This window comes from Roseomonas sp. TF40 (genome assembly GCF_057219975.1).
Genome location: NZ_JBXVVR010000002.1, coordinates 53,835 through 164,835, shown reverse-complemented (window position 1 = coordinate 164,835; position 111,001 = coordinate 53,835). Strand labels below are relative to the sequence as shown.

99 protein-coding genes and 1 tRNA gene (1 of these 100 running past the window's edge) are annotated in these 111,001 nt (G+C 71.8%); 56 read left to right on the top strand and 44 right to left on the bottom strand.

The genetic code is table 11. The features are described 5' to 3' along the window. Positions 1-842 carry the 5' portion of an aminopeptidase gene (locus tag AC2D9U_RS06860; RefSeq protein WP_484747593.1) on the bottom strand. Its footprint begins 400 nt before the window's first position, so 842 of the gene's 1,242 nt are visible here — the first part of the coding sequence; it begins with the start codon at positions 840-842; its stop codon lies off the left edge, out of view. Between the two features lie 8 nt (positions 843-850). Beyond that, on the bottom strand, positions 851-1,432 hold the full coding sequence (locus tag AC2D9U_RS06855) for a TlpA family protein disulfide reductase (RefSeq protein WP_484747592.1): 582 nt from the start codon (positions 1,430-1,432) through the stop codon (positions 851-853). 16 nt (positions 1,433-1,448) lie between these two features. Between AC2D9U_RS06855 and argH the strand changes: the two genes are divergently transcribed. The 6 genes from argH (at position 1,449) to AC2D9U_RS06825 (ending at position 7,913) form a co-directional block, all read left to right on the top strand. Then, a complete protein-coding gene (argH, locus tag AC2D9U_RS06850; protein ID WP_484747590.1) occupies positions 1,449-2,855 on the top strand; it encodes an argininosuccinate lyase in 1,407 nt (468 codons plus the stop codon). Continuing rightward, positions 2,852-2,977: an LPS translocon maturation chaperone LptM gene (locus tag AC2D9U_RS06845; RefSeq protein ID WP_484747589.1), complete on the top strand. Its 126-nt coding sequence runs from the start codon at positions 2,852-2,854 to the stop codon at positions 2,975-2,977. The genes argH and AC2D9U_RS06845 overlap by 4 nt, the downstream gene beginning before the upstream one ends. A gap of 137 nt (positions 2,978-3,114) precedes the next feature. Continuing rightward, positions 3,115-3,444 carry an ArsR/SmtB family transcription factor gene (locus AC2D9U_RS06840; protein ID WP_484747587.1) on the top strand — a complete coding sequence of 110 codons (330 nt, stop codon included), beginning with the start codon at positions 3,115-3,117 and terminating at the stop codon, positions 3,442-3,444. Positions 3,445-3,484: 40 nt separating this feature from the next. After that, a complete protein-coding gene (gene lysA, locus AC2D9U_RS06835; RefSeq protein ID WP_484747585.1) occupies positions 3,485-4,828 on the top strand; it encodes a diaminopimelate decarboxylase in 1,344 nt (447 codons plus the stop codon). After that, positions 4,825-7,434: a TIGR02302 family protein gene (locus AC2D9U_RS06830; RefSeq protein WP_484747582.1), complete on the top strand. Its 2,610-nt coding sequence runs from the start codon at positions 4,825-4,827 to the stop codon at positions 7,432-7,434. Before lysA ends, AC2D9U_RS06830 begins: the two co-directional genes overlap by 4 nt. After that, the gene (locus AC2D9U_RS06825) at positions 7,431-7,913 is read left to right on the top strand and encodes a GNAT family N-acetyltransferase (protein ID WP_484747580.1); all 483 of its coding nucleotides are present in this window, start codon (positions 7,431-7,433) and stop codon (positions 7,911-7,913) included. Before AC2D9U_RS06830 ends, AC2D9U_RS06825 begins: the two co-directional genes overlap by 4 nt. 168 nt (positions 7,914-8,081) lie before the next feature. Here the strand turns inward: AC2D9U_RS06825 and AC2D9U_RS06820 are convergent, their stop codons facing one another. Then, complete coding sequence (locus AC2D9U_RS06820; RefSeq protein WP_484747579.1) at positions 8,082-9,104, bottom strand: catalase family peroxidase; 1,023 nt, start codon at positions 9,102-9,104, stop codon at positions 8,082-8,084. A 92-nt stretch (positions 9,105-9,196) separates the two neighbouring features. On the opposite strand from AC2D9U_RS06820, the gene AC2D9U_RS06815 reads away from it, so the two are divergent. Beyond that, the gene (locus AC2D9U_RS06815; RefSeq protein ID WP_484747577.1) at positions 9,197-10,042 is read left to right on the top strand and encodes an alpha/beta fold hydrolase; all 846 of its coding nucleotides are present in this window, start codon (positions 9,197-9,199) and stop codon (positions 10,040-10,042) included. A 6-nt stretch (positions 10,043-10,048) separates the two neighbouring features. Here AC2D9U_RS06815 and AC2D9U_RS06810 read toward each other — a convergent pair whose 3' ends face one another. From AC2D9U_RS06810 to AC2D9U_RS06790, 5 genes are all read right to left on the bottom strand, one after another. Then, positions 10,049-14,110 (bottom strand): beta strand repeat-containing protein, encoded by a 4,062-nt coding sequence (locus AC2D9U_RS06810; RefSeq protein WP_484747576.1) that lies wholly within the window; start codon positions 14,108-14,110, stop codon positions 10,049-10,051. 101 nt (positions 14,111-14,211) lie between these two features. Further along, complete coding sequence (locus tag AC2D9U_RS06805; protein WP_484747575.1) at positions 14,212-15,072, bottom strand: MaoC/PaaZ C-terminal domain-containing protein; 861 nt, start codon at positions 15,070-15,072, stop codon at positions 14,212-14,214. After that, on the bottom strand, positions 15,062-17,212 hold the full coding sequence (locus AC2D9U_RS06800) for an acetate--CoA ligase family protein (RefSeq protein WP_484747573.1): 2,151 nt from the start codon (positions 17,210-17,212) through the stop codon (positions 15,062-15,064). Before AC2D9U_RS06800 ends, AC2D9U_RS06805 begins: the two co-directional genes overlap by 11 nt. A gap of 24 nt (positions 17,213-17,236) precedes the next feature. Then, positions 17,237-17,485 (bottom strand): hypothetical protein, encoded by a 249-nt coding sequence (locus tag AC2D9U_RS06795; RefSeq protein WP_484747572.1) that lies wholly within the window; start codon positions 17,483-17,485, stop codon positions 17,237-17,239. Positions 17,486-17,575: 90 nt separating this feature from the next. Continuing rightward, positions 17,576-18,958 carry a transglycosylase SLT domain-containing protein gene (locus AC2D9U_RS06790; RefSeq protein WP_484747570.1) on the bottom strand — a complete coding sequence of 461 codons (1,383 nt, stop codon included), beginning with the start codon at positions 18,956-18,958 and terminating at the stop codon, positions 17,576-17,578. A 410-nt stretch (positions 18,959-19,368) separates the two neighbouring features. On the opposite strand from AC2D9U_RS06790, the gene AC2D9U_RS06785 reads away from it, so the two are divergent. The 9 genes from AC2D9U_RS06785 to AC2D9U_RS06745 all read left to right on the top strand — a co-directional run bounded on the left by AC2D9U_RS06785 (position 19,369) and on the right by AC2D9U_RS06745 (position 29,816). Continuing rightward, a complete protein-coding gene (locus AC2D9U_RS06785) occupies positions 19,369-19,869 on the top strand; it encodes a glycine zipper 2TM domain-containing protein (protein ID WP_484747569.1) in 501 nt (166 codons plus the stop codon). A gap of 101 nt (positions 19,870-19,970) precedes the next feature. Continuing rightward, on the top strand, positions 19,971-20,951 hold the full coding sequence (locus AC2D9U_RS06780; protein ID WP_484747567.1) for a Bug family tripartite tricarboxylate transporter substrate binding protein: 981 nt from the start codon (positions 19,971-19,973) through the stop codon (positions 20,949-20,951). A gap of 103 nt (positions 20,952-21,054) precedes the next feature. Then, the gene (locus AC2D9U_RS06775) at positions 21,055-24,384 is read left to right on the top strand and encodes a M10 family metallopeptidase C-terminal domain-containing protein (protein ID WP_484747565.1); all 3,330 of its coding nucleotides are present in this window, start codon (positions 21,055-21,057) and stop codon (positions 24,382-24,384) included. Between the two features lie 115 nt (positions 24,385-24,499). After that, positions 24,500-24,790 carry an acyl carrier protein gene (locus tag AC2D9U_RS06770; RefSeq protein ID WP_484747563.1) on the top strand — a complete coding sequence of 97 codons (291 nt, stop codon included), beginning with the start codon at positions 24,500-24,502 and terminating at the stop codon, positions 24,788-24,790. 27 nt (positions 24,791-24,817) lie between these two features. Beyond that, positions 24,818-25,273, top strand: a complete 456-nt coding sequence (locus AC2D9U_RS06765; RefSeq protein ID WP_484747562.1) for a 3-hydroxyacyl-ACP dehydratase FabZ family protein — start codon at positions 24,818-24,820, stop codon at positions 25,271-25,273. Next, positions 25,273-26,469, top strand: coding sequence for a beta-ketoacyl-ACP synthase (locus AC2D9U_RS06760; protein ID WP_484747559.1), 1,197 nt, complete (start codon positions 25,273-25,275; stop codon positions 26,467-26,469). Before AC2D9U_RS06765 ends, AC2D9U_RS06760 begins: the two co-directional genes overlap by 1 nt. Next, on the top strand, positions 26,466-27,749 hold the full coding sequence (locus AC2D9U_RS06755; protein ID WP_484747557.1) for a beta-ketoacyl-ACP synthase: 1,284 nt from the start codon (positions 26,466-26,468) through the stop codon (positions 27,747-27,749). Before AC2D9U_RS06760 ends, AC2D9U_RS06755 begins: the two co-directional genes overlap by 4 nt. Beyond that, a complete protein-coding gene (locus AC2D9U_RS06750; RefSeq protein WP_484747556.1) occupies positions 27,746-28,768 on the top strand; it encodes a zinc-binding dehydrogenase in 1,023 nt (340 codons plus the stop codon). Before AC2D9U_RS06755 ends, AC2D9U_RS06750 begins: the two co-directional genes overlap by 4 nt. 145 nt (positions 28,769-28,913) lie before the next feature. Further along, positions 28,914-29,816, top strand: a complete 903-nt coding sequence (locus tag AC2D9U_RS06745; RefSeq protein ID WP_484747554.1) for a lipid A biosynthesis lauroyl acyltransferase — start codon at positions 28,914-28,916, stop codon at positions 29,814-29,816. 107 nt (positions 29,817-29,923) lie between these two features. Here AC2D9U_RS06745 and AC2D9U_RS06740 read toward each other — a convergent pair whose 3' ends face one another. Further along, complete coding sequence (locus tag AC2D9U_RS06740; RefSeq protein ID WP_484747552.1) at positions 29,924-30,718, bottom strand: gamma-glutamyl-gamma-aminobutyrate hydrolase family protein; 795 nt, start codon at positions 30,716-30,718, stop codon at positions 29,924-29,926. A gap of 150 nt (positions 30,719-30,868) precedes the next feature. Here AC2D9U_RS06740 and AC2D9U_RS06735 point away from each other — a divergent pair, with 150 nt between their 5' ends. Beyond that, positions 30,869-31,837 (top strand): Bug family tripartite tricarboxylate transporter substrate binding protein, encoded by a 969-nt coding sequence (locus AC2D9U_RS06735; RefSeq protein WP_484747550.1) that lies wholly within the window; start codon positions 30,869-30,871, stop codon positions 31,835-31,837. Between the two features lie 30 nt (positions 31,838-31,867). Here the strand turns inward: AC2D9U_RS06735 and AC2D9U_RS06730 are convergent, their stop codons facing one another. From AC2D9U_RS06730 to ileS, 3 genes are read right to left on the bottom strand one after another with little or no spacing between them, the layout of a single operon-like run. Further along, entirely contained in the window at positions 31,868-32,416 is a 549-nt protein-coding gene (locus AC2D9U_RS06730; RefSeq protein WP_484747549.1) for a DUF3035 domain-containing protein, read from the bottom strand. Beyond that, entirely contained in the window at positions 32,413-32,910 is a 498-nt protein-coding gene (gene lspA, locus AC2D9U_RS06725) for a signal peptidase II (RefSeq protein ID WP_484747547.1), read from the bottom strand. The genes AC2D9U_RS06730 and lspA overlap by 4 nt, the downstream gene beginning before the upstream one ends. Continuing rightward, positions 32,910-35,693 (bottom strand): isoleucine--tRNA ligase, encoded by a 2,784-nt coding sequence (gene ileS, locus AC2D9U_RS06720; RefSeq protein WP_484747546.1) that lies wholly within the window; start codon positions 35,691-35,693, stop codon positions 32,910-32,912. Before ileS ends, lspA begins: the two co-directional genes overlap by 1 nt. Positions 35,694-35,891: 198 nt before the next feature. Between ileS and AC2D9U_RS06715 the strand changes: the two genes are divergently transcribed. From AC2D9U_RS06715 to AC2D9U_RS06700, 4 genes are all read left to right on the top strand, one after another. Then, entirely contained in the window at positions 35,892-37,157 is a 1,266-nt protein-coding gene (locus AC2D9U_RS06715; protein ID WP_484747544.1) for a glutamate-5-semialdehyde dehydrogenase, read from the top strand. Between the two features lie 61 nt (positions 37,158-37,218). After that, complete coding sequence (locus tag AC2D9U_RS06710) at positions 37,219-37,515, top strand: DUF1330 domain-containing protein (RefSeq protein ID WP_484747543.1); 297 nt, start codon at positions 37,219-37,221, stop codon at positions 37,513-37,515. Next, positions 37,496-38,368 (top strand): 2-keto-4-pentenoate hydratase, encoded by an 873-nt coding sequence (locus tag AC2D9U_RS06705; RefSeq protein ID WP_484747541.1) that lies wholly within the window; start codon positions 37,496-37,498, stop codon positions 38,366-38,368. The genes AC2D9U_RS06710 and AC2D9U_RS06705 overlap by 20 nt, the downstream gene beginning before the upstream one ends. Further along, entirely contained in the window at positions 38,365-38,955 is a 591-nt protein-coding gene (locus AC2D9U_RS06700; RefSeq protein WP_484747539.1) for a nicotinate-nucleotide adenylyltransferase, read from the top strand. The genes AC2D9U_RS06705 and AC2D9U_RS06700 overlap by 4 nt, the downstream gene beginning before the upstream one ends. Here AC2D9U_RS06700 and AC2D9U_RS06695 read toward each other — a convergent pair whose 3' ends face one another. Further along, the gene (locus AC2D9U_RS06695; RefSeq protein WP_484747537.1) at positions 38,956-39,369 is read right to left on the bottom strand and encodes a hypothetical protein; all 414 of its coding nucleotides are present in this window, start codon (positions 39,367-39,369) and stop codon (positions 38,956-38,958) included. A 49-nt stretch (positions 39,370-39,418) separates the two neighbouring features. Between AC2D9U_RS06695 and rsfS the strand changes: the two genes are divergently transcribed. From rsfS to AC2D9U_RS06660, 7 genes are all read left to right on the top strand, one after another. Then, the gene (gene rsfS, locus AC2D9U_RS06690) at positions 39,419-39,838 is read left to right on the top strand and encodes a ribosome silencing factor (protein WP_484747535.1); all 420 of its coding nucleotides are present in this window, start codon (positions 39,419-39,421) and stop codon (positions 39,836-39,838) included. Continuing rightward, a complete protein-coding gene (locus AC2D9U_RS06685) occupies positions 39,835-40,332 on the top strand; it encodes a 23S rRNA (pseudouridine(1915)-N(3))-methyltransferase RlmH (protein ID WP_484747533.1) in 498 nt (165 codons plus the stop codon). Before rsfS ends, AC2D9U_RS06685 begins: the two co-directional genes overlap by 4 nt. Positions 40,333-40,392: 60 nt before the next feature. Beyond that, positions 40,393-41,361: a Bug family tripartite tricarboxylate transporter substrate binding protein gene (locus AC2D9U_RS06680; protein ID WP_484747531.1), complete on the top strand. Its 969-nt coding sequence runs from the start codon at positions 40,393-40,395 to the stop codon at positions 41,359-41,361. Positions 41,362-41,397: 36 nt separating this feature from the next. Continuing rightward, a complete protein-coding gene (locus tag AC2D9U_RS06675; protein ID WP_484747529.1) occupies positions 41,398-41,676 on the top strand; it encodes a hypothetical protein in 279 nt (92 codons plus the stop codon). A gap of 131 nt (positions 41,677-41,807) precedes the next feature. Beyond that, on the top strand, positions 41,808-42,980 hold the full coding sequence (locus tag AC2D9U_RS06670; protein ID WP_484747528.1) for an MFS transporter: 1,173 nt from the start codon (positions 41,808-41,810) through the stop codon (positions 42,978-42,980). Further along, on the top strand, positions 42,977-43,261 hold the full coding sequence (locus AC2D9U_RS06665) for an SH3-like domain-containing protein (protein ID WP_484747526.1): 285 nt from the start codon (positions 42,977-42,979) through the stop codon (positions 43,259-43,261). Before AC2D9U_RS06670 ends, AC2D9U_RS06665 begins: the two co-directional genes overlap by 4 nt. Beyond that, entirely contained in the window at positions 43,261-43,842 is a 582-nt protein-coding gene (locus AC2D9U_RS06660) for a nitrile hydratase subunit alpha (protein WP_484747524.1), read from the top strand. Before AC2D9U_RS06665 ends, AC2D9U_RS06660 begins: the two co-directional genes overlap by 1 nt. Positions 43,843-43,845: 3 nt before the next feature. Here AC2D9U_RS06660 and AC2D9U_RS06655 read toward each other — a convergent pair whose 3' ends face one another. Beyond that, positions 43,846-45,159, bottom strand: coding sequence for a tetratricopeptide repeat protein (locus AC2D9U_RS06655; RefSeq protein ID WP_484747522.1), 1,314 nt, complete (start codon positions 45,157-45,159; stop codon positions 43,846-43,848). Between the two features lie 18 nt (positions 45,160-45,177). Next, entirely contained in the window at positions 45,178-46,263 is a 1,086-nt protein-coding gene (locus AC2D9U_RS06650; protein WP_484747520.1) for a NeuD/PglB/VioB family sugar acetyltransferase, read from the bottom strand. A gap of 185 nt (positions 46,264-46,448) precedes the next feature. On the opposite strand from AC2D9U_RS06650, the gene AC2D9U_RS06645 reads away from it, so the two are divergent. From AC2D9U_RS06645 to AC2D9U_RS06635, 3 genes are all read left to right on the top strand, one after another. Further along, the gene (locus AC2D9U_RS06645; protein ID WP_484747519.1) at positions 46,449-48,029 is read left to right on the top strand and encodes a leucyl aminopeptidase family protein; all 1,581 of its coding nucleotides are present in this window, start codon (positions 46,449-46,451) and stop codon (positions 48,027-48,029) included. Between the two features lie 137 nt (positions 48,030-48,166). Then, on the top strand, positions 48,167-48,547 hold the full coding sequence (locus AC2D9U_RS06640) for a MarR family transcriptional regulator (protein ID WP_484747518.1): 381 nt from the start codon (positions 48,167-48,169) through the stop codon (positions 48,545-48,547). A gap of 279 nt (positions 48,548-48,826) precedes the next feature. Next, positions 48,827-49,264 carry an RrF2 family transcriptional regulator gene (locus AC2D9U_RS06635; protein ID WP_484747517.1) on the top strand — a complete coding sequence of 146 codons (438 nt, stop codon included), beginning with the start codon at positions 48,827-48,829 and terminating at the stop codon, positions 49,262-49,264. Here the strand turns inward: AC2D9U_RS06635 and AC2D9U_RS06630 are convergent. Further along, positions 49,225-49,665 carry an ArsR/SmtB family transcription factor gene (locus AC2D9U_RS06630; RefSeq protein ID WP_484747515.1) on the bottom strand — a complete coding sequence of 147 codons (441 nt, stop codon included), beginning with the start codon at positions 49,663-49,665 and terminating at the stop codon, positions 49,225-49,227. The two genes, AC2D9U_RS06635 and AC2D9U_RS06630, sit on opposite strands and share 40 nt — an antisense overlap. Positions 49,666-49,669: 4 nt before the next feature. On the opposite strand from AC2D9U_RS06630, the gene AC2D9U_RS06625 reads away from it, so the two are divergent. From AC2D9U_RS06625 to AC2D9U_RS06615, 3 genes are read left to right on the top strand one after another with little or no spacing between them, the layout of a single operon-like run. Next, positions 49,670-49,888: a YgaP family membrane protein gene (locus AC2D9U_RS06625; protein ID WP_484747514.1), complete on the top strand. Its 219-nt coding sequence runs from the start codon at positions 49,670-49,672 to the stop codon at positions 49,886-49,888. Between the two features lies 1 nt (position 49,889). Beyond that, positions 49,890-50,318, top strand: coding sequence for a YeeE/YedE family protein (locus AC2D9U_RS06620; RefSeq protein ID WP_484747512.1), 429 nt, complete (start codon positions 49,890-49,892; stop codon positions 50,316-50,318). An 8-nt stretch (positions 50,319-50,326) separates the two neighbouring features. Further along, the gene (locus AC2D9U_RS06615) at positions 50,327-50,770 is read left to right on the top strand and encodes a DUF6691 family protein (RefSeq protein WP_484747511.1); all 444 of its coding nucleotides are present in this window, start codon (positions 50,327-50,329) and stop codon (positions 50,768-50,770) included. Positions 50,771-51,046: 276 nt separating this feature from the next. On the opposite strand, the gene AC2D9U_RS06610 is transcribed toward AC2D9U_RS06615, so the two are convergent. The 4 genes from AC2D9U_RS06610 to AC2D9U_RS06595 are packed head-to-tail and all read right to left on the bottom strand — an operon-like array spanning position 51,047 to position 56,215. After that, positions 51,047-52,756: an ABC transporter ATP-binding protein gene (locus AC2D9U_RS06610; protein WP_484747510.1), complete on the bottom strand. Its 1,710-nt coding sequence runs from the start codon at positions 52,754-52,756 to the stop codon at positions 51,047-51,049. Between the two features lie 5 nt (positions 52,757-52,761). Beyond that, complete coding sequence (locus tag AC2D9U_RS06605; RefSeq protein ID WP_484747509.1) at positions 52,762-53,592, bottom strand: ABC transporter permease; 831 nt, start codon at positions 53,590-53,592, stop codon at positions 52,762-52,764. Beyond that, positions 53,589-54,581: an ABC transporter permease gene (locus tag AC2D9U_RS06600; protein WP_484747507.1), complete on the bottom strand. Its 993-nt coding sequence runs from the start codon at positions 54,579-54,581 to the stop codon at positions 53,589-53,591. Before AC2D9U_RS06600 ends, AC2D9U_RS06605 begins: the two co-directional genes overlap by 4 nt. A 59-nt stretch (positions 54,582-54,640) precedes the next feature. After that, on the bottom strand, positions 54,641-56,215 hold the full coding sequence (locus AC2D9U_RS06595; protein ID WP_484747505.1) for an ABC transporter substrate-binding protein: 1,575 nt from the start codon (positions 56,213-56,215) through the stop codon (positions 54,641-54,643). 239 nt (positions 56,216-56,454) lie between these two features. Here AC2D9U_RS06595 and AC2D9U_RS06590 point away from each other — a divergent pair, with 239 nt between their 5' ends. Further along, positions 56,455-57,387 carry a LysR substrate-binding domain-containing protein gene (locus AC2D9U_RS06590; RefSeq protein ID WP_484747503.1) on the top strand — a complete coding sequence of 311 codons (933 nt, stop codon included), beginning with the start codon at positions 56,455-56,457 and terminating at the stop codon, positions 57,385-57,387. Positions 57,388-57,494: 107 nt separating this feature from the next. Here the strand turns inward: AC2D9U_RS06590 and AC2D9U_RS06585 are convergent, their stop codons facing one another. Next, positions 57,495-58,514: an AraC family transcriptional regulator gene (locus AC2D9U_RS06585; RefSeq protein WP_484747501.1), complete on the bottom strand. Its 1,020-nt coding sequence runs from the start codon at positions 58,512-58,514 to the stop codon at positions 57,495-57,497. A 196-nt stretch (positions 58,515-58,710) separates the two neighbouring features. Here AC2D9U_RS06585 and dctP point away from each other — a divergent pair, with 196 nt between their 5' ends. Genes dctP through AC2D9U_RS06555 form a run of 6 tightly spaced genes read left to right on the top strand, consistent with a single transcriptional unit; the run spans position 58,711 to position 64,544 of the window. Then, entirely contained in the window at positions 58,711-59,682 is a 972-nt protein-coding gene (gene dctP, locus AC2D9U_RS06580; protein ID WP_484747499.1) for a TRAP transporter substrate-binding protein DctP, read from the top strand. Continuing rightward, positions 59,682-60,182 (top strand): TRAP transporter small permease, encoded by a 501-nt coding sequence (locus AC2D9U_RS06575; protein ID WP_484747497.1) that lies wholly within the window; start codon positions 59,682-59,684, stop codon positions 60,180-60,182. The genes dctP and AC2D9U_RS06575 overlap by 1 nt, the downstream gene beginning before the upstream one ends. Positions 60,183-60,184: 2 nt before the next feature. Then, positions 60,185-61,465: a TRAP transporter large permease gene (locus AC2D9U_RS06570; RefSeq protein ID WP_484747495.1), complete on the top strand. Its 1,281-nt coding sequence runs from the start codon at positions 60,185-60,187 to the stop codon at positions 61,463-61,465. 19 nt (positions 61,466-61,484) lie between these two features. Next, positions 61,485-62,318: a sugar phosphate isomerase/epimerase family protein gene (locus AC2D9U_RS06565; RefSeq protein ID WP_484747494.1), complete on the top strand. Its 834-nt coding sequence runs from the start codon at positions 61,485-61,487 to the stop codon at positions 62,316-62,318. Beyond that, complete coding sequence (locus tag AC2D9U_RS06560; RefSeq protein WP_484747492.1) at positions 62,318-63,373, top strand: sugar phosphate isomerase/epimerase family protein; 1,056 nt, start codon at positions 62,318-62,320, stop codon at positions 63,371-63,373. The genes AC2D9U_RS06565 and AC2D9U_RS06560 overlap by 1 nt, the downstream gene beginning before the upstream one ends. Beyond that, positions 63,336-64,544 carry a Gfo/Idh/MocA family protein gene (locus tag AC2D9U_RS06555; RefSeq protein WP_484748362.1) on the top strand — a complete coding sequence of 403 codons (1,209 nt, stop codon included), beginning with the start codon at positions 63,336-63,338 and terminating at the stop codon, positions 64,542-64,544. The genes AC2D9U_RS06560 and AC2D9U_RS06555 overlap by 38 nt, the downstream gene beginning before the upstream one ends. Positions 64,545-64,842: 298 nt before the next feature. Here the strand turns inward: AC2D9U_RS06555 and AC2D9U_RS06550 are convergent. Further along, a tRNA-Arg gene (locus tag AC2D9U_RS06550) sits at positions 64,843-64,919 on the bottom strand. Positions 64,920-65,028: 109 nt separating this feature from the next. Here AC2D9U_RS06550 and gtdA point away from each other — a divergent pair. From gtdA to AC2D9U_RS06530, 4 genes are all read left to right on the top strand, one after another. Continuing rightward, entirely contained in the window at positions 65,029-66,090 is a 1,062-nt protein-coding gene (gtdA, locus tag AC2D9U_RS06545) for a gentisate 1,2-dioxygenase (RefSeq protein WP_484747491.1), read from the top strand. 105 nt (positions 66,091-66,195) lie between these two features. Further along, positions 66,196-68,040 carry a hypothetical protein gene (locus AC2D9U_RS06540; protein ID WP_484747490.1) on the top strand — a complete coding sequence of 615 codons (1,845 nt, stop codon included), beginning with the start codon at positions 66,196-66,198 and terminating at the stop codon, positions 68,038-68,040. Further along, positions 68,037-68,684, top strand: a complete 648-nt coding sequence (locus AC2D9U_RS06535) for a hypothetical protein (RefSeq protein ID WP_484747489.1) — start codon at positions 68,037-68,039, stop codon at positions 68,682-68,684. Before AC2D9U_RS06540 ends, AC2D9U_RS06535 begins: the two co-directional genes overlap by 4 nt. Continuing rightward, positions 68,675-69,745, top strand: coding sequence for a peptidoglycan-binding protein (locus tag AC2D9U_RS06530; RefSeq protein WP_484747488.1), 1,071 nt, complete (start codon positions 68,675-68,677; stop codon positions 69,743-69,745). The genes AC2D9U_RS06535 and AC2D9U_RS06530 overlap by 10 nt, the downstream gene beginning before the upstream one ends. Before the next feature lie 48 nt (positions 69,746-69,793). On the opposite strand, the gene AC2D9U_RS06525 is transcribed toward AC2D9U_RS06530, so the two are convergent. Further along, a complete protein-coding gene (locus tag AC2D9U_RS06525) occupies positions 69,794-70,429 on the bottom strand; it encodes a calcium-binding protein (RefSeq protein ID WP_484747487.1) in 636 nt (211 codons plus the stop codon). 94 nt (positions 70,430-70,523) lie between these two features. Then, positions 70,524-71,789 carry a UbiH/UbiF/VisC/COQ6 family ubiquinone biosynthesis hydroxylase gene (locus AC2D9U_RS06520; RefSeq protein ID WP_484747485.1) on the bottom strand — a complete coding sequence of 422 codons (1,266 nt, stop codon included), beginning with the start codon at positions 71,787-71,789 and terminating at the stop codon, positions 70,524-70,526. 198 nt (positions 71,790-71,987) lie between these two features. Here AC2D9U_RS06520 and AC2D9U_RS06515 point away from each other — a divergent pair, with 198 nt between their 5' ends. After that, entirely contained in the window at positions 71,988-72,326 is a 339-nt protein-coding gene (locus AC2D9U_RS06515; protein WP_304813622.1) for a P-II family nitrogen regulator, read from the top strand. Between the two features lie 38 nt (positions 72,327-72,364). Further along, on the top strand, positions 72,365-73,696 hold the full coding sequence (locus AC2D9U_RS06510; protein WP_484747483.1) for an ammonium transporter: 1,332 nt from the start codon (positions 72,365-72,367) through the stop codon (positions 73,694-73,696). 104 nt (positions 73,697-73,800) lie between these two features. Here AC2D9U_RS06510 and AC2D9U_RS06505 read toward each other — a convergent pair whose 3' ends face one another. From AC2D9U_RS06505 to AC2D9U_RS06485, 5 genes are read right to left on the bottom strand one after another with little or no spacing between them, the layout of a single operon-like run. Beyond that, positions 73,801-74,784, bottom strand: coding sequence for a Bug family tripartite tricarboxylate transporter substrate binding protein (locus AC2D9U_RS06505; protein ID WP_484747481.1), 984 nt, complete (start codon positions 74,782-74,784; stop codon positions 73,801-73,803). 42 nt (positions 74,785-74,826) lie between these two features. Next, positions 74,827-75,672 (bottom strand): fumarylacetoacetate hydrolase family protein, encoded by an 846-nt coding sequence (locus AC2D9U_RS06500; protein ID WP_484747479.1) that lies wholly within the window; start codon positions 75,670-75,672, stop codon positions 74,827-74,829. A gap of 24 nt (positions 75,673-75,696) precedes the next feature. After that, positions 75,697-76,101, bottom strand: coding sequence for a hypothetical protein (locus AC2D9U_RS06495; RefSeq protein WP_484747477.1), 405 nt, complete (start codon positions 76,099-76,101; stop codon positions 75,697-75,699). A gap of 6 nt (positions 76,102-76,107) precedes the next feature. Beyond that, positions 76,108-77,925: a hydantoinase B/oxoprolinase family protein gene (locus AC2D9U_RS06490; RefSeq protein WP_484747475.1), complete on the bottom strand. Its 1,818-nt coding sequence runs from the start codon at positions 77,923-77,925 to the stop codon at positions 76,108-76,110. Next, entirely contained in the window at positions 77,922-80,036 is a 2,115-nt protein-coding gene (locus AC2D9U_RS06485; RefSeq protein WP_484747474.1) for a hydantoinase/oxoprolinase family protein, read from the bottom strand. The genes AC2D9U_RS06490 and AC2D9U_RS06485 overlap by 4 nt, the downstream gene beginning before the upstream one ends. A gap of 124 nt (positions 80,037-80,160) precedes the next feature. Between AC2D9U_RS06485 and AC2D9U_RS06480 the strand changes: the two genes are divergently transcribed. Beyond that, positions 80,161-80,979, top strand: a complete 819-nt coding sequence (locus tag AC2D9U_RS06480) for an IclR family transcriptional regulator (RefSeq protein ID WP_484747472.1) — start codon at positions 80,161-80,163, stop codon at positions 80,977-80,979. Between the two features lie 9 nt (positions 80,980-80,988). On the opposite strand, the gene AC2D9U_RS06475 is transcribed toward AC2D9U_RS06480, so the two are convergent. The 3 genes from AC2D9U_RS06475 to AC2D9U_RS06465 are packed head-to-tail and all read right to left on the bottom strand — an operon-like array spanning position 80,989 to position 83,470. Then, complete coding sequence (locus AC2D9U_RS06475) at positions 80,989-81,567, bottom strand: peroxidase-related enzyme (protein ID WP_484747471.1); 579 nt, start codon at positions 81,565-81,567, stop codon at positions 80,989-80,991. Then, entirely contained in the window at positions 81,564-82,025 is a 462-nt protein-coding gene (locus AC2D9U_RS06470) for a hypothetical protein (RefSeq protein ID WP_484747470.1), read from the bottom strand. Before AC2D9U_RS06470 ends, AC2D9U_RS06475 begins: the two co-directional genes overlap by 4 nt. Before the next feature lie 17 nt (positions 82,026-82,042). Continuing rightward, positions 82,043-83,470, bottom strand: coding sequence for an NAD(P)-binding domain-containing protein (locus tag AC2D9U_RS06465; protein ID WP_484747468.1), 1,428 nt, complete (start codon positions 83,468-83,470; stop codon positions 82,043-82,045). A gap of 46 nt (positions 83,471-83,516) precedes the next feature. On the opposite strand from AC2D9U_RS06465, the gene AC2D9U_RS06460 reads away from it, so the two are divergent. Beyond that, on the top strand, positions 83,517-84,212 hold the full coding sequence (locus AC2D9U_RS06460; RefSeq protein ID WP_484747466.1) for a TIGR04283 family arsenosugar biosynthesis glycosyltransferase: 696 nt from the start codon (positions 83,517-83,519) through the stop codon (positions 84,210-84,212). Next, positions 84,209-84,790 carry a TIGR04282 family arsenosugar biosynthesis glycosyltransferase gene (locus AC2D9U_RS06455; protein WP_484747464.1) on the top strand — a complete coding sequence of 194 codons (582 nt, stop codon included), beginning with the start codon at positions 84,209-84,211 and terminating at the stop codon, positions 84,788-84,790. Before AC2D9U_RS06460 ends, AC2D9U_RS06455 begins: the two co-directional genes overlap by 4 nt. A 34-nt stretch (positions 84,791-84,824) precedes the next feature. Here the strand turns inward: AC2D9U_RS06455 and AC2D9U_RS06450 are convergent, their stop codons facing one another. The 4 genes from AC2D9U_RS06450 to AC2D9U_RS06435 form a co-directional block, all read right to left on the bottom strand. Beyond that, positions 84,825-86,384 (bottom strand): D-aminopeptidase, encoded by a 1,560-nt coding sequence (locus AC2D9U_RS06450; protein WP_484747462.1) that lies wholly within the window; start codon positions 86,382-86,384, stop codon positions 84,825-84,827. Positions 86,385-86,430: 46 nt separating this feature from the next. Next, complete coding sequence (locus tag AC2D9U_RS06445) at positions 86,431-88,875, bottom strand: glycosyltransferase (RefSeq protein WP_484747461.1); 2,445 nt, start codon at positions 88,873-88,875, stop codon at positions 86,431-86,433. 40 nt (positions 88,876-88,915) lie between these two features. Continuing rightward, complete coding sequence (locus AC2D9U_RS06440) at positions 88,916-90,871, bottom strand: DUF6212 domain-containing protein (protein WP_484747459.1); 1,956 nt, start codon at positions 90,869-90,871, stop codon at positions 88,916-88,918. A gap of 259 nt (positions 90,872-91,130) precedes the next feature. After that, on the bottom strand, positions 91,131-95,819 hold the full coding sequence (locus tag AC2D9U_RS06435) for a glycosyltransferase family 2 protein (protein WP_484747457.1): 4,689 nt from the start codon (positions 95,817-95,819) through the stop codon (positions 91,131-91,133). A gap of 186 nt (positions 95,820-96,005) precedes the next feature. On the opposite strand from AC2D9U_RS06435, the gene AC2D9U_RS06430 reads away from it, so the two are divergent. Beyond that, positions 96,006-97,202 (top strand): phosphotransferase, encoded by a 1,197-nt coding sequence (locus AC2D9U_RS06430; protein WP_484747455.1) that lies wholly within the window; start codon positions 96,006-96,008, stop codon positions 97,200-97,202. On the opposite strand, the gene AC2D9U_RS06425 is transcribed toward AC2D9U_RS06430, so the two are convergent. Both AC2D9U_RS06425 and AC2D9U_RS06420 read right to left on the bottom strand, forming a co-directional pair. After that, positions 97,184-98,533 carry a dihydroorotase gene (locus AC2D9U_RS06425; protein ID WP_484747453.1) on the bottom strand — a complete coding sequence of 450 codons (1,350 nt, stop codon included), beginning with the start codon at positions 98,531-98,533 and terminating at the stop codon, positions 97,184-97,186. The genes AC2D9U_RS06430 and AC2D9U_RS06425 overlap by 19 nt on opposite strands. 3 nt (positions 98,534-98,536) lie before the next feature. Next, on the bottom strand, positions 98,537-99,205 hold the full coding sequence (locus AC2D9U_RS06420) for a GntR family transcriptional regulator (protein WP_484747451.1): 669 nt from the start codon (positions 99,203-99,205) through the stop codon (positions 98,537-98,539). Positions 99,206-99,310: 105 nt separating this feature from the next. On the opposite strand from AC2D9U_RS06420, the gene AC2D9U_RS06415 reads away from it, so the two are divergent. Genes AC2D9U_RS06415 through AC2D9U_RS06400 form a run of 4 tightly spaced genes read left to right on the top strand, consistent with a single transcriptional unit; the run spans position 99,311 to position 102,097 of the window. Further along, positions 99,311-100,030 carry a maleate cis-trans isomerase family protein gene (locus tag AC2D9U_RS06415; protein ID WP_484747450.1) on the top strand — a complete coding sequence of 240 codons (720 nt, stop codon included), beginning with the start codon at positions 99,311-99,313 and terminating at the stop codon, positions 100,028-100,030. A gap of 7 nt (positions 100,031-100,037) precedes the next feature. Next, positions 100,038-101,000 (top strand): ornithine cyclodeaminase family protein, encoded by a 963-nt coding sequence (locus tag AC2D9U_RS06410; protein ID WP_484747448.1) that lies wholly within the window; start codon positions 100,038-100,040, stop codon positions 100,998-101,000. Further along, complete coding sequence (locus AC2D9U_RS06405) at positions 100,990-101,505, top strand: hypothetical protein (protein ID WP_484747446.1); 516 nt, start codon at positions 100,990-100,992, stop codon at positions 101,503-101,505. Before AC2D9U_RS06410 ends, AC2D9U_RS06405 begins: the two co-directional genes overlap by 11 nt. A gap of 7 nt (positions 101,506-101,512) precedes the next feature. Further along, positions 101,513-102,097 carry a thiamine pyrophosphate-dependent enzyme gene (locus AC2D9U_RS06400; RefSeq protein ID WP_484747444.1) on the top strand — a complete coding sequence of 195 codons (585 nt, stop codon included), beginning with the start codon at positions 101,513-101,515 and terminating at the stop codon, positions 102,095-102,097. On the opposite strand, the gene AC2D9U_RS06395 is transcribed toward AC2D9U_RS06400, so the two are convergent. The 5 genes from AC2D9U_RS06395 to AC2D9U_RS06375 form a co-directional block, all read right to left on the bottom strand. Continuing rightward, positions 102,081-104,357 carry a xanthine dehydrogenase family protein molybdopterin-binding subunit gene (locus AC2D9U_RS06395; protein WP_484747443.1) on the bottom strand — a complete coding sequence of 759 codons (2,277 nt, stop codon included), beginning with the start codon at positions 104,355-104,357 and terminating at the stop codon, positions 102,081-102,083. The genes AC2D9U_RS06400 and AC2D9U_RS06395 overlap by 17 nt on opposite strands. Beyond that, a complete protein-coding gene (locus AC2D9U_RS06390) occupies positions 104,354-105,829 on the bottom strand; it encodes a tripartite tricarboxylate transporter permease (protein WP_484747442.1) in 1,476 nt (491 codons plus the stop codon). Before AC2D9U_RS06390 ends, AC2D9U_RS06395 begins: the two co-directional genes overlap by 4 nt. Continuing rightward, entirely contained in the window at positions 105,829-106,302 is a 474-nt protein-coding gene (locus AC2D9U_RS06385; protein ID WP_484747440.1) for a tripartite tricarboxylate transporter TctB family protein, read from the bottom strand. The genes AC2D9U_RS06390 and AC2D9U_RS06385 overlap by 1 nt, the downstream gene beginning before the upstream one ends. Beyond that, positions 106,299-107,246 carry a Bug family tripartite tricarboxylate transporter substrate binding protein gene (locus AC2D9U_RS06380; protein ID WP_484747439.1) on the bottom strand — a complete coding sequence of 316 codons (948 nt, stop codon included), beginning with the start codon at positions 107,244-107,246 and terminating at the stop codon, positions 106,299-106,301. The genes AC2D9U_RS06385 and AC2D9U_RS06380 overlap by 4 nt, the downstream gene beginning before the upstream one ends. Positions 107,247-107,327: 81 nt before the next feature. Beyond that, the gene (locus AC2D9U_RS06375; protein WP_484747437.1) at positions 107,328-108,320 is read right to left on the bottom strand and encodes a substrate-binding domain-containing protein; all 993 of its coding nucleotides are present in this window, start codon (positions 108,318-108,320) and stop codon (positions 107,328-107,330) included. Positions 108,321-108,433: 113 nt separating this feature from the next. Between AC2D9U_RS06375 and AC2D9U_RS06370 the strand changes: the two genes are divergently transcribed. Continuing rightward, positions 108,434-110,005, top strand: coding sequence for an amidohydrolase family protein (locus tag AC2D9U_RS06370; protein ID WP_484747436.1), 1,572 nt, complete (start codon positions 108,434-108,436; stop codon positions 110,003-110,005). 3 nt (positions 110,006-110,008) lie between these two features. Here the strand turns inward: AC2D9U_RS06370 and AC2D9U_RS06365 are convergent, their stop codons facing one another. Beyond that, positions 110,009-110,986 carry a tripartite tricarboxylate transporter substrate binding protein gene (locus AC2D9U_RS06365; protein WP_484747435.1) on the bottom strand — a complete coding sequence of 326 codons (978 nt, stop codon included), beginning with the start codon at positions 110,984-110,986 and terminating at the stop codon, positions 110,009-110,011. Positions 110,987-111,001 lie beyond the last annotated feature (15 nt).

The following is a 111,001-nucleotide window of genomic DNA, read 5'->3' as shown; positions in this document are numbered from 1 at the left end:
TCCTCGATCAGCGTGCCCTGATAGGCCAGCGGCTTGGTCGAGCGCACCGTGCCCTGCACGCGCTGGGCGTGCGGCGTGGTGAAGACCTCCTCGGTCGGGATGTTGGGGTTGCAGACGATGCCGTTCTTGGCGGGCTCCGCCCCGCCGGCCCAGAGATGCCCGTCGGCGAGCCCGATGGTGAGATCCGTGCCCGGCCCGCGATAGCGCAGCTCGGCGTAATTCTTGGTGTTGAGGTGCTTCGTGCGGGCGTGAAGCCCGGCGTTGTGCGCCGCCCATTCCGCCACCGGATCGGCCACGTCGACGCGGCAGGCCTTGAAGATGGCGTCCCACAGCGCGGCCAGCGCGGCGTCGGGGGCGAGGTCGGGGAAGACCTGCCGCGCCCAGCCCGGCGTGGCCGCGGGCACGAGGTTCCAGTTGATGGCGAAGCTCGTGATCAGCTCCAGCGCCGGGCGATAGGCGACCGAGCGCGCGCGGTTGGCCCGCGCCACCTTGGCCGGATCCTGCCCGCCGAGCAGCGTCGGGTCCTCTCCCACCACGGCGAGGCGCGCGGCCCCGCCGGCGAAGGCCTTGGCCATGCCCTCGAACAGCCAGCCGGAGGCGACGTCGAAGGCCTCGGGCGCGGCGTGGCGGTAGCGGGCGAGCGTGACCTCGTCATCGCCGATCAGTGGCGTGACCAGTGTCGCGCCGGCCTTGTAGGCATGCGCGGCGATGCGCCGCACCAGGGCGATGGACTCCAGCGGCGCGGTCATCACCACCTCCTGCCCGGGGCGGAGGTTGAGGCCCACCCGCACGGCCAGCGCGGCCAGCTTGTCGAGGCGTTCGTCGAAATCGGACTGGGTCATGGAGTCTCTCAGGTGGAAGTTGCGGGCGCGGCAGGCGCGCGGGTCAGGCGGCGGATGGCGGCGACGAAGTCGGGCCGGTCCCACTCGGCCTCGCCCATCAGCCGCGCCACTTCCTGGCCGCGGCGGTCGAGGATGATCGTGGTCGGCAGCACGCGCACGGCCAGCGCCCGGCCCGTCGCCCCGCGCGGGTCGAGCCAGATGGCCATGTGCCGCAGCCCGGTGCGCTGGAAGAAGGGCTCCACCTGGGCGCGCCCGCCGCGATCATTGGAGAGCGCCAGCACCTCGATCCCCTCACGCGACAGCTGGGCGTGCAGGCGGTCGAGCGCGGGCATCTCGGCCACGCAGGGCGGGCACCAGGTGGCCCAGAAATTCACCACCAGCCCCCGGCCGCGAAAGGCGGCGAAGCCGGTCTCGCGCCCCTCGGCATCGGTGAAGGTCAGGCCCTCGGGCAGGGCTTGCGGGCTGGGGTGCTCGCGCAGCCGCGACAGGCCGCCATCGCCGGGCGCGGCCATCGCTTTGCGCGCCGCCCCGGCGGCGGCTAGGGTCGCGCCGAAGGCCACCACCGAACGCCGCGAAACCAGCCTGGACACCGAAAGACCTCCCTCCGTGACCGAGAACACCACCAGCAACTCCACTTCCCACGGCCTCTGGGGCGGCCGCTACGCCGAGGGCCCCGGCGCCATCATGCGCGAGATCAATGCCTCCATCGGCTTCGACCGCAAGATGTGGCGCCAGGATATTCGCGGCAGCCTCGCCCATGCCCGGATGCTGGCGCATGTGGGGATCATCTCGGCGGAAGACGAGGCGGCGATCCGCAAGGGCCTGGAGGAAATCGGCGCCGAGATCGAGGCGGGGCAATTCCCCTTCTCCGAGGCGCTCGAGGACATCCACATGAACATCGAGGCGCGGCTGACCGAGCGCATCGGCGAGGCCGGCAAGCGCCTGCATACCGGGCGCAGCCGCAACGACCAGGTGGCGCTGGATGTGCGCCTGTGGGTGCGCGACGCGATCGACGGGCTGGACGCGCAGATCGCCGACGTGATGCGCGCCCTGGTGGATCGCGCGGCGGAACATGCCGGCACGGTGATGCCCGGCTTCACCCATCTCCAGCCCGCCCAGCCCACCACCTTCGGCCATCACCTGCTGGCCTATGTCGAGATGCTCTCCCGCGACCGCGGGCGGCTTGCCGATGCGCGCAGGCGGCTGAACGAATGCCCGCTCGGCGCGGCCGCGCTCTGCGGCACGGGCTTCCCGATCGACCGGCACATGACGGCCGCGTCACTCGGCTTCGAGGGGCCCACGCGCAACAGCCTGGACAGCGTGGCCAGCCGCGATTTCGGCGCGGAATTCCTCTTCGCCTGCGCCATGTGCGCCACGCATCTCAGCCGCTTCGCGGAGGAGATCGTGATCTGGACCAACCCCTATTTCGGCTTCATCAAGCTGAGTGACGCCTTCACCACCGGCAGCTCGATCATGCCGCAGAAGCGCAACCCCGACGCGGCCGAGCTGGTGCGCGGCAAGACCGGGCGGATCTTCGGCGCGCTGATGGGGCTGCTGACGGTGCAGAAAGGCCTCGCCCTGACCTATTTCAAGGACATGCAGGAGGACAAGGAAGGCCTGTTCGACGCCGCCGAGAGCCTGGCACTCGGCCTCGCGGCCATCGGCGGCATGGTGCGCGACATGCGCCCGCAGGTGGAGCGGCTGGCGGAGGCCGCGGGGGCGGGCTTCTCCACCGCCACGGACCTCGCCGACTGGCTGGTGCGGGAGCTGCGCTTCCCCTTCCGCGACGCGCACCACGTCACGGGCCGGCTGGTGGCGCTGGCCGAGCAGAAGGGCGTGGACCTCGCCGGGCTCAGCCTGGAGGATATGCGCTTCGTCGAGCCGCGCATCACCGCGGGCGTCTTCGACGTGCTGAGCGTCGGCGCCTCTGTGCGCAGCCGCACGAGCTTCGGCGGCACGGCGCCGGCCAATGTGGCGCGGATGGCGGCGGAATGGCAGGCGCGGCTGGCATGAAGCGGGGCCTGGCCCTGCTGCTCGCGCTCGCGCTGCTGGCCGCCTGCGGCCGCGCGGGCAGCATCCGCCCGCCCGGCCCGCCGGAGGCCGTGACCCACCCGCGCACCTATCCGAGCCGGTAATCGATCCCGAGGGACATTTCCGGTCGGAAGGAATATCCCGATCGGCATTCTCCCCTGGCAATGTTAGATTATAACATTAGGATAAAGGGTCCGAGGGCCTCCCTTCGGACGGATCATGCCCCAGCAGGGAGACCCCCTTGCCGAATTCCCCCGCCCTCGCGCCGCTCACGGCCGCCGAGATGGCCGCGCAGGCGGCCGAGGCCACGCGGCTGCTGCGCCTGCTGGCGAATGAGCGCCGGCTGCTGCTGCTCTGCCTGCTGATCGCGGAGGGCGAGGCCTCGGTCGGGCTGATGGCCGAGCGCGTCGGCCTTTCCCAGCCGGCCCTGTCGCAGCACCTGGCGAAGCTGCGTGCCGATGGGCTGGTGGCGACGCGGCGCAGCGGCACCACCATCCATTACCGCATCGCCGATCCGCGCGTCGCCCGGCTGGTCGGCACGCTGCACGCGATGTTCTGCGAACCGGCCTGATCCCCTTCCCGATCGGCCGCCGCCACCCCATGCTTGAGGGATGGCCGCCCCCGCCCCCCGGATCCACGCCGATCCCGACCCCACCTTCGCCGAGCTGCTGGCGATCCGCCCCGACCTGACGCTCGACGCCCAGGCTGGCCTGCTGATGGAGGACGTGCCGCTGGCGCGCCTCGCCGCCGAGCATGGCACCCCGTGCTGGGTCTATTCGGCCGGGGCGTTGCGCCGCCGGCTCGGCGCGCTGCAGGGCGCGCTGGACGACGCCCGGCTGGGCGCCCAGGTGCATTTCGCGGTGAAGGCGAACCCCTCGCTGGCCGTGCTGCGCGTGCTCGCCGCCCAGGGCGCCGGGGCGGATGTGGTCAGTGAGGGCGAGCTGCGCCTGGCCCGCGCCGCCGGCATCGCGCCCGGCCACATCGTCTTCTCCGGCGTGGGCAAGACCCATGCCGAGATCCGCTACGCCCTGGCCGAGGGCATCCACCAGATCAACGCCGAGAGCGCGGAGGAGGTGGAGATGATCTCCGCCATCGCCACCGCCATGGGCGTGGTGGCCCAGGTCGCGCTGCGCGTGAACCCGGATGTGGACGCCAAGACCCACGCCAAGATCACCACCGGCAAGTCCGAGAACAAGTTCGGCGTCGCCATCGCCGATGCCCCGGCGCTCTATGCCCGCATGGCGGCGACGCCGGGGGTGAGGCCGGTGGGGGTGGCGGTGCATATCGGCAGCCAGATCACCGCCGGCATGTCGGCCTATCGCACCGCCTATGGGCATCTGGCGGACCTCGTGCGCAGCCTGCGCGACCAGAGCCTGCCGGTGGAGCGCGTGGATTGCGGCGGGGGGCTCGGCATCCCCTATCGCGACGAGCCCGCGCCCAGCCCCGCCGCGCTGGCGGGCGCCATCCAGGCCACCCTGGGCAATCTCGGCGTCGAGCTGATGGTCGAGCCCGGGCGCTGGATCGCCGGGCCGGCCGGGGTGCTGCTGGCCTCGGTCATCCTGCAGAAGCGGGGTGGCGGGCGGCGCTTCGTGGTGCTGGACGCGGCGATGAACGACCTGGTGCGCCCCGCGATGTACGAGGCCTGGCACGGCATCCTGCCCGTGGCGGCGGCCGACCATGCGAAGCCCGTGAGCCCCGCCGACATCGTCGGCCCGGTCTGCGAGACCGGGGACACCTTCGCCAAAAGCCGTGGCATTCCGGACCTCGAACCCGGTAGTCTGGTCGCCTTCCTCGATGCGGGGGCGTACGGAGCGGCGATGAGCAGCACCTACAACAACCGGCCCCTGGCGGCCGAGATCCTGGTGGATGGCGCGAAATCCGCCGTGATCCGCCCGCGCCAGACGCAGGAGGCGCTGCTGGCGCAGCACCGCCTGCCGGCCTGGCTGGACGCATGACGGAGGCGGGTGGGCCGCTCGACCAGCTCACCGCGCGGCGGCGCCTCGCCCGCGCGGCGCTGACCTGGGAGCGACTCTGGCCCGCGCTCTGGCCGCCGCTGGGCGTGGCGGGGCTGTTCCTGACCCTCGCCCTCTTCGGCCTGCCGCTGCTGCTGCCGGGCTGGGGCCGCGCCGTGCTGGCGGCGCTCTTCGCCGCCGCCTTCCTCTACGCGCTCTGGCGCGGCTTCGCCGGCTTCGCCCTGCCGGCGCCCGAGGCCGCGGACCGGCGGCTGGAATCGGCCAGCGGCCTTGCCCATCGCCCCCTCGCCACGCTCACGGACCGGCCCGCCGGCGATGACCCGATGGCGCTCGCCATCTGGCAGGCGCACCAGCGGCGCGCCCGCGCCAGCATCCGTCGGCTGCGGATCGGCCTGCCCCGGCCGGGCCTCGCGCGGCGCGACCCGCGCGCGCTGCGCGCCGCCCTCGCGCTTTCCCTCCTGGCCGGGCTGGTGGTGGCCGGGGCCGAGGCGCCGGAGCGCCTGCGACGGGCTGTCGCACCCGACCTCGTCGTGCCGCCCGCCCCGCCGGGGCTGCGGCTGGAGGCCTGGGTGACGCCGCCCGCCTATACCGGCGCCGCCCCCCTTTTCCTCGACCCCGCCGGCGGCAATGTCAGCGTGCCGGCCGGCAGCCGCCTGCAACTGGCCCTTTCGGGCGGCGTCGGCGGCACGCCCGAGATGGTGCTCGGCGGCGAGGCCAACCCCTTCCGCAGCCTCGACGCCCGCAGCTTCGGTGCGGAAGCGGTGCTCGACCAGGGCACGCGCCTGGCCATCCGGCGCGACGGCCGCGAATTGGCGGCCTGGGGCGTGGCCGTGCAGGCCGACCAGCCACCGCGCGCGAGCTTCACCGAGGCCCCCGCCCGCGCCCCGCGGGGGCTTGCCATCCGCCTGCCCTGGAAGGCCGAGGATGATTGGGGCGTGGCCTCGCTCCAGGCCGAGATCCGCCTCAAGCCGCGCCCCGGCGCCGCGCCGCATGTGATCGAGATCGGCCTGCCCGGCGGGGCCGTGCGCACGGCCCGCGGCGTGGTCTCGCCCGACCTCTCGGCGCATCCCTGGGCGGGGCTGGAGGTGGAGATCACGCTGCGCGCCCGCGACGGCGCGGGGCAGGAGGGTGTCTCCGAGACCGCGACGCTCACCCTGCCGGAACGCGCCTTCAACCACCCCGTCGCCAAGGCGCTGATCGCGCTGCGGCGCTCCCTCTCGCTCGACCCCAGCGCGCGGGCCGCCGCGCGGCGGGAGCTGGATGCGCTGTCCAACGCGCCCGAGGCCTTCGAGCACGACACCACCACCTATCTCGCGCTGCGCGCCGCCCGCCACCGCCTGACCCGCGACCGCCGCCCCGAAGCGGTGGGCGAGGCGCAGGACCTGATGTGGGAAACCGCCCTGGCGCTCGAGGAAGGCCGCGCCGATCGCACCGCCCGCGCCCTGCAGCAGGCGCGGGACGCATTGCGCGAGGCGCTGCAGGAAGCCACGCGCGAGCAGCAGGAAGGCAACCGGCAGACCCCCGAGCAGCGCCAGGAAACCGACCGGCGCATCCAGGAGCTGCGCGACGCCATCCGCCGCCACCTGGAGGCCCTGGCCGAGCGCCTCCAGCAGGAAAATGCGGAGGCCATGCCGAATGACCCGCAGAACCGGCTGATGGACCAGCGCGAGCTGGACCGCCGCACCAACCGCATGCGCGAGGCGAACCGCCAGGAACGCCCCCAGGACGCGGAGCGCGAGCTGGCCGAGCTGGAGGAACAGCTCCGCGCGCTCGAGGAAGGCCGCACGCCGCGCAGCGAGGCCCAGGAACGCCAGCGCCAGCAGCGCGAGCGCGGCCAGCAGCAGATGGGCGTGGTGCAGGACATGGTCCGCCGCCAGACCGAGATGCTCGACAGCGGCCATCGCCGCGCCGACTCCGAAACCCAGCGCGCCGAAGCCGAGCGCCGCGCCCAGCAATTGCAGAACCGCACCCCCTGGATGCGCCCCACGCCCGAGCAGCAGCAGCAACAGCAGCAGCAGCGCGCCGAGGCCGAGGCCCAGACCCGCACCGAAGCGGCGCGCGAGGCCCGCACCCAACGCGCGCTGCGCCGCGCGCTCGGCGAGGTGATGCAGCAATTCGGCGACCTGACCGGCGAGGTCCCCCCCCAGCTCGGCCGCGCCGACCAGGCGATGCGCGAGGCGCAGGAGGCCCTGACCGAAGGCCGGGACGCCCGCGCCGCGCAGCAGACCGCCATCCGCGAATTGCAGGAAGGCAGCCGGCAGATGGCGCAGCAGATGCAGCGCCAGTTCGGCCAGGGCCAGGAAGGCGAGGATGAGGGCGAGGGCGAGGGCGAGATGATGGGCGAGGGCCAGGGCCAGGGCGAAGGCCAGGACCAGGCCCAGGACCAGGGCCCCGGCCGCGACCCGCTCGGCCGCCGCACGCGTGAGGCGCCGGGCGCGCAGGACAATGGCAGCGACACCCGCGTGCCCGATGAGGCCGAGTTGCTCCGCACGCGCCGCATCCAGGAGGAACTGCGCCGCCGCGGCGCCGAGCGTGGCCGCCCGGCGGAGGAGCTGGACTACATCGACCGGCTGCTGAAGCGGTTTTGATCACCGAGTCGCCGCCCCCCGGCGCGCTCGGGGCCATCATCGCGCTGCATGCCGATTGGTATGGCCGGCACTGGGGCTTCGGCCTGCCCTTCGAGGCGAAGATGGCGGCCGAGCTGGGCGCCTTCGCCGCCGCCCTGCCGCAGGCCCAGTCGCGGCTCTTCACCGACCATGACGAGTCCGGCGCGCTGCGCGGCGCCATCGCGCTCGATGGCCGCGCCTGGCCGGTGGCGCGGCTGCGCTGGTTCATCGTGGCGGAGGGCGCGCGCGGCGGGCTCGGCCGGCGGCTGCTGGATGCGGCGCTGGCCTGCGCGCGGGCGCAGGGCTGCAGGCGGGTCTGGCTGACCAGCTTCGCCGGGCTCGATGCCGCCCGCCGGCTCTACGAACAGGCCGGCTTCGTGCTGGAATCCGAGGCGCCGGAGGATGGCTGGGGGCAGCGCGTCACCGGCCAGGTCTTCGCCCTGGCGATGGGGCCGCCCTGACGGACGGCCCCCGGATGGGTCATACCCATCGCACAAAGGTTTCACCTTTGTGCCCCTCAGTCGCCGGGCGGGCCGCATCCGCGGCCCTTGGCTTCGCGGCATAAGCCGCGGCGCGCCTTCGCGCGCTCGGCCCTTCGGGCCGCAAGTCGGAACTTCCTGCGACTGGCATCACTGGCTGCGGCGCGAGAGCGACACCGCATAGGATTCCGCCCGCGCATTCAGGATCGGGTCGTCCGAGGGGTCGATGCCCGCGGGCAGCAGGGTCGGGTTGAACATCCGCGCATCGCAGGCCCCGGCAGCCCCCGCCGGCTGCAGGCCGGTGATGCGCAGGCGGCCGACCTCGACAGTCCGGCGATCCGCCGGCCAGGCGGTGACCGCGTCATCGAGATTGTCGCCCGCCTGCGGGAATTGCAGCAGCACGCGCCACTCGGCCGGGGCCGTGGCCAGGCGCTGTCGCAGTTCGGCCTCGAGGAAGGTGGGGCCGCGCGCCGCGCGTTCCTCGGGCGTCAGGCCGACGCGCCCGGCCACGGGTTCGAAGGTCCAGCGCACGGGCTGCTTCTGGCCCTGGGCGTTCGTCAGCACGAAGGTGTTCACGCCGAAATAGGGCGCGGTCGCGTAGCTCGCCGGCGGGGCGTTGTCGCGCAGATAGGCCATCTGCGGCGCCCAGTCCGGATGGGCGGCATTGGCGGCGGCCACGGCGGCGGCGTTCATCTGGCGCGTCGCCGGATCGGGCGCGCGCACGCGCAGGAAGCGCACGAAGCTCTCGGGCGTGCGCGCGGTGAAGACCGGGGTGTTGATCAGCACGAATTCATGCGTGTCGCCGCCGGGCCCCTCCAGCGAGAAGGACAGCCCGCGCACGCTCGGCGCATTGTCCGGCGCATTCGGATTGCCCCCGCCGATCGAGAAGCGCGCCACTGCCGCCGAGCGCGCCTGCGCCTGCAGGGTGGAGGCGGTTGTGAAGGGTGCGGCCGCGCCATTCGCCACGAACTCGCCCGTGGCGCAGACGCCCTTGGCGCCGCTGCGGCGGCGGCCCGCATGGGTGCCGAAGACGCCTTCGAGGCCATCGACGAGTTGCACGGAGACCGGCTCCGGCGCGGCCATGGTCTGGCTGTGCGCGGCAGGCGCGAGGAAGGCGCCGGCGCCGAGCAGCGCAGCACCCAGGGCAAGGCGGCGCGTGATGTGTCTGGACATGGCGGGATGGCTCCTTCGGTTGTCTCCCGCACTCCGCTTCGCAGGGCCGGGCGCCGGGGTTACGCTGGCGCGCCGATCAGGAGTGCCAGCGCATGCCCTTCGCCGCCCCGGACTTTGCCGCTCCAGCCCGCCGCCGTGGCTTCCTCGACCGCCCCGATTGCCGCATCGCCTATGAGGTGACGGGCGAGGGCCCGCCCCTGGTCTTCGCGCATGGGCTGGGCGGGGGGCTGATGTCCTGGTGGCAGCAGGTGGCGCATTTCGCGCCGCACTTCACCTGCGTGACCTTCTCGCATCGCGGCTTCTGGCCCTCCACCGCGCCCGCGGGCGGGCCGGATCCGCGCGCCTATGCCGGCGACCTCGCCGCGCTGCTCGACCATCTCGGCCTCGGGGCGATCCGCTTCGTGGGGCAATCCATGGGGGGCTGGACCGGCGTGGAATTCGCCATCGCGAATCCGGGCCGCGTGACGGCGCTGGTGCTGGCGGCGACGACAGGCTCGCTCGACCCGTCCAAGGTGCCCGGCGCGGGGCCGCGCCTTGCCGCGTGGCAGGACCAGGCGAATGCCGCCAGGGCCGACCTGCTCGCGCGCCACATCCTGCCCGCCTGCGGGGCGGCGATGGCGGAAGCGCAACCCGCGCTGCACCACCTCTACGCGCAGATCGATGCGGCCTCTTCCGGGCTCGACAAGGAAGCCGTGCGCGCGCGGATCGGCGCGATGCGCGTGCGCCCGCCGACCGACCTGATCGCCGCGAAATGCCCGGTGCTGTTCATCCCCGGCGGGCAGGATGTGGTGCTGCCGCCCTTCGCGGGGGAGTTGATGGCGCCGCTCATCCCCGGCGCGCGCGTCGCCCCCATCCCGGCCGCCGGGCATTCGGCCTATTTCGAATGCGCCGGCACCTTCAACGCCCTGCTCGACGCCTTCTTCGCCGAGCAGGGCTGAGGCGCTTCAGAACAGCCCCAGATCGCCCGCCGTCAGCAGCCCGGGCCCGCCGGCGAAGGACAGGCCGATCAGCATGTCGGCGGCGTTGCTGACAGCGGCATTGGCGTCATTCACGTAGAGGTAACTGCCGGCCATGCTGCCGGCCGTCACGTTGATCTGCGCCATCTGCAGCGTCGCCGTGCTGGCCGCCAGCGCGCTGATCCCGGCATAGACCGCGGCCAGGGTGTTGGCCGTGGCGACGGTCTGCACGGCGCCGAGGTTGATGGCCGTAATGGCGACGCCGGAGACGAAGCGGCCCGCGACATCCTGGAAGACGATGTCGTCCACGCCGATCTCGAAATCCGCGATGCGGTCGATCGCGGTGGTGCCGCGGCTGTCGCCAAGGCGATCGATCTGGAACTGGTCAGCCCCCGCGCCGCCGGAGAGGCTGTCCGCCCCCAGCCCGCCGAAGAGCGTATCGGCACCAAGCCCGCCCGAGAGCGTGTCGTTGCCCGCATCGCCGCTGAGGCGGTTGTTGCCGGTATTGCCGGTGATGGCGTTGGCGTTGGCGTTGCCGTTGCCGACCAGGTTGGAGGCGCCGGTCAGCAGCAGCACTTCCACATCCGCCGTTGCGGCGATGGTGTAGCTGATCGCGCTCTGCACCGTGTCGATGCCGCCGCCGGCCAGCTCGATCACCACATCGCCGATGGCGCCGACGAAGAAGAAATCATCGCCCGTGCCGCCGATCATGGTGTCGGCGCCGTCATTGCCCTGCAGCGTATCGGCCCCCGCGCCGCCATCCAGCACATCGTCGCCGGCCAGCGCGTTGATCGTGTCGTTCCCCTCCGCACCGCCGAGCGAATTGGCGCCGGCGCTGCCGATCAGCGTGTCGTTGCCGAAGCTGCCGAGCGCGTGCTCGATGCTCGTGAGCTTGTCGAGCGAACCGCCGCCCGCCGTGCCGTCGCCGTCACGCGCAGACTGGTTGTTGAGGTTGACGTTCACGCCGTTATGGATCGGCGAAGCGACCCCCTGCCAGGCGGCGTAGTAGTGGACCCAATCCTCGCCCGCGCCGCCGGTGATCGTGTCCGCGCCGGCGCCGCCGAAGAACCAGGTGCCATCGGCGTCGCCGACGAGCACATCGGCGAAGCCGCTGCCCGAGATGAACTCGAAGCTGCCCAGCAGGCTGTCGGTGCCGCCCTCGCCATCCTGTGCGATGCCGGTCAGCAGGTTGACGTCGATGGCCGCGGTGGCGCTGCCGAAATTGAGGGCGTCGAAGCCCGCCCCGCCGGTCAGCGTGTCGTTGCCCGCGCGGCCGCGCATCCAGGACCCGGTCGCGCCGGCGGTGATGACGTCGTCGAAGGCGCTGCCCTCGATGCCGCTGACATTCACCAGCAGGTCGAAATAGCCGAAGCCGTCCTCGACGACGAAGCTGACATCAAGCTGCGCCACGATGCCCGACTGGTCGTCGCGGTAGCTGGCGACCACGCCGTCGCCGGCGGAGATCGCCTGCAGCGTGTCCTCGCCCTGCCGGCCATTGAGGAAGGAGCGGTCGGTGGCGAAGTGGGAGATGCCGCCGAAGCTGAAGCTGGCCGTGCGCTCGGCGCCGAACATGCGGTCATTGAAGCTGCTGCCAAGCGCGCTCTCGATGCTGGTCAGCGCATCCACATCGCCCCAGCCGTCACGCGCGGTGCGCGCCGCGCTCACCAGCGTCGTCTCCGCCCCGAAGCCCGGGATGGTGACCGCGGTGTTGGAGAGGTTGATGATGGCGCCGTGGAAATCGCCGTTCAGATCGGCATCGTTGCGATGATCCGCGGTATCGTTGCCGAGCCCGCCATTGATCACATCCGCACCGCGGCCGGCACGGAAGCTGTTGCCGACGGAATCGCTGCCGATCAGCGTGTCGGCCATGTCGGTGCCGCGCAGGTTCTCGATGCTCACCAGCGTGTCGAGCGCGCCCGAACTGTCGCGCGCCTGCCCGCCCGCCACGCCGCCTACCGCCGCGTCGGAGAGGTTGGCGAGCACGCCTGGCAGCGTGCCGCCGAAGAGGGCGTCGCCGCTGTAGTCGGCCATGTCGAAGCCCGCGCCGCCATCGAGGAAGTCCGCACCGCCACGCCCGCGCAGGAAGTTGCCGTCACTGTCGCCGATGATGGTGTCGGCGGCATCGCCGGTGACGATGCCGTCGACATAGTTGTTGGTCGCGCTCTCAAGAATCAGCCGGTCCACCCCGCCCAGCCCGTCCTGGACGATGCCGGTCGCGAGGTTCGCGATGACGCTGCCCACGCCGGGCCGGTCGTAGCGCGCCGTATCGAAGCCGGCGCCGCCATGGATCGTGTCGTTGCCGCCGCCGCCGGTGAAGGTCTCGTCCTGGTCCCAGCCGAGGAACTTGTCGCCATTCTGGGTGCCGATGAAGCTCTCGATGGCGTTGGAAAGGAAATCACTGCCCGTGACCACGCCTTCGTCGCGCTTGGCGGCGCGGAAGAAGCCCAGCCGCAGCGTGACGACGACCGAGGCGGTGGCGCCGAGCTGCGAGTAATCCAGCACGTCGAAGCCATCGCCGCCATCGACGACGTCATTGCCGAAGGAGGCGATGATCGTGTCGTTGCTGCCGCCCGCGAGGATGCGGTCATTGCCCGCGCCGCCATCCAGCGTGTCGGAGCCGTCGCCGCCATCGAGCGTGTCGTTGCCAAGCCCGCCGAGGAGGACATCGCTGCCGCCATCGGCCACGATGTTGTCGTTACCTTCGCCGCCATCGACGCTGTCGGCGCCACTGCCCGAGAAGATGCGGTCATTGCCCTGGCCGCCGGCGAGGATGTTGTTGCCGTCGCCGGCATCGATCCGGTCATCGCCATCCTGGCCGTCGATGCTGTCATTGCCGCTGCCGGCGATGATGTTGTCGTTGCCGCCGCCGCCGAGGATGGTGTTGTTGCCGCGATGGGCGTCGATGTACTCGCCGCCATCGGTGGTGTCGTTGGCGCCGCCGATGATCAGGTCGTCATCGAAGCCGGCGAAGATGCGATCGTCGCCCGCGCCGCCATTGATGGTGTTGCGGCCGTTGCCGGCATCGATGTGGTCGCCGACCGCCCCGCCATCGATGGAATCGGCGCCACTGCCCGCGATGATGCGGTCCGAGCCGTCGCCGCCCGCGATCGTGTTGTTGCCATCGCCCGCGTCGATCCGGTCATTGCCGTTGCCGCCGTCGATGCTGTCGGCGCCGAAGCTTGCCGTGATGCTGTCATCGCCATCGCCGCCCGAGAGCAGGTTTGCCACGCCGGGCACGGAGCTGCCGCCGCCGCTGCCATGGATCGTGTCGTTGCCCTCATCGCCCTGGATCGTGTCGTTGCCGAAGCCGCCGGTCAGCAGGTCGTTGTCGAGGCCGCCCGAGATGAAGTTGTTGCCGTTACCGCCATCGATCGTGTCGAAGCCGGCCTCGCCCGAGAAGCTGTCATCGTTGAAGCCGCCGAGGATCACGTCGCCGCCGCCACCGCCGAGCACGGTGTTGTTGCCGTTGCCGGCATCGATCAGGTCATTGAGGATCCCGCCGCGCACGCTGTCCGCGCCTTCGCCGGCGAAGATGGAATCGACGCCGCCGCCGCCCAGGATGGTGTCGTTGCCGGTGCCGCCATGCAGCCGGTCGTCATTTAAGGTGCCGATGATGGAATCGTCGCCGTCGCCGCCCTCGGCGACGAGGTTGATCACGCCCGCACCGAGCAGGGTCGGCGCGCCGCCCAGGATGGTGTCGTTGCCGGTGCCGCCGCGCAGCAGGCCACCGAAGCCGTTGCCGCCGACCAGGCTGTCATCGCCGTCCTGCCCGTCCAGCAGGTCATCCGGCCCGCTGCCGCCGATCAGCGTGTCGCTGCCCGAGCCGCCATAGAGCCCGTTGTTGTTGCCCGCGAAGACCTGCAGGCGGTCATTCCCCAGGCCACCGAGCAGGAAGACCGGCTGGGTCGAGTTGACGGCGCCGGTCAGTGTGTCGTCACCGCCAAGGCCATCGACCGAGAAAAGCTCCCCGGGAAGGATGTTCGGAAGGCCGCCGCTGCTGCCTGCGCCGGTGATGGAATCGGCACCGTTGGTGCCCGCAATGAAAGGCATGTGCTTCCCTTCCCCCCGATGATACCTGTACTATGCCGTAATCGTATGCGAAAAAAAATGCTGATCTGCGGTCCGGGGGAACGGGATTGGCACGCGCCGCGTCAGCGCCGTGCGAAGGCGCCGTTCCCGATCACCACCACGTCGCGCTCCAGCACCCGCGCCTGGAAGGCCGCGCCCTTGTCGTCGGGCCAGATCTCGGTGCGGATGGTCTCGCCCGGATAGACCGGCGCCGAGAAGCGGCATTCCATGCGGCCGAAGCGCCCCGGTTCGCCCTGGCACACCGCCTGCAGCAGCGCCCGCGCCACCAGGCCGAAGCTCGCCAGCCCATGCAGGATCGGGCGCGGGAAGCCGGCCGCCGCGGCCACCTCGGGCCGGCTGTGCAACGGGTTGTGGTCGCCGTTCAGCCGGTAGAGCAGCGCGATCTCGGGCCTTGTCGGCAGATCCACCACCAGCGCGGGCGTGCCCACCGGCGCCGGGTTCGGGGCGCGCACCGGCCCCGACGCGCCCCCGAAGCCGCCATCGCCGCGCAGGAAGGTGGTCTGGCCGAGGGTGGCCAGCTTCGCCCCCGTCGCGGCGTCGAGGATCACGCGCTCGGTGTAGAGCAGCGCGCCCTTGCCCGCGCCGCGATCCACCAGGCCGGTGACGCGGGAGCGGCCGATGACCTCGCCCTGCACCGGCAGGGGCGCATGGAGTTCCAGGCTCTGCTCGCCATGCACGAGCCGCAGCGCGTCCACCCCCGTCGCCGGGTCGGCCAGCCAGAAGCCGGGATAGCCCAGCACCACCGCCATGCTCGGCAGCGCGCGCATGGCGGGGCCCTCGGTGACATAGCGCAGGGCCGCTTCGTCCATCGGGTCGGCGCCGAGGCCGAGCGACAGCGCATAGAGCGCGCAATCCTGCCAGCGCAGGGTCTGGCGGATCTCCGGGATGGGGAAGGCCAGCAGTTTTTCCGGGTCAATCGGCATGGGCGGCATCCAGTTCGATCACGGCATCGGCCGCGAAGGCGCCTGCGGGCAGGACAAGCAGGGGGTTGATCTCGGCCGAGAGCAGGCGCGGCCCCGCCGCCGCGCCGAAGCGCGAGAGGGCGGCGGCCGCCTCGGCCAGGGCGGCGAGATCGGCCCTGGGTCGCCCGCGCGCCCCATCCAGCAACGCAAAGCCGCGCAGCCCGCGGATCATCGCCTCGGCCTGCGCGGGCGAAACCGGGCACCGGGCGAAGGCGACGTCACGGAAAACCTCGATGAAGACGCCGCCGAGGCCGACCATGAGCATCGGGCCGAAGACCGGGTCGCGCAGCACGCCCAGCGCCATCTCGACCCCACCCGAAAGCTGCTTCGCCACCAGCACGCCCTCGATCCGCGCGCCGGGCGCCTGGGCGGCGGCGCGGGCGAGCAGCGTGGCGAAGCCCTCGCGCACCGCCGCGGCATCGGCGAGGTTCAGCAGCACGCCGCCGATCTCGCTCTTGTGCAGGATGTCGGGGGAGAGGATTTTCGCCACCACCGGGTAGCCGAGCCGGTCGGCGGCGGAAACGGCTTCCTCCGCCGTCGCACAGGCCTGCTCGGGCGCCATGGGGATGCCGGCAGCGGCGAGGATGCGCTTCGCCTCCGCCTCGTTGGGCGCGTGCTCGGGCAGCGTCACGGCGGGCAGGGCGGGGGGCGGTGGAAGGGCGCGGGCGAAGGCGGCGCCGATGCGGCCCATGGCGGCGAGCGCCACCACGGCGCGGGAGGGGTCTTCAAGGCAGAGGAAGCCATCCGCCTCCCATTCGCGGAGCCGCTCGGGCGTGCCCAGGATGCTGAGGGCGAAAAGCCGGCCCGGGTGGCGGTCCAGCACCTGCTTGAGTTCGGCGCGCAGGCGCGGCGCCATGGAGGGGCTGGAACCCCAGGCGGTGAAGAAGGCGATGACCGAGCTGTAGCCGCCCTCCGCCACCATCGCCTCGGCGAAGGCGCCGATCACGCTCATGTCGTTGAAGGCCTGGGCCGTGCAATCGACCGGGTTGAGCGGGCTGGCGAAGGGCACCAACGCCTTGAGCCTGGCCTGCGCCGCCTCGGGCAGGGGCGGCATGGGCAGGCCGGCGGCCTCTGCCGCATCCGCGATGAGCACGCCAGCCCCGCCCGAGATGGTGACGACGCCGAGCGTGTTGGCGCTCGGAAAAATGCGCTTCTGCGCGACATAGGCGATGTCGAGCAGCTCCTCGGTGGTGCGGGCGCGGACCACGCCGAACTCGTCGAGGACGGCGTCGAAGATGCGGTCGTCGCCGGCGATGGAGGCGGTGTGGGAGGCCGCCGCCGCCGCCCCCAGCGCGCTGCGGCCCACCTTCATCATCACCACCGGTTTCCGCGCGGCCCGTGCCGCGTGCAGCGCGGCGAGGAAGCGCGGGCCGTCCTGGATGCCTTCCGCATAGGCGGCGATGACCTGCACCTCCTCGCTGGCGGCCATCCAGTGGATGACGTCGGCGATGTGGATGTCGGCCTCGTTGCCGGTGGTGACCAGCACGGGGGTGCCGATGCCCCGGTCGCGCGCGGCGGCGAAGAGATGGCTGCCATAGGCGCCGGACTGGCTGGCGATGCCGACATGGCCCGGCAGGGGCCAGCCCATCTCGAAGCTTGCCGTGAAAATGGGGTAGTAGCCGCGCGTGGCGTTGAACAGGCCGAGGCAGTTGGGTCCGGCGAGTCGCATGCCGTGCCGGCGCGCGGCGCCGACGAGGCGGGCCTGCAGGTCCACCCCCGCCGGCCCCACCTCGGCGAAGCCGGCGGTGAAGCAGATGGCGGCGCGGCAGCCCCGTGCGCCCAGCGCCTCGACGGCGGCGATCGCGCCCTCGCCGGGGATGGCGATGATGGCGGCCTCGGGCGCCTCGGGCAGGTCGGCGACGGTGGCGAAGGCGGGCAGGCCCTGCACGCGGGGCCGGTTCGGGTTCACCGGCATCAGCCGCCCGGCGAATCCCTGGGCGAGCATATAGGCCAGCGGCCGCCCTCCGATCCGGGTCGGGTCGTCCGAGGCCCCGATGAGGGCAAGGGAGCGCGGCCGGAGCAGCGCATCAAGCGGATGTGATGTCAGGGTGCGAACCTCCCGTGAGGGAGGCAGGGTGCGGCGCGGGGCGCCCCGGGACAAGTCCAGGGCAACCCGGTCAGCGGCTCAGTTCAGCAGCAGGCCGATGGCGGCGAGAAACAGAACCAGCACAGCCCCGGCGCCGAGCGCGGTGACGAGATCGCTGGTCTTGCCGCGCCCTTCCTGGTCCTCGCTGTCGCGGCCGGAAGAGACGATCTGGTAGCTGGGACGCTCCGGGAGGGCGGGCGAACCACCACGGCGCGCGCGGTCGGACGGTTCCACCGGGGGGCGGAGTCCGAGCAGGGCGCGCGGCGCCTCAGTGTGTGTCTGATCCACAGCCATATTGACAGCATACGATGTGTCGGCCGCGAATCTACTAACCAGCGGTAGTAATTTGTCGTAATTGGCGCGCCTCAGGCCCCAGATTCACGCCCCCGGCGCGACCACCACGCAGGCGCCGCGGCCCCGGAGGCGGTCGCAGGCCTGGTCGGCGGCGCCGCGGTTGGACAGGCCGACGACGCGCGCCCGGAACAGGCGGTTCCGGCCTTGGGTCACGGGCTCGATCACGGTGCGGGTGGCACTGCCGCCGATCTGCTCCCGCGCCCGGTTGGCCGCAGCGCGGGCGAGGTTCTCGGAGGCGAAGGCGCCGACCTGGATGCCCCAAGGGCCGGGCGTGGCAGGCACGGGGCTGCGCGACGCCGCCAGGGTCGGGGTGGGCGTGGGGGCCGGTGCGGCCGGGCTCGGCGCCACCAGGCCGCGCGGCGGGGCCGGCAGCGTGCCCGCCTGGGCCTGCGGGATCAGCGAGAACCCGCGCGAGGGCGCAAGAGGCGCGGCGGCCAGCGCCGTGCCGCGTGCCGGGGGCAGGGGCTCGGCCTGGATCGTGCCGGGGTCGCCGGGGCTGACGATCGGCTCCATGCGGGTCACGCGCTCGGCACCCGCGGGCTCGCCACGCACCGGGTCGCCGGGGCTGACGATGGGCGCCATGGCGATGACCGGGCCGGCCGAGGCGATCTGCGTACGCGCGGGCTCGGCCGCGGCATAGGTGCTGCCGTCGGGGATCGGCTCCATGCGCACGACCGGGCCGGGCGGCAGCTGCGCCACCTGGATCGCCGGCTGCTGCGCGGCACGGCTCTGCTCGCGCAGGGCCAGCATGGTGGCGCTGTCGGCGCGGCGGGGGCCGGCGGGCACGTTGAAGGGAAGCTCGGCAGCGGCATAGACCTCGGGCGCTGCGCGGCGGTTGGGCGTGGTGCCCTGGATGCGCGGGCCGATGCGCGCGACGTAGTTGCGCGTCTCGTTCGGCAGGCCGCGGCTGCCCCAGAGGTAGTCCTCCAGCCGGCGGGGGCCGGCATTGTAGGCGGCGAGGAAGGCGGGGTTGCCGTACAGCTCATACATCTGGCGCAGATAGGCCGTGCCGGCCATCAGGCTGTCCCAGGGATGGTAGGGGTCGGGGCCGAGGCCGTAGCGGGCCTGCAATTCCCGGTAGGTGCCGGGCATCACCTGCATCAGCCCCATGGCGCCGGCGCGCGAGGTGGCGGAGGCGCGGCCGCCGGATTCCTGGCGCATCACCTCGCGGATCCAGGTCTCGGGGATGTCGAAGCGGCGGCTGGCCTGGGAAATCCACGGCCCCCAGGGGTCACCGGGCGGGCCGGGCGGATCATAGGAGGTCGGGCGCGGCCAATGGCCATCGGAGACCACCTGCGGGCCGGTGGCAGGCGATTGCGCGCAGGCCGCCAGCAGGCCAAGGGCCAGGCAGGCCGCCAGGGTGGAGAGCCTGGCTCGCAAGGGACGCGCGCAGCGGAAGCGGTTCATCCGCGTTCTCCGTCGGTTTCCGGGTGATCGTTTCCCGAGGCCTGCCCCCCTCAGAATGACCGTCGCCCCTGCGACGCCCATCCCAGGCCAACCCCGAATGACGCTCCCAGTTGACGCCTGGATGGCAAGGCGACGCGACTATCGCCACGCCCCGCTGCCACCCTGATGCGCCCCGGCGCCACGCCGACCGGGCGTTGAGCGGGCGCATCAACAGCAAGGCCTAAAGCCCTACAGCAAGGGGGTGCGGGGAAGCAAGGACCAGATCGTGGCAAGACCGCCGCAGGGATGCCTTGAAAAGGGTCGAGACAGGCCGGGCATCGCGCCGCGCCGCACTTCGGTGCAGATTAGCCTCAAGACCGGGCGCCGTGCCCGGCCCTCGACCCGACCCATGTCCAGAAGGATGTGACCCCATGCGACTTCCCCCGAATTTCCGCCCCGCCTTCGCCGCCCTGGCGCTGGTGGCCGTGCTCGGCGCCTGCGCGCCGGCCAATACCGGCAACACCGTCTCGGCCGGTGCGCTGGGGCAGGAGGCCTCCGTCTCCTTCGGCACCATCGTCGGCACCCGGCCGGTGACGGTGGCGGGCGGCAATAGCGGCGTGGGCACGGTGGGCGGCGCGGTGGCGGGCGGCCTCGCGGGCAGCTTCATCGGCGGCGACTGGCGCTCCAACGCCATCGCGGGCGTGGGCGGGGCGATCATCGGCGGGCTGGCCGGCAACGCCATCGAGCGCGGCGTCACCCAGGGCCAGGCGGTGGAGTTCGTGGTCCGGCAGGATCGCGGCGGCGACATCGCCGTGGTGCAGACGAACGAGGCCGGGCTGCAGGTCGGCGACCGGGTGATGATCTCGCGCGGTGATCGGGTGCGGCTGTCGCGCGCGGCGCCCACCGCCCAGCCGGCCAGCAGCGTCCGGTAGCCCGGCGGCGCGGCGCGACGGTCCGCGCGGGCGGCTTTCATGCTGGAACGTTTCTTGCCAAGCTTCGGGGGTTGATCGCCGAGAGCCACGGGAGAATGCCGATGATCCGCCGCCGCAGCCTGCTTGCCCTTGCCCCAGCCCTGGGCGCCGCCAGCCTCGCCACCCCGGCGCTCGCCCAGGGGGCCTGGCCGGCGCGCCAGATCCGCCTGGTGGTGCCCTACCCGCCGGGGGGGGCCAGCGACATCGCCGGGCGGCTGCAGGCGCAGGTGCTGCAGGATGGCCTCGGCGTGCCGGTGGTGGTGGACAACCGCGCCGGCGCGGGTGGGACCATCGGCACCGCGCATGTCGCGCAATCCCCGCCCGATGGCTACACGGTGATGATGGCGAGCCCCTCTTCCCATCTCGGCGCGCCGCTGCTGTTCAAGACGCCCGGCTATGAGGGCGTGGACGATTTCACCGCCATCGCCACCTTCGCCACCGGCACGGCCATGGTCTGCGTCAATCCGCGCCTGCCGATCAACAACATCCAGGAACTGATCGCCTATGCCCGGGCGCGGCCCGGCCAGCTCAATTTCGGCTCGGCCGGGGCGGGCGGGGCGAACCACATGCTGGGCGTGCTGTTCATGCAGCGCACCGGCGTGGAACTCACCCATGTGCCCTATCGCGGGGCAGCCCCGGCGCTGGCCGACCTGATCGCGGGCAACATCCAAGTGGTGTTCGACAGCTATGCGGGCGTCATCGGCTCGGTCCGCGCGGGCCAGGTGCGCGCGCTGGCGGTGACCAACCCCACGCGCTGGCCGCTCGCGCCCGAATTCCCCACCGTGCAGGAGCAGGGCGTGGCCGATTACGACCTGCCGAGCTTCTCCGCCGTCATGGGCCCGCGCGGCATCCCCGAGCCGATCGTGGCGCGCATGAACAGCGTGATCAACGAAGGCCTGAAGAACCCGACCATGGTCGAGCGGCTCGCCGCCAACGGCAACGCGCCCTTCCCGACCACCCCGGCCGAGTTCGCCGCGCTGATGCGCGCCCAGCGCACCACCTGGCAGCAGCTGGTGCGCGCCACCGGCCTGCAGCCGGAGTAGCGCGGGGCGGCTTTCGCCGAAGTTTCGGACGGGCTTCGGGACTTCCCCGCGGCCCCTCCGCCTTACTGGCCCGCAGGATCATTCGGGACAGGAGACCGGCAAGATGCCCAACGGCATGGCACCCACGCTCAGCAAGTCGGTGGCGGAGGCAGCGCAGCAGATCACCCGCACCGACGCCCATTGGGGGCCCGCGCTCGGCGCCCCCGCGGCCGTCACCTACGCCTTCCGCGCCTTCGTGCCGGAGGGCTACCAGATGGATCCCACGAGCCTCGAGGGCAACAGCTTCGCCCGGCTCAATGGCGGGCAGATCACGGCGGTGCGATCGGCGCTGCAGCTGTGGTCGGATGTGGCGAACATCACCTTCACGCAGGTGCGCGAGGCCACCTCCGGCTACTCGAACAACGCCACCATGCTGTTCGGCACCTATCTCTCCACCACCGACAATTCCGCCGCCTTCGCCGCCGGCCCGGGGGATGCCGACCCGGCCGCGCGGGCCGGCGATGTCTGGCTCAACCGCAACAGCTTCACCGGCAATGGCAGCATCGGGCCGGGCCAGGCGAATTTCGAGACGCTGATCCATGAGATCGGCCACGCCATCGGGCTGAAGCATCCGGGCGACTACAACGCGGTGCCCACCCTGCCCCCGCCCGCGCCGCCACCGACCCAGCCGAGCTACCTCAACGATGCCCTCTACATCGAGGACCATCGGCAATACACGATCATGTCCTATTTCACGCTGGGCGAGGCGCGCAACGTGGAATCCCCGCTGCTGCACGACATCGCGGCGGCGCAGCGGCTCTATGGTGCCAATCTCGGCACGCGCACGGGCAACGACGTCTACGGCTTCAACACCACGCTGCGCGGCCCCTCGGCGGCGAGCTTCGACTTCACCATCAACCAGGTGCCGCATGTGGCGATCTGGGATGCCGGGGGGATCGACACCTTCGATGTCTCGGGCTTCGCGCAGAACCAGTTGATCGACCTGCGCGCCGGCTTCTTCAGCGACATCGCCGGCAAGACCGCCAATGTCGCCATGGCCGCGCTGGTGCGCAACGGCGCGGGGCAGGTGGTGAACTGGATCGAGAACGCGGTGGGCGGCGCGGGCGCCGACACGCTGATCGGCAATGAGGTGGACAATGTGCTCGAGGGCGGCGCCGGTGCCGATTCGCTGCTCGGCCTGGGCGGCTTCGACGTGGCGTCCTATGCGCGCGCGGCGGCCGGGGTGGTGGCCGATCTGGGCAACCCGGCCGGCAATGCGGGCGATGCGGCAGGCGACCGCTACACCTCCATCGAGGGGCTGACCGGCTCCGCGCATGGCGACCGGCTGCGCGGCGACTTCGCCAACAACACCATCCGTGGCGGCGGCGGCGCCGATACGCTGGATGGCGGGGACGGCGTGAACCGCCTGTTCGGCGATGCCGGCGACGACGTGATGGTCGGCCGACTCGGCGACCATGTCTTCGATGGCGGTACGGGTTTCGACATCGCCTCCTACGAGATGTCGCTCGGCCGGGTCGCGGCCTCGCTGTCGGTCGGCATGGGCTGGATCGGCGATGCCTCGGGCGACAGCTACATCCGGGTCGAGGGGCTGCGCGGCAGCGCCTTCGACGACACGCTGAGCGGCGGCGCCGGGCGCGACCGGCTGGAGGGCGGCGGCGGCAATGACCGCCTCGACGGGCTCGACCTGAACGACACCATGGCGGGCGGGGATGGCGACGACACTTTCCTCGGCGGCCATGGCGCCGACAGCATGAATGGCGGCGAGGGCATCGACACGGCCGACTACAGCGCGCTGAGCGGCCCGGTGCAGGTGTTGCTCGGCCTCGCCTTCTCCCCCACCGGCACCCTGCTGCTCAGCGGCGGGCTGGCGGCGGGCGACCGCTTCAGCAGCGTCGAGAACGTGATCGGCACGAATTTCGCCGACACGCTCTACGGCAATGCCGCCGACAACCTGCTGGTCGGCGGCGGCGATTTCGACGTGCTGCGCGGCGGGCTGGGCAACGACACCTACGACATCGGCGCGGCCGCCAGCACCGGCTTCGGCCGCGTCTTCGACGATGTGGCGGAGGGGGCGGATGCCGGCTTCGACACGGTGCTGCTGCGCGGCCATCCGAACTTCTTCTCCGGCGCGCTGGGTGCGAGCTACACGCTGGGCGCCAATCTCGAAGGGCTGGAGGCGCAGGGCGAGGGCAGCTTCACCCTGGTCGGCAACATCCATGACAACCGCCTGATCGGCAGTTTCGGCGCCGACCTGCTGGTGGCCGGCGATGGCGCGGACACGCTGGGCGGGGGCGGGGGCGCGGATACGCTCTATGGCGAGTTCGGCGACGACACCTACATCCTCACCGATGTCACCGAGACCGCCTTCTCCCTCGCGGAGTGGGACGCCGTGCTGGAACCGGTGGGTGGGGGCAACGACACCGTCATCCTCGTCGCCGCGCCCTATCCGAGCCTGCCGCTGCTGTTCAAGAGCAGCTACACGCTGGGCGCGCAGGTCGAGAATGGCTGGGTCTATGACTCACGCGACTTCGTCCTGGTCGGCAATGTGCTCGACAACGACCTCGATGGCGGCAATGGCGATGACCGGATCGTCGCCGGCGACGGCGCCGACACGCTCTGGGGCGCGCTGGGCGCCGACACGCTGTTCGGCGAGTTCGGCGACGACACCTACATCCTGCGCGACGTCGCCACCCCCGACGCCCCGCCGGGCAGCATCGCCATCGAGGGCTGGGACCTGATCCTGGAGGCCGAGCCCGGGGGGACGGACACGGTGCTGGTCGAGCGCGCCGCCCGCATCCTGCCCGGCGGCATCGCGGGCTGGCGCAGCGATTACACCCTGGCCCAGTTCATCGAGAACGGGGTGGTGACGGGCAACGAGGCCTTCACCCTCTCGGGCAACGCACTGGCCAACCGGCTCACCGGCAACGGGGCGGCGAATGTGCTGCTCGGCCAGGAGGGCGCGGATACGCTGAACGGCATGTCGGGCGATGACGCGCTGAATGGCGGCCAGGGCGGCGACCGGCTCAGCGGCGGGGCGGGCGCCGACACGCTGGAGGGCGGCGCCGGGCGGGACATCCTGATCGGCGGGACGGAGGCCGACCGCTTCGTCTTCGGCGCCCCGCCCCCGCCGACCGAGGTGGACAGCGTGGCGGATTTCGACGTCGGGCTGGACCAGGTGGTGCTGGCGCTGGCCGGCTTCGACCCTGGCGGGCTGAGCGGCCTGACAGCGGGCAGCCTGGCCGGCCAGGCCGGGCGCTTCTTCGCCAATCTCTCGGGCCAGGCCGAGCAGCGCGGCGTGGCCGCCTTCACCTATGAGACGGATGCCGGGCGGCTGTGGTGGGATGCGGATGGCTATGGCGGGGCGGGGCGGGTGGTGGTGGCCACCTTCTCCGGCCTGCCGGCCCTGGCGGCGGGCGATCTGTTGCTCGTCTGACGCCCCTTCTGGACAAGCCGGGCGGATCGGGCCAAACCGCCCTCTTCCCGCCCGGGGGCCGCCCGGGGGCCGCCTGCCCCCTGCCTCGCCCCTCGGCCCGCCCGGAGTCCGCCACATGACCTCCCCGGTCTTCGACCGCATCGCCGACATCATCGCGGAAAACAGCGAAGTGGCGCGTGACTCCATCACGCCCGAAGCGCATGTGATCAACGATCTCGGCATCGACAGCCTGGACTTCCTCGACATCGTCTTCGCCATCGACAAGGCCTTCGGCATCAAGGTCCCGGTCGAGGCCTGGACGCAGGAGGTCAATGCCGGCACGGCGCCGGCCGACAAGTACTTCGTGATGGGCAACCTCGCGCTCCGCATCGAGGAACTGGTCGCCGCCAAGGCCGCGAAGGGCTGAGGGCCCGGCCGCCGGAATCGCCCCGCCATGCGTCTTGAATACTTCCAGATGGCCGATCGCATCGTCAGCCTCGATGCGGAGTCCATCGTCGTGGAAAGCACGGTGCCCGAGGCCAGCCCGGTCTTCGAGGGGCATTTCCCCGGCTACCCGATCGTCCCCGGCGTGCTGCTGGTGGAAACCATGGCCCAGGCCGGCGGCTGGCTGATCCTCTCGCTGGAGCAGATGCGCCGCATGCCCTTCCTCTCCATGGTGAAGGAAGCGAAGTTCCGTGGCTTCGTCGGCCCCGGCACGGCGCTGACGGTGGAGGCGCGCCGCACGCATGACGGCTCGGGCTTCGCGGTGGCGCAGGCGCGCATCCTGGCCGGCGGCAAGCGCATCGCCGATGCCGAGATCACCTACCGCATCATGGATTTCCCGGCCCCCGAGCTGCGCGAGGCGATGCTCGCCACCGCCCGGCGCATCGGCCTGCCCGGACACAGCTGATGACGCAGGAGGTCTGGATCACCGGGCTTGGCCTGGTCTCGACGCTGGGTGAGGGCCGGGCCGCGCACCGCGCCGCCTTCGCTGCGGGCACGGCCCCGCCGCTCGATACGGCGACCTACGCGCCCCTGGCGCTGCACCCCGCGCCGGCGCTGGAACTCGACCGCCAGATCCCCAAGAAGGGCGACCAGCGGCAGATGGAGCCCTGGCAGCGGCTGGGCACCTATGCCGCCGGCCTCGCGCTGGACGATGCCGGGGCGCGCGCCCTCGCACCGGGGATGGACCTGATCGTGGCCGCCGGCGGGGGGGAGCGCGACCTCGCGCTGGATGAGGCGGTGCTGGCCGCGCTGGCCCCCCTGCCGCCGGCCGAGGCCGGGGTGCGGCTGAACGAGATGCTGGCCAATGGCCTGCGCCCCACCCTGTTCCTCGCGCAGCTCTCCAACCTGCTGGCGGGCAACATCTCGATCGTGCATGGCGTGACCGGCGCCTCGCGCACCTTCATGGGCGAGGAGCAGGCCGGCGCGGATGCGGTGCGCATCGCCGCCGCGCGCATCGCCGAGGGGCGCGCGCCCGCCGCGCTCGTTGGTGGCGCCTTCAGCGCGGCGCGCTGGGACCTGATGGTGCTCTACCATGCCGGCGGGCTGCTGCGCGGCGCGCCCGGCTTCGCGCCCGTCTTCGACCGTGGCGCCGCCCCCGGGGCGATCCCGGGCACGCTGGCCGCCTTCCTGGTGCTGGAATCGGCCGAGCAGGCGCGCGCGCGGGGCGTGCGCGGCCTGGCCCGCATCCTCGGCATGGCGAGCGAGCAGGCGGGGCGCAGCGGCGCGGACACCTCCCTCGCCGCCGCCCGGCGTGCCGCCTCCCGGCTTTCCCTGCCGGCGGGGCCGCTCTGCGTCGTCTCGGGCGCGACCGGCGTGGCCGGGCCGACCGCGGCCGAGGCCGAGTTCCTGGCCGGTCTGGGCCGGCCCACCCTGCTGCGCGCCGCCGGCAGCCGCTTCGGCTGGGGGGTGGAGGCCGCCTTCCCCGCCAGCCTCGCCATGGCCGCGCTGGCGCTGGCCGATGGCACGCTGCCCGCGCCGCTCGACGCCACCGAAGCGCCCTTCGATGGCGCGCCCGAGCACATCCTGGTCACCGGCTTCGGCGCCTGGCGGGGCGAATCGCTCGCCCTGCTGGGCCGCATCAAGGCGGAGGAGCAGGCATGAGCGACCTCGATCACGCCTTCCTCGACCATGCCGGGCGGCCCATCGTCGTCGTCACCGGCATCGGGCTGGTCACGCCGCTGGGCTTCGGCGCGGGGCCGAACTGGGCGGCGCTGCTGGCCGGCACCTCCGGCATCCGGCGGATCACGCGCTTCCCCACCGAGCATCTGCGCACCACCATCGCCGGCACGGTGGACCTGCCGGAGGAAGCGACGGGGCCGACCCTCACCTCCTCCGAGCGCGTGGGCCGCCTCGCCGCCCTGGCGGGAGAGGAGGCGCTGGCCCAGGCCGGCCTCGGCGGCGCCGGCGGCTTCCCCGGCCCGCTGCTGCTCGGCATGCCGCCGGTGGAGGTGGAGTGGCCACACCGCTTCGCCCTCGCCGCCCGCGCGGCCGGCACGCCCAGCTACCCGGCCCTGACCGAGGCCGCGGCGGGGCAGGAGTCGCTCTACGCCACCGCCTGCTTCGCGGGCGTGGGGGAACGGCTCGCCCGGCAATTCGGCACGCGCGGCGCGCCCGTGGCGATCACCACCGCCTGCGCCACCGGCGCCTCGGCCATCCAGCTGGGTGTCGAGGCGATCCAGCGCGGGGAGGCCGAGGCCGCGCTCGCCATCGGCGCGGACGGCACGGTGCAGCCGGAATCGCTGATCCGCTTCTCCCTGCTCTCGGCGCTCTCCACGCGCAACGAGGACCCGACCCGCGCCGCCCGCCCCTTCGAGAAGACCCGCGACGGCTTCGTGATGAGCGAGGGCGCGGCCTGCCTGGTGCTGGAGAGTCTGGCCCATGCCCGCGCGCGCGGGGCGGTGGTGCTCGGGCGCGTGCGTGGCTGCGGCGAGAAGTCGGACAGCTTCCACCGCACGCGCTCCAACCCCGATGGCGGGGCGATCATCCAGGCGATGCGCAACGCCATCGCCGATGCGGGGCTCACACCGGCCGACATCTCCTATGTCAACGCGCATGGCACGAGCACGCCCGAGAACGACAAGATGGAGACGCTCGGCCTGCGTGCCGTCTTCGGTGACAACGTGCCGCCGATCTCCTCCAACAAATCGATGATCGGCCACACGCTCTCGGCCTCGGGCGCGATCGAGGCGGCGTTCAGCCTGCTGACGCTGCGCGACCAGATGCTGCCGCCGACGATCAACCATGCGGAACCCGACCCGGCGATCGGGCTCGACGTCGTGCCCAATGTCGCGCGGGCCGCGAAGGTCACGCATGTGCTGTCGAACAGCTTCGGCTTCGGTGGGCAGAATGTGTGCCTGGTGCTGAGTGGAGAACCGTCGTGAGAGCCCTTCGTTTGCACGGCGACAAGGATCTTCGCCTTGAAGAGGTGGCGCCCCCGCCGCCGCCGGGCGCGGGCGAGGTGCAGATCCGCATCCGCGCCATCTCGCTCAACCATATCGATGTCTGGGGCTGGCGCGGCATGGCCTTCGCGCAGCGCGCCCTGCCGCTCGCCGTCGGTGCGGAAGCGGCGGGCGAGGTCGTTTCGGTGGGCGAAGGTGTCGCCGGCTTCGCGCCCGGCCAGCGCGTGGTGCCCTATGGCGCGCGCACCTGCGGCGTCTGCCCCGCCTGCCTGGAAGGGCGCGACAATCATTGCGAGAACGTCTCGGGTGTTGCCGGCTTCCATGTCGATGGCTTCGCGCGCGAACTCGCCAACGTGCCCGCGCGGCTGCTGGTCAAGGTGCCGGAGGGCGTGAGCTTCGAGGACGCGGCCTGTGCCACCGTCACCTTCGGCACGGTCGAGCACATGCTCTTCGACAATGCGCAGCTCAAGCCCAGTGAGACGGTGCTGATCCAGGCGGCGGGTTCGGGCATCGGCTCGGCCGCCATCCGCATCGCCAAGGCGATCGGCTGCACCGTGATCGCCACCGCCGGCGATGACGAGAAATGCGCCAAGGCGCTGGCGCTGGGCGCCGACCATGTCGTGAACTACACCGAGAAGAACTTCTCCACCGTCGCGCGGCGCGTGACCAACAAGCGCGGCGTCGATGTGGTGTTCGAGCATGTGGGGGCCACCACCTGGGCGGGCTCGCTGCTCTCGCTGCGCAATGGCGGGCGGCTGGTGACCTGCGGCAGCACCTCCGGCGTCTCGGCCGAGACCAACCTGATGATGCTGTTCCAGCGCCAGCTGCGCATCATCGGCAGCTTCGGCTGCGCGATGCGCAACGTCGCCGAGGGGCTGGGCAAGATGGCGCAGGGCATCCGCCCGGTGCTGGATACCGTCGTGCCGCTGGAGCGTTTCACCGAAGGCCTGGAGCGGCTGGAATCGCGCCGTGTCTTCGGGAAGATCATCGTTACTCTTTGATGCCCTCAGACGTCGTGCCGAAGGCACGCCTCCGGCGTGACGGGCGCGGCCTCCGGCCGCTTGGCTTACGCGCCGACGCGCTGGGGCGCCGGCGAAGCGGTCGCCCTGCGCGCGGGGCCGCGATTGCGGCCCCAGGGGGGGCGTGATGAAGGCGCGGTTGCTCCGCATCGGCGAAGAAGTGCTGGCGGCGCTGGTGCGGGCGGTCTTCGCGGTGATCCGCGCGCTGGGCATCGAGCGCGCGGGCCGGATCGGCGCCTTCCTCGCGCGCAACATCGGCCCGCTGACCTCGGCGCATCGCGTGGCGCGGGAGAATATCGACGCGGCCTTCCCCGAGAAATCCGCCGCCGAACGCGCCGCCATCCTGCGCGAGAGCTGGGAGAACCTCGGCCGCACCACCAGCGAATACGTCCACCTGGCCGAGATCTGGGACTACGACCATGATCGCCCCGGCGCGGGCCGCATCGAGCTCTCCCCCGGCACCGCCGAGCGCTTCGTGCAGCTGCGCGAGGACGGCAAGCCGGCCATCTTCTTCGCCGCGCATCTGGCGAACTGGGAACTGCCCGCCGTCGCCGCGCGCTTCAACGACCTGCCCTCGGCCGCGCTCTACCGCACGCCCAACAACCGCGCCATCGCGCGCGACATCCTGGCGATGCGTGAGCCGGTGATGGGCCGCCTGATCGCCGCCGGCCATGCCGCGCCGGTGCGCATGATGGAGGCGCTCGATGAGGGGCTGCATCTCGGCATGCTCATCGACCAGCGTTTCGGGCGCGGACCGAAGGTGCGGTTCCTCGGCCGCATTGCCACCGCCAACCCGCTGCTCGCGCGGCTCGCGCGGCGCTTCGACTGCCCCGTGCATGGCGCGCGCGCCATCCGCCTGCCGGGCGGGCGCTTCCGGCTGGAACTGACCGAGACCATCACCCTGCCGCGCGACGCGCGCGGGCAGGTGGATGTCGAGGCCGCGACCCAGCTGATGAACGACATCGTCGCCGGCTGGATCCGGGAATATCCGGGGCAGTGGCTTTGGCAGCATCGGCGGTGGCGGATGTGAGCGCGCTGGAGGGGGCGCTGCCCCCTCCAGACCTCCCCCGCCAGGAGGCTTAGCCTCCTGGACTTCGATTCAGTTCAACGCCGCAAGGGAGGGGGCCAAAGTCCCCCTCAGGCCGCCACCCGCAGCGGCCGCTCGCCTGCCGCCCAGGCCGCGCAGGCGCGGCCGAAGGCCTCGAAGATGGCGCGGCTGCGCGCATCCTTCTCCCAGTCATATTCCGGGTGCCACTGCACCCCCATCGCGAAGCCCGGCGATTCGGCCACGCGCACGGCCTCGATCGTGCCGTCCGGCGCCCAGGCCTCGGCGATCAGCCGGGGCGCGAGCCGCGCGATGCCCTGGTTGTGCAGCGAGTTCACCGGCACCGCCTCCGCCCGGAAGGGCGCGCCGGCCGCCGCCCAGACCCGGGCGAGCTGCGCCTCGGGGGCGAGCCGCACCGCATGGGCCTTGCCCACCCGCACGCCGGGCAGCTTCTGGTCCGACGGCGTTGAGTGATCCAGCCGCCCGGGCAGGTCCTGGATGCGCTGGTCGAGCGAGCCGCCCAGCGCCACGTTCAGCTCCTGGAAGCCGCGGCAGATCGCCAGCACCGGCAGGCCGGCGGCGATGGCCGCACGGATCAGCGGCAGCGTCGTGGCGTCGCGCTGCGGGTCCTCGGGCGTGCCCTCCGCATGGGGCGGACCTTCATAATAGGTGGGGTGCACGTTGGAGCGGCTGCCGGTGAGCATCAGCCCATCCAGCCGGGGCAGGATCTCCGGCACCAGCGCCTCACCAGCGGCGGGCAGCAGCACCGGGATGCCGCCGATCGGGCCGAGGGAGACCCGCACATAGCTGTCGGAGGCCGCATGGTTGGGCGTGGCAAAGAGGCCGAAGGCCTTCACGCAGCAGGAGATGCCGATCAAGGGGCGCATGGGGGCTGAGAATCGCGCCCGTCTGTGGCAGGATCAAGACGAAATCATTGCCCCGCCCTGTTTTTCGCGCAGAGCCGCCCGTCCTGCCGCACAGAACGGTTGCACCGGCGCCTCGGCATCGCACAATGGGGCGGCTGTGGAGGATTGGGCATGGTCGGACGGCGCGGTGTGATGGCGGGGATGGGCGCGATTGCGCTCGGCGGCGGCCAAGCGATGGCCCAGGCGGCCTGGCCCGACCGGCCGCTGCGCTGGTTCGTGGGCTACCCGCCCGGCGGACCCTCCGACATCTTCGCCCGGCTGATCGCCGCGCAGATGGGCCCGCGGCTCGGCCAGAACGTGGTGGTGGAGAACCGCCCCGGCGGCGGCGCCGTGCTGGCCAGCGAGGCCGCGGCCCGCAGCCCCGCCGATGGCTATACCTGGCTGCACGTGGACAACGGCATCCTGGTCTACAACCCGGCCCTCTATGCCCGGCTGCCCTATGACCCGGACCGCGACCTGACGGGCGTGGGCTTCATCGGCCGCTTTCCGCTCTACATCGTCGTGCGGCCCAACAGCACGGCGAGCGATTTCGCCGGGCTGGTCGCGGGCTCCCGCGCGCGGGCCATCACCTATGGCTCGCCCGCCGTCGCCTCACCGCACCATCTGGCGATGGAGCTGGTGAAGCGCCGCTCCGGCCTGGTGGCTGAGCATGTGCCCTATCGCGGCGGGCCGGCGGCGATGCAGGATCTGCTGGCGGGCAATGTGGACGCGGTGATGATCGACACCGCCACCGGCACGCCCTTCATCCGCGATGGCCGCGTGCGCGCGCTCTGCGTGCTGAGCGAGGCGCGGAGCGCGCTGTTTCCCGCCGTGCCGACGCTGCGCGAACTGGGCCATGACGCCGTGGCCTATGGCTGGCAGGGCATGAGCGTGCCCACCGGCACCCCGGCGCCGGTCATCGCCCGCCTGGCGGAGGAGATGGTGCGCGCGATGCAGTCGGACGTGCTGGCCGGGCGGCTGCGCGATCTCGGCATCGAGTACCAGCCCTGGACGCCCGCGCAATTCGCGGCCTTCGTCGCGGCCGAGAACGCGCTCTGGCGGCCGCTGATCCGCGACCTGGGCATCCGGCTGGATAGCTGAGGGCGGCGGGGCGCAGCCGCGCCCCCCGGTTCAGCGCCCGAAGATCGGCTCCAGGAAGCCCGGGCGGCGCGGCTGGATGATCGGCGTCTCGCCATCCGTCTGTTCGCGGCCCAGGGCAGCGTTCTCGCGCAGGCGCTGCGCCTCGCGCTGCGGGTCCACGGTGATGCCGGGCTGGGGCGGCGCGCGCCAGAACATCAGGCGGTCCACCACCCCGGCATCGGGGCGATCCAGGCGCAGGCTTTCCTCATCAACCCGGCGGCGGATGCCGTCATCGGCCGGCTGGCCGACCTGGGCGAGCAGCGCGCGCTCGGCGCCCGAGGGCGCGGCGGCAGTGGGGCCGGCGCCGCCGCCGATGATCGCGGCCCCACCACGCGCCACATCCTGCGGCCGGGCCGCGCCCGGGGTGGGGGTGGGCAATTCGCCCAGCCGCGGCGGCACGGAGAGCGGCGCGCGGGTGGTCACCTGGAATTCGTCCGGCGCATCCCGGGTGAAGCCGAGGGTGCGGGAGGTGTTCTCGCCGCAGCCGGCCAGGGCCAGCAGCAACGGCAGGATCAGAAGGGGGGCGCGGTGCTGGGTCATGGGGCACTTTCCTTAGCCCTGGGCGATGGCCGGAACAAGGCATCGCCCACCAGGGCGAGGACGCCCACCACGATGGCGGCGTCCGCCACGTTGAACACGTACCAGTGCCAGCCGAAGGCGTGGGCGTCGAAGAAATCGGCCACGGCGCCGAAGCGGGCGCGGTCGATCACATTGCCGATGGCGCCCCCCACCACGCCGCCCAGCGCCAGCGCCGTCAGCCGGTTCTCGGCCCGGGCCATCCAGCGCAGCAGGATGGCCGCGATGACGAGCGCGATGCCCCCCAGCAGCGCCTGCGACCAGGGGCTGTCGCCCGCCAGCAGGCCGAAGGTGACGCCGCGATTCCACACCATCGTCAGGTCGAAGCCGAAGGGCCCGAGGGCCAGCAGCGGGATATGCCCCACGCTCGGCAGGCCGAGCACGAAGAGCATGTAGTGCTTCGAGGCCTGGTCGGCGGCCAGCACCAGCGCAGCGAGGATCAGGCCGCGGCGCAGCATCAGGCGGCGACGACCGCTTCACAGCGGCCGCACAGCGTCGGATGGGCGGCGGACTGGCCCACCTCCGGCAGCACCTTCCAGCAGCGGTCGCATTTGTGGCCCTCGGCCTTGGCGACCGCGGTGGCGGCGCCGAAGCCGACATGGGAGACGATCAGCACCTCCTCCCATTGCGCGGCGGTGAGCAGCGCGGCGGCCTGCTCCTCCAGCGTCACGGCGGCCTGCAGCGAGGCGCCGATGACCTTGGCGGTGCGCAGCGCCTCAAGCTCCGTGGTCACGCTGCCGCGGATTTCGCGAATTCTTGCGAGCTTCTCGCCCAGCGCCGCGTCGTGCCACGCCGCCGGGATCGCGGGCCAGAGCTGCAGATGCACGCTGCCCTGATCGTCGGGGAAGCGCGCCAGCCAGGCTTCCTCGGCGGTCGAGACCAGCACGGGGGCGAGCCAGGTGGTGAGGCAGCGATGCAGCGCATCGATCACCGTGCGCGCGGCTCGGCGGCGCAGGCTGTCCGGCGCGTCGCAGTAGAGCGAATCCTTGCGCACGTCGAAATAGAAGGCCGAGAGGTCGGTGGCGCAGAAGGCGTGGATCTCGGGATAGACGCCCGACCAGTCATGATCCGCCACCGCGCGCCGCAGCCGCGCATCGAGTTCCGACAGGCGATGCAGCACCCAGCGCTCGAGTTCCGGCAGATCGGCGTGATCCACCTTCTCGGCGTCCGAAAACCCGTCGAGATTGCCGAGCAGCCAGCGCAGCGTGTTGCGGATGCGGCGATAGAGTTCCGCCTGCTGGTCGAGGATCTTCTTGCCGATCCGCTGGTCCTCGGTGACGTCGGTGTTCATCACCCACAGGCGCAGGATGTCGGCGCCGAAATCCTTCACCACATCCTGCGGCGCGGTGACGTTGCCGAGCGACTTCGACATCTTCCGCCCCTGCTCGTCGAGCACGAAGCCATGCGTCAGGATCGCCTTGAAGGGCGCGACGCCGCGCGAGCCGATGCTCTCCAGCAGCGAGGAATGGAACCAGCCGCGATGCTGGTCCGAGCCTTCCAGATAGAGATCCGCAGGGTAGCCCAGGCCGCGCTCGGGCGTGAGCACGAAGGCGTGGGTGCTCCCGCTCTCGAACCAGACATCGACGATGTCCATCACCTGCTCGTAATCCTCGGCGCGGCGATCGGCGCCGAGGAAGCGCGCAGCGGCGCCGGGCTTGTACCAGGCATCCGCGCCCTCGACGCGGAAGGCCTCGACGATGCGTGCCATCACCGCCGGGTCGCGCAGCGGCTCGTTCGATTGCTTCGAGACGAAGACCGGGATCGGCACGCCCCAGGCGCGCTGGCGGCTGATGCACCAGTCGGGACGCGCGGCGATCATGCTGCCGATGCGGTTGCGGCCCATGTCGGGGACGAAATGGGTCTCGGCGATCGCCTGCAACGCCTTCTCGCGGATGCGCCCTTCGCCATCCATGGCGATGAACCATTGCGGCGTGGCACGGAAGATCACGGGCTTCTTGGAGCGCCAGCTATGCGGATAGCTGTGCGTGAGCTTCGACTTCGCCACCAGCGTGCCGGCTTCCTCGCAGGCGGCGTAGACCGCGTCATGCGCCTTGAACACATGCAGGCCTTCGAAGCCCGGCGCGAAATGCGTGAAGGTGCCGTCGTCGTTCACCGTCTCGGGGATCGGCAGGCCATGCGCGCGGCCGAGGTTGAAATCGTCCTCGCCATGGCCGGGCGCGATGTGCACGAAGCCGGTGCCGGCCTCGGTGGTAACGAAATCGCCGGGCAGCAGCGGCACGTCGAACTCATAGCCCGCACCGCGCAGCGGATGCGCGGCCAGCGCCCCGGCCAGCTCCGCGCCCTTCAACACGCGCTTGAGGCTGTGCGCGCCCAGGCCCGCATCCTTCTCGAACTGCGGCAGCAGCGCGAGGGCGACGAGCAGGAATTCGCCGGGCACGAGGTGGCTGCCCTCGGCCACGCCTTCGACATGCACCAGCGCGTAGTCGATCTCCGGCCCATAGGCCACCGCGCGGTTGCCGGGGATGGTCCAGGGCGTGGTGGTCCAGATCACCACGCTGGCGCCGACCAGATCCGCGTGCCCCGCCTTGTGCAGGCGGAACCGCGCCCAGAGGGTGGGCGAGACGTGGTCGTGATACTCGATCTCGGCCTCGGCGAGGGCGGTCTTTTCCACCGGGCTCCACATCACCGGGCGCAGGCCGCGATAGAGCGCGCCATTCATCAGGAATTTGCCGATCTCATCGGCGATCACCGCCTCGCTGGCGAAGTCCATCGTGGCGTAGCGGTTGGCCCAGTCGCCGGCCACGCCCAGGCGCTTGAACTCCTCGCGCTGCACGTCGAGCCACTTCGCGGCATAGGCGCGGCATTCGGCGCGGAAGTCGAGGACCGGCACCTCGTCCTTGTTCTTCTTCCGCGCGCGATATTCCTCCTCGACCTTCCACTCGATCGGCAGGCCGTGGCAGTCCCAGCCGGGGACGTAGTTGGCGTCGCGCCCGTCCATCTGGGCGGCGCGGTTGATCACGTCCTTCAGGATCTTGTTCAGCGCGTGGCCGATATGCAGCGGGCCGTTCGCGTAAGGAGGGCCGTCATGCAGCACGAAGGGCGGGCGGCCCTTGGCTTCGCTGCGCAGGCGGTCCCACAGGCCCATCCTCTCCCAGCGCTCGAGCCAGCCGGGCTCGCGCTTCGGCAGATCGCCGCGCATCGGGAAGTCGGTCTTGGGCAGGAAGACGGTGCCGCGGTAGTCGCGGGTGGCGGTTGTGTCGCCAGATGGGGCGTCGGTCATCGGGGAACTCTCGGCAGGTGCGGCAGGGGCGGCGTGGGGGTGGGCCCGGCCCTCAGGCGAGGACCGGGCGACGAATTCGCAGAAAGGCCGCACCACGGGACATGACCGCCATATGCGGATGCCGCCCCGCCAGGGTCAAGCGTCAGCCTTTGCAGGGGGCGCCCTGCGCGCTACCTCTGCGGGCGAAGGAGACCCCGGATGACCGCCCTCACCGACGAAGCCGCCCGGATGCTGGAAGTCGCTGCCCTGGCCGCGCGCCAGGCCGCCAAGGTGCTGGCCGTCGCCCCAGGGCCGCAGAAGGACGCAGCCTTGCGGGAGGCCGCCGCCGCGCTGCGCGCCCGGGCGGAGAGCGTGCTCGCCGCCAATGCCGCGGATCTCGCCGCCGCCCCCGACCTCACCCCCGCCTTCCGCGACCGCCTCACGCTGAACCCCGCGCGGGTCGAGGCGATGGCGCGCGGGATCGAGGAGATCATCGCCCTGCCCGACCCGGTCGGCCGCGTGCTGGCCGAATGGACCCGGCCCAATGGCTTGCGCATCAAGCGCGTCGCCCAGCCGCTCGGCGTGATCGGCATGATCTATGAGAGCCGGCCCAATGTCGGCGCCGATGCCGCCGCCCTCTGCCTCAAGGCCGGCAGCGCCGTGATCCTGCGCGGCGGGCGGGAATCGCTGCACAGCGCCAGCGCCATCCATGCCTGCATGGCGGAGGGACTGCGCGCCGCCGGCCTGCCGGAGGCGGCGGTGCAGACCGCGCCCACCGCCGATCGCGGCTTCGTTGCCGCCATGCTGCGCGCCGCGGGGCTGATCGACCTCATCATCCCGCGCGGCGGCAAGGGGCTGGTCACAAGGGTGCAGGAGGAAGCGCGGGTGCCCGTGCTCGCCCATGCCGAGGGGCTCTGCCACACCTACATCCACGAAGCCGCCGAGCCCGACATGGCGCGCGCCATCCTGGCCAATGCCAAGATGCGCCGCACCGGCGTGTGTGGCTCGACCGAGACGCTGCTGATCGACGCCGGCATCGCGCCCGCCCTGCTGCCGCTGCTGGTGGCCGACCTCGCCGCGCTGGGCTGCGAGTTTCGCGCCGATGACCGGGCGCGCGCGATCCTGCCCGACCTGCCCGCGGCGACCGAGCAGGATTTCCGCACGGAATGGCTCGCCCCCATGCTCTCGATCCGCGTGGTCGATGGCGTGGCGATGGCGCTGGACCACATCGCGCGCTTCGGCTCGGAGCACACCGAGGCGATCGTCACCGCGGATGCGGCGGTGGCGCAGCACTTCCTGGACGGCATCGGCTCGGCGGTCGGGCTGTGGAACGCCTCGACGCAGTTCTGCGACGGCGGCGAGTTCGGCTTCGGTGCGGAGATCGGCATCGCCACGGGCCGGCTGCATGCGCGCGGGCCGGTGGGCCTCGAGCAGCTCTGCACCTATCGCTACCAGGTGATCGGCACGGGGCAGGTGCGGCCCTGACGCTGTCATTGACCCGCGCAACCCGCACGGCGCAGCATTTCCGCGGGAGAAGGAGCGCGCCATGGCCACCTATCTGGTCGTCAACATCGCGGTGAAGGACCCGGTGGCCTTCGAGGGCTATCGCCAGGCCGTGCCGCCGCTGATCGCCCGGCATGGCGGGCGCTACCTGGTGCGCGGCGGTGAGACCCGGCAGATGGAGGGCACGCGCCCCTGGAGCCGCGTGGTGGTGCTGGAATTCCCCTCGCGCGCCGCGGCCGAGTCCTTCTATGCCGATCCCGACTACGCGCCCCTGCTTGCGCTGCGCCTCGCCTGCACCGACAGCGACATGGTGATGGTCGATGGCTACGCCCCGGCTTGAATCGGCCCTGCTCGGCCTTTGCCTCGCCCTGGCGCCGCTGCCCGCGCTGGCCGCCTGCCCGGATGTGCCGACCACGGCGCGCCTGGCCGCGGCGATCATCGAGCGGCGGGAGGCGCCGATGCCCGACCCGCGGATGAGCCTCGCGGACGCCACCTGCGCGCGCGACCGGCTGGTGGCGGTGCTCGCCCAGCCCTGGGGCGACCAGGTGGGCTGGAAGGTGGGGCTGACCAACCCGGCCGCCCAGGCGCGCTTCGGCGTGCCGCATCCCGTGGCGGGTGCGATCTTCCACGGCACGCTGCGCGCCGCCTCGGGCGCGGAATTCCCCGCCAATTTCGGCCATGTCCCCGCGGTGGAGAGCGACCTGCTGGTGCGCATCCGCGATGAGGGCGTGAACGAGGCCGGCAGCGATCCCGTGGCGCTGCTGCGGCACATCGACGCCGTGATCCCCTTCATCGAGCTGCCGGATCTGGTGTTCCGCGGCGAGGTGCCGTGGTCGGGCGCCCTGCTGATCGCCATCAATGTCGGCGCGCGCTTCGGCGTGCTGGGCGAGCCGATCCCGGCCCAGGCCACGCCCGAATTCGCCGCCGCGCTGGCCGCCATGACCGTGACGCTGAGCGACGACACACGCGAATTGGCGCGCGCCCCGGGCAGCGCGCTGCTGGGCCATCCGCTGAACGCCTTGGCCTGGCTGGTGGCGGATCTGCGCGCCCAGGGGCGGCTGCTGCGGGCGGGCGAGCATGTCTCGCTGGGCGGATTCTCGCCGGCGCTGCCGGTGCAGGCGGGCCGGACCTACACGGCGACCTATAGCGGCCTGGCCGCCAGCCCAGTAGCCGTTACAGTCCGGATCAAGTGACCATCAACCCGCGCGGCGATCGCCGGCGCCGGCGCATCGGCCTGCTCGGCGGCAGCTTCAACCCGGCGCATGACGGCCATCGCCATGTGGCGGAGCGCGTGCGCCGGGCGCTGCGGCTGCATGAGGTCTGGCTGATGGTGTCGCCGGGCAATCCCCTGAAGCCGCGCGCCGGCATGGCGCCGCTCGCGCAGCGCCTGGCCTCGGCGCGGCGCATCGCGGATGGGCGGCGCCTGATCGCGACCGACATCGAGGCCGCGCTGGGTACGCGCTATTCGGTCGCGACGCTGGCGGCGCTGCGGCGGCGCTTTCCGCGCGCGCGCTTCGTCTTCGTCATCGGCGCCGACAATCTTTGTCAGTTGCCGCGCTGGCAGGCATGGGTGCGGCTGGCGGCGCGCACGAGGATCGCGGTGCTGCCGCGGCCAGGCTGGACGCGCCGCGCCCTGGCCGGGCAGGCGGCGCAGCGCCTGGCGCGGCACCGGCGCCGGCCCGCCGCGCTGCTCGAGGCCGGGCCGCCGGGCTGGGCCTTCGTGCCGGCGGCCGAGCACCCGGCCTCGGCCACGGCGATCCGCGCGGCGATGCAGGCATGATCACGATTCTTGTGCTACAGCCCGGCAAGCCAGTTCACGACAGGAGGCGGCCATAGCCCGCACGCCCAAGACCCCGAAGGACACCGAGGGGACGACCGAGACGCCGAAGCGCAAGCCCGCCACCAAGGCGAAGGCCGCGCCCAAGGCCGAAGCGAAGCCCGCTGCCAAGCCGAAGGCCGCGCCCAAGGCTGCGGCGAAGCCCGCCGCCAAGCCGAAAGCCGCGCCCAAGGCCGAAGCGAAGCCCGCTGCCAAGCCCAAGGCCGCCCCCAAGGCCGCGGCGAAGCCCGCTGCCAAGCCGAAGGCGGCGCCCAAGGCTGACGCGAAACCCGCCACCAAGCCCAAGGCTGCGGCGAAGCCTGCCGCCAAGCCGAAGGCGGCGCCGAAGGCCGCCGCGAAGCCGGCCGCGAAGTCCAAAGCCGCCGCCCCGCGCCCGAAGCGCGCCGCCGGCGCAACGCGGAAAAAGGTGGCCCCCGCGCTGCTCGACCGGCTGGTGGAGGCTGCGCGCCGCTCACTGGATGAGGACAAGGCCGAGAACATCCTCGTCCTCGATGTCACCGGCCGCGCCGACTATGCCGACCGGCTCGTCATCGCCACCGGCCTCGTCGATCGCCAGATCCAGGCCATGGCCAGCCATCTCGAGGACGCTTTCGAGAAGGAAGGCCTCAAGCTCAACCGCAACGCCATCCAGGCCTCGCCCGATTGGGTGCTGATCGATGCCGGCGACCTCGTCGTGCATCTGTTCAAGCCCGAGGCGCGGGCGATGTACGGGCTCGAGCGCATGTGGGGCCCCGACAGCCCCGCGCCGCAACTGCCGACCGAGGCCGATGTGCTGCCCGATGACGGCTCCGTGCCCGAGGCCGGCATCGAGGACGACGATGAATGACGGCCCGCGCCAAGGGCGCGACGAGTAGAGGCTTCACCATCCTCGCCATCGGCCGCATCAAGGCCGGGCCGGAACGCGCGCTGTTCGAGCAGCACGCCGCCCGGCTCCGCCCCGCGCCGGCGGTGATCGAACTGCCCGAGGCTCAGGGCGCCAATGCCGCCGAGATCCGCAGGCGGGAGGGGGCCGCGCTGCTCGCCGCCCTGCCGGCCGGCGCGCTGGCCGTGGCCCTTGATCTCGGCGCGCCCGCGCCCTCCAGCGAGGCCTTCGCGGCCCTGCTCGGCAAGTGGGAGGAAGCGGCGCGCCCGGTCACCTTCGTGATCGGGGGCGCGGAGGGGCTCGACCCCACGGTGCTCGCCCGTGCCGATCATCGCCTCTCGCTCGGCCCCATGACCTGGCCGCATTTCCTGGTGCGCGGGATGCTGGCGGAACAGCTTTTCCGCGCCCAGGCGATCCGCACCAACCACCCTTATCATCGAGCGTGGCGGCCGGATTAGCTCTTGCGCGGCAGCGTTCTTTCGCGGCGCAATATCAGCCTGATCGCCGGAGACACCGCCATGCAACGCCGCCACCTGCTTGCCGCACCGCTGCTCGCCTCCGGGTTGTTCGCCCCCGCAGCCCGCGCGCAGGGCGCCTTTCCGACCAAGCCGATCCGCATGGTCGTGCCCTGGGCGCCGGGCGGGGCCACGGGCAATGTCGCGCGCATCGTCGGCGATGCGATGACGCCGCATCTCGGCCAGCCCATCGTGCTCGACCACCGGCCCGGCGCGGGGGGCGGCATCGGCTCCGACAACGTGGCGAAGAGCCCGGGCGATGGCTACACGCTGCTGATCTCGGGCGCAGGCACCTTCTATCGCCCGCTGGTGGAGCGCGACACGCCCTTCAACCCGCAGCGCGATTTCGGCTTCCTCGGGCTGATCGGCGTGGGTCCCTTCGCGCTGGTCACGCGCAACGGCCTGCCCAACACCATCAGCGAGTTCATTGCCCATGCGCGGGCACGGCCGGGCGTGCTGAACTTCGCCTCCTCCGGCCAGGGGGCGACCAGCCATCTCGCCACCGAGATGTTCAACCGCACCGCCGGCATCACGGCCACGCATGTGCCCTATCGCGGCAGCGCGCCGGCGATGGTGGATCTGATCGGCGGGCGCGTGGACTATTTCTTCGACGCACTTTCCACCGTGCTTGAGAATGCGCGGCAGGGCCGCATCCAGCTGCTCGCCGTCACCACCGCCCAGCGCGCCCGGCAGGTGCCGGAGGTGCCCACGATCGGGGAGGCCGCGCTGCCCGGCTTCACCGCCACCCCCTGGTGGGGGCTGAACACGCCCGCCGGCGTGCCCGCGCCCGCGCTCGCGAAGATGTCGGACGCGCTGCGCCAGGCGCTGGCCCAGCCTGCCGTGGTGACGGCGCTGGAAGGCCAGGGCGTGATCGCGCAGTTCCAGACCCCTTCCGAGTTCGAATCCTTCGTCTGGGCCGAGAATACGAAATGGTCGCAGACGATCGAGGCGGCGGGGCTGAAGGTCAGTTGACCTCGCGCCCGGCGCCCCCCACTTCGCGCCGGGATGATGGAATATCGCCCCTCCCTGCGGCGCAAGCTCGCGGGTTTCGCCTTGATGTGCTTCAGCATGATCGGCGCGATCCTGCCGATCCTGCCTGGCTTCATCTTCTTCGCGCTCGGGCTGTTCGTGCTGCGCCACCAATACATGTGGGCGCATCGCGGCATGGCCTGGGCGAATGGCCGCTGGCCCGAGACGACCGGCAAGCTCGAGGCGATGGAGGGGCGCATGGTGATGCGCATGAACCTCGCGCGCGACGCAATGCTGAGGCCCTTCCGGCGCGGGTGACGCGGCGCACCTTTGGGTGCAGGCTCACCATGCGATGATACCCAGCCAAAGAAGCGTTGCCCTGCGGCCCGCCCGGCGTCTGAGGGCACAGGCAGCATGACGATGAGCCGCCGCAGGCGACCGTCGGCATGATGCCGGTGGCCATTGCGCTCGGGGTGGCACAGACCATCGCCTGGGCCTGCACCTACTACCTGCCCGCGGTGATCGCCGCCCCGGTGGCCGAGGAACTCGGCCGGCCGCTCTTCCAGGTGGTGGCGGCGTTTTCCGTGGCGCTGCTCGTCTCGGGCTTCTGCGCCCCGGCCGTGGGCCGCGCCATCGAGGCGCGGGGCGGGCGCGGCGTGCTGGCGGTCTCGGCGGGGGTGATCGCGCTCGGCCTCGCTTTGCTCGGGCTTTTGCCGGGGCTCTGGGGCTGGGGGCTGGGCTGGCTGGTGCTCGGCCTGGGCATGGCGATGGGGCTCTATGACGCCGCTTTCGCGACGCTCGGGCGGCTCTACGGCCAGGGGGCGCGGCGCTGGATCACGGTGGTGACGCTCTTTGCCGGCTTCGCCAGCACCATCGGTTTTCCCGTGGGTGCGGCGCTGCTGCCGGGCCTGGGCTGGCGCCACCTCTGCCTGCTCTACGCGGCGATCCACCTGCTGGTGGTGCTGCCGCTCTATGTCTTCGCCGTACCGGCGGCCGGGCCGGCGCCGCCGCCCAAGCCGAAGCTGGCCGGGGACGCGCCAGGCGAGACCTGGGCGCGCCGCGCCTTCCTGCTGGTGGCCACCTTCTTCACCCTGCGCTCGGCCATCTCGGCCATCTTCGCCGTGCATCTGCTGGTGCTGCTGGAGGGTCTCGGCCTGGCCGTGGCGGCGGCGGTGGGGCTGGGCGCGCTGGTGGGGGCGGCGCAGGTGGGCGGGCGGGTGATGGAGTTCACCCTCGGCGCCAAGGCGCATCCGCTGACGGTCGCCCGCGCCGGGGCGGTGCTGCTGCCCGGCGGCGTGGCCGCCCTTGTCCTGCTCGGCCCGGATGCCGCGCTGGGCTTCGCCCTGGCCTATGGCGTGAGCAACGGGATCCTCACCATCAGCCGCGGTGCCGTGCCGCTCGTGCTGTTCGGCGCGCAGGGCTATGCGGTGCTGATGGGCCGCATGGCCAAGCCGGCGCTGATCGCCCAGGCGCTCTCCCCCACCCTGGCGGCGCCGCTGGTGGAGTCCCTGCCCGCGCTCTGGGTCTTCGCGGGCGCGGGCGTGCTCTCGGCGGTGGCGCTGGCCTGCCTCTGGCTGGTGCGCCCCCAGCCGGATAGGCTGGCCGAAGGAGAATCCCGATGACCGAGTTCACCGCCGGCCAGCGCGTGCGCGTGAAGGCCGATTTCCCCGAGACGCGCGGGCCCTGCCATATCCGCACGCCGCATTACCTGCGCGGCCGGGCGGGTGTGGTGGAGCGCGCGCTGGGCCGTTTCCCCAACCCCGAGGACCTCGCCTTCGCCCGCCCCGCGCCGAAGCGCACCCTGTATCATGTGCGCTTCGACCAGCCCGCGCTGTGGCAGGAGGGCGCGGCCGGCGACGCCGTTGTGGTCGAACTCTTCGAACACTGGCTGGAGACCACCTGATGGCCGGCGCCGCCACCCCCGAACACGCCGCGCTGCTCGAGCGCTTCGTCGCCGCCCTCACCGCCAAGGGCGTCGTCACCGAGGCGCAGATCGCCGAGCAGGTCGCCCGCACCAACCGCGCCAGCCCCGAGATCGGCGCCCGCATGGTCGCCCGCGCCTGGACCGACCCCGCCTATCGCGACCTGATGATCCGCGACGGCTCGGCGGCGGCCGAGGAAATGGGTGTGTCCATGGCCGGCATGCCGCCGCTCGGCGTGCTGGCGGATACGCCGGAGGTGCATCACGTGGTGGTCTGCACGCTCTGCTCCTGCTACCCGCGCGCCGTGCTCGGCTACCCGCCGGGCTGGTTCAAATCCGCCAGCTACCGCGCCCGCATGGTGCGCGAACCCCGCGCCGTGCTGGCCGAATGGGGCACCCACCTGCCCGAGGGCATGGCGCTGCGCGTGGTCGATTCCACCGCCGATTACCGCTGGATGGTCCTGCCCGAGCGCCCCGCCGGGACCGAGGGCTGGGATGCCACCCGCCTCGCCGCCATCGTCACCCGCGACGCGCTGGTCGGCGTGGCGCTGCCGAAGGCGTGATCATTACGGGTTGAGCCGGGCGCGCAGTGGGGCGAGCGTCGCCTCCGGCGCGCCCAGCGCCGCGGCGCGTGCAAGCGCGGCGGCGGCCTCCTCCTGCCGGCCGAGCACCAGCAGCGCCTCCGCCCGCCCGGCATGGGCCTCGGCGAGGTTCGGCATGGAAGCGAGCGCCGCCTCGAAGGCCGCGAGCGCCGCCAACTCCTCGCGCTGGCGCAGCGCCACCTGGCCCAGCGCCGCATGGGCCGGCGCGTAGCGGGCATCGAGCGCCACGGCGCGCCGCGCCGCCTCCGCCGCCTCCGACAGCCGGGCCATGGCGCGCAGCACCTGCGCCTCTTCCACCAGGCCGGGGCGGTCATCCTCGTCCAGGTCCTGGGCGCGGCGCGCGGCGGCCAAGGCGGGGTCGAGCCGCCCGAGTTCGCGCAGCAGCGCCGCCGAGACCAGATGCGCCCAGGGGCTCTGCGGGTCGAGCGCCAAGCCGCGCGCCTGCGCCGCCAGCGCCTCGGCCGGGTTGCCCAGCGCGTGCAGCGCCAGGGCGCGGCCATAATGCGCCGCCGGATAGGCCGGGTTGGCGGCGGCCAGCGCATCGAGCATCTCCAGCGCCGCGCCGGGATCGCCCGCGCGCACCAGGGAACGGCCGATCAGGTAGGTGAGCGTCGCCTCCGTCGCCGCATCGGGCGCGCGGCGGCGCAGGGCGAGCAGCTTGTCGCGGATCTCGGCCTCCGGCGCCTCGCTCTCCGCCACATGCCAGGCGTAGAGGCGCGGGGCGACGACGCGCCACAGCTCGGGCGCCGCGGCCAGCAGCAGCGTATCCGCGCCTTCGCTCGCCGGGCCGGCCACATCGGCGATCACGCCATGCCCGGCAAGGCGCAGGCGCAGGCGCAGCACCTCGCCATCCGCCAGGATCTCGCCCGAGAGCCGGCGCTCCGGCCAGCCGAGCAGCCCGCGCAGCACCCCGGCCAGGGCGCGCAGCGAGACGCCGGCGCCGGGGATGGTGACGTCGGGCTGCGAGCCCTGCAGCTCGGCGGCCGGGCGGTGCAGGGTCTCGGCATGCACGGCCCGCGCGGTGGCCTCGATCGCATCCATCAGCCGCAGCGCCGCGACCTCGGGCGTCAGGCCGCGCTCGGCCAGGGCGGGCGGCACGCTGAGCGAGGTGACCTCGATCGGCTCGCGCGCCGCCTCCGTCACCACGACATAGAGCGCGGCGCCGCCCAGCAGCAGCGGCACCAGGCCGAACAGCAGCCGCTGGCCGAGCGCCCAGAGCCGCGCGGCGCTGGTGGCGAGGCGGCGGGCCGGGTGGGGTGGGGGGGCTTCGTGGTCCATCCGGCCCTCACGCCCCCATCACGCGACCGCCTCGGCCTCGACCTCGAAGACGAAGCGCGGATCGGCGAGGCCGGCGACCAGCAGCAGGGTGCTGGTGGGGGCGTGGGTGCCGAGCATCGCCTCGCGCTGCGCCCGCCAGGCCGGGATGAGGTCGCGCTCGGTGAGGAAGACGTTGAGCTTGATGAGGTTCGCCGGCGTCATGCCATGGGCGGCGAGGATGGCGCCGAGATTGGCCAGCGCCTGTGCGATCTGGCCCGGCCCGTCCGGCACGATGGAGCCATCGGGGCGCACGCCGATCTGGCCCGACACCACCAGCCGGCGCGCGCCCTGCACCAGGGCGGCGTGGGAATAGCGCGAGCCGGGCGTGTGCACGCCGGGCGGGTTGCTGAATTGCGTCGTCATGGCCGGGGTCTCCAGGGGCGCACCAGCCTGCCCCAGCGGCGGGCGGAGGGGAACCGCCGGCACGCCGGCCACGGTCGTGCCCGGCGGCACGTCGCGCGTCACCACCGCGCCGGCGCCGACCACGGCACCCGCACCGATCCGCAGCCGCGGGAGCACGCGCACGCCGATGCCCAGGCTCGCCCCCTCGCCCACCGAGACCCCGCCCGCCAGCGCCACCGCCGGGGCGAGGGTGGCGAAATCCGCCAGCGCCGCATCATGCGCCAGCAGGCAGCCCGGGTTGAGCAGCACATGCCGGCCCAGCACCGCGTCGGCGGTGATGCTGACCCCGGCCATGACCACGCTGCCCGCCCCCAGCGCCACGCTGTCCCCCAGCCAGGCGCCCGGATGCACCAGCGTGGCGAAGCGCGGGCCGAGTGCTGCCTCCAGCCGCGCCGCGACGCGCGCCCGCGCCACCGGATCGCCGAGCGCGATCACGACCGACAGCCCCGGATCCGCGCGCAGCACGGCCAGCGCATCGCGATGCACCGGCAGGCCCTGCAACGTGGCCGGTGCAGCGCTTTCGGGATCGACGAGGAAGCCGGCCGGCTCGGCCGCCAGGCCGGCGCGGGCCTGGTCGCGCAGGAGTTGCAGCAACTCGCGCCCCAGATCGCCGGCGCCGAACAGCAGGACCCGGCCCGGCGAAGCGGGGGGGCGGGGCGTCATTGCCCGGCGCCGAGGCGGCGTGGCGGCATGGGGGCTTTCTCCGGCAGGAAGAACGGGTCCACACCGCTGATAGGAGTGGTGCGCGGCCGATTCAACTGGGAGTGGCATGGCCGGGTCATCCGTCACGGATATTGTGTCGAAAGCCGGGTGGATGGGCTTGCGATCCGAGGCAGAAAGAAAGACTGTTGAATCTCGATCGATTGCCGATTCCTCTTGCCTCGGTCGATCGTGTCGGTCTTGTGACTATCGTGCTGGCGCTTTCCGGCGCTAGCCTTTGTCGCCCGGTTTCCGTTCCTGCGCCGGACAGGTTGTGCTACCTCCGGTTGCAGACTATCGGCCTCTGCCTTGGCCAAGGAGTATCGATGCTCGATTGCCTGTCTACCGAAGCGGCTGCTGCCCTGCCGTTGCATGCCGTGACGCCCGAGGGGCTCGAGGCGCTGCTGGCCGGGCTGTCGCCGCTCGAGGCCGGCTTCCTGCGCGCCAGCGGCTTCAAGGCCAAGGCGCAGGAGATCCGCCTGCTGCCGGGTGGGTCGGGGATTTCGGGCGCGGTGCTCGGCCTGGGGGCGGAGGCGGATTCGCCCTACGCCTTCGGCGGCTGCGCCTTCGGCCTGCCGGAAGGCACCGTCTGGCGCGTGGAAGGGCCGGTGGCGGCAGAAGCCGTGACGCTGGGCTGGTGCCTCGGCGCCTATCGCTTCCGCCGCTTCAAGCAGGAGGCCGGACGCCTGCCCGCGCGGCTCCTGGCGCCGTCGCACGCGGCTGCTGCGGCCCAGGCCGCCGCCATCTGGCGCGGGCGCGACCTGATCAACCGGCCCGCCAATGATCTCGGTCCGGCTGAACTCGCCGCCGCGGTGGGCGAGCTGGCCGCCCGGCACGGTGCCAGCTTCGAGGTGATCGAGGGCGCGGCCCTGGCCGAGGGGTTCCCCGCCGTGCTCGCGGTCGGTCAGGGCGCGATCCCCGCCCGCGCGCCGCGCGTGGCCGTGCTCCGCTGGGGGTTCGACCGGCCCGAGGCGCCGCTGGTGGCGCTCTGCGGCAAGGGCGTGTGCTTCGATACGGGCGGACTCGACCTCAAGCCCTCCAGCGCGATGTTGCGGATGAAGAAGGATATGGGCGGCGCGGCGGCGATGATGGCAACCGCCGAGATGGTCATGGCGGCCGGGCTGCCGGTGCGCCTGCTGCTCCTGGTCGGCGCGGTGGAGAATGCCGTCTCCGGCGCCTCCTTCCGCCCGCTCGACGTGATTCGCACCCGCAAGGGACTGAGCGTGGAGATCGGCAACACCGATGCGGAAGGGCGCCTGGTGCTGGCCGATCTGTTGTGCTTCGCGGCCGAGCAACAACCCGCGATCATCCTCGACGGCGCCACGCTGACAGGCGCGGCGCGTGTCGCGCTCGGCCCCGATCTTCCGGCATTGTTCTGTGATGACGCTGCAACCGCCGAGATTTTGTTGCAGAGCGGCAGTACAACCCACGATCCCATGTGGCGCCTTCCATTACAAAAGAATTATATTTCTTGGCTGGACAGCAGCGTTGCCGACCTCAACAACGTGGCAACGAAGCCCATGGCGGGTTCGATCACGGCGGCGTTGTTTCTGTACCGTTTCATCCCGGCAGGGATGAAGTGGGTCCACCTCGACATCTACGCCTGGAACGATCAGACCCGGCCTGGGCGCCCGGAGGGCGGTGAGGTCCAGGCGGCACGCGCAATCACGCAGGCCCTGGCCAAGCTGTTCGGCGGGGCCAGCCACGCAGACAGAAAAAGCGCATCATGAAGACCCAGAAATCCCCATCCGGCCGCGCAACGAAGACGAAGGCGGCGGAAACCAAGAGCCGCGCCGCGGCCCCGGCCGCGGTGAAGACCAAGGCGGTGCCTGCCGGTCGCAAGCGTGACAACACAGGAGGCGTTTCCATGGCGGCCCATACCAGCACCGACCAGCTTATCGGCATCCTGCGCGAGACGGTGGTCTCCCTGGTTCGTCGCGACGGGCCCGACCTCTCCGCGCGCCAGCTCGGCGTCTTCCTGACCGTCTACCTGAATGACGGCCCGCACACGGTGCGTGGCCTGGCGGCGGAGCTGAACGTCTCCAAGCCCGCGATCACCCGCGCGCTGGACCGGCTGGGCGAACTCGACCTCGCGCGCCGCAAGGTGGACCCGATGGACCGCCGCTCGGTCCTGGTGCAGCGCACGCTCAAGGGCGCGGCCCTGCTGCGCGACATGCGCGCCATCCTGGCCGCCGCCGAGAAGGCCGCCCATGAGGCCGCCGCCGAGGCGCAGCGCAAGAGCGCCTGAAGCCGGCTCCGCGGGGCCATGACGGTCCCGCGGATTTTCGCCTGCGCACCATCCGATCTGACCGGATCGGATTGGTTGCCCGGGCCGAATGATCGCCACGGCAACATGCGTTCGAAGGGGTCGCGGCGCCGCCGCGACGCCGCCGGAACCTCGTGCCTTGAATTCAGGGTTTGCTGGGCACGGCCTCCGTCCCGGTGGACGGATCCTGCCTCGGGGCGCGTTGCGGATCCCACGGAAAATCAGAGCGCAGCATCAGGATTATCTTGATGGGGTGCCTGCGTGCATCCGACCCCGTACCCGAACCTCGCCCTGCGCGCGCCCGATCTCGTCACCGTCGATGACGTGGCCCGCGCGCGTCGCATCTCGAAGGCGCATCTGGCCAAGGTCGCCGCCGACCTCGCCCGGCGCGGCGGCATGCGCCTCGCCCGCCCGTCGGAGGAGAGCATCACGGTGGGCGAGGTCCTGCACCGGACCGAGGCACCGCTCCACCCCGTCGCGTGCTTCAGCCCCGACACCAACACCTGTCCGCTGCTTGGCGGCTGCCACCTCTCGCGCGGGTTGCAGCGGGCGCCGCGGGCCTTCCCTTCGGTGCTGGATGACCTGACCATCGCCGACATCGCCGACATCGCCTACAACAGAAGCGCATTGCGGGCGCGGCTCGACGTGATGCCGGCGGTTCAGCCTGCCTCTTCGCCGCGCGATTCCGGGGTGCAGTAGAGCGCGTAGAGCGTCTGCAGGATCGCCGCGACCTCGGCACTCGCCAGTCGGTAATGGATCGTCTGGCCGTCGCGGCGTGTCGCGACCAGGCCGAGATCGCGCATCCGCGCGAGATGTTGCGACAGGGCGGTCGGCGCCAGGCCGATCAGTTCGGCGAGTTGGCCGACCGATCTCTCGCCCTGCAGCAGGTGACACAACGCCATCAGGCGCTTCGCGTTGGCCAGGGTGGCGAGCAGCCGGGCGGCCTCCCCGGCCTTCTCCTCCATGGTCGCGATGGCCGGAGGCAGGGGCGCCGGGGCAGGGCTATCCCTGCCGAACAAAGCGGTATCGGTCATATCCTTTTTCATATTGACATCTTCGCATATTCGCATATACATGTCGAGTGACAGTTTCTGGATCATGCCCATGGCCAATGTCGGCTCCCTCGACCGCACGCTCCGCTTCGTGCTCAGCGCCCTGCTGGTCGCCGCCCCCCTTTTCCTGGCCGAGGCCTTCGCGCCGCTGGGCGCGTGGCGCTTCGCGCTCGTCGCCTGGGGCGTGGTGATGCTCGGCACGGCGGTCTTCCGCTTCTGCCCGGCCTACACGCTGTTGGGCATCCGCACCTGCCCGGTCGCCAAGTCCTGACATGATCGCGACCGACTTCACCCCTGGTGCGGCACTGCTCGGCGGCGCGCTGATCGGTGCCGCCGCGGTTGCCCTCATGGCGGCCACCGGGCGCATCGCCGGCATCAGCGGCATCGCCATGCGCCTGCTGCCGCCCTATGGGGATTCTGGCCTGCCGGGGCGGGTCGCCTTCCTGCTGGGAATCGCCCTGGCCCCGCTGCTGGGCGCGCTGGGCACGGGCAGCCTGCCGGTGCCGCGGATCGAGGCATCGATGCCCTTGCTCCTGCTCGCCGGACTTCTCGTCGGCTTCGGCGCGGTCTGGGGCAATGGCTGCACCTCGGGCCACGGCGTCTGCGGCCTGTCGCGCCTGTCCCTGCGCTCGCTGGTCGCCACGGCGATCTTCATGGCGAGTGCGATCGCGACCGTCTTCCTCCTCCGTCACCTGACGTGAGCCCGGCCATGGTGATCCTCGTCCAATTCGCGATCGGCCTGTTGTTCGGCCTTGGCCTGGTTGTCGCGGGCATGTCCGATCCCGCCAAGGTGCTGAACTTCCTGGACCTCGCCGCGATTCCGACAGGCGGCTGGGACGCCAGCCTCGCCTTCGTGATGGCTGGCGCGATCGGCGTGACCTTCCTGGGCTACCGGTTCGTGCTGCGGCGTGGCCGGCCGATCTTCGGTGATCGCTTTCACCTGCCGACGGCGACAGGGCTCGATGGCCGCATCCTGGCCGGGCCGGCGATCTTCGGCATCGGTTGGGGCCTGGCGGGGTTCTGCCCGGGCCCGGCGCTGACGGCGCTGTTCATCGGCGGGGCGCCGGCCTGGACCTTCCTGTTCGCCATGTTCGTCGGCATGGCAGGCGCCCGCTTCCTTGCCGCGCGCCACGGCACGATCCGGGCACGCTGAAGCCAGGCGCGGGAAGGTTTCATCCTCCTGCGCCAGAATTGCGTCATCCTCCCCGGCAGGATCGACCATGCCCCAGGGCAATACGCGTTCAGATGCAATCACCCGAACGCATCGCGTGCCCAGGATTCACGGCGTGCCAAATGGTGCTGCGTTCATGGGAAGGCAGCCTGCCAGGGCCGCTGGACAATGGTGTTTCGGGCGCAGCGGCATGTCCTGCCTTGCGCTGGGTGTGTCGCCCCTGCCCGCCGATGGATGGCCACAATCCAGGCCGGCCGGTCACTGGCCCGCCGGCCCTGCCTGCGATTCCGCCAGCCGCAATTGCCACTCGCGCCCCGGCACGGATGCCAGCAACGTCCGTGTGTATTCATGCTGCGGATCGGCGAAGATCGCGGCGGTGCGACCATGTTCGACGATGCGCCCGCTCTTCAGCACCACGATCTCCTCGCAGACATGGGCCGCGACGCGCAGATCATGGGTGATGAAGAGCATCGTCAGGCCGAAGCGCCGGCGCAGATCGTCGAGCAGGTCGAGGACCTGCTTCTGCACGGACACGTCCAGAGCGGAGACCGGCTCGTCGGCGATCAGCACATCCGGCTTCACGGCAAGGGCGCGGGCGATGCCGATGCGCTGGCGTTGCCCGCCCGAGAATTCATGCGGGTAGCGCTCCGCCGCCTTCGGCTCCAGGCCGACCAGGGTGAGAAGTTCCTTCGCCTGTGCCATGGCCGCGTCCGGGGTTTCGCCCTGGAGGATGGCGCCGCGCGCGATGATGTCGCCGACCCGCGTGCGCGGGTTGAGCGAGGCGAAGGGATCCTGGAACACCATCTGCACGCGTGAGCGCAGCGGCCGCCATGCGCTGCGGCTCAGGCCCACGATCTCGTGGCCGGCGATCCTGACCGAACCGCCATCGGCGTGTTCGAGGCCGATCAAGCAGCGTGCGAGCGTCGATTTGCCCGAGCCTGACTCGCCCACCACCGCCACCGCGCTGCCGCGCTTCACGTCAAGATCGACCTGGTTGACGGCGTGCACCGCCTTGCGCCCGGTGCCGCCGAGCCACGGCAACCACCGTGTCAGCCACGGCGCGCCCTGCGACCTGCGGCCATAGACCTTGTCGAGGTTGCGGATCTCGACAAGCGCCTCGCGCGGCATGTCGGCAGCGCCGGCGATGCCCTGGCGGGGCACGAGGCTGGGAACGGCGTCGATCAGCGCGCGGGTATAGGGGTGCTGCGGCCGGCTCAGCACGGACTCGACATCGCCATGCTCGACGACCTCGCCGTAGCGCATGACCGCGACCCGGTCGGCGATCTCGGCGACGACGCCGAAATTATGCGTGATGAACAGCAGGGCCGTGCCGTGCCGCTGCTGCAACTCCTTCAGCAGCGTCAGGATCTGCGCTTCGGTGGTGACGTCGAGCGCGGTTGTCGGCTCATCGGCGATGATGAGCCTCGGCTCCAGCACGAGGCTCATCGCGATCATCACGCGCTGGCGCTGGCCGCCCGAGAGCTCATGCGGATAGGCCCCGAAGAGGCGCGCCGGGTCGGGCAGCCGCACATCCTCGAAGGTTGCAACCACGCGCCGGCGGCGTTCGGCCCGGCTCCAGTCGGTATGTGCCTCGAGGATCTCGTCGATCTGCCGGCCGATGGTCATCAGCGGATTCAGCGCGACCATCGGTTCCTGGAAGATCATGGCGATCTTGCCGCCGCGCACCTGGCGCATCCGCCGGGCATCGGCCTGCGCGAGGTCCTCGCCCTCCAGCAGCACGCTGCCGCCGGCGATGCGCACCTGCGGTTCAGGCAGCAGCCGGAGGATGGCGCGTGCCATCACCGACTTGCCCGATCCGGACTCGCCCACGACGCACAAGGTCTCCCCCGCCCCGATCTGAAGCGAGACCTGCTTCACCGCCTGCGGCCGATCCGCCCAGCTGGGCAGGGCGACGGACAGATCCCTGATGTCCAGGATCGGCGCCGCCGGGCCGCCTGCGGGGGCCATGCCCTTCATGGCGTCCGCAGCCTCGGGTTCAGCGCGTCGTTCAGCGCCTCCCCTACCAGATTGATGCTGAGCACCGTCAGCAGGATGGCGACGCCGGGGATGGCGACCAGCCACCAGGCGTCGCGCAGGAAACTGCGCCCGGCGCCGACCATGAAGCCCCAGCTCATCTGATTGGGCGCGCCGAGACCGAGGAAGGAGAGCGCCGATTCCGTCAGGATCGCGGTGGCCACCAGCAGCGATCCGGTCACGATCAGCGGCGAGAGCGCATTGGGCAGGATCTGGCGCAGCAGGATGGCGGCGTCGCGCTCACCCAGCGTGATGGCGGCCTGGACGAATTCGCGCGAGCGCAGCGTCAGCACTTCCCCGCGCACGATGCGCGCGATGGGCGGCCAGCTGACCGTCGCGATGGCGACGACGACGCTGGTGATGGAGGGCGAGAGGATGGCAACCAGCAGGATCGCGAAGATGAAGGAGGGGATGGTCTGGAAGAACTCCGTCAGCCGCATCAGGACGTCATCGATGCGCCCGCCATGGAAGCCGGCGAGGGCACCCACGAGGCCGCCGAAGGCAACCGCGCTGAGCGTGGCGATGATGGCGATCAGCAGCGTCGTGCGGGCCCCGAAGACGAGCCCCGCCCAGATGCTGCGACCCAGCGAATCCGTGCCGAGTCCGAAGCTGCCGAAGGGGCGCGCAAAGGGGGCGCCCGCAATGGCGAAGGGATCGGTCTGGGCGATCAGGGGGGCCGCGATGGCGGCCAGAACCACAAGGCCAAGCCAGACGAGCCCGAAGGCCGCCCGGGGATTGGCGATGAGGCGAAGCCAGAAGGGCCTGTTCATGACCTGCCCCCGACGCGGATGCGCGGATCGAGCAGCACATAGATCACGTCCACGACGAGGTTCACGACCACCACGAGGCAGGCCGAGAGGAAGAAGATGCCCAGCAGCAGGTTGAAGTCCCGGGCGAAGAGCGACTGGAAGGCGAGCTGGCCCAGGCCGGGCCAGGCGAACACCGTCTCGACCACCACCGAGCCGCCGAGCAGGGCGCCGACCTGCACGCCCGCCATGGTGACAACCGGCAGCAACGCGTTGCGCAGGATATGGCGCCGCGTGATCCGGCCCTCTGTCAGGCCCTTGGCACGGGCCGTGGTGACATACTCCGCCCCGCGCTGCTCCAGGACCGTCGCGCGCATCAGGCGCGTGTAGAGCGCCAGATAGAACAGCGAGAGCGTGATCGTCGGCAGCACGAGATGGTGCGCGATATCCACCACCCGTGCGAAGCCCTCGTTGAAGGCGACCACATCCTCCATGCCCGAGGTCGGGAACCAGTCGAGCCAGATGGAGAAGACCAGGATCAGCATCAGCCCGATCCAGAACAGCGGCGTTGCATAGGCCACGACGGCAACGACCGAGATCAGGTGGTCGCGCCACGTCCGCACCCACAGGGCCGCCAGCAGCCCCACGATCACGCCACCGCCGACCGAGAGGACGAAGGTCGCGCCCATCAGCAGCAGCGTGGGCCAGAGCCGTTCCAGGATGAGCTCGAGCACCGGCGCGTTGTTGCGGAAGGAATAGCCGAGATCGAGCAGCAGGATGTTCTTCAGGTACAGGCCGAGCTGCACGAGCATCGGCTTGTCCAGCCCGAAGCGGGCCCGCAGCTGCTCGACATATTCGGCCGGTGCCCCGCCGGCCTCGCCCGCCAGCACCGTCGCGGCGTCGCCAGGTGCCAGTTGCAGCAGCAGGAAGTTCAGCACCACGACGCCCAGCACGACAGGCACCGCCTGGAACAGCCGCAGGAAGACGTATCGGGCAAGCCGATTGCCGCGCATGCCCTATCCTTCCTGCCGAGCGGTCCGTTCGGCCGGGGCGCGATGCCCGCTCCGCACGCCTATTCGCGCCAGGCGCGATCGAAGGAGGCGAACAGGCCGAGCGGGCTCACGATCACGTCGCGCGAACGCCGGTCGAGGACGGTCGCGAAGTTGATTTCGTGGGTCCAGGCCAGCGGTGCGGCGGCCACGACGATGCGCTGGATCTCGGCGTATTGCTCCGCGCGCTTGCGCGCATCGGGCTCGATCGTCGCCTGGTCCATCAGCGCGTCGGCCCGCGGGTCGCTCCAGCGGACGCCGTTGACGAACACGGTGCCCGGCCGGATGAACCGCGAATGGAACGCCCGGTGGACGCCGATGACAGGGTCCGCCAGGTTGAAGAGGTGGTTGGAGGACACGTCGTAGTCGTAGTCGGTGTAGATGCGCCGCAGCCAGGTCGGCACGTCCTCGTAGCGCAGGCTTGCCCGGATGCCGATGCGCGCCAGCGCCTGCTGGGTGTATTCGCCGAAGCGGCGCCATTCCTCGCCATAGGGCGTGATGTCGTGCACGATCTCGAAGCGGGTGCCGTCGGCCCGGCGCGGGAAGCCTGCCTCATCGAGCAGCCGGTTCGCGCGATCCACCCCGTCGGGCACGTTGTAGTTGGTGACATCGGCGTTGAAGAGGCCCGTCGGCGCGAAGTTCGAGCTGATCGGCCCATTGGTCGGCTTGCCGAAGCCGAACCAGATGTTGTCCACCACGAACTGCCGGTCGATGGCGAAGGAGATCGCCTGGCGGACCTTCACGTTGTCGAAGGGCGGCTTGCGCGTGTTGAACATCAGCTCGACGACGGGCGAGACCATCTCATAGCCCCGGGTCTCGATGCGGATGTTGGGCAGCCGCTCGAGCCGCCGGACATCGTTGTAGGGCACGGCGCCGAAGCCGGCGACATGCACATCGCCCCGTTCAAGCGCGGCCGCGCGGGTGCCCGTATCGCCGATGAAGCGGACAACGATGCGATCGAGGTAGGGCAGGTTCGGCTTCCAATAGTCGGGATTGCGGTCGAGCCGGACGAATTCGCCGCGCCGCCACTGGAAGAACTTGAACGGTCCCGTGCCGACGGGCGTGTTGGCATTCGCGTGGCTGCGGATGTCGCCCTGGCTGAACACGTGCCTGGGCAGGATCGGCGATTCATAGCCCGACAGGGCAGCCATCATGTAGGGCGCCGGGCGGTTGAGACGGAAGATCGCCGTCTGGGCATCCGGCGTATCGACGGCGGTGACCTCGGCGAAGGTGTTGATGCCGCGCGGATGGACCTTCTTCAGGACCTCCATGACGGTGAACTGCACGTCGGCGCTGGTGAAGGGCTGGCCATCGTGGAACTTCACCCCGGCGCGCAGGCGGAAGGTGATGGTGCGGCCGTCGTCGGAGATGGTCCAGGATTCGGCAAGGCAGGGGATCGGCTTCAGGTCGAAGTCATACTCGCACAGCCCGTCATAGACCTTCGCCGCCACCTGGCCGATGGGCAGTGCGGTCGAGATGTAGGAGGCGAGCGTCGGCGGCTCTGGCTGGACGACCATCACCAGCGTGCCGCCGCGCCGCTGCGCCGCGGCCGGCTCGGGCATAAGCCCCGCGCCCGCGAGGCCGGCAAGCGATGCCATCTTGCCAAGCGAACGTCTGTCGATGCCCATCGCATTTTCCTTCTGGTGAAGTTGCGGGTTCGTCCCGGAGTCTGGCGATGAAATCCGTCCCGGATGCAGGTCCGTGTCAGGTGCCTGAAACCCTAGCGGCAGCCTTTGCGCCCCGGCCATTGTTATTTTTCGATGGATTATGCAAATTCCGCATGATCTCGATGCGGCGCGGGCCGGCACGCCGCGCTGCGGCGCCTGGGGGATGAACGGTGGATATCGGATGGCTCGAGGATTTCCTGAGCCTCGCCTCGACGGGCAGCTTCTCGCGCTCGGCCGCCGACCGCAACATCAGCCAGCCGGCTTTCAGCCGGCGCATTCGCGCGCTCGAACAGTGGCTGGGGGCAGAGCTGATCGATCGTTCCCACCTGCCCACCACGCTCAGCCCGACGGGCCACGCCTTCTATCAGACCGCGCTTGACGTCGTGGGAGCCTTGCACCGCGAGCGTGCGGAACTCCGCGGCCTGGTCAAGCGCGATGCGCGCACCATCAGCATCTGCGCGACCCATACCCTGGCGATCCACTTCGCGCCGCAATGGCTTGGTGCCTTGCGGGAAGGCAGTGTGGGCGGCGAGATCAACGTGAAGATGGTGGCCGCGGATCTCGACGATTGCGGGCAGGCGCTGCGCGAGGGCGCGTGCGATCTGGTGCTGGCCTATCACACCCCCGCCGTTCCCTCCGTCTTCGGCATGGCGCGCTTCGAGGCCATCACGATCGGGACCGACACCGTCATTCCCGTCTCGGCACCGGACGGGCAGGGTCGTCCCCTGCATCCGATCGCGGCGAAGGGGCAGGAGGCCTTTCCGCTGCTGGCCTACGCCTCCAATTCCTATCTCGGCCGCCTGGTCGGGTCCTCGCTGGAATCCTGGGGTCTCAACCAGCGTATCCGCCCTTCCTATGAAAGCGCGCTGGTCGAGGCGCTGAAGGGCATGGCGCTGATGGGCCAGGGCGTTGCCTGGCTCCCGCGCTCGGCGATCGGCGGCGACCTCGCCGCGGGGCGTCTCATGGCCTGCGGCATCGGCCCCGACTTCGCCCTGCATGTGGACATCCGGGCCTATCGCCGGGTCGAGCGCGGGTCGGCGATCCTGGAACAGGTCTGGCGGAAGCTGGGCGAGATGCCCAACGCCCATGCACGTCTTGCATAGGCATTGGGCAAGCGGAGGCTGAGCCGGCCTTCACTCCGGCCGCCGGTGATCCTGTCCGGCGCGCGGCCTTGCTGGCCTTTTCCCGCCCCTGCCGAGGCGGATCCACTTCAGGGGGGCAAGCCCAACTCCGGCGGCTCCGCCAGGGCGTGGCCGCGCCGCCGGGTGCGCCCGGGCGGGACCCCGAACTCGGCGCGATAGGCGGCGGAGAAGTGCTGGCTCGACCCGAAGCCGCAGGCGAAGGCCACCTCCGTCACACTGCGCGCCGGCTCCTCGCGGATCAGCCGCTGCGCCTCCCGCAAGCGCAGGTTCCTCAGGTGCTGCGCCGGCGTGGCGTTGGTGATCAGCCGGCAGTAATGCGCGAACCGCGTGCGTGACAGGCCGCATTCGCGCGCCATGTCCTCCAGCCGCCAATCCTCGCCCAGCGCCAGGGGCAGGCGGGCCAGGAACACCTCCACCGTCCGGCGCGTCGTCGCTGCGTCAGGGTCCGGTGGCGGCGGCGCCGCATCGATCGCATCCAGCAGAGCCAGCAGCATGGCGTTGCCGGCCACCATCATCCGCGCCTCGCCGCTTTCGGGGGAGTGCCGTTCAAGCACCCCGCGGATCTCGAGGAAGGCCTGCACCAGCGGCTGTGAGGCGCGCAGCACCGCGCGGTCGTTTCGGGTGAGGTGGTCGTGCAGGCGCCGCGCCTCCGCCTCCGACCACAGCAGCCAGTGCGGCCAGCGCCAGCGATCCGTCGGCCGGCGCATGTCCACGTCGAGCAGCATCCAGACGAGCTGGTTGGCGCCGACATGCGGCGTGCCGATGGCATGCAGTTGCCAGGGCCGGACGATGAAGGCGTCGCCGGCCGAAAGCTGGTGCGCCACGCCATCCACCTCGAGCGCCAGGCTGCCATGGGCGACGAAGGCGAACTTGATCCCCTCGTTGCAGTGGCGCGCCAGGCCCCAGCGTTGCGTCGCCGGTGCGTCCCAGAATCCGATGGTGCAGATGCCGGGCAGGCGCCCGTCCAGCGCCTGTCCCGGATAGCCGCCGCGCGTCCAGGCGACGAGGCGCGTCTCCCCCCGCGCTGCAGCCTCCTGCAGGGCGCGGCAATTGTCGGCGTAGAGGAGGGAGCCTGGCTGGCGGAACACCGCCGGGCGAACCCGATATGCGCGCGCGGCCCGCCCCTGCGGCATGGCGCCTACCCCCATCCCCCGTCAAAGATGGAGGGCGAATAACCGGAATTTAAGAAATTTACCAGTGGCAGCGCCCGCAAGCCATTGCGCCGTGACTGGGGCAGAAGGCGCCGGCGTGCCGACAGGCCCGCACCACGGGGAGACGCCATACATGAAGATCTTCGCCTTCGCCGCCGCCATGCTGGCCGCCGTCATCGGCCTGCCGGCAGCCGCCGCCGCACAGCAGACGCTGCGGCTCGGCCACAACATCTCGACCTCCTCGCCCTATCACCTGGCGGCCGAGCACTTCGCGCGGCTGGTGCAGGAACGCACCCAGGGGCGCATTCGCGTGCAGGTCTTCCCGGCCGGCGCGCTGGGCAATGAGCGCGACATGATCGAGGGCGCGCAGATCGGCACGATCGACCTGGTCGTGACCTCCTCCGCCGCGGCTGGTCCCTTCGTGCCGGCGCTGCGGATTCTCGACGTGCCCTTCCTGTTCCGCGACCCCGCGCATGCGCGTGGCGTGCTGGACGGCCCGCTGGGCGCCGAGCTGCTGGCGGCGATGCCGCCGCGCAACCTGGTCGGGCTCGCCTGGGGCGACATCGGCTTCCGCCACATCACCGCGAACCGCGCCGTGCGCACCGCCGACGACATGCGCGGCCTGAAGCTGCGTTCGCAGAACAACCCGATCCACCTTGCCGCCTATCGTGCGCTCGGCGCGCAGCCGACGGTGATCGGCTTCAACGAGCTGTACGCCGCGCTGCAGACCGGCGTGGTGGATGCGAACGAACAGCCGGTGTCGATCCATGTCGCGAGCCGGTTCTTCGAGGTGCAGCGCCACCTGACGATGACCGGCCATCTTGTCGCCTCGGCGATGTTCGTCGCCTCGCCCTCCACCTTCAACCGCCTGCCGGCGGCGACGCAGGAGATCCTGCGCGTGGCGGCTCGTGAGTCCATCCCGGTGATGCGCAACGCGGCCGACGAGCAGGATCGCGCGGGCCTCGCCACGCTGCGCGAGCGCGGCATGACCATCCAGGAGACCTTCGACCGCGACAGCTTCATCCGCGCCCTGCAGCCGGCCTTCGTCGAATTCGGCCGCGAGCTGGGCGAGGCGAACATCCGCCGGATCCAGGAGGCGCGCTGATGCTGGCGCTGCGCAGCGCCGTCCTGGCGGTGGACCGCGTGACCACGGCGGTCGTCACCTGGGCGGCCTGCGCGGCGTTGGCCACCGCGGCCTGCATGGCGCTGGGGCAGGTCTTCATGCGCTATGTCGCCCGCCAGCCCACCGCCTGGTCCGAGCCGGTGGTGCAGATGGCGGTGATCTGGATGGTCTATCTGGGCGCGGCCGCCACCTTCCGCGCCGGCGCGCTGGTCGCGATCGACCTGCTGGCGGACCGGCTGAGGGGCCGCTGGCGGGGCGGCCTGCGCCTGTTCATCACGGCCTGCGCGCTTGTGCTGCTTCTGCACATGGGCTGGTACGGCTGGGAGATGGCCGAACGCGCGCGCTTCAACGTGAACCCGACGCTCGGCATCTCGATGTCCTGGGGCTTCGCCGCCATCCCGGTGGGGGCCTTCTTCGCCATCATCGCGGTGATCGCACACGCCTTCGACCCGCCCTCGCGCGAGATCGATACCGGGACCTGACGATGCTGACCCATTCGCTGCTCGTGGTGATGTGCACGCTGTTCCTGCTCAGCGTGCCGATCGCGGTGTCCATCGGGCTCGCCGCTATCTTCGGCATCCAGGTGCTGGGTGCGATCAACCCGGTGATCATCGGCCAGCAGCTCTATGTCGTACTCGACAAGTTCCCGCTCGTCGCGATCCCCTTCTTCATCCTGGCGGGCAACCTGATGGACACCGGCGGCATCTCGCGCCGGCTGATCGACGTGGCGCGCGCCCTTGTCGGCAACACGCAGGGCGGTCTCGCCGCCACATGTGTTGTCGCCTGCATGATCTTCGCCGCCGTCTCGGGTTCCTCGACCGCCACCACCTTCGCCATCGGCGCCATCATGATCCCGGCCCTGGTGCGCGCCGGCTATCCGAAGCCCTGGGCGGCGGGCCTGCAGGCGACCTCGGCCGAGCTGGGTGTCATCATCCCGCCCTCGATCCCGATGATCCTGTTCGGCGTCGCGGCCGATGTCTCCATCGGCGAACTCTTCATCGCGGGTTTCGGCCCGGGGCTGCTGATCGGCTTCGTGCTGATCGCCTATGTCCTGATCTGGGCGCGCCTGACCGGGCACGGAAAGGGCGACGCGCTGGAGGGCGTGGACCCCTGGCCCGCTTTCCGTCGCGCCATCTGGGCCCTGCTGATGCCCGTCGTCGTGCTGGGCGGCATCTATGGCGGCGTCTTCACGCCCACCGAGGCCTCCGCGATCGCGGTCGGCTACGCCTTCCTGGTCGGCATGTTCATCCACCGCGAACTCACCTGGCGCGACATCGGGCCCGTGCTGAGGAAGTCGGTCATCTCCTCCGTCATCATCCTCTTCATCATCGCCTGGGCGGGGCTGTTCGCCTTCCTGATCAATCGCGAAGGCATCCCGGCCGCGATCGGCGCCTGGATGCTGGGAATCATCGACGATCCGGTGACCTTCCTGCTGATCGTCAACGTGGTGCTGTTCCTGATCGGCATGTTCATCGAGGGATCGGCCGCGATCATCGTCCTCGCCCCGATCCTGGTGCCCGTGGCGATCCAGTACGGCATCGACCCGGTGCATTTCGGCATCATCATGGTGGTGAACCTCGCCATCGGCTTCATCACCCCGCCCTTCGGCGTGAACCTGTTCGCCGCCTGCACCGTGGCGCGCATCCCGCTGGAGCGGATCATCCCGCCGATCCTCGCCTTCATCGGCGTGGTCGTCGCCTGCCTGCTGCTCATCACCTACATCCCGCCCGTCTCGCTCGCGCTGCGCGACTGGGTCTATCGCTGAGGTCGCCATGCGCTACGGGATGAACCTGCTGCTGTGGACCACCGAGGTGACCGAGGCGCATTGGCCGATCCTCGAGCGGCTGAAGGCCATCGGCTATGACCTGGTCGAGGTGCCGGTGTTCGAGACGGCCGGGGTGGATGGCTATGCCCGGCTCGGGGCGCGCCTGCGGGCGATCGGCCTTGCGCCGCACGCCGTCACCGCGCTGGGGCCGGAGGCCAACATCGCGGCGGCGGACCCGGCCCTGCGCGCCGCCGGGGAGGCAAGGTTGCGCGCGATCCTGGATTGCGCCGTCGCGCTCGGGGCGCCGACGCTCTCGGGCCCCATCCACTCCGCGATCGGCGTCTTCACCGGCAGCGGGCCGAAGCCGGAGGAGACCGCGCGCAGCGCCGAGATCCTGGCCCGGATCGCCGACAGGGCCCGCCCGCAGGGCCTGCGCCTGTCGATCGAACCGCTGAACCGCTTCGAATGCTATCTGCTGAACGACCTCGCCTCGGCAGCGGCGTTCGCGCGCGGCGTCGCGCCCGATGCCGGCGTGCTGTACGACACCTTCCACGCGCATATCGAGGAGAAGGATGTCGCCGCCGCCATCGCTGCCGATGCCGATCGCATCAACCTGGTGCATGTCTCGGAGAATGATCGCTCCACCCCGGGCCGCGGCCAGGTCCGGTGGCGGGAGACCTTCGCGGCGCTGAAGGCCGCGGGCTATCAGGGACCCCTGATCGTCGAGGCCTTCGGCCTTGCGCTGCCGGCGCTCTCGGCCGCGACACGAATCTGGCGGCGCATGTTCGATGATGAGTTCATGCTGGCGGCCGAGGCGCTGGACTTCATGCGACGGGAATGGGAGGCGGCGTGATGCGGACACTGAAGGGGCCGGGCATCTTCCTGGCGCAATTCGCCGGCGATGCGGCGCCGTTCGACACGCTGGGCGGCATTGCCGGCTGGGCCGCGAGCCTCGGCTTCAAGGGCGTGCAGATCCCCTCCTGGGATGCGCGTTTCCTCGACCTCGCGCGTGCCGCCGAAAGCCAGGCCTATTGCGACGAGGTGCGCGCCACGCTCGCGGCGCATGGGCTCGAGGTGACGGAGCTGTCCACGCATCTGCAAGGCCAGCTGGTCGCGGTGCATCCTGCCTATGACACCGCCTTCGACGGCTTCGCGCCGGCGGCGGTGCGCGGCCGCCCGCAGGCCCGGCAGGAATGGGCGGTGCAGCAGCTGAAGCTGGCGGCGAAGGCGTCGCGCAGGCTGGGCCTCACGGCGCATGCGACCTTCTCCGGCGCGCTCGCCTGGCCCTTCGTCTATCCCTGGCCGCAGCGGCCGGCCGGGTTGGTCGAGACCGCCTTCGCCGAGCTTGCCGCACGCTGGCGGCCGATCCTGGATGCCTTCGACACGGAGGGCGTGGACCTCTGCTACGAGATCCACCCTGGCGAGGATCTGCACGATGGCGCCACCTTCGAGCGCTTCCTCGACGCCGTGGGCGGGCATCCGCGCTGCAACATCCTCTACGATCCCAGCCACTTCGTGCTGCAGGCGCTGGACCATCTGGCCTTCATCGACATCTACAACCCGCGCATCCGCGCCTTCCATGCCAAGGACGCGGAGTTCCGCCCGAATGGCCGCGTCGGCGTCTATGGCGGCTATCTGCCCTGGGTGGATCGTGCCGGGCGCTTCCGCTCGCTCGGCGATGGCCAGGTGGATTTCCGGACGGTCTTCTCGAAGCTCGCGCAGTACGGCTTCGCAGGCTGGGCCGTGCTGGAATGGGAGTGCTGCCTGAAGCACCCGGAGGACGGCGCGCGCGAGGGCGCGGCCTTCATCCGTGACCACATCATCCGCGTCACCGAGAAGGCCTTCGACGACTTCGCCGCCACCCGCACGGATGAGGCGGCGAACCGCCGGCTGCTCGGGATCGGTTGAGATGCGCCGGATGCGCCTCGGCATGGTGGGTGGCGGGCAGGGCGCCTTCATCGGCGGCGTGCACCGCATGGCCGCGCGGCTCGATGACCGCTGGGAGCTGGTGGCGGGCTGCTTCTCCCGCGACCCGGACAACAATGGCCGCACCGCCGAGGCGCTGCATGTCACGCCTGATCGCACCTATGCCGACTTCACGGCCATGGCACGGGCAGAGGCGGCGCGTGCGGACGGGATTGATGCCGTCGCGATCGTGACGCCGAACGCCAGCCACCATCCGATCGCGCGCGCCTTCCTTGACGCCGGCATCCATGTGATCTGCGACAAGCCACTGGCGACAACCTGGGATGACGCGCAGGACCTGGTGCGTGCGGTGCGCGAGGGTGGCCGCGTCTTCGTGCTCACCCACAACTATACGGGCTATCCGATGGTCCGGCAGGCGCGCGCGATGGTCTCGGCCGGTGAGCTTGGCGCCATTCGCGTCGTGCAGGTGGAGTATCCACAGGATTGGCTGGCCACGCCGCTGGAAGAGAGCGGGCACAGGCAGGCGGCCTGGCGGGTTGATCCGGCGCAGGCCGGCCCGGCCGGTTCGCTCGGCGATCTCGGGACCCATGCCCACAACCTGGTGGAGTTCGTCACCGGCTTGCGCGTGGAGGCTGTCTGCGCGGCGCTCACCGCCTTCGTGCAGGGGCGCCGCGTGGATGATGACGCGCAGGTGCTGCTGCGCTTCGCGGGCGGTGCACGCGGCATGATGTGGTCGTCGCAGATCGCGCCTGGCAACGAGAATGCGCTGAGGCTTCGCATCTTCGGGGAGAAGGGCGGCTTGGAGTGGGCGCAGGAACACCCGAACCAGCTGCGCTGGTCACCGCTGGGGGAGGCGCCTCGAATCCTGGCCCGCGGCGCGGCCGCGCTGAGCGGCGCGGCGGCCCATGCCACACGCATTCCTTCGGGGCATCCGGAGGGTTATCTGGAGGCCTTCGCGCAGCTCTATCGCGACGCGGCCGAGCAGATCGCGGCGCGTCAGGCCGGACGGCCGGCTGATCCGGCTGCGCTTGTGCTGCCGAGCGTCGAGGACGGAGCGCGGGGCATTGCCTTCGTTGCCGCCTGCATCGAAAGCAGCCGGCGCGATGAATCCTGGGTCAGGCTCCGCAGCCTGCCAGAGCACTATCCGTTGTGACTGGTCGCGGCGCCTCCGCGACATCAGAACGGATATTGCTCTGATCCACGGTGCCCCCATGATTTCGTGATCGCGCGCCATGACGAATTGCTCCGGCGCCGAACGGCTTTGCGCGCGCCAGCAATCCCTTCGGCCGCGCCGGTGGCCGCGGTGCCCCAACATCGATCGCGCCATGGAAGCAGGGGACGGCCAGGCCCGCTTCTCGGGCGGCAGGGCGCCTCAGCGCGCCGCCGCATCCCGGGTTTGGCGCCGGCACTTTTCGTGTCCGTGCCAGCCTCTAGCCGACTCGTTCCAGAAATGGCGGACCCGAAAGGATTCGAACCTTCGACCTCTGCCTTCGGAGGGCAGCGCTCTATCCAGCTGAGCTACGGGTCCAGCACCCCATCCTTAGCGAAGCCGCGGCGGATAAGGAAGCCCCGCGGCATCTCCCGCCTCGGGGCAGGTTCCTCTACCCTCCGAGCCACCGCACCGGAGGAGAACGGCCATGCAGCACGGCCTGCCGACCAATGATCCCAAGACCCTGCTCCAGGCGCTCTATGCCGAGATGGCCCCCCAGCACCTGTTTCCGTTGTGGGAAGTGCTGCACGCCCTGGTCACGCCCACGCCACGCTCGCCCGTGCAGCCGCATCGCTGGACCTATGACACGGCCCGCAACCACCTGCTGCGCGCGGGCGACCTCATCACCGCGGAGCAGGCCGAACGCCGCGTGCTGATCCTGGAGAACCCTGGCCTGCCAGGCACCTCCTCGGTCACCACCAGCCTCTATGCCGGGCTGCAACTCATCCTGCCGGGCGAGGTCGCGCCCTGCCACCGGCACACGCAATGCGCGCTGCGTTTCGTCATGGAGGGCGACGGCGCCTTCACCGCGCTGGATGGCGAGAAGGCGGTGATGCGGCCCTTCGACCTGGTGCTGACGCCAAACTGGCAATGGCACGACCACGGCAATGACTCCGGCGCGCCGATGATCTGGCTCGATGGGCTCGACATCCCCACCGTGCGCCACTTCGCCGCGAGCTTCGCCGAGCGCCTGCCCGATGGCGCCATGGCCCATGCCGAGACCGCCCCGCCCGGCGACACCGCCGCGCGCTATGGCCGCAACCTCCGCCCCTTCGCGGGCAGCGCCGGCGCCCGCCGCCCGGCCAGCCTGCCGCTGTTCCACTACCCCTATGCCGAGTGGCGCGAGAGCCTGCACGCCATGGCCCGCCACGGCGCGCCGGACCCGCATCTCGGCCATGCGCTGGAATTCGTGAACCCGGCCGATGGCGGGCCGGTGATGCCGACCATCGCCGCCCATGTCCGCCTGCTGCCCCGGGGCTTCGCCACCCGGCCCCGCCAGGCGACCGACGGGATGGTGCTGGTGGTGGTCGAGGGCAGCGGCCGCGCCGTGCTGGGCGAACAGGCCTTCGCCCTTGCCCCGCGCGACCTGCTCGTCGTCCCGTCCTGGACCAGCCTGACTCTGGAAGCGGCCGAGGACCTCGTCCTGTTCGGCTATTCCGACGCCGCCGCGCAGCAGAAGCTCGGCCTGTGGCGGGAGGCGCGGCACTGAGGCGTTTCGGATAACATTCCCTCGATAAGTATATCGTCCTAGATTTTTCTTGATTCGGTTGCAGAAGCTCGGCTAGTCTCCCGCCACGCGAGAAGGGGGCCGCCGATGCAGCTGATCCGTGTCCTGGGACTTCCGCCTCGCCCCTGGCTGCCGGCGCTGCTGGCCTGGCTGCTCTGCGCCGCGCCCGCCTGGGCGCAGGAGGCCGGCAAGATCGAGACCGGCTCCCAACGCCCGCTGAGCTACTTCTTCCTCGCCTTCGTCATCCTGGTCGGCGCCGTGGTCGGGCGCTGGGTCTGGACGGTGCGGCAGGATTTCATGCGGGTCATCGGTCCAAGTCCCGAGGGCGGCGGCATCGAGCGCATCACCCTGTTCCGAGACGCCTCGGCCGGCCTGCCCGAGGGCACGATCCGCGCCGCCCTCGCGCTGCTCGTCGTGTGCATCCTGCTGCCCGCGCTGGTGCTGGAAGAAGCCCTGGGCCTCAGCGGCACGGGCGAGATCGGCACCATCCTGGGCGGCATCCTCGGCTTCTATTTCGGCACCCGCAGCGGCGGTGGTGAGGCCGAGGGCTTCCGCCGCCAGGCCGAGACCTTCATGGGCCAGGCGCGCCAGCAGGAAGACGCCGCGAAGCAGGCCGAGGCGCAGCGCCAGGCCGCCGAGGCCGCGAAGCAGCAGGCCGAGGCCGCGCGCGACCAGGTGGCGCAGGAACGCGACACGGTGGTGCAGCAGGCCGAGAGCCGCGTCGCGGAGGTCCGCCAGGGCCTGCTGGCCGAGACCGCCGAGAGCCAGAAGCAGCTCCAGGCGCTGCAGGCGCGCGCGCAGCAGGCGCTGGCCGTCGCCCAGGCCGTGGCGGGGATGCTGCCCGCCGGCCCGGCCGCGCGGGCCCTGGCCGGCACGCTGGCCACCGCCGGCGGCGTGCTGGAGGAAGCGGCCGAGGCTGGCGCCGCCATCCAGGCCGCCCTGCACCACCCCGAGCCCGCCACCATCGGCACGGCGCTGGAAGCCGCACGCGGCATCCTGACCCGCGCCGGGGAGGGTACGGAGATCGCCGACCGGCTCGGCACCGCGCTGGGCGTGCTGCGGGACGCCACCAGCCTCGCCGGGCAGGTGCAGGCGGCGGTGCGCGCGCCCTCGGCCGAGGGCATCGCCGGGGTGCTGGCGAGCGCGAGCACCGTGCTGGCGCGCACCGGCGGCGGCGGCTTCGCGGCCACGCTCGCCCCCGCCCTGGGCACCATCGGCACGGTGATGCGCGCCCCGGGCCTCGCCGGGATGCTCGGCGCGGCCACGCCGGCGGGGGTGGTGGGCGGCATCGTGCTCGGCGCCTGGCAGGCCTGGCGCATCGGCAATGCGCATTACACGCGCTGGATGGCGCGGGTGCTGGACCGGCCCGTGACGCCGGATCTCTTCCCCGCCGCGGCCTGGGATGGTGCGGCCGCGCGGCTGCTGCTGTCCCGCGTGCCCAGCCTTGCCCGCGTCTTCCGCGCGGAGATCGAGGGCGCCTCGCAGCAGGAGATGGCGGATCTGCTCGCCCAGCTCTTCCGCGCCGATGCGGTGGCCGAGCTGCTGCGCGCCCGCGGCGAGGCCTTCCTCAGCCCGGTCGAGGCCGAGGCCGCGGTGAACGAGCTGCGCCGCCTGGTGCTCGAGGCCGAGCTGGACCGCGAGGGGAATGAGCCCGTGCCCCTGCCCGGCGGCGGCGCCATGCCCCAGGCCGAGTTCCGCGCCACGCTCGACCGGCTGCGCGAGGCCGGGGCGGCGAGCGCGATCGAGGGGCTGGGCCTGCTCGCCGGCAGCCTGATCCGCGCCCGGCCGGTGGATGCCGCCGGCAACGCCATCGCGGTGGACCTGCCGCGCCTGCTGGCCGAGGCGCTGCCCGTCGCCGATGCCGACCCCGCCGCTGCCGCGCAGGACCCGCCGCCGCCCCCACCCCCGCCGGAAGGGGAGCCGCCGGTATGAGGGCGCTGCTGCTGCTGCCGCTGGCCCTGCTGGCCTGCGCCGGCCCCGAAACCCAGCCCGAGACGCGCGCCCCCGCTGCCATCCTCCAGCTCGACCGGATGAAGGAGTCCGCGGCGCGCGGCGATTGGGCGGCGCTGGCGGCGGCCGAGATCGCCCCTTGCGGGGGGGCGAATGACGCCATCTGCGCCGAATCCCAGGCGCTCCGGGCGCGCGGCTGCCGGATGCAGGCCGCGGCCGAGCCGGCGCGCCGCGCGCCCCTGCTCGACTGTGCCGTGGCGGGCAACCGCGCGGCGCTCGCCGCCGCCGCCGCCACGCCACCCGCCGAGCGCGCCACCTGGCAGGAGGCCCTGGCCTGGTCGCTCTTCGAGCGCCGGCAGATCCAGCCGCGCAGCGCGCTCTGCGCCGACAATGCCGCGCTGGGCGAGGCCGCGGCCGCGCTGGACCCCGCCAGCATGAGCGCGCGCTTCCTGGGCGCGAGCGCCCGGCTGAGCGCGGTGGCCGAGGGCTGCGCTCCGGCTGGCCGGCATTGCGCGCTGCTGGGCGAGGGGCGCGCGCTGCTCACCCCCGCGCCGGCCGGGGATACGCGCTGGGCCGCTGTGGCGGCCGCCACGCAGGGCGAGTCGAGGAGGTTGCAATGTCGCTGACCCATGCTGGCCCCGACCCGCGCCGCCTGCCGCGCAGCTTCCGCTACATGCAGCCCATGCAGCGCGGCGACGATGTGCGCCGGCTGCAGGACATGCTGCGCCGCGCCGATCCCGAGGGCGCGGGGCGCGAGATCACGGTGATCGACGGGCTGTTCGGCCCCGCCATGCGCCGCGCCGCCATGGCCTTCCAGGCCCGGGCGGGCCTGCCCGACATCGATGGCGTGGTCGGGCCCGACACCTGGGCGGCGCTGCTCCTCGCGCTTGAGACAGGGCAGCTGCAGCCCGCCCGCACGCCCGAGACACGCGCGCGCCTCGACGCCGCCGTGGCGCAGAGCCGGCGGGAGAATGGCGCGGCGGGCGTGCTGGCGCGCAACCTCGCCGCCCTGCGCGGCTTCCATGCGGTGTTCGAGGGGGGCTCGCGCTGGCGGCTCACGCCCCAGGGCGTGGAGGTGGAGGGCCGGCCCCTGCCGGGGCAGTCCGGCAACCCGCTCGCCGTGCGGCGCGCCTTCGACTGGTTCGGCCCCGAACTGCGCGCCGTGGCGGTGGAGACCGAGGTGCCGGTGGAACTCCTCGTCGCCACCATCTGCACCGAGGTGCTGGGCGCGACCAGCCGCTTCGCCACGCGCGACGCCGCGGCGCGCGCGGTGCGGGAGGAGCCGGGCTATGTCAGCGACGAAGCGACACCGCACCGCGTCTCGCCCGGTCTCGCGCAGACGCTGATCTCGACCGCGCAGCAGATGATGCCCGAGATCCGCGTCACGCGCGCCCTGCTGTTCGAACCCATCCACGCGCTGCGTGCCGGCGCGCTCTACATCCGCGCCCAGGCGCCGCAGACGCGGCTCGACCCGCCGGCGGTGGCCTGCGCCTACAATGCCGGCGGGCTCTACCTGCAGACCGGCGCGCGCAACCATTGGCGGCTGCGGCAATACCCGATCGGCACGCCCGACCATGCCGACCGCTTCGTGATCTTCTTCAACCAGATCTTCCGCGTCGTCGCGGCCGAGCCGGCGCTGCTGGGCGGGCCGGAGGTGCCAAGCCTGTTCCGGGCTCTGGCGGGGTAGGGGCGAGGCAGGGGCGAGGCCGATCCCACCCCGCGCCCCGCCCCTTGTTCAGCCGAAGGTGATGCGCGCCACGTCGTGGAAGGTCAGCTTCTCGCCGCCGATGTTGATCTCGCCCCATCCATTGGTCAGCGGGTTGCCCTGCGCGTCGTAGAGGCTCCAGCTGCCATCGCCATTGGGGGCCAGCGTCGCGCCCCAGCTCTTGATGTCGAGCGCCTGGGCGAGGTCCGCCGGCGTCATGCCGGTCAGGTGCAGCGTGTTGTGGCCGTCCTGCCCCACGAACAGGTCGCTGCCGCTGCCGGGCGACCAGGTGAAGGTGTCGTCGCCCGCACCGCCATAGACGCTGTCGCCCGCGCCATCGCCCGCGCCGCCATCCAGCAGGTCGTTGCCGGCATCGCCATAGAGGCGATCCGCGCCGCTGCCGCCGTCCAGCGTGTCGTTCCCCGTATCGCCGGCGAGCATGTCGTTATCCGCCCCGCCCTGGAGCTGGTCTTGGCCCGAGCCGCCATAGATGCTGTCCTGGCCGCCCTGGCCGGCGAGAACATCGTTCCCGCCCTCGCCGAAGATGAAATTGCTGCCGTTGGCATCGATGATGGTGTCGGCGCCCTGCCCGCCAAACACATAGGCGCCGCCCGCCACCTTGCTCAGCGCCGCCTTGTCGAGCTGCGCCTTGTCCTTGCCGGTCATCGATCCCTCCACCCTGGCCTGTCGTTGCGTCTCTACCGGAAGATGGCGGGGCGCGGCAGGCAGGCGCCGCCGATGGCCGCGGTAGGCATCGCCTTCAGGCGCGCAGCCCCTGCCCGCCCAGCAGACCGGCCGTGGCCGCATTCATCCCCATCGCGCGCTCCGCGAAGGCGCGCTTGAGCGGCGGCAGGCGGTCCACCGCCGCGATGCCGAGCCGGCGCGCGATCCGCACCGGCGCGAAATCCGTGCCGAACAGTTTTTCAAGCACATGCGTGGCGCCGAGCATCAGGGCGGCATCGGGCTGGGCGCGCCTTGCATAGCGCGCCAGCACCGTCCCGCTGCCCGGATCCTCATTCGCGTTGACCGCGGCGATGATCGTCTCGGCCAGCGCCGCCACATCGCGGAAGCCCAGGTTCAGCCCCTGCCCGGCGATCGGGTGGATGCCATGCGCGGCGTCACCCACCAGCGCCAGGCGCGTATCCGTGAAGCGCGCGGCCCAGAGCGCCGTCAGCGGATAGGACCAGCGCCGGCCGATCGGGCGGATGCGGCCCAGATGGTCGCCGAGGCGGCGGGTCAGCTCGCGCCCGAAGGCCGCGTCATCCATCGCCAGGAACCGCGCGGCGAGCGGGCGCTTGTCGGACCACACATAGGCCGAGGCATGGGGCAGCTCGGACGTGCCGAAATTGCCCGGCCCGGCGAGGGGCAGCTGGGCGAAGGGGCCGTTGGGCAGGAACATCTCCAGCGCCGTGCCATGGTGCGGACGCTCATGCGCGAAGGCGCCGACCATGCCGGTCTGGCCGTAATCATGGCGCACCACCTGGATGCCGGCCTGGCGGCGCAGCGGGCTCTCCCGCCCCTCGGCGCCGATGACGAGACGCGCGCGGATCACCGGCCCGCCCGCGACGCGGATCTCGGCATGGTCGGCGTGCCGCGTCACGGCGGCCTCGCTGGGCGCGAAGACATGCAGGTTGGGCAGGCTCGGCAGGGCGGCGTTCAGCGCCACGCGTAGCGCCCGGGCCTCGACCATCCAGCCGAAGGGGTCGGGGCCAACGGATGCGCTCTCGAAATCGAGGGTCAGGGAGGAAGGTCGCGCGCCCGGCCGGCCATCGGCGACGCGGATATGGTGGATCGCCTGGGGCTGGGCCGGCAGCCGGTCCCAGATGCCCGCAGCGGTCAGGAGGCGCTGGCTGGTGAGCGCGATGGCATAGGCCCGGCCGTCGAAATCCGGCAGCTCCATCGGCGGTAGCGGCGCGCGGTCCACCACGGCAGTCGGGATGCCCGCGGCGGCGAGCGTGGCCGCCATGGTGGCGCCGACGGGGCCCGCGCCGATGACGCAGGCGGTGAGGTCGAGGGTCTCGGTCATGCCTTCAGTTTGGCGCTTCCGGCGGGCCTGACAAGGCTGAGGCATTTGCCCGCATTTTGTGCAGACGCCGCGCCTGTCCCTGGCGAGCCGCGGGTGAGTCTTGTGTGCAACGGTGTTGCAGCGCGGAAACGCCGCTTTGGCACGGTCCTTGGAAGGGAGCGCCCATACCTGACCTTCAGGAGGGGAGTTTTCGGCGCGATGAAGCTTGTGATGGCGATCATCAAGCCCTTCAAACTGGACGAGGTGCGCGATGCGCTCACCCCGCTCGGCGTGCAGGGGCTGACGGTGACCGAGGTGAAGGGGTTCGGCCGGCAGAAGGGCCAGACCGAGATCTACCGCGGGGCCGAGTACCATGTGAGCTTCCTGCCGAAGCTCAAGATCGAAGTCGCCGTGGCCGCCGAGATGGTGGACGCGGTGGTCGAGGCCATCGCCGGTGCGGCGCGCACCGGCAAGATCGGCGACGGCAAGATCTTCGTGCTGGATGTGGAACGCGCCCTGCGCATCCGCACCGGCGAAACCGACGACCAGGCGCTGTGACCATGGCGCTGCACAACTCGCACAAGGGAATGATGGGCATGAGGATGCTTGCGCGCGCGGCGCTCGGCGCCGTGCCGGCGCTGCTGGCCGCCGGCACCGCCTTCGCGGCGGATGAGCCGAAGATCGACACCGGCGACACCGCCTGGATGCTGACCAGCACGGCGCTGGTCCTGATGATGACCGTGCCCGGCGTGGCGCTGTTCTATGCGGGCATGGTCCGCAAGAAGAGCGTGCTGGCCACGATGATGCAGTCCTTCTTCCTCAGCGCCCTGGTGGGCGTGATCTGGATGGTGATCGGCTACTCGCTCGCCTTCGGTGAGGGCAACGCCTATATCGGCGACCTGTCGCGCCTGTTCATGAGCGGCATGGCCGAGGCCTGGGACAAGCCCTTCACGCTGGGCAGCGGCGATTCGGCGGTGGCGACCACCATCCCCGAGAGCGTCTTCGCGATGTTCCAGATGACCTTCGCGATCATCACCGCCGCGCTGATCACCGGCGCGGTGGCGGACCGCATGAAGTTCTCGGCCCTGGTCGTCTTCATCACGCTCTGGACCGTCATCGTCTATTCGCCGGTGGCGCATTGGGTGTGGCATCCGGCGGGCTGGATCTTCGGCCTCGGCGCGCTCGACTTCGCCGGCGGCACGGTGGTGCACATCAATGCCGGCGTGGCCGGCCTGGTGGCGGCGGTCGTGCTCGGCAAGCGCGTGGGCTACGGCACGGACAACATGGCGCCCTTCAACCTCGGCCTTGCCGTGATCGGCGCCGCGCTGCTCTGGGTGGGCTGGTTCGGCTTCAATGCGGGCTCGGCCGTCGGTGCCGGTGCGCGCGCGGGCATGGCCATGCTGGTGACGCAGGTCGCGGCCTGCGGCGCGGTGCTGGCCTGGGTGATCGCGGAGTGGATGCTCAAGGGCAAGCCCAGCGTGCTGGGGGCGATCTCGGGGGCGGTGGCGGGCCTTGTCGCCATCACCCCGGCGGCGGGCTTCGTGCTGCCGGGCTCCGCGCTGGTCATCGGCGTGGTCGCGGGTCTGGCCGGCTTCTGGGGTGCCACGGCGCTCAAGCACTGGTGCGGCTATGACGACAGCCTGGACGCCTTCGGCGTGCATGGCATCTGCGGCATCGCCGGCGCGCTGCTGACGGGCGTCTTCGCCTATGGCCCGCTCTCGGCCAGCGCCTCGACCCCCGAAGGCTACGGCGCGTCCTTCGACCAGTTCATGATCCAGGTCTACGCGGTGGCGGCGGTGTTCGTGTACACGGCGATCGCAACCTTCATCCTGCTCAAGATCGTGGACGCCATCGTTGGCCTTCGCGTGACCGAGGAAGAGGAGCGCGAGGGCCTCGACGTCGCGCTGCATGGCGAGCGGATCGGCTGACGCCGGCGACATCGCGGAGTTCGAGGGGGCGCCCGGGCAACCGGGCGCCCCCTTCTTGTTTCGCCGGGCGCGGGAACCGGCTCGCGCGTCGTCCTGCCCTGCCGCTATTCCGGCTGGAAGTTCGCGCTGCGCAGCAATTCGCTGTTCCGCGCCAGGTCCGCCGCGATGAAGCTGCGGAACGCATCGCCTTGCGCATACACCGGTTCCAGCCCCAGCGCGGTGAAGCGCTGCACCATGGCGGGTTCGCGCATGAGCTCGCCCAGATGCCCCTCCAGGGTGGCAATGACCGGCGCCGGCATGTCCTTCGGCCCCCACACGCCGTACCAGGAGGCGAAGACCAAGCCCGGCATCCCGGCCTCGGCCGTGGTCGGCACGTTGGGTGCGAGCGCACTGCGCGCCGTGGAGGTGATGGCCACCCCCTTCACGCCGCCGCTCTGCACCAGCGGCAGCAGCGCCAGCACCGGGTCGATCATCATCTGCACATTGCCGGCAGCCACATCCGTCAGCGCCGGCGCCGTGCCGCGATAGGGCGCCACCACCAGATCCAGCCCCGCGAGCTTCAGGAACAGGATCGTCGCGAGATGGCCCGCCGAGCCGAGCGCCGAGGCGCCGAAGCTCCAGCGCTCGGGGTTGCGGCGCGCATCCGCCACGATCTCGGTGATGCTCGATTGCGGCCGGTTCGGCGAGAGCACGAGCAGCATGGGTGCCGCGCCGATCTGCGCGACGGGCGTGAAATCGACCACCGGATCATAGGGCGCGCGGCGCAGCACCTGGCGCGCCATGACATGCGTCGAGGCCGAGAAGAGCAGCGTGTAGCCATCCGCCGCCGCGCCCTGCACCACCTGCCCGCCCACCGTGCCGCTGGCACCCGAGCGGTTCTCGATCACCACCGGCACGCCCATGCGTTCCGTCAGGCGCTGCGCGACCGCCCTTCCCACCGCATCCACGCCGCCGCCCGGCGCGAAGGGGACGATCATGCGGATCGGGCGTGCGGGATAGGCGGCACCCTGCGCGGCCACCGGCCTCGCGGCCAGCCCGCCCGCCCCGATGGCGGCGAGGCCGCCGACCATGCTCCTGCGTCGAATCATGCTTTCCTCCGTCTGTTTCTTGTTGCGGTTCCGGTCCGGGATTCAGGCGGCCTCGTCGGCGATCCCGTTGCGCAGCACGCCGATGCCCGTGATCTCGACCTCCACCGTGTCGCCCGGCTTGAGCCAGAGCGGCGGCTGGCGCTTCGCCCCCACGCCGCCCGGCGTGCCGGTGGCGATCACATCGCCCGGCGAGAGCGGCGTGAAGGACGAGCAATAGGCGATGATCCGCGGCACATCGAAGATCATGTGGTCCAGCGTCGCCTCCTGCACCGTCACGCCGTTGACGCGCGTGGCGAGGCGCAGGGCCTCGAGGTCGGGGATCTCCTCGGGCGTGACGAGCCAGGGGCCGAAGCCGCCCGTCTGCGGAAAGTTCTTGCCGGGCGTGAACTGGATGGTGTGGCGCTGCCAGTCGCGCACCGAGCCGTCATTGTAGCAGGCATAGCCGGCCACATGGCCCATCGCCGCCTCGGGCGCGATGTAGCGCCCGCCCTTGCCGATCACCACGGCCAGCTCGCCCTCATAGTCGAAATCGGTCGAGACACGGGGCCGCAGCAGATCCTGCCCATGCGCCGCCTGGCTGTCGGCGAAGCGCGTGAAGATGGTGGGGTTCTCGACGACGTCGCGGCCGGTCTCGCGGCGATGCATCTCATAGTTCAGCCCGACGCAGAGGATCTTGCCCGGGTTCGGGATCACCGGCAGCAGCGTGACCTCGGCGAAGGCGACACGCCTGCCGGCGGCCACGCAGGCATGGGCCAGTTCCGCCAGCGCATCGGCCGCGATCGCCGCCTTGAGGTCGGCATGGATGGAGGCCGGGGCGATCAGGATGTGCTCCCCCTGCACCAGCCCGCAGGCCGGGCGGCCATCATGGAGGAAGGAGACGAAGCGCATGCGGAGATCCTTGCCGGTTCGGGGTCAGGTGCAGATCAGGCGATTGGGCGGGGGGCCGGCGGGCTCGAAGGAATCGAGCGTCGCGGTCAGGTCGGTGAGGAAACGATCCAGCGCGGCGGGCTCAACCCCGGCACCCGGCAGATGCGCGAGCCAGGCGCGGAAGGGGCGCGCGGGAATGTCCCCGGCCTCGCGCTCCGCCTCGCGCGCATCGAGCAGCGCGACCAGGGGGGCAAGGCCCTCGGTGGCGTAGCGGCCGCGCATGTAGTCGAGGATGTCGGCCTCCATGTCCCGCGCATTCATCGCCGGGATCAGGAAATGCCCCATGCAGGTGCAGCCCGCCGGATGCAGCGGGCGGGAGGAGACGGCGCGCCACAACGCGGCGAGCCGCGCCACGCGCTCCGTCACGCTCGCCATCTCCGGCTGCGTCATGGCGGCTCAGCCCGGGCTGACTTCGAGCTGCGGGCCGGACTCATCGGCCTTGCCGGGAAGCTGGGGCGCGGCGATGTCGCTCTGCGCGCGCAGGCGACGCGTGGCGGCCTCATCCACCGCGCCGCTGGCATCGAGCACCACGCGGTAGGCGGAGAGCGCGACGGCGCGCGAGACATAGCCCTCGCGCACGTCGCGGGCGACGCGGGCGGGGTCGCGTTCCACGGGCAGGCCGAAGCCGCCGCCGCCGCCCGAGCGCATCATGTAGGCATCGCCTGCCTTGAGTCGCACGTTGAACACCTTGGCGTTCGGGAATTCGGTCTGCCACTCGCCGCCGCGGCGCAGGCCGATGCCGTTGCCCGCGGCATCCTGCCCGCCCTCCAGGCCCCAGGGCTTGCAATGCACGCGATCGATGCGCGTGGTGAGCTGGAAGGGAGCAAGCGCCTGCACCACCTGCTCGCAGCCCAGCCCGCCGCGGAAGCGCCCAGCGCCGCCACTGTCCTCGCGCAGCGCGTAGCGCTCGACCAGCACGGGATACTTCGCCTCCAGCTGCTCGGTCGGGCTGTTGTGGGTGTCGCCGTCATTGATGCAGACGGTGGCGGACATGCCGTCTTCCGTCGCCTTGGCGCCCCAGCCGCCGCCCAGCGGACCGATACCGACGATGTAGAATTTCCCATCCATCGGGTTGATGCCGTGGATGTTGGGGAAGACCAGGTCGGCATGGTGGCCGGCCGCGACACGACCCGGGATGGCCTTCGCCATCGCCTTGAAGATCGTGTCGATCACCGTCATCGGATAGGTCATCCACACGCGCATCGGCGCCGGGCGCTCGGCGCTGACCACCGTGCCCATCGGCATGATGACCTTGAGATTGCGGAAGCTGCCCTCATTCACCGGGTAGTCGGTGGGTGAGGCGAGGCACTTGAACGCGACCTGCGCGCAGGCGATGCCGGTGGTGACGCCCGAATTGTAGAAGCCGCGCACCTGCTTCGCGACCTCGGAGAGGTCGATCGTCACCTCCTCGCCGCGCTTCTCGACGCGCACGCGGATCGGCACGGGCTCCCCGATCTCGAGCCCGTCATCGTCCATGAAGCTCTCGGCCTCATAGACGCCATCGGGGATGCTGAGGGTGTTGGCGCGGGCCAGCGCCTCGGACTGGTCCATGATGACGGCGATGGAATCGCGCACCGCCGGCCAGCCATAGCGGGTGACGAGTTCAAGGTAGCGGCGCTCGCCCGTCGTCACGGCGACGATCTGCGCGCGCAGGTCACCCATGGCCTTGTCGGCGAGGCGGACATTCATCGCGATGATGTCCACCAGATCCTGGTTCACCTCGCCGCGCTTGCGGTACTTCACGATCGGGATCTGGATGCCCTCGGAATAGATGTCCGTGGTCACCGTGCCGAGCGTACCGCCGACATCGAGCCAATGCGCCATGCAGCAGGTGAAGCCGATCAGCACGCCCGCGTGGAAAATCGGCATGGTGAAGGTGAAGTGGTTGAGGTGCGAGCCCGTGGTGTAGGCGTCGTTGGTGACGAGGATGTCGCCCTCATGGATGTTGTCGTAGCCGAAATGGCGGATCTTCGCCTTCACCGTCTCCGACATGCCGCGGATGAACATGGGCAGGCCGAGGCCGATGGAGACCGTCTCGCCCTCCTTCGTGAACAGGCCCACGGTGAAGTCCAGCGCCTCATAGATGATGAGGTTGTAGGCCGTGCGCATCAGGTTGGTCTTCATCTCCTCCGTCACGGCGATGAGGCCGCGGCGGACGATCTCGACCGTGACGGGATCGACCCGGGTGGCGGTGGCGGAGAGGCTGTCGTTCATCGCGCGTCGCTCCCGATGGCGATCAGAAGGTTGCCGGCGGCATCGACCTCCAGCGTGTCGCCGGGCTGCAGCACGGTGGTGGAGGCGTGTTCCTCGATCAGCGCCGGACCGGCGATGCGGTTGCCCGCCTTCAGCCGGTCGCGCGCATAGACGGGCGTGTCCATCAGCCCGCCGAAATAGGCCTGCTTCCGGCGCACCAGCGCGCCGGCATCGGGTTCCGCACCGCCGGCCGGCACGCTGTGCCGTGGCGGCTTGCGCATGACGCCGGAGACGGTGACGCGCAGCGAGACGAGTTCCGCCGGCTCGTTCGGGGCATTGGTGCCGTAGCGCAGCAGGTGCTGCGCGTCGAAGTGGCGCTTGATCGCCTCGCGGTCGGCGGCTTCGAAGATCTCGCGCGGCAGTTCGACTGTGACCGCGTGTTCCTGCCCGACATAGCGCATGTCGGCGGCGCGCTCGATCTCGATGCGCTCGGGCCGCACGGCGGAGCCTTCGATCGCGCCGCGACCCTCTGCCTCCATGCCGGCGTAGAGCCCCTCGATCTCCGCGAAGTCGGCGGTGGCGAGGCGGCGGAAGCAGGAGCGCACATAGTCGTAGCGCAGATCGGAGAACAGCATGCCATAGGCAGAGAAATAGCCGGGCGCATAAGGGATCATAACGCGACGGATGCCGATCTCCCGCGCGATGGCCGAGGCATGCAGCGGCCCCGCACCGCCATAGACCGCCATGGTGAAGCCGCCGACATCGAGGCCGCGTTCCGTCGTCACCGCCTTCACGGCATGCGACATGGTGGTCACCGCGATGCGCAGGATTCCGTCGGCGGCGGCGAGCACCTCCATGCCCAAAGGTGCGGCGATCCGCTCGCGCATCGCGCGCTCGGCGCCCGCGAGGTCGAGCGCCATGGTGCCGCCGAGGAAATGCTCGGGATCGAGCCGGCCGAGCAGCAGGTTCGCATCCGTCACCGTCGGCTCCGTGCCGCCGCGGCCGTAGCAGACCGGCCCCGGCATGGAGCCCGCGCTCTGCGGCCCGACGCGCAGCGCATTGCCCTGCTCGAGCCGCGCGATGGAGCCGCCGCCGGTGCCCACTTCGAAGATGTCGGTCATCGGGATCTGGATCGGCAGCGCCTGGTCGTAGCCGCCGATCAGCGCCGAGCCGGTCGTCAGCGGCTTGCCCTGGTAGATCACGCCGGCTTTCGCCGTGGTGCCGCCCATGTCGAAGGCGATGGCGTCCTTGAGGCCGAGCCCCTCGCAGATCGCCTGGGTGCCGATCACGCCGGCGGCCGGCCCGCTTTCCAGCATGCGCACGCAGTCGCGCCGCGCATGCTCCACGGGAAACAGGCCGCCGGTGGATTGCACCACGTAGAAGGCGCCGGCGAAATCATGGCGCGCGAGATGCTCCGACAACTCGCCGAGATAGGTCGCGACGCGCGGGCCGACATAGGCATTGGCCGCGACGGTCGAGACGCGCTCGAACTCGCGGTATTCCTGCGACAATTCGTGGGAGGCCGTGACGAAGGCGCCGGGCAGTTCCTCCTGCACGATCTGCTTCACCCGCACCTCATGCGCGGGGTTGCGATAGGAATGCAGCAGCAGGATCGCCACCGCCTGCACCTGGCCCGGATCGAGCGCGCGCAGCACGGCGCGCAGATGGTCCTCGTCGAGCGGCTTGTGCACGGCGCCGCTGGCCAGCAGGCGCTCATGCACCTCGAAGCGCGAGGAGCGATCGACCAGCGGCACGTGCTTGCGGAAGAACAGGTTGTAGGCGTCGGGGCGGTTGACGCGGCCGATCTCGTAGATGTCGCGGAACCCCTCGGTCACCAGCAGCACGGTCTTCGCACCGGTGCGTTCCAGCAGCGTGTTGATGGCGATGGTCGAGCCATGGAGGAAGAGATGGGCATCGGCGAAGGCGGCGCCGGCGATGTCCACCGTGTCCTGGATGCCGTCCACCAGCCTGCCATGCGTCGTCAGCGCCTTGCCGAAGCGCAGCTCGCCTGCGGCTTCGTCGAAGGCGGCGAGGTCGGTGAAGGTGCCGCCGATATCGACCGCGATGCGCAGCCGCGCGCGGGTTTTCGCGTCGCGCGGCTGCGCGCCGTTCTTCTCATTGTCGAGGGGCATGGGGGGCGCTTCCTCCGGTTCTTCTTGACAAACTTCGGAATGCGAAGAATACTTCGCAAGTGTCGAGCGCTTCCTACCGATCCGCCCTCACCCCTGTCAACGCGCTTTGCGAAGGGTTCTGCGCATGACCAGGCCGCCCCCGGACGCGAACCAGGACCAGGCCCCTGGCCACAGGGACAAGAACCTCGTCCATTCGCTCGCCAAGGGCTTTCGCGTGCTGGAAGGCTTCACCGCCGAGCAGCCGGAACTGCTGCAAAGCGAGATCGCCCGGCGCGCCGGGCTGGATGACGGCACCGCCTTCCGGATGCTGAACACCCTGGTCGCGCTCGGCTATGTCGCAAAGGTTCCGGGCACGCGGCGCTTCCGCCTGACGCTCAAGCCGCTCGAACTGGGCTTCAATGCCATCGCCCGCACGGGGCTGCGCGACCTTGCGCGCCCGGTGCTGCGCAGCCTTGTCGGAGAGGTGAATGAGGCCGCGAGCCTCGGCGTGCTGGACGGCGCGGACATCGTCTATGTCGAGCGCGCGCAGGCCGGGCTGGTCCGCATGGGCGTGGATATCCGCGTCGGGTCACGAATTCCCGCCGCATCCTCCGCCATCGGTCATGCGCTGCTCGCCTTCCTCCCGGAACCCGAGCTTGAGAAGGTGCTGCAGGCGAGCCGCTTCGAGCGAGCCGGGCCTGGCATGCCCGGCTCGCCGGATGCGCTGCGGGCGCGTCTGGCGGAGGTGCGGCGTGACGGCACCGCGCTGACCGACTGGGCGAGCGTCAACGGCTTGCGCGTGCTCGCCGCGCCGGTGCTGGATTCGAGCCGCCATGCCATCGCGGCGCTCAGCGTCGCCGCGCCCGCCATGCGCCTCTCCGCCGAGGCTTTCGCCGCGGCGGTGCGCGCCCCGCTGCGGGCCAAGGCTGGCGAACTTGCCCTTGCCCTCGCCGCGGCGGGCTGAAGCCGCGCTTCAGCCGCGCAGTTCGCGCGGCAGCAGCGGGTCGCCGAGGGTGAGCATCAGCCGGTTGGCATTGGCGAACATCGCGACGCTGTGGATCAGGTCGAGGATCTCCAGATCATCGAGGCCCACCGCGCGCAGCGGCGCCAGATGCGCGGGCGTCGTCGCACCGGGGTCGCGCGTCAGCGCCTCGGTGAAGGCCGCGATGGCGTGGCGGCGTGCGTTGGCTTCTTCCTGCCAGCCCTCGTCGAGGATGCGCTGCATCGCGCCCTCATCGCCGGTCAGCTCGACGAAGCGCTTCGCGTGCACCTGCGTGCAATAGACGCAGCCATTCACCATCGAAACGACCGCGGTGGCCAATTCGCGATCCGCGCGCGGCAGCCCGCCCTCGGCATACATCACGATGTTGAACAGCGCGCCACGCTCACCCAGCGAGCCGGGGTCATGCGCGAGGGTGAGGAAATAGGTGGAGCGCCGCTGCGCCGGCGGGCAGGCCTCCAGCGCGGCAAGCTGCGCGGGTGTCGCCGTCTCGGCCTGCACGGGGTCGAGCCGCGGGCGCCAGCCGACGGGCTTGAGGGTGAAGCGGGTCATCGGGCGCTCTCCTGCATCATGGCGCGCAGCCCGGCCAGCACGCGCACCTGGTAGGGCACGAAGGCGATGAGCTGCGTCGCCGCCACGATCTCCCGCGCGCTCAGGCCGAGCGCGGCCATGCCCTCGATATCCGCGCGGCGCGTCGCTTCCGGCGTGGCGGCGACGAGATCCGCGTAGCGCAGCAGCGCGTCGAGCCGCGGCCCCGGCGCGACGCCGCCGGCCGCGGCCAGCAGCGCGGCGTAATGCGCGGCGAGCGCGGCCTCGCCCTCGCGCGCCGCGACGCGCGCGGCGAGGGCAGCGCGCTCCGCCAGACTCAGCGTGCCGGGATCGGCGGGCAGCACCAATTCGCGCCACGCCCCCTCGGCGTGCTGGCGCGCTTCCGGCCGCCGGGCGCGCAGCGCGTGCAGCGGATGCGCGGGCGTGAGGCCGAGCAGATGGTCGATGAGATCCTCGGCCATGGCATTCTCCGATGTCATCATGCGCGATCCGGCCATTCGTCGCCGAGCAGCTCGGGGGTTTCGAAGGCCTCGAGCGCGGCGAAATGCGCTTCGCGATCCGCCACGAACAGCGCGCGCGCGATGCCCTGGGTCAGCCGTTCCGCGCCGGTACTGACCGCGGGAATGTCGCCCGAGAGCTTCCCGTGGCTCAGCGTCGCCGGATAATTGAAGCAATGCAGCCGGGCCAGGGACGGGCAGGCGCCGGGCACCTTCTCCTGGAAGGCGAAATCGGGCGCGAGGTCGGGCGAGGTGGCGAGTTCCTCATTCGGCGCGCCGGGTGGTTCGGGGTAGCGATCCGCCCAGAAGCGGATATGCGGCGCGACATCCGCCAATTCGGGCCGCTGCGCGAGATCGACGCGAAAGCCCGTGGCGAAGATCAGGAAATCGAGCTCGAAACGACCCGTCGGCGTGGTGAGGTGAATCACGCCGTCCTGCGCCGCCAGATCCAGGATCGGGCTGCTGAGATGCAGATGCGCGTGGGCGTGGCGGGAGACGCGCAGCGTGCTCTCGCGCGGCGGCGGCGTCTGGCTCGAGAAAACGAGGTCGAGGAAGCGCCACTTCCACGCATCCGGCAGGCCGGCGAAGCCATGCACCACGCCGGGACTGCCGATGCCGGTGAACTTGTTCACGCGCGGCAGCGCGGCGCGCCGCACGAAGAGGTCGAGCCGCGCGCAGCCCGCCTCCAGCGCCGCGCCGGCATTGTCCATGGCCGAGGCGCCAGCGCCGATCACGCCCACGCGCTTGCCGGCGAGGGCGGCGAAGTCGATGGCGTCGCGCGAATGGGCGCGCAGGCCGGGCGGCAGCGCCTGCGCGATCGGCGGCAGATAGGCCCCGCCCAGCCCGTCCCGCCCGGTGGCGAGCACGACATGGCGCGCGCTGAAGGCACCGGCGCTCGTCTCCAGCGTGAAGAGATCCGCCGTTGCCGGGGTGATGCGCGTCACCTCGACGCCGTTCTCCACCCTGATGCCCATGACGCGGCGGAACCACACCAGGTAGTCCATCCACATCACGCGCGGGATCTTGCCGAGCGCGGCGAAGGCCGCCGTGCCGTGCTGCGCCTCGAACCAGGCGCGGAAGGTCAGCGCGGGCAGGCCGAGCGCGGGGCCGGCGAGGGTCTTGGGCGAGCGCAGCGTCTCCATCCGCGCATAGGTCAGCCAGGGGCCTTCCTGCCCGGCCGGCGCGCGGTCCAGCACGCGGATGCGCCGGATCCCGAGCAGCTTGAGCGCGGCCGCGGCGACCAGCCCGCAGAGCCCGCCGCCGATGATCGCCACATCGGTCACCTCCGCGCCGCCCTGGTGGCGTGGCGGGACCCAGTTGCGGGCGGGGAGTTCCAGCCAGGCGAGGTCCTGGCGCAGGCGGGCCTCGAGCGCGGCGAGGCCGGCGGGGGCTTCGGGGATATCGAGCATGGCCGATTCTACCGCCCCCTCGGTCCCATCGGCTATAGCGCCGCGCATGAACACGCCGCAGGGTGCGCGAATCGAGGGGCTGAGCGTCGTGATCCCGGCGCTGAACGCGGCTTCGGGCCTGCCGGGCACGCTGGCGGCGCTGGGCGGCACGCCGGCCGAGATCATCCTGGTCGATGGCGGCAGCACGGATGCCACGGTGGCGCTGGCGCGCGCGGCCGGGGCGCGCGTGGTCGCGGCGCCGCGCGGCCGGGGCGGGCAGATCGCCGCCGGGATCGCGGCGGCGGCGGGGCCCTGGCTGCTGCTGCTCCATGCCGATACGCGGCTCGCGGAGGGCTGGCCGGCGGCGGTGGCGGCGGCGATGCGCGACCCGGCGCGGGCCGCGCATTTCCGCTTCGCGCTGGATGATGTGGCGCCGGCGGCGCGGCGGCTCGAGCGCGCCGTGGCGTGGCGCTGCCGCTGGCTCGGCCTGCCCTATGGCGACCAGGGGCTGCTGATCCATCGCGCGCTGCTGGCTGAGGTCGGCGGGATGCGCGCGCTGCCGCTGATGGAGGATGTGGACCTCGTGCGCCGTCTCGGGCGGCGCCGGCTGCGCGCGCTGGACGTGCCGGCGGTGACGAGTGCGGCCCGCTGGCAGGCCGAGGGCTATCTGCGCCGTTCCGCGCGCAACCTCCTGTGCCTCACGCTGTGGTTCGCCGGGGCGTCGCCGGAACGGGTGCAGCGGCTGTATCGGGGGCGGGCGTGAGGCAACGCGATACCCTTCTCATCTTCGTCCGCGCGCCGCGGCTCGGCACGCTGAAGCGGCGCCTGGCGAAGGGGATCGGCGCGCGCGGGGCGCTGCGCTTCTACACCGGGCAACTCGCCGCGCTGCTGCGGGAGGTGGCGCGCGACCGGCGCTGGCGCACGGTGCTGGTGCGCACGCCGGATCGCGCGCGCGCCCGCTGGCCGCGGCGCGTGCCGGTGCGCGACCAGGGGCGCGGCGATCTCGGCCAGCGCATGGCCCGCGCCATGCGCCCGCATCGGCGCGTGGTGCTGATCGGCAGCGACATCCCCGGCATCACGCGGGGCGACATCGCCGCCGCCTTCCGCGCGCTGGGGCGCGTCGGCACGGTGTTAGGCCCGGCGCTGGATGGCGGCTATTGGCTGGTCGGCTTCGGCCCACGCCGCGTGACGCAGCCCTTCGCGCGCGTGCGCTGGTCCACCGCGCACACACTTGCCGATACGCTGGCCAATTTCGGCCGCCGGCCCGTCGCGCTGCTGCGGCCGCTGCGCGATGTCGATACGGCGGCGGATCTGCGCGCCATTCTGGGCAACATTCCGTAGAGCACGAAATCCGTCCAACTGGACGGATAGTGCTCTACCCGACCCGGCGGTAGTCCAGCCGCCGCGCCAGCCAGCAGCCAAGCTGCACCCCCACGACCTTGCCCGCCGCATCGCGCCGGAAGGCGAGCGTCCAGTCGCCCGGCGGCGCATGGTCGAGCGCGCGTGGGCAGGGCAGGGCCCAGAGGTCCGGGCCGATCGGCTCCAGCACTTCCATCCGCCCCTGGCCGAGCCAGCCGCCGAAGGCGCCATAGGCCACGCCGCCGGCCAGGGCGATGTCCAGGCTCGCGCCCAGCTCGTCGCAGACGAAACGACCCTCGATATCCTGCGGTACCTCGCCCCGGCAGGGGATGAGGCGGCTCGACTGGTTCTCCTGCGGGCGATCCAGCCAGAGCCCGTCGGCGGCGGGGCGCAGCCGCGTGCGCCCATTCGTGGCGCTGCCATCCGCCTGCAACGCCAGCCGTTCCGGCCCCGTGCCGTAGCGCAGCAGCACCGCGCCGGGCTGCGCCTCCACCCGCACGGCGAGGCCGGTCTCGGGCTCGCGATAGGCGCCGAGCCAAGGCGGGTCGGGCAATGCCGCCGTGGCTGGCGGGCGCTCCTCCCCCAGCACCGCCGCCAGCGCATCGAGTGCGGCGGCCTGGGCGTCGGAGAGGTGGTTGAACAGCACCACCACCGAGAGCCGCTCCGCCGGCACGTAGAAGCGGTGGCTGCGCCAGCCGCGCAGCGCGCCGCCATGGCCGAGGATCTGCCGGCCGAATTCCGTGGCGCGACCGAGGCCGAAGCCATAGGGCGCGGGCGCGCCATCGGCGAAGCTCACGGGCACGGCGAGGCGGCTGTGCAGCGCGTCGGGGTCCTCGCGCGTCGCGTCGATATGCCGCTCCCAGGCGATCATGTCGTCGAGGCTGGCGGCGAGCCCGGCATCGCCGGTCCAGAGGATGCGGTTGGTGGCGGCGCGGAAGCCGTTGGCCTGCGTGCCCTCATAACCCTCCGTCCCGTCGGGCAAGGCGCGCGTATCGGCGGCGAGCAGCGCGCCGCCCATGCCGGTGCGTTCGAAGATGCGCCTGCGCAGCAGCGTGGCGAAGCTTTCGCCGCGGGTCATCTCCAGCGCGTTGGAGAGCAGGCGGAAGTTCTGGTTGCAATATGAATAGCGCGTGCCCGGCGCGAAATGCAGCGCGGCGGTGGTGCCGAGCAGCCGCGCGGATTCGGCATCACCGAAATCGCCCTCGACCGGCGCGCCGAGCAGCATCGCCACGGCCCAATAGTCGCGCAGCCCCGACTGGTTGTGGCAGAGCAGCCGCGCCGTAGGCGTGGCCGGGCCGAGCAGGGGCATCTGCGCGCGCACCGCCGCATCCAGCGCCTCGGGCGCCGCGCCATCCGCCAGCACCAGGGCGCAGGTGAACTGCTTGGTGATGGAGCACATCCGGAACAGCGTCTGCGGCGTGAAGGGGATGCGCCGCTCGGCATTGGCGTAGCCCCAGGCATGGCGCGCCAGCACCGCGCCCTCGCGCAGGATGGCGATGGCGCCGCCGGGGCCGGGGTAGCGCCGGGGCAGGCTGGCGAGCAGCCGGTCGAGCCGTGCGGAGAGATCATGCGTCATGGGCGCCAGCATGTCGCCGCCTCGGCGCGGCGACCAGCGGGGCGGGCTATTTTTCGAACCAGCGCGCCAGCTGCGCGGCGAAGGGGGCGAGCGCCGTGGCCGGGTCGGGCAGCGTCGCCGCGCGCGCCTGGGCCCCGGCGGCCAGCCGCGCGCGGCGCGCCGGATCGGCCAGCAATTCGCGCAGCAGCGCGGGCAGGCCGGAAGCATCGGGAATCAGCAGCCCATCCGCGCCGGGCTGGATCAGGCGCGCCGCCGGGTGATCCGGCAGCAGCACCGGCACGATCCCCGCCTGCCAGCCCTGCTGCACCGCCAGCACCGAGGCCTCCCCCTGCAGCGGCTGCACCAGCAGGTCGGGCGGCGGCCCCGTGCGCGTCACGCCGAGCGCGGCCAGGGGCCCGAGCGCCGCGAAGCCCGCGCCCTGCGCCTGCCAGGCGACCGGCAGCCCGGCCTGGCGCGTCGCCAGCACCAGCCGCGCCAGCGCATCGCGTTCCGCCGGGGCGGTCGCGGCCCCGGCCTGCAGCGCGGCGCGCAGCGGGCCGGGCGCGCGGGGCGGCGGCGGGGCGGCGGGGGGCAGGCCCGGCGCATAGGTGGCGAGCTTCGCGGGCGGCACGCCCTCGCCCTGCAGCCAGTCGCGCAGCTCGGGCGTGGCGGCGAGCATCAGGTCGTAGACATGCTCGAAGGCCAGCGCGAGATAGGGGTGCCCGGTGCCGCGGCCGAGCTGCGTGCGTTCCAGCGCGTGCAGATGCGCGACCAGCTTCATCCCCTGCTTGCGCAGCTCGCCCAGCACGGCGGAAAGCGCGGGGGTGTGGCTGCAGACCAGCACGTCGAGCTCGGTGAGCAGGCCGAGCATCGGCTTGTCGGCGCCCTCCATGTCCCCGGCCAGGGCGATCTTCTCGCCCATGAAGCCATGCGGCGCGGCCGCGGGCAGGGGCGAGGCGAGGAAGGAGATGCTGTCGAAGGCCGCGCGCGCCGCGGCGTCGAGCGTGATCGCGCGGTCCTCGATGACGAAGAGATGCGTCGCATGGCCCTCGGCGCGCAGCGCGGCGGCCATTTCGGCGGCGATGCGCCCCACGCCCGAGTCCAGCCCGCCGGGCACGGCGAAGCCGATATGGCGCTGGCTGCCCTGGCGGGCGCGCGGCATCACATGGTCGGCGCCGATCGCCTCGGCCAGATGGTCGCCATAGCGGCGGATCGGCGGCATGGCGCTGGCCTCGCGCCAGATCCAGCGGCGGCGCGCCGGCGCTTCCTCCTGCCGCAGCCGGGCGAGGGTGGCGTCGGGATGGGGGGTTTCCGCAGGCGGGTCGAAGGCGCCCTCGGGGGCCGGCAGGCGCATGGTGAGATGACCGAGGCGTGCGCCTGCCGCGATCGGGCCGGCGCCGCGCGCGGCCTCGCGCAGCGCATCCTGCCCCGCCGCCCAGCCGATCGGCGGGCCATCCGGGGTGCTGTCCAGCTCGAGCGCGATGCCGAGCGGGTCGGCGACCAGATGGATCGCCACGGCATCGAAGCGCGTGCATAGCCGCTGCACATGCCACAGCAGGTTGGCGAAGACGCCGGCCTCGCGCAGCGCCCGCTCGGCGGCCGGCGGCAGCCACAGCGCATGGGCCGGCGTGCCCTGGATCTCGGGCTCCAGCGTCTCGGCCGCATAGGCGTCGAGATGGTCTTCCAGGCTCAGCCGGCGCGCCGGGCGGTCGGGGTCGGAGAACCAGGCGACCTCGCCCGCGGGGCTGTCGAACAGCGCGAAGCGGGGCGCTTCCTCATGCTCGAAGGCCAGCAGGTTGCGCAGGGAGAACAGCGCGCGGTGCTTGGTGCGCATGTAGGTCAGGATGGAGGCGCGCAGGCGGTTGGAATCGCGCAGCATGCTCTCCGCCCGCTGGCGGTATTCCAGGCCGAAGGAAGGGTGGCAGCGGCCGCGGAATCCCTTGGCCAGGGCCTGCAGCCAGAACTCCCAATCCTCGAAGCCCTGGCGCATGGATTCGTCGAAGCGGATGCCCGCGTCGAAGACGCGCCGGTGCACCAGGCTGCCGGCCTCGCAGATGTTCTCGAAGGTGATGTGCGCGAGGCGCGAATAGGGCGCCTGGTGGCTGGCCGACCACTCGATGCCGAACTTGTCGATGCTGGGGTAGATCCAGTCCGCGCCGGAACTGCGCAGCAGGCCCAGCGCATTCGCCATGGCCGTGGGCGTCAGGCGGTTGTCCGCGTCGAGGAAATAGATCGCCTCCAGCGACGGCCAGGCGCGCAGCGCGAAGTCGATGCCGAAATTCCGCGCCGAGCTCAGCCCGCCATTGGTCTTGCGCAGATAGGTGATGCGCGGATGCGCCATCGCGTAGCTGGCGGCGATGGTGCGGGTTTCCTCGAAAGGGCAGCCATCATCGACGATGACGATGGCGTGCTCGAAATCGCCGCGCTGCGCCAGCGCGCAGTCCAGCGCCTCGGCCAGCAGGCCGGGATGCTTGAAGACGGGCACGATCAAGGCGAGGGTCGGGGCGGTCATTGCTGCGCGCGATCATGCGCCCATTGCCGCGCCGCGGAAATCAGGCGGAGAGGCGCAGGCCCGTGCAGGCGACGGAAAGCATGCGGCTGTCGCCCGCCGGCTTGTGGGCGCGGCCGAAGGCGAGGTCGAGCACCAGCACGCGGTCGCGGCGATGCGCCACGGCGGGGATCGGGATGCGCGCCACGAGGCCTTCCGCCAGCGAGCCCAGGAAGCAGGCCTCGCTCGGCGCGCCATTCACGGCGCAGCCCAGGGAGCCCTCGGTCAGGCCCGGCGCGGTGGCGGCGATCAGCACCTCGATCACCTTGGCGTCGCGCGGCACCGCCTGCAGGCGCAGCTTCACATCGGCGCCGAGCCAGCGCCAGGCGTTGTCGCCCTCGCCCTCCAGGGCGTGGAAGCCCTGGCCGCTGAAGTCGCGGGCGGGGACCAGCAGCTCGGCCGGCGCTTCCGCGGGCAGCTCGGCCGGCACGGCGCGCGGGCCGGCCAGGCGCGGGGCGGCGACGGTGGCGCCGAGCCCGCAGAGCCGCGCGCTGACCGGCGCGGCCTCGCCCGGCGTGGTGCGGCGGGTGAGCACATAGAGGTCGCTCGGCGTCTCGCCGGCGGGCAGGAAGAGGTGCAGCGGCGCCGCACCGGCCTCGTCGATCGCGACCCAGCCGGACCAGGCGGTGGCGGGCTCGGCCTGCTCGGCCAGGGCCAGCGCGGCCTCGGGCGAGTCGGCGGCGGCCAGGGCGAAGGCGATGCTGCCGGCGGGCGCGCTGGCGCGGCCGGTGGCCTGGGCCAGCAGCGTGCCGGCGGGCAGGGCGCCGGCCAGGCGGCCCAGCGCGATGCCGCGGCGCGCGGTGTCGCAGGGCAGGCTGTCATCGGCCAGGGCGCGGCGGGTCAGGGTGGCGCCGTCGCGGGTCAGCTCGATGCTGGCGAAGGGCAGGCTCACCTGCTCGAAGCCCGGGCCGAGATCCTCGGCGCCGGTGAGGTGGTCGATTTCGGTCAGCGGCGGCATCACGCCGGGCAGGCCGGTCCAGACCTTGAAGGCGAGGCTGCGCGGCGCGGGGGCCGTGCCGTCCTCGCCCTGGGCGCGGAAGGCCGGCAGCGGCTGGCGGGCGCCAAGGCCGAGCGCGATGGTGCCGCCCGAGACCTCGACGGAGAGGCTCAGCGTGCGCGACAGGCCGGTCAGCGCGCGATCCAGGCCGAGCACCTGCCAGCCGGGCGCAAGGCGCGGGGCGGCGATGCGCCAGGCGGCGCGTTCCTGCCCGTCCTCGAGCGAGGTCAGGCGGATGTCGAGCACGGCGTCGGGGGTCAGCGGGGTCTCGGCCAGGTGCAGGGCGATGGCGCTCACGCCCCGGCTGGCGACCGGCAGCAGCTGGGTGATGCGGCGGATATTGGCCTCGTTGCCCAGGCGCAGCGCGGTGTCGGCCACCGGCGGCTCGGCGAAGACGCAGTCGAAATCCTGGCGGTTGTCGCGGGCGACATAGGCCTCGAGCGCGGCGAGGCGCGCCTGGTGGTCCTCATGCGCGACGCGCAGATGGCCAAGGCTGCGCAGCGAATCCGCCAGCAGCCCGGCCTGACGGCGCATCAGGGCGGTGGAGCCGGTGACGATGGCCACGGCCAGCGCCATGGCGTCGCCCGGTTCCATGCGGGTGACGAGCGGGGCGGAGTCGCTGCCCGGGGCGCCGGCGATGGCGGCCTCGAGGTCGGCCGCGCCGTCCTCGGTGAAGGCGATGGCGGCGAGGCAGAGGGGCGGCAGGGCGGGCAGGGGCACGCGCTGGCCATCGGCATGGACGACCAGCCCGGCCTCGGGGTCGCGCTCGAGCGGCAGCAGGGTGACGGGCACGGCCATCAGGTCGCGCGCCAGGGTCCATTCGGCGGCGGCGATCAGGATGGTGGGCTCGCGCAGCGCGGCGACGAGGCTGGGGGGGAGGGCGGCGAGCGCGGCGGGGCTGATGCCCGCCTCGGAGGAGGAGAGCATCCCGGTCTGCGCGGCCTGGGGATGCGTGATCAACATGGGGGGTCGTGGGTCTCGCTCTTGATGGCGTCACCCTAACGCAACCTTAAAATGGAGAGAAGTCCTATTTTTGAGACAATGCCGATTGAGGGGTGTCTGACGTGTCGCGCCGGATGAGGCGCGGCGCGCGTTCCGCGACTGAGCGGCGCGCGGGATCGGATATAAGGTATTGATAAATATGATTTTTGCGGATGACTCTGCATCCGGGCCGGATGCGGTCGCTGATCGAATCAGGCCGAATTGTGGACCAAAATCTTTTTTATGATACGTCGTTGAGTGGGGCCAGGAAGCCATCCGGCCCCAGCGTCACCGACAGCCCGCCCTGGCCGAAGCCGCCGCTGCCCTCCGCCAGCATCGCCGCGTAGCGCCGGTACTCCGCCGCGCCGTTGTAGTGCTGCCCGCGCGCGATCTCCTCGAGGATCTTCCGCCGGAAGCCCGCGTGATACTTGAAATGCGCGAAGACCGCGTGCCGCCGCCAGACGGTGAGGTTGGCCGCGCTGTGCAGCCCCTCGCTGAGCCGCACCCCCGGGTGGTAGCGGAACATCGCCACCTTCTCCGCCACGAAGCCGTTCGGCTCGCTGTGCGGCAGCAGCCGGTGGCGCAGCGCGCTGACCTGCTGCACCCGGTTGCTGTAGTAGCAGCCTGCGAGCCGGTAGGGCGTGACCGGCTGCCGGTCCAGGAAGGGCGCGGCCTGGAAGGGGTCCTGCGCCGTGAAATCGGCTTCCTCGAGGCTGCCGAAGGGGTACATGTCCGCCATCCACAGCGGCACGGCATCCGCCCCCTCCGCCGTCACCTCGGCGATGAAATCCGCGAGCCTGCGGCTGCGCCAGCCGGGATAGATCAGGAATTCGTCGGCATCCGCCACCACCGCCCAGCGGCCCAGGAAATGGTGGCCCAGCACCGTCTGCTGCCAGGTCACCCCGTAATGCGAGGTGCGGTATTCCGAGGCCGCCGAATAGACCACCACATCGGGCTGGCCGAGCAGCCACTCACGCGAGCCATCGTCGGAGGCATTGTCCACCGCGTAGAAGGCACGCACGCCCAGGCCCCGGTAATGCGCCAGCAGATGCGGCAGCATCGTCATCTCGTTGCGCGCCGCCAGCACCACGCCGAAGGGCTCGGCCTGGGCGCGGGCGAGCACGTCGCCCTCGCTCAGCAATTCCAGCTGGTGCGCGTGGTAGTCGGTGCCGACGGCCGTGAAGCTCGGCCAGAGCCGCTTGGGCTGCAGCTGAGGCTGCCCGGCCAGCGCGGCGGCCCGCACCTGGTCGGCCTCGCGGTCCAGATGCGCGACCTTGGCCGGCGCCAGCGCCGAGGGGAAGAAGGTGTTCTCGTAGATGCCGATCGGGTGCGCGGCGCCGAAGGTGCGCCGGCGCTGGTAGCTTTCGTAGTCGGTGTTGGCCGGCGCGATGCCCCCCAGCGCCAGCAGGTCGCCGACCAGCTTGTCCTCCATGAAGGAGCGCGCGATCAGCCCCTGCCCGGCCTCGCTGCGCGCCGCCGCGCCGAGTGCGCGCATGGCATGGCGTGACAGCGCATAGACGCCCCCGCCATCGCAATAGGTCGAGGGCTCGGGCGAGCGGTCGATGCTGCGCGCCCGCGCGGAGCTGGATTTCAGGTGGTGCCACACCCGGTCCATGCCGCCGACCGGGCGTTCCAGCAGCCGGCCGTAATAGTGGTGCGCGCGGTAGTCGAAGCTGCCGAAGTAGTTGGCGGCGCTCAGCGCGCAATCATCGTCGATCTTGATCAGGATCTGCGCGTCGGTATGGGCTTCCACCCAGGCCACCATCCGCAACGTCTTGGCCGGCAGATCCTCATAGGCGTCGGAGACCGCAAGGCGCAGCACGTCGCCATCGAGCCGGTCGTCGCCATCGCCCACCACGACAATGCAGCGCGCCCCCACGGCGGCGAGGTCGCGCATCCAGGTCTCGCGGATCGCGGCGACGCGGCTGTCGAGGTATTTGTTGCAGGAATAGACGCAGACCAGCACGTCCCCGGCCAGGGCGCGGGGATCGCCGCCACCCAGGACCCGGCCGGCCAGGGCTTCGGGCGGGGCGCCATAGCGTTCGGTGAAGGCGCCGCCCAGAACCTCCAGCACCTCACCGAGGCAGGCGGGGGCCTGGTGCGGCGGCAGGCGGGCGAGCCGCGCCAGCCCCGCCAGCAGCGGCGCCGGCGGCACCCCGCCCGCCGCCGCCGGCAGCGCGCGCAGCACCGCCGCGCCGAAGCGGCCCAGCAGATCGACCGCGGCCGCGCTGTCCGGCGCGGCGCGCGCGGCCAGCAGGCTCAGCATGTCGAGCCCGAGATGGTCATGCCGCGCATCGGCCAACAATTCCGCCAGTTCCACCGCGCGGTCCGCGCCCTTCGCCGGGGCGTCGGCCAGCGCGGCGCAGAAGGCGCGCTGGGCGCCATCGGCCATCCCGCGCGGCTGGGGGCGCATCTCCCGCAGCAGGTCGCGCACGCCCTTGGCATCGATGCCGAGCGTGGCGAGCCCGCCCTGCGGCGGCGTGCCCGGATGCGCCAGCACGCGCACCGCCTCCTTCGCATCGGTAGCGGCGAGGTCGGCCACCAGCCGCGCCACCCAGCGCGGCGGCGCCGCACTGCCCGGCCGCATGGCATGGGCCGCCAGCTCCCGTTGCCAGACCAGCGCCTCGGGGTTGCGCTGGTGGCGGAAGAACTGCGTTGCCCGGTGCAGCCGGTCGAGCCGCTCGTCGATCAGGCCGGGCGCCTCCATGGTCGCCATCAGGGCGCGGAACTGCGCCTGTGCCTGGCGCAGCAGGCTCTGCGGCGGCTCGGCGCGGGCAGCGGGCGTGCGCGCCCAGGCCTGCCAGAAGGCGGGGGCGAGGCCGTAATGGCGCAGCGCCGCGCGCACCATGTCCTGCGCCAGGTAGTCCGGCACGGCGGGGCGGCGCGTCAGCAGCAGCACCATGGCCTGCACCAGGTGCCGGTCATGCAGGCGGGAGAACCACTCGCCCTTGAAGGCATCGAGCAGGCTGAGCACGGCGTAGCGGAAGCGCTCCAGCTCGCTCGCCGGCGCCTCGCCCGCACTGGCCAGCGCCTCCATCCGGCGCAGGGCGAAGCCGACGCAGGCGGTGTTGATCCACCCGCCCTTGCACCCCGCGAGGCGATACAGCGCCTCCGTCGCGCGCCGTGCCTCGCCGCCCGCCGCCAGCAGGGCGACGGCGGAGCTCAGCGCCCAGGCGTCGCCGTGGTTCTCATGCCCGTACCAGGTGGCGAGCGGGATGGCCTCCGCCAGGCGCGGCAACTCGTCCGTCGCGGCCAGGTTGGGCACCAGGGCGAACCAGAAATGCTCGCGCCCCGCCCCGGTCAGCCCCTGCGCGGCGGCGACCTGCAGCGCGAGGTCCATCAGCGGCGCGTCATCCGCCGGCATGGCGGCGCTGACGGCGCGCAGCGCGGCCCAGACGGCGAGGCGCGTCGGGTCCTCGGGCGGGGGCAGCGGCGCGGCCAGGCCGGGCCCCTCGGGCGGATCCTCGCGCTGGAGGAAGCCGGCGAGGTTCAGCTTCCGGGCGAAATCGCGCAGCGCCCCGGCGGGCTCGGCCGGCAGGTCGCGCCGGAAGCGCCCGAAGGCGAGATGCTCCACCGCCAGCAGGGATTCCGCCTGCGCCTCCGGCGTGGCGTCGCCGCGCGCCGCCGCCCGGGCCAGCGCCGCCAGCGCCATGTCGCGGGTCAGGCGCAGCGGCCCGGGGGGCAACACATCCCCCGCCTGCGTCACCTCCAGCACCAGGCCCGCCGCGGCATCGGGGAGCTGCCAGATCGTGCCCGGCAATTCGATGGCGAAGCCGTGCCGGTCGGGCGCCAGCGGCCAGCAGGCGATGGCCACCTCCAGCGCCACGCCCTGGCAGCGCAGACCGAGCGCGGGCGCCGGGCCCGCCACCTCGCCGCGCAGCACGAAGCCATCCAGATGCACCGCCGGGGCGACCTCGGCTGCCGCCTCGGGCGCAGGCGGCGAGAGGGGCGTCGGCGGGGCGAGCGGAATGATCCCGCCGGCCAGCCGCGCGCCATTGCCGAGCAGCTCGATCACCCCCACGCCCGCCCGCAGCGCCGCCGGCAGGTCGAGGCTGAAGGCGATGCGCCGCCAGGGCGCATAGCCGTCATCCTCGGAGTCCCGGGCGGCCTGATCGGCGGCGGCGATCAGCGAATCGCCGGGCAGGCGCGGCTCGCCCGCGAGCTGCGCGGCCACGGGCAGGGCAACGCCATCGGCCAGCACCTCGATCCGCGGCAGGGCGCCGCGCGTGCGCAGCCAGCCGGTGATGCGGCCCTCCGCGATGCTCTCGACCAGGCCGGGGGCGTTGACCCAGCCGCGCGCCTCTTGCCCCTGCTCGAAGGTGACGGTCACGGCGGTGGGCTGGCGGGCCTCGGCGCTGGCGCGGGCCAGGGCGGCCTGGGCCTCGGTGGGCAGGGGCAGGCGGAAGGCCTGGGGCATGCCCTCGGCGCTGGGGGCGGGTTCGGCCTGGGTGGGGAAGCTCGCGGCGCCGATCTGCAGCCTGGCCGGCCCGCCGGCCCAGCCCGGCGCGTCGAGGAAGCCGTGCAGCGCGGTGGCGCCGATGCCCTCTTCCGGCAGCCAGGCGGTGCGGCTGCCCGGCACGAAGGGGCCGAAGGCGGGTGTCGCGAAGACGGGCATGGAGGCGCGCAGCCGCAGCCCCGGCCGGTGGGGCTTGCGCAGCGCCATGGTGGCCTGCCAGGCGCCCTCGCGCAGCAGGTGTACGCGCCCCGGCTCGGCCAGCAGGGTCAGCGGCAGGATCTCCGGCACCGGCGGGTCGAGCGGCAGGATTCGCTCGATCCCCCAGGCGCCGTCGATCATGTCGGTCAGGATCAGCGCGCCCCGATCCGGCCGGATCGAGACATGGAACAGGATGTTCGCGTCGTCGATGTCGAGGTTGACGCTGTCCCACTGGCTGGCGCGCGGGTAGCAGATGCAGCGATAGATCTCGAGCACGGGCGAAGACCCTCACGGCGGGCAGGGATCGGCAGCACGCCGGGCGCGCGGAGCCACGCTTTTTTTCTTAACGGTCCTGCCCCATATCGTAAAGCGAGTGTCACAATGGCGCGAGCGCGGCCAGCGCCATCAAAGCGCGGTGCTGGAGCATCGCCGCGTCGCGCCGGAACGAAGATGGGAGCCGCCTTGCCGAACAGTGTCGATCACGCCGCGCTCGATCAGGCCGTGCGGGCGCTGGAGCAGGGCGATGCCGCGGCGGCGGAGGCCGCGATGGCGCGCGCCTTCCCCACCCAGGGCGGGGCGGCGCTGCTGCGCGATCCGGCCCGGCTCGACCAGCTGGCCAAGGCGCTCAACGCCGACCTTGCCTGGTCCAGCGCGTTGCTGGTGCACCGGCTGATGGTCGCGGCGGGGCATGTGGCCTATGGCGATCTGCGCCCCTGGCTGAGCTGGCGCGTGGCGAACCAGCCGCTCTTCCACCGCATGTTCGAGGAAGCCGCGCCGCTCGATCGGCTGCGCTCGCATTTCGAGGCCCAGCTCGGCCAGCCCATCGCCGCGATGCGCACCACGCGCATGCGCCCGGGCCTGATCGCCATGGCGATCTTCCGCCACGACGTGACCCTGGCGCGCGGTGGGGAGGAGGTGTCGATCGTCGAGAAGGTGCTCAGCACCGAGCCCTATGACCTGCGGCGCGTGGAGCAGGAGGACCTGCTGTTCACCCAGATGCCGGCGGCGGCGCTGATGGCCACGCCCTATTACGGCATGAAGCTGGACGGCCCCTTCGCCTCCAGCTTCCACGGCTTCTTCGATGGCGTGCCGCTCGACATCTCACGCTGGGTCGAGACGAATGCCGAGCTGCTCTACCGCTACTGGTCGATCGTGCCGCCCGAGCGGCTGCGCCGGGGCCCCAAAATCGCCCCCGTCTACTACGACAACCTCTTCCGCCTGCAGCAGGGCGAGCTGCTGCCGCAGGTGGCCGCGCATCTGCATGTGGTGACGCCTGAGCAGGTCGCGCAGACCATCAATGACCGGCGCGAGGCGATCGACGCGCAGATCGCCGCCATGCCGCGCTTCGTCTTCCATGACGACCTGCATTGCGGGAACATCCTGGTCGATGCGCGCGGCGCGATGGCGATCATCGACTGGGACAATTGGGCGATGGCGCCGCTCGGCACCGGCTGGCATTTCCACGCCGAGGAGGATTGGATCGAGGAGATCCAGCTCTCGCGCGTGACCTGGGCGCGCGCGCTGCCACCTGGCATGGGCGTGCGCGAACTGATGCTGATGGCCGCACTCTGGGGCTGGCACAAGGCGCTGCGCGAGGCGAAGTGGCTGCTCGCCGCGCGCTGGCTCGAGAAGATGCTGCGCTATTCCGAACCGGCCTGACCCGCCCGGCGCAGCACCCGCCCGCGCGGCGCGCCGACCAGCCCGGCCGCATCCGCGATCTGCGCGCCGCGCAGCCAGGTGCCGATCGGCCAGCCGGTGACGCCACGTCCCGCGAAGGGCGTGCGCCCGGCGCGGCTCATCTGCTGCGCGTCGGTGATCTCGCCGCGCCGCTGCGGGTCCACCAGCACGAAATCGGCATCGGCGCCGACCGCGAGGCTGCCCTTGCCGGCCAGGCCGAAGCGCCGCGCCGGCCCCGCACTGGTCAGGCGCACGAGGTCGCCCCAGCCGAGGCGCCCCTGCGCCACGGAGTCGAGCAGCAGCGGCAGCAGGGTCTGCACGCCCGGGAAGCCGCCCGGCGCGGCCCAGATATCCGCCTCGCCCGGCTGCTTCTCGGCCCTTGTGTGCGGCGCGTGGTCGGTCGCGATCAGGCTGATCCCGCCGCCGGGGCGCAGCGCCGCCCAGAGCGCGTCCTGGTCGGCCGGGCCGCGCAACGGCGGCAGGATCTTCGCCCAGGGGCCCTGGCGGCGGATCTCCGCCGCTTCCAGCAGCAGGTAGTGCGGCGTGGTCTCGGCGCTGAGGTCGAGGCCCTGCGCCTGCTGCACCAGCGCGAGCGATTCCACGCAGCTGATCTGGCGCAGATGCAGCGCCACACCTGTCTCCGCCGCGGCTTCCAGGGCGCGGCGCGTACCCTTCGCCTCGCTCGAGGGGGGACGGGAGGCGAAGAAATCCAGCGGGTCGCCACCCGGCCGGCGCAGCCGCGCCTCGGCCTCCGCGATCACGCCGTCATCCGCGGGGGTGACGCCGAGCACGATTCCCGCGGTGCGGCAGGCGCGCATCACCGCGCGCAGCGTCGTGTCCTCGCGCAGCAGCAGCGCGGGCGGCATGTCGCCCAGGAAGACCTCGAGGGAGACGGCGCCGGCCGCGGCGAGTTCGGCGACATGCGTGGCTTCCGTCGCCGCCGCCTGCAGGCCGATATCGACATGCGCGCGCCCCGGCACCAGTGCGGCCTTGGCGTGCCAGTCGGCGGCGGTGAAGGTGGGTGGCAGGTCGGTGGGCATGACCAGCGCCGTGGTCACGCCGCCCATCGCCGCGGCGGCGCTGCCGGAGCCGAAATCCTCCTTGTGCGTCAGCCCGGGGTCGCGGAAATGCACATGCGCATCGACGAGGCCGGGCAGGACGACGAGGCCCGTGGCGTCGATCGTCGCCCGCGCCACGGCGGCCTCGCCGGGGGCGAGCCAAGCGGCGACACGGCCTGCCTGCAGCGCGAGGTCCGCCGCCTTCAGGCCCTCCGGGGTGCCGATCAGGCCGCCACGGACCAGCGTGTCGAACAAGGCTCAGCCCTGTCGCGCGACGGCGCGGCGCGGCCGCGCGGGCGTGCGATGGCCCAGCACATGCGCGGCATTGGCGTTGACATGCGCGATGACCAGCTGCTCGGCCCGCGCGCCGTCGCGGTCGCGCAGCGCATCCACGATCACGTCATGCTCATGGCCGAGCGTCTCCGGGTCGCGGTGCTGCGCGGCGAAGCTGCCCAGCGCCGGGCGCAGCAGCAGCCGCAGCCGCCGTGCCTCCCCCGCGATGCGCGGCCGGCCGCCAAGCTCGCAGAGCCGGTCATGGAAACGCTCATGCCGCTCGACCCAGCGCGCGGGATCGACCAGCACGCTGCGCATCGCCTGGACCAGCGCATCCAGCTCCTCGACATCGGCGGGGCCGGCGCGGCCCGCGGCATGGCGCGCGCAGACTCCCTCGAGCACGGCGCGCATCTCGAAGATCTCGGCGAGGGAGCCCTGGTCGAGCTGCGTGACCACCGCGCCGCGATTGGGCCGCAGCGTGACCAGCCCCTCGGCGTCGAGCTGGCGCAGCGCCTCGCGCACCGGCATGCGGCTCAGCCCGAGATGCTGCGCGACGGCTTCGGGGCGGATGCGTTCGCCGGGACGCAGGCGGCCGTTCAGGATCTCCTGGCGCAGGAATTGCGTGCACAGGTCCTGTGCGGATTCGCTCGGCATGCGGCGGGCCTCCTGCGCGCTGCTTGACGCCCGCGCCTTATCGGTCCTGTATTGGATTCTTGGATCCAGAACAAGGTCGCCGGCTTGAGCTCCTCGTCCCCCCCGTTGCAATTCGGCCCGGCGGGACGCATCGGCCTGGTCGTGCCGGCGAACAACTCGGTGATCGAGCCGGAATTCTGGTCCGCCCTGCCGCCGGGCGTGGCGCTCTACGCCACGCGCATCCTCGCCAAGGGCGACCTGACGCCCGAGGCGGTGCGCCGCATGGAGGGCGCGATGGACCGCGCGGTGGAGGAACTCGCCGCCACGGGCGTCGATGTGATCCTGCTGGCCGACATGGTCACGAGCTTCATCATGGAGCCGGGCTGGAACGCGCAGCGCACGCAGGCGGTGGCGCAGCAGACGGGGGCCGCCTGCGCCTCCGCCTGGAGCGCGATGCGCGATGCGTTGACCGCGCTGGGGGCGAGCCGCATCGCGCTCGGCACGCCCTATCCGGCGGCGATCCATGCGCTTGCGCCCCCTTTCTTCGCGCAGGAGGGGCTGCACCTCACCGGCCACGCCACGCTCGACATCCTCGCGATGCGCGACGTGCCCGAGGTGCGCACCGCGCGGCTGGAGGCCTTCGCGCGCGGCATCGCGCGGCAGGGCGCGCAGGCGCTGGTGCTGCTCGCCACCGACCTGCCGAGTTTCGGCTCCATCGCCGCGCTGGAACGCGAACTCGGCATCCCGGTGCTGAGCTCGAACCTCGTGCTGCTGTGGAAGGCGCTGCGGCTTGCCGGCAACGAGACCCACCTGAACGGCCTCGGCACGCTGCTCGCGGCGCATTGAGGGAAGCGTGAAACTGCTCTCCGAAGCGGCGCTGCGCCGGCTCCTCACCCCCGAGATGGCGGTGGAGAGCAGTGCGCGCGCCTTCATCGCGCTGGCGCGCGGCGAGATCCTGGTGCCCGTGCGCTCGGAGATCGCGCGCCCCGACGGGCTCGGCGTGGTCTTCGCCATGCCGGGCTACCTGCCGGGCCGCGTCTTCGGGCTGAAGGTGATCGCCACGCGCGCCGCGGCGAGCACCGCGATGGTGCTGCTTTTCGATACGGAGACCCTCGCGCCGCTCGGCCTGCTCTCGGCGGATTACCTGACGGATTGGCGCACCGGCGGCGGCATCGCGGCGGCCACGCGGCTGCTCGCGCGGGAAGACAGCCGTGTGCATGTGGTGTTCGGCGCGGGACGCCTCGCCGGGCCCTGCGCGCGGCTGGTGGCGCAGGTGCGGCCCCTCACGCGCACGGTGATCGTCAGCCGCACGCAGGCGCGCGCGGAGGCGCTGGCCGCGCAACTCAGCGCGGACGGAATCGCGGCCGAGGTCAGCGCCGATCCCGCCTGCGTGGCGGCAGCCGACATCGTCACCACCGTCACCAATGCCGCCACGCCCGTGTTTCCCGGCGCGGCGCTGCGGCCGGGCACGCATGTGAATCTCGGCGGCGCCTTCCGGCCCGACACGCGCGAGGCGGATGACGACCTCGCGCGCCGCGCGCTGGTGTGGTGCGACAGCACCGCCGCCTGCCTCGCCCGCGCCGGCGATCTGGTGCAGCCGCTGGCGAGTGGCGCGCTGGACCGCGCGCGCGTGCTCGGCGATATCGGCGCGGCGCTGGCGGGCGATCTGCGCGGGCGGCGCGATGCGCAGGAGATCACGCTGTTCAAGTCGCTCGGCAATGCGGCGCAGGACATCTGCCTCGCCGCCGATGCGCTGAGCCTGCCCGGCCTCGACGTGCCGGCATTCGATGTGCAAGGAGAAGATGATGGCGGGTGAGTCGGCAGACCTCTCGGCCGAGATCCTCGATGAGGTGGCACGCGCGGGTGTCTCGCTGGTGGCGAGCCTGCCGGATGGCTGGATCGCGGGGCTGATCGCGCGCTGCGACGCCGATCCGCGCTTCCGCCATGTGCCGGTGAACCGCGAGGAAAGCGCGATCGGCCTGTGCTCCGGCGCCTTCTTCGCCGGCACGAAGGCGGCGGCGCTGATGGGGGCGAGCGGCTTCCTCACCTGCGTCTATGCCATCACCAAGATCAACTACACCTACCAGATCCCGCTGCCGATCTTCATCACGCTGCGCGGCGACATCGGCGACAAGGCGAAATACCATGTCTCGAACGGGCTCTATCTGCGCCCGATCATCGCCGCCATGGCGATGCCCTTCATCGAGCTGAAGGGCCGCGCCGATTTGCCCGAGATCGGCCGCGCCATCCGCCATTCGCACACCGTCGCGCGGCCCGTGGTCATTGGCCTGCCGCGCGCCATGCTGAAGGGGGCCGATTGAGATGACGATGAGCATGGAAGCCGCCTTCCGCGCGTTGATCGCAGCACGGCGCGAGGAGATCGTGATCCTCTCCGCCGGCAATGCCAGCGAGATGTGGTGGGGCCTGACCGGCGAGCGCGACAACGTCTTCTATCTCGAGGCCTCGATGTCGCTCGCCCCGCTCTTCGGCGCGGGCATCGCGATGGGCGTGCCGGGCCGCGATGTGTGGGTGCTGAACGGCGATGGCGCGCTGGTGATGAATCCCGGCACGCTGATGGTGGAGCGCGGGCTCGACCTGCCGAACCTCAAGCATTTCGTGGTGTCCAACCGCGCCTATGGCTCCACCTTCGATGCCGCGCTGCCGAATGCCGCGCGCAACGACTACCCGGCGATGGCGCGCGCGCTGGGCGTGGCGCGCACCGGGCAGTTCGAGACGGTGCAGGATCTGGTGGCCGGGCTGGAGGAGATCCGCGCGCCCGGCCACGGCCTGTGGGTGCTGGAGGTCGAGGCGCTGGGCCACAAGATCGAGGCCCCGCCCATCGACGGGCCGGAGATGAAGTTCCGTTTCGGCCGCTGGATGGAAGCGAATTGCGGGGTTACGATCTTCCGTTGATCGCGGCCCATAGCCGCGCCGGCGTCAGCGGCATGTCGAGCCGCGCCACGCCGAGCGGGCGCAGCGCATCCAGCGCGGCGTGCAGGATCGCGGGCGGGGCGGCAACGGGCCCGGCCTCGCCCACGCTCTTCGCGCCGATCGGGTTCAGCGCGGTCGGCGCGCCGGTCAGCGCGATCTCCAGCGCCGGCAGGTCATCGGCGCGCAGCGCGCGGTAGTCCATCAGGCTCGCCGTCAGCATCTGGCCTTCGGCATCGTGGTGCACATGCTCGCCGAGCGCCTGGCCGATGCCGAGCGCCACGCCGCCCTGCAACTGCCCCACCACGATGCGCGGCGACACCGCGCGGCCGACATCATGCACGCCGGTGTAGCGCGTCAGCCTCGCGACGCCCGTTTCGGGATCGATCTCGACCTCGGCGATGTGCACGCCGGCGGGGTAGGTGTAGTCGCGCGGGGCGAAGCGGGCTTCGGCATCCAGCCCGCCCTCGGCGGCCAGGGTCGCGAAGGCGACGCGCCGGTCCGTGCCGGTGACGAGGTAGTCGCTGCCTTCGCGCACCACATCGGCGGCATCGACCTCGAAGCGCGCGGCGGCGGCGGCGCGCGCCTTCTCCTCGACGGCAAGGGCGGCGAGATGCGCGGCGCTGCCGCCGACCGTCAGCGAACGGCAGGCGCCGGTGCCGTTGCCGGTCGCGATCGCATCGGTGTCGCCCTGCAGGAGCCGCACCTGCTCCGGCGCGAGGCCGAGTGCCGCGGCCACGAGGCGCGCATAGCTCGTCGCATGGCCCTGGCCGGAGGATTGCGTGCCGATCAGCAGGGTCACGGTGCCATCCGGGCCAACGCGCAACTCGGCTCCCTCGGCGAAGCCGAATCCGCAGGCCTCGACGCAGACGGAGATCCCGAAGCCGAGCCGTTTGCCACGCGACTCCGCGGCCACACGGCGCGCGGCGAAGCCATCACGATCGGCGGCGCGCAGGGCCTGGTCCAACATGGCGGGCAGGTCCATCGCATCATAGGTCGCGCCGGCGACCGTCTTCGTCGGAAGCGCCTCGGCAGGCAGCAGGTTGCGCGCGCGCAGCTCGGCGGGGTCGAGGCCGAGCCGGGTGGCGGCTTCCTCCATCAACCGCTCGACGACATAGAGGATCTCGGGCTGGCCGGCGCCGCGGAAGCTGCAGGTGGGCACGGCGTGGCTGTGAATGCCCTCGACCACCGCATGCGCAACCGGAAGGCGATAGCCACCGGCGAGGATCTTGAGCCCGTGCAGCGGCGGCACCACGCCGCGCGGCGCGAGATAGGCGCCCAGCCCCGCCAGCGAGTGCAGCCGCAGCGCGAGGATCTTGCCGCCTTCATCCAGCGCGAGCGCGGCCCGGTTCACCTGGTCGCGGCCTTGGATGTCGGCGAGGAAGCTCTCCGAGCGATCGGCCGCCCAGCGCACCGGCCGTTGCAGCTTCGCACTGGCCCAGAGCGTCACCACCTGCTCCGGATAGAGCACGTTCTTCACGCCGAAGCCGCCGCCGATCTGGCCGACCTGCACGCGCAGCCTGTCGCGCGGCCAGCCGAGCACGGCGTCGCAGAGCGTGTCGCGCAGGGGGTGCGGCTTGCCGGCGGGAGTCCAGAGCGCGTGGCGCCCCTCCGGCAGGGGCGTGGCCAGCGCGCCGCGCGGCTCCAGCGCCACGCCGGCCATGCGCGGGTTCTGCAGGGTGAGGTCCACCACATGCGCGGCCTGCGCGAAGGCCGCCTCCGTCGCCGCCGCATCGCCGAGCGTGATGGTGAAGGCGCGATTGCCCGCGCGTTCCGGCCAGACGAGCGGCGCGCCCGTGGCGGCGGCCTCGGCCGTGGTGGCAGCGGCGGGCAGGGGCTCCCAGGCCACCAGCAGCGCCTCCGCCCCGTCGCGCGCGGCGTGCGGTGTCTCGGCCAGCACGGCGGCCACGGCCTCACCCACGAAGCGCACCACATCCTGCGGCATGGCGGGTTGCGGCGCGGCGGCGCGCGGGTCGCCGATCGGCCAGTCCGCGGGCGCGCCGGGCGGGCGGACCTCCCAGGGAATTCCCTTGACGCCATCGGCAAGAAGATCGGCGCCGGTCAGCACCGCGACCACGCCGGGGATGGCGAGCGCGGCCGTGGCGTCGATGCCGAGGATGCGCGCATGGGCATGCGGCGCGCGATGGAACACCAGGTGCAGCGTGCCCGGCGGCGCCGGCGCATCCGCGAAGAAGCGCCCCGCGCCGGTGAGCAGCGGCAGATCCTCGAGCCGCGCGCCGCTCATCGCTTGCGCCGCAACTCGCCGAGGAATGTCCAACCGAGCAGCAGCACCGCACCCGCCAGCAGCCCCGCCGTGCCGGGCCGCGTGAGCATCGCCACCACGTCGCCGCCCGCGATGGTCAGCCCCTGGTGGAAGGAGGTCTCGGCCAGCGTGCCGAGCACAAGCCCGATCACCAGCGGCACCACCGGATAGCCGAAGCGCCGCGCGAGATAGCCGAGGATGCCGAAGAACAGCGCGAGGAAGACATCGAACAGCCGCTGGTCCTGCGCATAGACGCCGGCGAAGGAGATCACCAGGAAGACCGGCGCGAGGATCTCCGCCCGCACCAGCGTGACGCGGGCGAAGAGGTTGGTCATCAGCATGCCCATCGCCGCGAACATCAGCGCGCCGATCATCAGGCCGACGAAGAAGCCCCAGATCAGGTCGGGCTGCGTCGTGAACAGCATGGTGCCTGGCCGCAGCCCATGCACGGTGAGTGCGACCAGCAGCAGCGCCGAGGTCGCGCCCCCGGGAATGCCGAGCGTGAGCGCGGGCACGAGGCTCGCGCACACCGCGCTGTTGTTCGCCGCCTCGGGCGCGATCACGCCCTCTGGCGCGCCCTCGCCGAAGCGTTCGGGGGTGCGGGAGGATCGTTTCTCGATGGCGTAGGACAGGAAGCTCGCCGCCACGGCGCCCACGCCCGGCGTGATGCCGATGCCGATGCCCACCACGGTGGAGCGCACCAGCGCGACGGGGTAGCGGAAGGTGTCCACCAGCCCCTGCCAGACGCTGCCCGTGAGCGCGCCCATGCGCGCCACTGCCTCCCGCGTCACGATCCAGCCGATGATCTCGGAGATCGCGAAAAGCCCGACGGTGACGGGCACGAGGCCGATGCCCGACTGCAGTTCGAGGATGCCGAAGGCGAAGCGCGCCTCGCCCATCACGCTGTCCACGCCGACGAAGGAGAGGCACAGGCCGAGCGCCGCCATCATCACGCCCTTCACCGGCGCCTCGCGGCTCAGCATCGCGACCACGGCGAGGCCGAGCATGGCGAGCGCGAAATACTCCGCCGGGCTGAAGGCCTTTGCCAGCACCAGCAGCGGTTCCGTCAGCGCCATCACCGCGAGCATGCCGGCCAGCGCGCCGAACAGGCTGGCGCCGATGGACAGGCCGATGGCCACGCGCGCGCGGCCCTGGCGGGCCATCGGGTAGCCGTCGAAGCAGGTGGCGGCGGCGGTGGTCTCGCCCGGCACGTTGAGCAGGATGGAGGTGAAGGAGCCCGAGCAATTCGCCGCGGCCGAGATCGAGGCCAGCATCAGCAGCGCGGCCAGCGGTTCCATGGTGAAGGTGAAGGGGATCAGCAGCGCCATGGCGGTGATCGGCCCCAGCCCCGGGATCACGCCCACCCACATGCCGCCGATGGTGCCGAGCAGCATGAAGAGCAGATGCTCCCATTCCAGCGCCACGCGCAGGCCGAGCATCAGATTGTCGAGCATCACTCCTCCCCCTGGTCGAGCAGGCGCTCGATCAGCAGGCCGCGCGGCAGGCGCATGTCGAAGATCTCGACGAAGACGAGATCGACGGCGAGCAGCGTGCCGGCGCAGACGGCGAGCACGATGACCGGCCGCCGGTAGCCGAGCAGCCAGGGCAGCGCCAGCAGCACCGCGGCCGAGGCGATCCAGAAGCCGAAGGCCCAGAGCAGCACCGCATAGGCCACCGGCACGCCGAGCGAGAGGCCGGCGAGCCAAGCGGCATCCGCCCCGGCCGTCGCCGGATCCTCGGCACCCGCATCATGGCCGCGCAGCACCTGCACCAGGTTCACCAGCGCGGCGAGCCCGCCCACCACGCCGACCACGGCGGGGAACAGCCCCGCCACGCCCGGCGTGCGCAGCCCCTTCCACGCGACATAGGCCAGCACCACCAGCAGCAGCGCGGCGAAGGCCGCGCCGGGCAGACGGGTTCGGATCACGCCCTGAGTTCGTCGCGGAAGGCGGTGACCAGGGCGGTTTCGGCGCGCAGGATCTCGGTGATGCGTTCGGGCTCGAGCAGCACGGGGAATTCGCCCTGCCGTTCCAGGCGCGACACCAGCTCGGCCTCGCGGAAGGCCTCGCGGAAGGCGGTGGTCAGGGCGGCGCGGCGATCCGCCGGCACGGCCGCGCGGATCGAGCAGAAGAAGAGCTGGGCCACGAGCTGCACGTTCAGCCCCTGTTCCGCCACCGTCGGATGATCCGGCAGGGCGCGCGCGCGCGTGGGTTCGAAGACGCCGATGATGTGCAGATTGTCGAGCGCGCGCGAGCCCGAGGCCGGGCCGCCGATCGAGGCATCGATATGCCCGCCGATCACCTGCGCATAGGCCGCGCTGGAGCCGTTGAAATGCGCGATGTCGAAGGGGATGCCGAGGTCGCGGCGCATCGCCAGCAGCTGCAGGTGATGCGCGCCCCCGCGCCCGATGGAGCCGACCACGACGCGCCGGCGGCGGCACTCCGCCACGAAATCCGCCATGGTGCGGATCGGGCTGTTCTTCTGCACGTTGAGCTGCCCGCCGGTGGACTGCCAGCCATAGATCGGCGCGAAGTCGCGCGCCGTGTAGGGCACCTCGAACAGCGCGGTGTCCACCGACACGCCGGGGGCGACCTCGGTCATGATGGTGTAGCCATCGGGGCGGTTGGTGAAGAGCTTGGTGCGCGCCACGCGCCCGCCCGCGCCGGTGGCGTATTCGAGCTGCGACTTGAAGCCGCGCGCCTCCAGGAAGGGCTGGATCATGCGCGTGGTCACGTCGATGGAGCCGCCCGGCGACTGGTAGATCAGCCAGGTGAGGTCGCGCATCGGGAAGCGCCCCTGCGCGAGCGCGGGCGAGGCAAGCGCGGCGCCGGCCAGGCCGGCGAAGCCGCGACGGGTGAGGGACATGCTCATGGTGCTGCTACCTTCGGGTTGTTGCGAATCTCTCCGTGGCCGAGTGACGTGCCGGGCGTCTGCGCGCCCTTCTTCCGTGGTTCAGATCCGCGACATGTCGCGGGTGGCGGGGGCGAACATCTCGGCCGCATCCATGCGCCGGTCGGTCAGCCCCTGCTCATGCGCCCAGCGCACCATGGCATCGAGTTCGGGCTTGTTGGCCCCGAAGCCGTAGCGCCAGAGATCGGGGCCCATCACCGCTTCCGCGCGCTTCAGGTCATCGACCATCCAGGGCAGCATGACCGCCAGCGTGCCGACATGGCGCAGCTGCTGCAACGCCAGCGCGCGGGCTTCCTCGAAGGCCTTCTGCACGCTCGCCGCCAGCCAGGGGTGGCGTTCCACCAGCGAGCGGCGGATGCCGATCAGATGCATGATCGGGAAGAGACCGGTCTTGCGGTAATAGGCTTCCTCCGCCGTGCGGAAATCCGGAAAGAGCCGGCCGATATTCGGCGCGCCGCGCACGAAGCAGGAGGGCGCGCGCGCGGTGATCAGCGCGTCCAGCTCGCCCGCCTCGAGCATGCCCGAGAGCGTCTTGCCGGGGGGGATGGATTGCAGGTCGATATGCGGCGGCAGGGTGATGGGCGTGCGCTCGGTGCGGCCGGGCTGTTCCTGCCCGCCATTGCGCCAATGCACTTCCTCGGCCTTCACGCCGTATTCGTCGGAGAGCAGGCCGCGCGCCCAGACGCAGGCGGTCATCTGGTATTCCGGCAGGCCGATCCGCTTGCCGCGCAGATCCTCGGGCGAGCGGATGCCGCGATCGGTGCGGATGTAGAAGGCCGAGTGGCGGAAGACGCGCGAGACGAAGGCGGGAATGCCCAGGTAATGCGCGTCGCCGCGCGCCGTGGTCAGCAGGTGGCTGCTGCCCGACAGCTCCGTGATGTCGAAATCCTGGCTGCGGAAGGCGCGCGCGAAACATTCTTCCGGCTCCATCGGGAAGCTTTGCAGCTCCACCCCCTCGATCGCGATCCGCCCATCCATCAGGGGCTGGGTCCGGTCGTAGCTGCCGCAGGCGAAGGTGAGCTGAAGCTTGGGCATTGCGCGCGCGATTCTCCGAACGCCCCCGGGCTGGACCGGCGGGCGCGCCCATCACAAACTGGATCCGTGGATACGGCAAGGGCCGATCGCATCACGGCGGAAGGAATTGCGACATGGCTGAGGCCCCGACGGCGCTGCTGATCGAGGACGTGCTGGTCTATGATCACGATGGCGACACGGACCGCCCGGCCACCGCGGACATCCTCATCGCGGGCCAGCGGATCCTGGCGGTGGAGGCCGGGCTGGGCCGCGCCGCGCGGGCGAATGCCGATCACCCGCTGCGTGGCGTGGTGCAGCAGGCGCGGGTGATCCCGGGCGCGGGGCGGCTCGCCCTGCCGGGCTTCATGAACGCGCATTACCACTCGCACGACACGCTGATGAAGGGCGCCTTCGAGGCGATTCCGCTGGAGCTCTGGGGCCTCTACGCGCTGCCGCCCTCCTACCCCCGCCGGTCGCGGGAGGAGCTGGTGGCGCGCACGCTGATCGGCGCCGTCGAGTGCCTGTTCAGCGGCATCACCACCGTGCAGGACATGGACCGCATCCACCCCTATGACGAGGGCGACATGGCGGCGGTGCTGGCCGCCTATGACGAGATCGGCATCCGCTGCGTCTTTGCGCCGCACTTCACGGAAGTGAACCTGCTCGACGCCACGCCCTTCTGGCGGGAGACGATTCCGGCATCAGAGCAGTGGCGCATCTCGGGGCCCGCCGGGCCACTCTTTCCGCCGGGCGAGGACATCGTCGCGCGGCTGGTCGCGGCGCTGAAGCCGCATCGCGGGAAGTATGCGCGCATCACCTTCGGCCTCGGCCCCTCGGCGGCGGAGCGGCTCAAGCGCTCGACGCTCGAGAATCTCGCCGCCGCCAGCGCGGCGGAGGACCTGCCGGTCTACATCCACATCAATGAAAGCCGCGCCATGGCGCTGCACGGGCTGCTGCACCTGCAGGACCATGGCGGGTCGCAGGTGCGCTACCTGCAGGATTGCGGGCTGCTCGGCCCGCGCACCAGCCTCGCGCATTCCATCTGGCTGACGGATGAGGAGATCGCGCTGATCGGGCAGACCGGCACCAATGTCGCGCTCAACCCGGTGGGCAATCTCAAGACCCGCAGCGGCGTGGCGCGGTTCCGCGCGATGATCGAGGCGGGCATCAATATCGGCCTCGGCTGCGACAATTGCTCCTGCGGCGATGCGCAGAACATGTTCCAGGCGATGAAGATGTTCTGCGGCCTCGCGGCCATCTCGGACCCGATGCCCGGCCCGCCGCACGCCGCCGATGCGCTGCGCGCGGCCTGCTTCGGCGCGGCGCGGCCGGCCGGGCTGGAAGGGCAGCTGGGGCATCTGCGGCCCGGGATGCTGGCCGATCTGCTGCTGCTCGATCTGGATGATCCCTCCTTCCTGCCGCTCAACAGCGCGGCGCGGCAGGTGGTCTTCACCGAGGGCGGGCGCGGCGTGCGCACCGTGATCGTCGATGGCCGCGTGGTGCTGGAGGATGGCCGGCCGACGACGATCGACATGGGCTCGCTCGCGCGCACGGTGCATGCGCTGGCGAAGGATCTGCAGCGGGACGCGCGCGACGTGGCCACGCGCCTCGATCCTATTCGGGAAAACCTGCTGGAGGCGGTGCGGAAATCCTGGGAGGCGCCGATGCCGGTGCACCAGCATGTCGGCGCCCCCAGGCGGATCTAGGCGTTACAGCCGCAGCCCGAGCTTGCGGATCATCTCGCCTTCCTCGGCAAATTGCCGCCGCGCGAAGGCCGTGTATTCGGCCGGGCCGAGATGGAAGGGCGACATGTCGAAGCGTTCCAGCACCGCGATATGCGCCGGGTCGAACAGCGCCTCGCGGAAGGCGTCATGCAGCACGCGCACGACCTCGGGGCTCATCCCCTTCGGCCCGGCCAGGCCATAGGGGGAGGCCGAGACGATGTCGATGCCGCTTTCCTTCAGCGTCGGCGCGTCCGGGAAGCGCTTCGCGCGCTCCGCCCCCCAGGTGGCGAGCAGGCGCATCTGGCCGCCGCGCACCAACTCCGCCCAGCCCGAGGAATCCGAGCTGACCTGGATCTGCCCGCCGAGCAGCGCGGCGGCATTCTCCGCCCAGCCGCGGAAGGGCACATGCGTCCAGTCGATCCCGCCGCGCGCGAGCGCGATCTGCTCCATCGTGATGTGCAGCGAGGTGCCCACGCCCGGCGTGCCGTAGTTCACGCGCCCCGGATTCGCCTTCGCGTAGTCCAGCAGCTCGCCCATCGTGCGCCAGGGCGCATCGGCGCGCACCACCGTGCCGAAGAGGTAGCCGGTGACGTGGATGACGTAGGTGAAGTCCTCCAGCGGATTGAACAGCGGGCGCGCGGCCATCTGCGGGTGGCGGAAGACGCTGATCGGCATCTGCGAGAGCACATGGCCGTCATTGCGCTCGCTCAGCAATTGCTGCGCGCCCAGCACGCCGCCGGCACCGGGCTTGTTCTCGATGATCACCGGCTGGCCGAGGCGCCGCGCCGCCTGCTCGGCCAGGGCGCGCATCTGGATGTCGGTCGGCCCGCCGGCCGCCCAGGGCACGAGCAGCCGCACCGGCCGGTCCGGGAAGCGCGTCTGCGCGCGCAGCGCGGGTGTGGCGAGCAGCGAGGCGCCGAGGCCGAGGGCCAGGCGGCGGCCAGGACGGAAAACGGATGTCATGAGTCAGGTATCCTC

Excerpts from the sequence above, each read along its gene's own strand:
- AC2D9U_RS06845 (WP_484747589.1), top strand. The coding sequence starts at position 2,852 with ATGAAGCGGGGCCTGGCCCTGCTGCTCGCGCTCGCGCTGCTGGCCGCC.
- lysA (WP_484747585.1), top strand. The coding sequence starts at position 3,485 with ATGGCCGCCCCCGCCCCCCGGATCCACGCCGATCCCGACCCCACCTTC.
- AC2D9U_RS06830 (WP_484747582.1), top strand. The coding sequence starts at position 4,825 with ATGACGGAGGCGGGTGGGCCGCTCGACCAGCTCACCGCGCGGCGGCGC.
- AC2D9U_RS06820 (WP_484747579.1), bottom strand. The coding sequence starts at position 9,104 with ATGTCCAGACACATCACGCGCCGCCTTGCCCTGGGTGCTGCGCTGCTC.
- AC2D9U_RS06815 (WP_484747577.1), top strand. The coding sequence starts at position 9,197 with ATGCCCTTCGCCGCCCCGGACTTTGCCGCTCCAGCCCGCCGCCGTGGC.
- AC2D9U_RS06810 (WP_484747576.1), bottom strand. The coding sequence starts at position 14,110 with ATGCCTTTCATTGCGGGCACCAACGGTGCCGATTCCATCACCGGCGCA.
- AC2D9U_RS06805 (WP_484747575.1), bottom strand. The coding sequence starts at position 15,072 with ATGCCGATTGACCCGGAAAAACTGCTGGCCTTCCCCATCCCGGAGATC.
- AC2D9U_RS06790 (WP_484747570.1), bottom strand. The coding sequence starts at position 18,958 with ATGAACCGCTTCCGCTGCGCGCGTCCCTTGCGAGCCAGGCTCTCCACC.
- AC2D9U_RS06785 (WP_484747569.1), top strand. The coding sequence starts at position 19,369 with ATGCGACTTCCCCCGAATTTCCGCCCCGCCTTCGCCGCCCTGGCGCTG.
- AC2D9U_RS06780 (WP_484747567.1), top strand. The coding sequence starts at position 19,971 with ATGATCCGCCGCCGCAGCCTGCTTGCCCTTGCCCCAGCCCTGGGCGCC.
- AC2D9U_RS06775 (WP_484747565.1), top strand. The coding sequence starts at position 21,055 with ATGCCCAACGGCATGGCACCCACGCTCAGCAAGTCGGTGGCGGAGGCA.
- AC2D9U_RS06770 (WP_484747563.1), top strand. The coding sequence starts at position 24,500 with ATGACCTCCCCGGTCTTCGACCGCATCGCCGACATCATCGCGGAAAAC.
- AC2D9U_RS06765 (WP_484747562.1), top strand. The coding sequence starts at position 24,818 with ATGCGTCTTGAATACTTCCAGATGGCCGATCGCATCGTCAGCCTCGAT.
- AC2D9U_RS06760 (WP_484747559.1), top strand. The coding sequence starts at position 25,273 with ATGACGCAGGAGGTCTGGATCACCGGGCTTGGCCTGGTCTCGACGCTG.
- AC2D9U_RS06755 (WP_484747557.1), top strand. The coding sequence starts at position 26,466 with ATGAGCGACCTCGATCACGCCTTCCTCGACCATGCCGGGCGGCCCATC.
- AC2D9U_RS06745 (WP_484747554.1), top strand. The coding sequence starts at position 28,914 with ATGAAGGCGCGGTTGCTCCGCATCGGCGAAGAAGTGCTGGCGGCGCTG.
- AC2D9U_RS06740 (WP_484747552.1), bottom strand. The coding sequence starts at position 30,718 with ATGCGCCCCTTGATCGGCATCTCCTGCTGCGTGAAGGCCTTCGGCCTC.
- AC2D9U_RS06735 (WP_484747550.1), top strand. The coding sequence starts at position 30,869 with ATGGTCGGACGGCGCGGTGTGATGGCGGGGATGGGCGCGATTGCGCTC.
- AC2D9U_RS06730 (WP_484747549.1), bottom strand. The coding sequence starts at position 32,416 with ATGACCCAGCACCGCGCCCCCCTTCTGATCCTGCCGTTGCTGCTGGCC.
- lspA (WP_484747547.1), bottom strand. The coding sequence starts at position 32,910 with ATGCTGCGCCGCGGCCTGATCCTCGCTGCGCTGGTGCTGGCCGCCGAC.
- ileS (WP_484747546.1), bottom strand. The coding sequence starts at position 35,693 with ATGACCGACGCCCCATCTGGCGACACAACCGCCACCCGCGACTACCGC.
- AC2D9U_RS06715 (WP_484747544.1), top strand. The coding sequence starts at position 35,892 with ATGACCGCCCTCACCGACGAAGCCGCCCGGATGCTGGAAGTCGCTGCC.
- AC2D9U_RS06710 (WP_484747543.1), top strand. The coding sequence starts at position 37,219 with ATGGCCACCTATCTGGTCGTCAACATCGCGGTGAAGGACCCGGTGGCC.
- AC2D9U_RS06705 (WP_484747541.1), top strand. The coding sequence starts at position 37,496 with ATGGCTACGCCCCGGCTTGAATCGGCCCTGCTCGGCCTTTGCCTCGCC.
- AC2D9U_RS06685 (WP_484747533.1), top strand. The coding sequence starts at position 39,835 with ATGACGGCCCGCGCCAAGGGCGCGACGAGTAGAGGCTTCACCATCCTC.
- AC2D9U_RS06680 (WP_484747531.1), top strand. The coding sequence starts at position 40,393 with ATGCAACGCCGCCACCTGCTTGCCGCACCGCTGCTCGCCTCCGGGTTG.
- AC2D9U_RS06675 (WP_484747529.1), top strand. The coding sequence starts at position 41,398 with ATGGAATATCGCCCCTCCCTGCGGCGCAAGCTCGCGGGTTTCGCCTTG.
- AC2D9U_RS06670 (WP_484747528.1), top strand. The coding sequence starts at position 41,808 with ATGCCGGTGGCCATTGCGCTCGGGGTGGCACAGACCATCGCCTGGGCC.
- AC2D9U_RS06665 (WP_484747526.1), top strand. The coding sequence starts at position 42,977 with ATGACCGAGTTCACCGCCGGCCAGCGCGTGCGCGTGAAGGCCGATTTC.
- AC2D9U_RS06660 (WP_484747524.1), top strand. The coding sequence starts at position 43,261 with ATGGCCGGCGCCGCCACCCCCGAACACGCCGCGCTGCTCGAGCGCTTC.
- AC2D9U_RS06655 (WP_484747522.1), bottom strand. The coding sequence starts at position 45,159 with ATGGACCACGAAGCCCCCCCACCCCACCCGGCCCGCCGCCTCGCCACC.
- AC2D9U_RS06650 (WP_484747520.1), bottom strand. The coding sequence starts at position 46,263 with ATGACGCCCCGCCCCCCCGCTTCGCCGGGCCGGGTCCTGCTGTTCGGC.
- AC2D9U_RS06640 (WP_484747518.1), top strand. The coding sequence starts at position 48,167 with ATGGCGGCCCATACCAGCACCGACCAGCTTATCGGCATCCTGCGCGAG.
- AC2D9U_RS06630 (WP_484747515.1), bottom strand. The coding sequence starts at position 49,665 with ATGATCCAGAAACTGTCACTCGACATGTATATGCGAATATGCGAAGAT.
- AC2D9U_RS06625 (WP_484747514.1), top strand. The coding sequence starts at position 49,670 with ATGGCCAATGTCGGCTCCCTCGACCGCACGCTCCGCTTCGTGCTCAGC.
- AC2D9U_RS06620 (WP_484747512.1), top strand. The coding sequence starts at position 49,890 with ATGATCGCGACCGACTTCACCCCTGGTGCGGCACTGCTCGGCGGCGCG.
- AC2D9U_RS06615 (WP_484747511.1), top strand. The coding sequence starts at position 50,327 with ATGGTGATCCTCGTCCAATTCGCGATCGGCCTGTTGTTCGGCCTTGGC.
- AC2D9U_RS06610 (WP_484747510.1), bottom strand. The coding sequence starts at position 52,756 with ATGGCCCCCGCAGGCGGCCCGGCGGCGCCGATCCTGGACATCAGGGAT.
- AC2D9U_RS06605 (WP_484747509.1), bottom strand. The coding sequence starts at position 53,592 with ATGAACAGGCCCTTCTGGCTTCGCCTCATCGCCAATCCCCGGGCGGCC.
- AC2D9U_RS06600 (WP_484747507.1), bottom strand. The coding sequence starts at position 54,581 with ATGCGCGGCAATCGGCTTGCCCGATACGTCTTCCTGCGGCTGTTCCAG.
- AC2D9U_RS06595 (WP_484747505.1), bottom strand. The coding sequence starts at position 56,215 with ATGGCATCGCTTGCCGGCCTCGCGGGCGCGGGGCTTATGCCCGAGCCG.
- dctP (WP_484747499.1), top strand. The coding sequence starts at position 58,711 with ATGAAGATCTTCGCCTTCGCCGCCGCCATGCTGGCCGCCGTCATCGGC.
- AC2D9U_RS06575 (WP_484747497.1), top strand. The coding sequence starts at position 59,682 with ATGCTGGCGCTGCGCAGCGCCGTCCTGGCGGTGGACCGCGTGACCACG.
- AC2D9U_RS06570 (WP_484747495.1), top strand. The coding sequence starts at position 60,185 with ATGCTGACCCATTCGCTGCTCGTGGTGATGTGCACGCTGTTCCTGCTC.
- AC2D9U_RS06565 (WP_484747494.1), top strand. The coding sequence starts at position 61,485 with ATGAACCTGCTGCTGTGGACCACCGAGGTGACCGAGGCGCATTGGCCG.
- AC2D9U_RS06560 (WP_484747492.1), top strand. The coding sequence starts at position 62,318 with ATGCGGACACTGAAGGGGCCGGGCATCTTCCTGGCGCAATTCGCCGGC.
- AC2D9U_RS06555 (WP_484748362.1), top strand. The coding sequence starts at position 63,336 with ATGAGGCGGCGAACCGCCGGCTGCTCGGGATCGGTTGAGATGCGCCGG.
- gtdA (WP_484747491.1), top strand. The coding sequence starts at position 65,029 with ATGCAGCACGGCCTGCCGACCAATGATCCCAAGACCCTGCTCCAGGCG.
- AC2D9U_RS06540 (WP_484747490.1), top strand. The coding sequence starts at position 66,196 with ATGCAGCTGATCCGTGTCCTGGGACTTCCGCCTCGCCCCTGGCTGCCG.
- AC2D9U_RS06535 (WP_484747489.1), top strand. The coding sequence starts at position 68,037 with ATGAGGGCGCTGCTGCTGCTGCCGCTGGCCCTGCTGGCCTGCGCCGGC.
- AC2D9U_RS06530 (WP_484747488.1), top strand. The coding sequence starts at position 68,675 with ATGTCGCTGACCCATGCTGGCCCCGACCCGCGCCGCCTGCCGCGCAGC.
- AC2D9U_RS06525 (WP_484747487.1), bottom strand. The coding sequence starts at position 70,429 with ATGACCGGCAAGGACAAGGCGCAGCTCGACAAGGCGGCGCTGAGCAAG.
- AC2D9U_RS06520 (WP_484747485.1), bottom strand. The coding sequence starts at position 71,789 with ATGACCGAGACCCTCGACCTCACCGCCTGCGTCATCGGCGCGGGCCCC.
- AC2D9U_RS06515 (WP_304813622.1), top strand. The coding sequence starts at position 71,988 with ATGAAGCTTGTGATGGCGATCATCAAGCCCTTCAAACTGGACGAGGTG.
- AC2D9U_RS06510 (WP_484747483.1), top strand. The coding sequence starts at position 72,365 with ATGAGGATGCTTGCGCGCGCGGCGCTCGGCGCCGTGCCGGCGCTGCTG.
- AC2D9U_RS06505 (WP_484747481.1), bottom strand. The coding sequence starts at position 74,784 with ATGATTCGACGCAGGAGCATGGTCGGCGGCCTCGCCGCCATCGGGGCG.
- AC2D9U_RS06500 (WP_484747479.1), bottom strand. The coding sequence starts at position 75,672 with ATGCGCTTCGTCTCCTTCCTCCATGATGGCCGCCCGGCCTGCGGGCTG.
- AC2D9U_RS06495 (WP_484747477.1), bottom strand. The coding sequence starts at position 76,101 with ATGACGCAGCCGGAGATGGCGAGCGTGACGGAGCGCGTGGCGCGGCTC.
- AC2D9U_RS06490 (WP_484747475.1), bottom strand. The coding sequence starts at position 77,925 with ATGAACGACAGCCTCTCCGCCACCGCCACCCGGGTCGATCCCGTCACG.
- AC2D9U_RS06485 (WP_484747474.1), bottom strand. The coding sequence starts at position 80,036 with ATGCCCCTCGACAATGAGAAGAACGGCGCGCAGCCGCGCGACGCGAAA.
- AC2D9U_RS06480 (WP_484747472.1), top strand. The coding sequence starts at position 80,161 with ATGACCAGGCCGCCCCCGGACGCGAACCAGGACCAGGCCCCTGGCCAC.
- AC2D9U_RS06475 (WP_484747471.1), bottom strand. The coding sequence starts at position 81,567 with ATGACCCGCTTCACCCTCAAGCCCGTCGGCTGGCGCCCGCGGCTCGAC.
- AC2D9U_RS06470 (WP_484747470.1), bottom strand. The coding sequence starts at position 82,025 with ATGGCCGAGGATCTCATCGACCATCTGCTCGGCCTCACGCCCGCGCAT.
- AC2D9U_RS06465 (WP_484747468.1), bottom strand. The coding sequence starts at position 83,470 with ATGCTCGATATCCCCGAAGCCCCCGCCGGCCTCGCCGCGCTCGAGGCC.
- AC2D9U_RS06460 (WP_484747466.1), top strand. The coding sequence starts at position 83,517 with ATGAACACGCCGCAGGGTGCGCGAATCGAGGGGCTGAGCGTCGTGATC.
- AC2D9U_RS06450 (WP_484747462.1), bottom strand. The coding sequence starts at position 86,384 with ATGACGCATGATCTCTCCGCACGGCTCGACCGGCTGCTCGCCAGCCTG.
- AC2D9U_RS06445 (WP_484747461.1), bottom strand. The coding sequence starts at position 88,875 with ATGACCGCCCCGACCCTCGCCTTGATCGTGCCCGTCTTCAAGCATCCC.
- AC2D9U_RS06440 (WP_484747459.1), bottom strand. The coding sequence starts at position 90,871 with ATGTTGATCACGCATCCCCAGGCCGCGCAGACCGGGATGCTCTCCTCC.
- AC2D9U_RS06420 (WP_484747451.1), bottom strand. The coding sequence starts at position 99,205 with ATGCCGAGCGAATCCGCACAGGACCTGTGCACGCAATTCCTGCGCCAG.
- AC2D9U_RS06405 (WP_484747446.1), top strand. The coding sequence starts at position 100,990 with ATGGCGGGTGAGTCGGCAGACCTCTCGGCCGAGATCCTCGATGAGGTG.
- AC2D9U_RS06400 (WP_484747444.1), top strand. The coding sequence starts at position 101,513 with ATGAGCATGGAAGCCGCCTTCCGCGCGTTGATCGCAGCACGGCGCGAG.
- AC2D9U_RS06395 (WP_484747443.1), bottom strand. The coding sequence starts at position 104,357 with ATGAGCGGCGCGCGGCTCGAGGATCTGCCGCTGCTCACCGGCGCGGGG.
- AC2D9U_RS06390 (WP_484747442.1), bottom strand. The coding sequence starts at position 105,829 with ATGCTCGACAATCTGATGCTCGGCCTGCGCGTGGCGCTGGAATGGGAG.
- AC2D9U_RS06380 (WP_484747439.1), bottom strand. The coding sequence starts at position 107,246 with ATGAGCATGTCCCTCACCCGTCGCGGCTTCGCCGGCCTGGCCGGCGCC.
- AC2D9U_RS06375 (WP_484747437.1), bottom strand. The coding sequence starts at position 108,320 with ATGCCCAAGCTTCAGCTCACCTTCGCCTGCGGCAGCTACGACCGGACC.
- AC2D9U_RS06370 (WP_484747436.1), top strand. The coding sequence starts at position 108,434 with ATGGCTGAGGCCCCGACGGCGCTGCTGATCGAGGACGTGCTGGTCTAT.
- AC2D9U_RS06365 (WP_484747435.1), bottom strand. The coding sequence starts at position 110,986 with ATGACATCCGTTTTCCGTCCTGGCCGCCGCCTGGCCCTCGGCCTCGGC.